Source organism: Hephaestia caeni, from assembly GCF_003550065.1.
Classification (GTDB): domain Bacteria; phylum Pseudomonadota; class Alphaproteobacteria; order Sphingomonadales; family Sphingomonadaceae; genus Sphingomonas; species Sphingomonas caeni_A.
The window spans coordinates 510,375-625,717 of sequence record NZ_QXDC01000002.1 but is presented as its reverse complement, the minus strand read 5'-3'; the positions used below and the strand labels follow the sequence as shown (position 1 = coordinate 625,717).

General features: G+C 60.1%; 107 protein-coding genes (1 of these 107 only partly in view). 77 read left to right on the top strand and 30 right to left on the bottom strand.

Annotation, left to right across the window (positions count from 1 at the left end; translation table 11 throughout):
- Nucleotides 1–103 precede the first annotated feature (103 nt).
- From DFR49_RS02875 to DFR49_RS02750, 27 genes are all read left to right on the top strand, one after another.
- Entirely contained in the window at nucleotides 104–322 is a 219-nt protein-coding gene (locus DFR49_RS02875) for a hypothetical protein (protein WP_004211479.1), read from the top strand.
- A gap of 177 nt (nucleotides 323–499) precedes the next feature.
- Nucleotides 500–841 (top strand): hypothetical protein, encoded by a 342-nt coding sequence (locus tag DFR49_RS02870; protein WP_037491197.1) that lies wholly within the window; start codon nucleotides 500–502, stop codon nucleotides 839–841.
- Entirely contained in the window at nucleotides 828–1,319 is a 492-nt protein-coding gene (locus DFR49_RS02865) for a hypothetical protein (protein WP_147373616.1), read from the top strand. The genes DFR49_RS02870 and DFR49_RS02865 overlap by 14 nt, the downstream gene beginning before the upstream one ends.
- Before the next feature lie 186 nt (nucleotides 1,320–1,505).
- Nucleotides 1,506–1,982 carry a hypothetical protein gene (locus tag DFR49_RS02860; protein WP_004211483.1) on the top strand — a complete coding sequence of 159 codons (477 nt, stop codon included), beginning with the start codon at nucleotides 1,506–1,508 and terminating at the stop codon, nucleotides 1,980–1,982.
- A gap of 261 nt (nucleotides 1,983–2,243) precedes the next feature.
- Nucleotides 2,244–2,438 carry a hypothetical protein gene (locus DFR49_RS02855; RefSeq protein ID WP_037491199.1) on the top strand — a complete coding sequence of 65 codons (195 nt, stop codon included), beginning with the start codon at nucleotides 2,244–2,246 and terminating at the stop codon, nucleotides 2,436–2,438.
- A 145-nt stretch (nucleotides 2,439–2,583) separates the two neighbouring features.
- The gene (locus DFR49_RS02850; RefSeq protein WP_004211486.1) at nucleotides 2,584–2,901 is read left to right on the top strand and encodes a hypothetical protein; all 318 of its coding nucleotides are present in this window, start codon (nucleotides 2,584–2,586) and stop codon (nucleotides 2,899–2,901) included.
- Entirely contained in the window at nucleotides 2,898–3,089 is a 192-nt protein-coding gene (locus DFR49_RS21585; RefSeq protein ID WP_004211488.1) for a hypothetical protein, read from the top strand. The genes DFR49_RS02850 and DFR49_RS21585 overlap by 4 nt, the downstream gene beginning before the upstream one ends.
- Nucleotides 3,090–3,142: 53 nt before the next feature.
- Entirely contained in the window at nucleotides 3,143–4,276 is a 1,134-nt protein-coding gene (locus DFR49_RS02845; protein WP_004211489.1) for a phosphoadenosine phosphosulfate reductase domain-containing protein, read from the top strand.
- A 157-nt stretch (nucleotides 4,277–4,433) separates the two neighbouring features.
- A complete protein-coding gene (locus DFR49_RS02840) occupies nucleotides 4,434–5,129 on the top strand; it encodes a DUF5983 family protein (protein WP_004211491.1) in 696 nt (231 codons plus the stop codon).
- A 73-nt stretch (nucleotides 5,130–5,202) separates the two neighbouring features.
- Complete coding sequence (locus DFR49_RS02835) at nucleotides 5,203–5,853, top strand: hypothetical protein (RefSeq protein WP_004211492.1); 651 nt, start codon at nucleotides 5,203–5,205, stop codon at nucleotides 5,851–5,853.
- 12 nt (nucleotides 5,854–5,865) lie between these two features.
- On the top strand, nucleotides 5,866–6,327 hold the full coding sequence (locus DFR49_RS02830) for a hypothetical protein (protein ID WP_004211493.1): 462 nt from the start codon (nucleotides 5,866–5,868) through the stop codon (nucleotides 6,325–6,327).
- 30 nt (nucleotides 6,328–6,357) lie between these two features.
- Nucleotides 6,358–6,696 carry a hypothetical protein gene (locus tag DFR49_RS02825; RefSeq protein WP_004211494.1) on the top strand — a complete coding sequence of 113 codons (339 nt, stop codon included), beginning with the start codon at nucleotides 6,358–6,360 and terminating at the stop codon, nucleotides 6,694–6,696.
- 122 nt (nucleotides 6,697–6,818) lie between these two features.
- Nucleotides 6,819–7,298 (top strand): hypothetical protein, encoded by a 480-nt coding sequence (locus tag DFR49_RS02820; RefSeq protein ID WP_004211495.1) that lies wholly within the window; start codon nucleotides 6,819–6,821, stop codon nucleotides 7,296–7,298.
- A gap of 151 nt (nucleotides 7,299–7,449) precedes the next feature.
- Nucleotides 7,450–8,937: a DUF3560 domain-containing protein gene (locus DFR49_RS02815; protein WP_004211496.1), complete on the top strand. Its 1,488-nt coding sequence runs from the start codon at nucleotides 7,450–7,452 to the stop codon at nucleotides 8,935–8,937.
- Nucleotides 8,934–9,584: a hypothetical protein gene (locus DFR49_RS02810; protein ID WP_004211497.1), complete on the top strand. Its 651-nt coding sequence runs from the start codon at nucleotides 8,934–8,936 to the stop codon at nucleotides 9,582–9,584. The genes DFR49_RS02815 and DFR49_RS02810 overlap by 4 nt, the downstream gene beginning before the upstream one ends.
- Nucleotides 9,572–9,778, top strand: a complete 207-nt coding sequence (locus tag DFR49_RS02805) for a hypothetical protein (RefSeq protein WP_004211498.1) — start codon at nucleotides 9,572–9,574, stop codon at nucleotides 9,776–9,778. The genes DFR49_RS02810 and DFR49_RS02805 overlap by 13 nt, the downstream gene beginning before the upstream one ends.
- Before the next feature lie 70 nt (nucleotides 9,779–9,848).
- Nucleotides 9,849–11,549 carry a hypothetical protein gene (locus DFR49_RS02800; protein WP_004211499.1) on the top strand — a complete coding sequence of 567 codons (1,701 nt, stop codon included), beginning with the start codon at nucleotides 9,849–9,851 and terminating at the stop codon, nucleotides 11,547–11,549.
- A 75-nt stretch (nucleotides 11,550–11,624) separates the two neighbouring features.
- Nucleotides 11,625–12,044 (top strand): hypothetical protein, encoded by a 420-nt coding sequence (locus DFR49_RS02795; RefSeq protein WP_004211500.1) that lies wholly within the window; start codon nucleotides 11,625–11,627, stop codon nucleotides 12,042–12,044.
- The gene (locus DFR49_RS02790) at nucleotides 12,041–12,238 is read left to right on the top strand and encodes a hypothetical protein (RefSeq protein ID WP_004211502.1); all 198 of its coding nucleotides are present in this window, start codon (nucleotides 12,041–12,043) and stop codon (nucleotides 12,236–12,238) included. Before DFR49_RS02795 ends, DFR49_RS02790 begins: the two co-directional genes overlap by 4 nt.
- A 73-nt stretch (nucleotides 12,239–12,311) precedes the next feature.
- A complete protein-coding gene (locus DFR49_RS02785) occupies nucleotides 12,312–12,500 on the top strand; it encodes a hypothetical protein (protein ID WP_004211503.1) in 189 nt (62 codons plus the stop codon).
- A gap of 115 nt (nucleotides 12,501–12,615) precedes the next feature.
- On the top strand, nucleotides 12,616–13,113 hold the full coding sequence (locus DFR49_RS02780) for a hypothetical protein (protein WP_004211504.1): 498 nt from the start codon (nucleotides 12,616–12,618) through the stop codon (nucleotides 13,111–13,113).
- A 20-nt stretch (nucleotides 13,114–13,133) separates the two neighbouring features.
- Entirely contained in the window at nucleotides 13,134–13,439 is a 306-nt protein-coding gene (locus DFR49_RS02775; RefSeq protein ID WP_245968210.1) for a hypothetical protein, read from the top strand.
- Nucleotides 13,436–14,467: an adenine nucleotide alpha hydrolase family protein gene (locus DFR49_RS02770; protein ID WP_211325791.1), complete on the top strand. Its 1,032-nt coding sequence runs from the start codon at nucleotides 13,436–13,438 to the stop codon at nucleotides 14,465–14,467. The genes DFR49_RS02775 and DFR49_RS02770 overlap by 4 nt, the downstream gene beginning before the upstream one ends.
- 139 nt (nucleotides 14,468–14,606) lie before the next feature.
- Nucleotides 14,607–15,122: a hypothetical protein gene (locus DFR49_RS02765; RefSeq protein WP_004211513.1), complete on the top strand. Its 516-nt coding sequence runs from the start codon at nucleotides 14,607–14,609 to the stop codon at nucleotides 15,120–15,122.
- A gap of 108 nt (nucleotides 15,123–15,230) precedes the next feature.
- On the top strand, nucleotides 15,231–15,881 hold the full coding sequence (locus tag DFR49_RS02760) for a hypothetical protein (RefSeq protein ID WP_004211514.1): 651 nt from the start codon (nucleotides 15,231–15,233) through the stop codon (nucleotides 15,879–15,881).
- Between the two features lie 41 nt (nucleotides 15,882–15,922).
- On the top strand, nucleotides 15,923–16,354 hold the full coding sequence (locus tag DFR49_RS02755) for a hypothetical protein (protein WP_004211515.1): 432 nt from the start codon (nucleotides 15,923–15,925) through the stop codon (nucleotides 16,352–16,354).
- Between the two features lie 48 nt (nucleotides 16,355–16,402).
- Nucleotides 16,403–16,906 carry a hypothetical protein gene (locus tag DFR49_RS02750; RefSeq protein WP_004211516.1) on the top strand — a complete coding sequence of 168 codons (504 nt, stop codon included), beginning with the start codon at nucleotides 16,403–16,405 and terminating at the stop codon, nucleotides 16,904–16,906.
- Between the two features lie 41 nt (nucleotides 16,907–16,947).
- On the opposite strand, the gene DFR49_RS21815 is transcribed toward DFR49_RS02750, so the two are convergent.
- Both DFR49_RS21815 and DFR49_RS02740 read right to left on the bottom strand, forming a co-directional pair.
- Entirely contained in the window at nucleotides 16,948–17,097 is a 150-nt protein-coding gene (locus DFR49_RS21815; protein ID WP_004211517.1) for a hypothetical protein, read from the bottom strand.
- Nucleotides 17,098–17,411: 314 nt separating this feature from the next.
- Nucleotides 17,412–17,807 carry a hypothetical protein gene (locus DFR49_RS02740; RefSeq protein WP_004211518.1) on the bottom strand — a complete coding sequence of 132 codons (396 nt, stop codon included), beginning with the start codon at nucleotides 17,805–17,807 and terminating at the stop codon, nucleotides 17,412–17,414.
- Between the two features lie 162 nt (nucleotides 17,808–17,969).
- Here DFR49_RS02740 and DFR49_RS02735 point away from each other — a divergent pair, with 162 nt between their 5' ends.
- The 3 genes from DFR49_RS02735 (at nucleotide 17,970) to DFR49_RS02725 (ending at nucleotide 20,497) form a co-directional block, all read left to right on the top strand.
- Complete coding sequence (locus DFR49_RS02735; protein WP_157225214.1) at nucleotides 17,970–18,170, top strand: DUF5818 domain-containing protein; 201 nt, start codon at nucleotides 17,970–17,972, stop codon at nucleotides 18,168–18,170.
- Nucleotides 18,171–18,885: 715 nt separating this feature from the next.
- The gene (locus DFR49_RS02730; RefSeq protein WP_004211520.1) at nucleotides 18,886–19,356 is read left to right on the top strand and encodes a DUF736 domain-containing protein; all 471 of its coding nucleotides are present in this window, start codon (nucleotides 18,886–18,888) and stop codon (nucleotides 19,354–19,356) included.
- Between the two features lie 82 nt (nucleotides 19,357–19,438).
- Nucleotides 19,439–20,497: an SLOG family protein gene (locus tag DFR49_RS02725; protein WP_119034390.1), complete on the top strand. Its 1,059-nt coding sequence runs from the start codon at nucleotides 19,439–19,441 to the stop codon at nucleotides 20,495–20,497.
- A 176-nt stretch (nucleotides 20,498–20,673) separates the two neighbouring features.
- Here the strand turns inward: DFR49_RS02725 and DFR49_RS02720 are convergent, their stop codons facing one another.
- On the bottom strand, nucleotides 20,674–20,997 hold the full coding sequence (locus tag DFR49_RS02720) for a hypothetical protein (RefSeq protein WP_004211523.1): 324 nt from the start codon (nucleotides 20,995–20,997) through the stop codon (nucleotides 20,674–20,676).
- A gap of 469 nt (nucleotides 20,998–21,466) precedes the next feature.
- Between DFR49_RS02720 and DFR49_RS02715 the strand changes: the two genes are divergently transcribed.
- The 5 genes from DFR49_RS02715 to DFR49_RS02695 all read left to right on the top strand — a co-directional run bounded on the left by DFR49_RS02715 (nucleotide 21,467) and on the right by DFR49_RS02695 (nucleotide 28,164).
- Entirely contained in the window at nucleotides 21,467–21,766 is a 300-nt protein-coding gene (locus DFR49_RS02715) for a ribbon-helix-helix domain-containing protein (protein ID WP_004211530.1), read from the top strand.
- Nucleotides 21,767–21,872: 106 nt separating this feature from the next.
- Nucleotides 21,873–24,020 (top strand): type IV secretion system DNA-binding domain-containing protein, encoded by a 2,148-nt coding sequence (locus DFR49_RS02710; protein ID WP_004211532.1) that lies wholly within the window; start codon nucleotides 21,873–21,875, stop codon nucleotides 24,018–24,020.
- A complete protein-coding gene (gene mobF, locus DFR49_RS02705) occupies nucleotides 24,017–27,010 on the top strand; it encodes a MobF family relaxase (RefSeq protein WP_004211533.1) in 2,994 nt (997 codons plus the stop codon). Before DFR49_RS02710 ends, mobF begins: the two co-directional genes overlap by 4 nt.
- Before the next feature lie 9 nt (nucleotides 27,011–27,019).
- Nucleotides 27,020–27,610 (top strand): restriction endonuclease, encoded by a 591-nt coding sequence (locus DFR49_RS02700; RefSeq protein ID WP_004211535.1) that lies wholly within the window; start codon nucleotides 27,020–27,022, stop codon nucleotides 27,608–27,610.
- Nucleotides 27,607–28,164: a lytic transglycosylase domain-containing protein gene (locus tag DFR49_RS02695; RefSeq protein ID WP_004211536.1), complete on the top strand. Its 558-nt coding sequence runs from the start codon at nucleotides 27,607–27,609 to the stop codon at nucleotides 28,162–28,164. Before DFR49_RS02700 ends, DFR49_RS02695 begins: the two co-directional genes overlap by 4 nt.
- Nucleotides 28,165–28,231: 67 nt before the next feature.
- Here DFR49_RS02695 and DFR49_RS21580 read toward each other — a convergent pair whose 3' ends face one another.
- The 3 genes from DFR49_RS21580 to DFR49_RS02685 all read right to left on the bottom strand — a co-directional run bounded on the left by DFR49_RS21580 (nucleotide 28,232) and on the right by DFR49_RS02685 (nucleotide 31,391).
- Nucleotides 28,232–28,603, bottom strand: coding sequence for a hypothetical protein (locus tag DFR49_RS21580; RefSeq protein WP_147373614.1), 372 nt, complete (start codon nucleotides 28,601–28,603; stop codon nucleotides 28,232–28,234).
- Between the two features lie 396 nt (nucleotides 28,604–28,999).
- On the bottom strand, nucleotides 29,000–29,845 hold the full coding sequence (locus DFR49_RS02690; protein ID WP_004211538.1) for a hypothetical protein: 846 nt from the start codon (nucleotides 29,843–29,845) through the stop codon (nucleotides 29,000–29,002).
- Nucleotides 29,832–31,391, bottom strand: a complete 1,560-nt coding sequence (locus DFR49_RS02685; RefSeq protein WP_004211539.1) for an FAD/NAD(P)-binding protein — start codon at nucleotides 31,389–31,391, stop codon at nucleotides 29,832–29,834. Before DFR49_RS02685 ends, DFR49_RS02690 begins: the two co-directional genes overlap by 14 nt.
- A gap of 786 nt (nucleotides 31,392–32,177) precedes the next feature.
- On the opposite strand from DFR49_RS02685, the gene DFR49_RS02680 reads away from it, so the two are divergent.
- The 8 genes from DFR49_RS02680 (at nucleotide 32,178) to DFR49_RS02645 (ending at nucleotide 41,755) form a co-directional block, all read left to right on the top strand.
- Nucleotides 32,178–32,693 (top strand): sigma-70 family RNA polymerase sigma factor, encoded by a 516-nt coding sequence (locus DFR49_RS02680; RefSeq protein WP_157225215.1) that lies wholly within the window; start codon nucleotides 32,178–32,180, stop codon nucleotides 32,691–32,693.
- Between the two features lie 92 nt (nucleotides 32,694–32,785).
- A complete protein-coding gene (locus DFR49_RS02675) occupies nucleotides 32,786–33,781 on the top strand; it encodes a FecR family protein (RefSeq protein WP_004211543.1) in 996 nt (331 codons plus the stop codon).
- Between the two features lie 142 nt (nucleotides 33,782–33,923).
- Nucleotides 33,924–37,058, top strand: coding sequence for a TonB-dependent receptor (locus DFR49_RS02670; protein ID WP_037491219.1), 3,135 nt, complete (start codon nucleotides 33,924–33,926; stop codon nucleotides 37,056–37,058).
- Nucleotides 37,059–37,171: 113 nt separating this feature from the next.
- Nucleotides 37,172–37,984, top strand: a complete 813-nt coding sequence (locus tag DFR49_RS02665; protein ID WP_004211549.1) for a Slam-dependent surface lipoprotein — start codon at nucleotides 37,172–37,174, stop codon at nucleotides 37,982–37,984.
- A gap of 126 nt (nucleotides 37,985–38,110) precedes the next feature.
- Complete coding sequence (locus DFR49_RS02660) at nucleotides 38,111–39,574, top strand: surface lipoprotein assembly modifier (protein ID WP_245968209.1); 1,464 nt, start codon at nucleotides 38,111–38,113, stop codon at nucleotides 39,572–39,574.
- A gap of 312 nt (nucleotides 39,575–39,886) precedes the next feature.
- On the top strand, nucleotides 39,887–40,489 hold the full coding sequence (locus tag DFR49_RS02655) for a biliverdin-producing heme oxygenase (RefSeq protein WP_004211552.1): 603 nt from the start codon (nucleotides 39,887–39,889) through the stop codon (nucleotides 40,487–40,489).
- Nucleotides 40,473–40,889 carry a YbaN family protein gene (locus DFR49_RS02650; RefSeq protein WP_004211553.1) on the top strand — a complete coding sequence of 139 codons (417 nt, stop codon included), beginning with the start codon at nucleotides 40,473–40,475 and terminating at the stop codon, nucleotides 40,887–40,889. Before DFR49_RS02655 ends, DFR49_RS02650 begins: the two co-directional genes overlap by 17 nt.
- Nucleotides 40,889–41,755 (top strand): TonB family protein, encoded by an 867-nt coding sequence (locus tag DFR49_RS02645; RefSeq protein WP_245968208.1) that lies wholly within the window; start codon nucleotides 40,889–40,891, stop codon nucleotides 41,753–41,755. The genes DFR49_RS02650 and DFR49_RS02645 overlap by 1 nt, the downstream gene beginning before the upstream one ends.
- Before the next feature lie 124 nt (nucleotides 41,756–41,879).
- Here DFR49_RS02645 and DFR49_RS02640 read toward each other — a convergent pair whose 3' ends face one another.
- A complete protein-coding gene (locus tag DFR49_RS02640) occupies nucleotides 41,880–42,674 on the bottom strand; it encodes a prepilin peptidase (protein ID WP_245968207.1) in 795 nt (264 codons plus the stop codon).
- 198 nt (nucleotides 42,675–42,872) lie between these two features.
- Between DFR49_RS02640 and DFR49_RS02635 the strand changes: the two genes are divergently transcribed.
- From DFR49_RS02635 to DFR49_RS02625, 3 genes are all read left to right on the top strand, one after another.
- Complete coding sequence (locus DFR49_RS02635) at nucleotides 42,873–43,520, top strand: MarR family transcriptional regulator (protein WP_157225216.1); 648 nt, start codon at nucleotides 42,873–42,875, stop codon at nucleotides 43,518–43,520.
- 130 nt (nucleotides 43,521–43,650) lie between these two features.
- A complete protein-coding gene (locus DFR49_RS02630; protein WP_119034387.1) occupies nucleotides 43,651–43,899 on the top strand; it encodes a CBS domain-containing protein in 249 nt (82 codons plus the stop codon).
- Nucleotides 43,900–44,733 (top strand): 3-deoxy-manno-octulosonate cytidylyltransferase, encoded by an 834-nt coding sequence (locus DFR49_RS02625; RefSeq protein ID WP_051156912.1) that lies wholly within the window; start codon nucleotides 43,900–43,902, stop codon nucleotides 44,731–44,733.
- A gap of 43 nt (nucleotides 44,734–44,776) precedes the next feature.
- Here DFR49_RS02625 and DFR49_RS02620 read toward each other — a convergent pair whose 3' ends face one another.
- From DFR49_RS02620 to DFR49_RS02605, 4 genes are all read right to left on the bottom strand, one after another.
- Nucleotides 44,777–45,586 (bottom strand): helix-turn-helix transcriptional regulator, encoded by an 810-nt coding sequence (locus DFR49_RS02620; RefSeq protein ID WP_004211559.1) that lies wholly within the window; start codon nucleotides 45,584–45,586, stop codon nucleotides 44,777–44,779.
- A 117-nt stretch (nucleotides 45,587–45,703) separates the two neighbouring features.
- The gene (locus DFR49_RS02615; RefSeq protein ID WP_004211562.1) at nucleotides 45,704–46,744 is read right to left on the bottom strand and encodes a FecR family protein; all 1,041 of its coding nucleotides are present in this window, start codon (nucleotides 46,742–46,744) and stop codon (nucleotides 45,704–45,706) included.
- Between the two features lie 20 nt (nucleotides 46,745–46,764).
- Complete coding sequence (locus DFR49_RS02610) at nucleotides 46,765–47,289, bottom strand: RNA polymerase sigma factor (RefSeq protein WP_245968206.1); 525 nt, start codon at nucleotides 47,287–47,289, stop codon at nucleotides 46,765–46,767.
- Between the two features lie 79 nt (nucleotides 47,290–47,368).
- The gene (locus tag DFR49_RS02605) at nucleotides 47,369–48,115 is read right to left on the bottom strand and encodes a cell envelope integrity TolA family protein (RefSeq protein WP_245968205.1); all 747 of its coding nucleotides are present in this window, start codon (nucleotides 48,113–48,115) and stop codon (nucleotides 47,369–47,371) included.
- Between the two features lie 324 nt (nucleotides 48,116–48,439).
- Between DFR49_RS02605 and DFR49_RS02600 the strand changes: the two genes are divergently transcribed.
- On the top strand, nucleotides 48,440–49,165 hold the full coding sequence (locus DFR49_RS02600; RefSeq protein WP_004211568.1) for a helix-turn-helix transcriptional regulator: 726 nt from the start codon (nucleotides 48,440–48,442) through the stop codon (nucleotides 49,163–49,165).
- A 131-nt stretch (nucleotides 49,166–49,296) separates the two neighbouring features.
- A complete protein-coding gene (locus DFR49_RS02595) occupies nucleotides 49,297–49,608 on the top strand; it encodes an HU family DNA-binding protein (RefSeq protein ID WP_051156913.1) in 312 nt (103 codons plus the stop codon).
- A gap of 121 nt (nucleotides 49,609–49,729) precedes the next feature.
- Here the strand turns inward: DFR49_RS02595 and DFR49_RS02590 are convergent, their stop codons facing one another.
- Nucleotides 49,730–50,521 carry a secretin and TonB N-terminal domain-containing protein gene (locus DFR49_RS02590; protein WP_004211569.1) on the bottom strand — a complete coding sequence of 264 codons (792 nt, stop codon included), beginning with the start codon at nucleotides 50,519–50,521 and terminating at the stop codon, nucleotides 49,730–49,732.
- 368 nt (nucleotides 50,522–50,889) lie between these two features.
- Between DFR49_RS02590 and DFR49_RS02585 the strand changes: the two genes are divergently transcribed.
- The 10 genes from DFR49_RS02585 to DFR49_RS02540 all read left to right on the top strand — a co-directional run bounded on the left by DFR49_RS02585 (nucleotide 50,890) and on the right by DFR49_RS02540 (nucleotide 75,498).
- Nucleotides 50,890–51,690: a helix-turn-helix transcriptional regulator gene (locus DFR49_RS02585; RefSeq protein WP_004211570.1), complete on the top strand. Its 801-nt coding sequence runs from the start codon at nucleotides 50,890–50,892 to the stop codon at nucleotides 51,688–51,690.
- Complete coding sequence (locus DFR49_RS02580; RefSeq protein ID WP_245968204.1) at nucleotides 51,683–53,446, top strand: ShlB/FhaC/HecB family hemolysin secretion/activation protein; 1,764 nt, start codon at nucleotides 51,683–51,685, stop codon at nucleotides 53,444–53,446. The genes DFR49_RS02585 and DFR49_RS02580 overlap by 8 nt, the downstream gene beginning before the upstream one ends.
- 346 nt (nucleotides 53,447–53,792) lie before the next feature.
- Nucleotides 53,793–55,514: a DUF2341 domain-containing protein gene (locus DFR49_RS02575; protein WP_004211572.1), complete on the top strand. Its 1,722-nt coding sequence runs from the start codon at nucleotides 53,793–53,795 to the stop codon at nucleotides 55,512–55,514.
- A gap of 28 nt (nucleotides 55,515–55,542) precedes the next feature.
- Complete coding sequence (locus DFR49_RS02570; protein ID WP_004211573.1) at nucleotides 55,543–55,962, top strand: ExbD/TolR family protein; 420 nt, start codon at nucleotides 55,543–55,545, stop codon at nucleotides 55,960–55,962.
- A 163-nt stretch (nucleotides 55,963–56,125) separates the two neighbouring features.
- Nucleotides 56,126–56,857 carry a hypothetical protein gene (locus DFR49_RS02565; RefSeq protein ID WP_004211574.1) on the top strand — a complete coding sequence of 244 codons (732 nt, stop codon included), beginning with the start codon at nucleotides 56,126–56,128 and terminating at the stop codon, nucleotides 56,855–56,857.
- A gap of 173 nt (nucleotides 56,858–57,030) precedes the next feature.
- Nucleotides 57,031–58,701: a putative porin gene (locus tag DFR49_RS02560; protein ID WP_170150895.1), complete on the top strand. Its 1,671-nt coding sequence runs from the start codon at nucleotides 57,031–57,033 to the stop codon at nucleotides 58,699–58,701.
- Nucleotides 58,702–58,960: 259 nt separating this feature from the next.
- On the top strand, nucleotides 58,961–62,449 hold the full coding sequence (locus DFR49_RS02555) for a two-partner secretion domain-containing protein (RefSeq protein WP_119034385.1): 3,489 nt from the start codon (nucleotides 58,961–58,963) through the stop codon (nucleotides 62,447–62,449).
- A complete protein-coding gene (locus tag DFR49_RS02550) occupies nucleotides 62,421–72,035 on the top strand; it encodes a filamentous haemagglutinin family protein (protein WP_119034384.1) in 9,615 nt (3,204 codons plus the stop codon). The genes DFR49_RS02555 and DFR49_RS02550 overlap by 29 nt, the downstream gene beginning before the upstream one ends.
- Before the next feature lie 47 nt (nucleotides 72,036–72,082).
- The gene (locus tag DFR49_RS02545) at nucleotides 72,083–73,585 is read left to right on the top strand and encodes a Hint domain-containing protein (RefSeq protein WP_004211579.1); all 1,503 of its coding nucleotides are present in this window, start codon (nucleotides 72,083–72,085) and stop codon (nucleotides 73,583–73,585) included.
- 44 nt (nucleotides 73,586–73,629) lie between these two features.
- Nucleotides 73,630–75,498 (top strand): tetratricopeptide repeat-containing sulfotransferase family protein, encoded by a 1,869-nt coding sequence (locus DFR49_RS02540; protein WP_004211581.1) that lies wholly within the window; start codon nucleotides 73,630–73,632, stop codon nucleotides 75,496–75,498.
- Between the two features lie 82 nt (nucleotides 75,499–75,580).
- On the opposite strand, the gene DFR49_RS02535 is transcribed toward DFR49_RS02540, so the two are convergent.
- The 3 genes from DFR49_RS02535 to DFR49_RS02525 form a co-directional block, all read right to left on the bottom strand.
- The gene (locus tag DFR49_RS02535) at nucleotides 75,581–75,817 is read right to left on the bottom strand and encodes a hypothetical protein (RefSeq protein WP_004211584.1); all 237 of its coding nucleotides are present in this window, start codon (nucleotides 75,815–75,817) and stop codon (nucleotides 75,581–75,583) included.
- A 52-nt stretch (nucleotides 75,818–75,869) separates the two neighbouring features.
- A complete protein-coding gene (locus DFR49_RS02530; protein ID WP_004211587.1) occupies nucleotides 75,870–76,166 on the bottom strand; it encodes a hypothetical protein in 297 nt (98 codons plus the stop codon).
- A gap of 1,281 nt (nucleotides 76,167–77,447) precedes the next feature.
- Nucleotides 77,448–79,157 (bottom strand): substrate-binding domain-containing protein, encoded by a 1,710-nt coding sequence (locus DFR49_RS02525; RefSeq protein WP_004211589.1) that lies wholly within the window; start codon nucleotides 79,155–79,157, stop codon nucleotides 77,448–77,450.
- Nucleotides 79,158–79,685: 528 nt separating this feature from the next.
- Between DFR49_RS02525 and DFR49_RS02520 the strand changes: the two genes are divergently transcribed.
- From DFR49_RS02520 to DFR49_RS02470, 10 genes are all read left to right on the top strand, one after another.
- Nucleotides 79,686–81,437: a GspE/PulE family protein gene (locus DFR49_RS02520; RefSeq protein WP_004211590.1), complete on the top strand. Its 1,752-nt coding sequence runs from the start codon at nucleotides 79,686–79,688 to the stop codon at nucleotides 81,435–81,437.
- Nucleotides 81,437–82,648 (top strand): type II secretion system F family protein, encoded by a 1,212-nt coding sequence (locus DFR49_RS02515; RefSeq protein ID WP_004211601.1) that lies wholly within the window; start codon nucleotides 81,437–81,439, stop codon nucleotides 82,646–82,648. Before DFR49_RS02520 ends, DFR49_RS02515 begins: the two co-directional genes overlap by 1 nt.
- A 13-nt stretch (nucleotides 82,649–82,661) precedes the next feature.
- Nucleotides 82,662–83,096 carry a type II secretion system major pseudopilin GspG gene (gspG, locus tag DFR49_RS02510; RefSeq protein ID WP_004211603.1) on the top strand — a complete coding sequence of 145 codons (435 nt, stop codon included), beginning with the start codon at nucleotides 82,662–82,664 and terminating at the stop codon, nucleotides 83,094–83,096.
- Entirely contained in the window at nucleotides 83,014–83,514 is a 501-nt protein-coding gene (locus tag DFR49_RS22490; protein WP_080604512.1) for a GspH/FimT family pseudopilin, read from the top strand. The genes gspG and DFR49_RS22490 overlap by 83 nt, the downstream gene beginning before the upstream one ends.
- Nucleotides 83,511–83,885 (top strand): type IV pilus modification PilV family protein, encoded by a 375-nt coding sequence (locus DFR49_RS02500; RefSeq protein ID WP_004211604.1) that lies wholly within the window; start codon nucleotides 83,511–83,513, stop codon nucleotides 83,883–83,885. Before DFR49_RS22490 ends, DFR49_RS02500 begins: the two co-directional genes overlap by 4 nt.
- 3 nt (nucleotides 83,886–83,888) lie before the next feature.
- Nucleotides 83,889–84,581, top strand: a complete 693-nt coding sequence (locus tag DFR49_RS02495; RefSeq protein WP_004211605.1) for a PulJ/GspJ family protein — start codon at nucleotides 83,889–83,891, stop codon at nucleotides 84,579–84,581.
- The gene (locus DFR49_RS02490; protein ID WP_004211606.1) at nucleotides 84,578–85,603 is read left to right on the top strand and encodes a PilN domain-containing protein; all 1,026 of its coding nucleotides are present in this window, start codon (nucleotides 84,578–84,580) and stop codon (nucleotides 85,601–85,603) included. The genes DFR49_RS02495 and DFR49_RS02490 overlap by 4 nt, the downstream gene beginning before the upstream one ends.
- The gene (gene gspM / locus DFR49_RS02485) at nucleotides 85,600–86,157 is read left to right on the top strand and encodes a type II secretion system protein GspM (RefSeq protein ID WP_004211607.1); all 558 of its coding nucleotides are present in this window, start codon (nucleotides 85,600–85,602) and stop codon (nucleotides 86,155–86,157) included. Before DFR49_RS02490 ends, gspM begins: the two co-directional genes overlap by 4 nt.
- A 462-nt stretch (nucleotides 86,158–86,619) precedes the next feature.
- Complete coding sequence (gene gspD / locus DFR49_RS02475; RefSeq protein ID WP_004211608.1) at nucleotides 86,620–88,695, top strand: type II secretion system secretin GspD; 2,076 nt, start codon at nucleotides 86,620–86,622, stop codon at nucleotides 88,693–88,695.
- On the top strand, nucleotides 88,692–89,537 hold the full coding sequence (locus DFR49_RS02470) for a type II secretion system minor pseudopilin (protein WP_004211609.1): 846 nt from the start codon (nucleotides 88,692–88,694) through the stop codon (nucleotides 89,535–89,537). The genes gspD and DFR49_RS02470 overlap by 4 nt, the downstream gene beginning before the upstream one ends.
- Before the next feature lie 68 nt (nucleotides 89,538–89,605).
- Here the strand turns inward: DFR49_RS02470 and DFR49_RS02465 are convergent, their stop codons facing one another.
- The 3 genes from DFR49_RS02465 to DFR49_RS22485 form a co-directional block, all read right to left on the bottom strand.
- Nucleotides 89,606–90,130, bottom strand: a complete 525-nt coding sequence (locus DFR49_RS02465; RefSeq protein ID WP_080604513.1) for a hypothetical protein — start codon at nucleotides 90,128–90,130, stop codon at nucleotides 89,606–89,608.
- Nucleotides 90,127–90,417, bottom strand: coding sequence for a type II toxin-antitoxin system TacA family antitoxin (locus DFR49_RS02460; RefSeq protein WP_004211612.1), 291 nt, complete (start codon nucleotides 90,415–90,417; stop codon nucleotides 90,127–90,129). The genes DFR49_RS02465 and DFR49_RS02460 overlap by 4 nt, the downstream gene beginning before the upstream one ends.
- Before the next feature lie 204 nt (nucleotides 90,418–90,621).
- Nucleotides 90,622–91,182: a cell wall hydrolase gene (locus tag DFR49_RS22485; protein ID WP_080604515.1), complete on the bottom strand. Its 561-nt coding sequence runs from the start codon at nucleotides 91,180–91,182 to the stop codon at nucleotides 90,622–90,624.
- A gap of 515 nt (nucleotides 91,183–91,697) precedes the next feature.
- On the opposite strand from DFR49_RS22485, the gene DFR49_RS02450 reads away from it, so the two are divergent.
- The 3 genes from DFR49_RS02450 to DFR49_RS02440 all read left to right on the top strand — a co-directional run bounded on the left by DFR49_RS02450 (nucleotide 91,698) and on the right by DFR49_RS02440 (nucleotide 94,112).
- Nucleotides 91,698–92,324, top strand: a complete 627-nt coding sequence (locus DFR49_RS02450) for a hypothetical protein (protein ID WP_004211616.1) — start codon at nucleotides 91,698–91,700, stop codon at nucleotides 92,322–92,324.
- A gap of 395 nt (nucleotides 92,325–92,719) precedes the next feature.
- The gene (locus tag DFR49_RS02445; RefSeq protein ID WP_051156916.1) at nucleotides 92,720–93,220 is read left to right on the top strand and encodes a helix-turn-helix domain-containing protein; all 501 of its coding nucleotides are present in this window, start codon (nucleotides 92,720–92,722) and stop codon (nucleotides 93,218–93,220) included.
- A gap of 409 nt (nucleotides 93,221–93,629) precedes the next feature.
- Nucleotides 93,630–94,112 carry a helix-turn-helix domain-containing protein gene (locus DFR49_RS02440; RefSeq protein WP_004211619.1) on the top strand — a complete coding sequence of 161 codons (483 nt, stop codon included), beginning with the start codon at nucleotides 93,630–93,632 and terminating at the stop codon, nucleotides 94,110–94,112.
- 9 nt (nucleotides 94,113–94,121) lie between these two features.
- On the opposite strand, the gene DFR49_RS02435 is transcribed toward DFR49_RS02440, so the two are convergent.
- Together DFR49_RS02435 and DFR49_RS02430 are read right to left on the bottom strand one after the other, a co-directional pair.
- Nucleotides 94,122–94,661 (bottom strand): hypothetical protein, encoded by a 540-nt coding sequence (locus DFR49_RS02435; protein WP_004211621.1) that lies wholly within the window; start codon nucleotides 94,659–94,661, stop codon nucleotides 94,122–94,124.
- A gap of 765 nt (nucleotides 94,662–95,426) precedes the next feature.
- Entirely contained in the window at nucleotides 95,427–96,089 is a 663-nt protein-coding gene (locus DFR49_RS02430; protein ID WP_037492149.1) for an ABC transporter ATP-binding protein, read from the bottom strand.
- A 137-nt stretch (nucleotides 96,090–96,226) separates the two neighbouring features.
- On the opposite strand from DFR49_RS02430, the gene DFR49_RS02425 reads away from it, so the two are divergent.
- Genes DFR49_RS02425 through DFR49_RS22155 form a run of 4 tightly spaced genes read left to right on the top strand, consistent with a single transcriptional unit; the run spans nucleotide 96,227 to nucleotide 101,692 of the window.
- The gene (locus DFR49_RS02425; protein ID WP_080604516.1) at nucleotides 96,227–97,453 is read left to right on the top strand and encodes a glycosyltransferase; all 1,227 of its coding nucleotides are present in this window, start codon (nucleotides 96,227–96,229) and stop codon (nucleotides 97,451–97,453) included.
- Nucleotides 97,450–98,811 (top strand): glycosyltransferase family 4 protein, encoded by a 1,362-nt coding sequence (locus tag DFR49_RS02420; protein ID WP_004211627.1) that lies wholly within the window; start codon nucleotides 97,450–97,452, stop codon nucleotides 98,809–98,811. Before DFR49_RS02425 ends, DFR49_RS02420 begins: the two co-directional genes overlap by 4 nt.
- A gap of 41 nt (nucleotides 98,812–98,852) precedes the next feature.
- Nucleotides 98,853–99,950 (top strand): polysaccharide biosynthesis/export family protein, encoded by a 1,098-nt coding sequence (locus tag DFR49_RS02415; protein ID WP_169331142.1) that lies wholly within the window; start codon nucleotides 98,853–98,855, stop codon nucleotides 99,948–99,950.
- On the top strand, nucleotides 99,947–101,692 hold the full coding sequence (locus DFR49_RS22155; protein WP_004211631.1) for a methyltransferase domain-containing protein: 1,746 nt from the start codon (nucleotides 99,947–99,949) through the stop codon (nucleotides 101,690–101,692). Before DFR49_RS02415 ends, DFR49_RS22155 begins: the two co-directional genes overlap by 4 nt.
- 57 nt (nucleotides 101,693–101,749) lie before the next feature.
- Here the strand turns inward: DFR49_RS22155 and DFR49_RS02405 are convergent, their stop codons facing one another.
- The 10 genes from DFR49_RS02405 to DFR49_RS02365 all read right to left on the bottom strand — a co-directional run bounded on the left by DFR49_RS02405 (nucleotide 101,750) and on the right by DFR49_RS02365 (nucleotide 114,297).
- Nucleotides 101,750–102,637, bottom strand: coding sequence for a class I SAM-dependent methyltransferase (locus tag DFR49_RS02405; RefSeq protein ID WP_004211632.1), 888 nt, complete (start codon nucleotides 102,635–102,637; stop codon nucleotides 101,750–101,752).
- Nucleotides 102,634–103,614, bottom strand: a complete 981-nt coding sequence (locus DFR49_RS21575; RefSeq protein ID WP_147373613.1) for a hypothetical protein — start codon at nucleotides 103,612–103,614, stop codon at nucleotides 102,634–102,636. Before DFR49_RS21575 ends, DFR49_RS02405 begins: the two co-directional genes overlap by 4 nt.
- Nucleotides 103,615–103,673: 59 nt before the next feature.
- The gene (locus tag DFR49_RS02400; protein WP_004211634.1) at nucleotides 103,674–104,387 is read right to left on the bottom strand and encodes a class I SAM-dependent methyltransferase; all 714 of its coding nucleotides are present in this window, start codon (nucleotides 104,385–104,387) and stop codon (nucleotides 103,674–103,676) included.
- Between the two features lie 110 nt (nucleotides 104,388–104,497).
- Nucleotides 104,498–105,604, bottom strand: a complete 1,107-nt coding sequence (locus tag DFR49_RS02395) for an FkbM family methyltransferase (RefSeq protein WP_147373612.1) — start codon at nucleotides 105,602–105,604, stop codon at nucleotides 104,498–104,500.
- Nucleotides 105,605–105,658: 54 nt separating this feature from the next.
- Nucleotides 105,659–108,139, bottom strand: coding sequence for a glycosyltransferase family 4 protein (locus DFR49_RS02390; protein ID WP_004211636.1), 2,481 nt, complete (start codon nucleotides 108,137–108,139; stop codon nucleotides 105,659–105,661).
- A 12-nt stretch (nucleotides 108,140–108,151) separates the two neighbouring features.
- The gene (locus tag DFR49_RS02385; RefSeq protein WP_004211637.1) at nucleotides 108,152–109,426 is read right to left on the bottom strand and encodes a KpsE/RkpR family capsule polysaccharide export protein; all 1,275 of its coding nucleotides are present in this window, start codon (nucleotides 109,424–109,426) and stop codon (nucleotides 108,152–108,154) included.
- A 5-nt stretch (nucleotides 109,427–109,431) separates the two neighbouring features.
- Entirely contained in the window at nucleotides 109,432–110,247 is an 816-nt protein-coding gene (locus DFR49_RS02380; RefSeq protein ID WP_004211638.1) for an ABC transporter permease, read from the bottom strand.
- Entirely contained in the window at nucleotides 110,241–111,512 is a 1,272-nt protein-coding gene (locus tag DFR49_RS02375; protein WP_004211639.1) for a glycosyltransferase family 4 protein, read from the bottom strand. The genes DFR49_RS02380 and DFR49_RS02375 overlap by 7 nt, the downstream gene beginning before the upstream one ends.
- Nucleotides 111,509–112,747, bottom strand: coding sequence for a capsule biosynthesis protein (locus DFR49_RS02370; RefSeq protein WP_004211640.1), 1,239 nt, complete (start codon nucleotides 112,745–112,747; stop codon nucleotides 111,509–111,511). Before DFR49_RS02370 ends, DFR49_RS02375 begins: the two co-directional genes overlap by 4 nt.
- Nucleotides 112,744–114,297: a capsular polysaccharide export protein, LipB/KpsS family gene (locus DFR49_RS02365; RefSeq protein ID WP_037491267.1), complete on the bottom strand. Its 1,554-nt coding sequence runs from the start codon at nucleotides 114,295–114,297 to the stop codon at nucleotides 112,744–112,746. The genes DFR49_RS02370 and DFR49_RS02365 overlap by 4 nt, the downstream gene beginning before the upstream one ends.
- A gap of 233 nt (nucleotides 114,298–114,530) precedes the next feature.
- Between DFR49_RS02365 and DFR49_RS02360 the strand changes: the two genes are divergently transcribed.
- Together DFR49_RS02360 and DFR49_RS02355 are read left to right on the top strand one after the other, a co-directional pair.
- Nucleotides 114,531–115,316, top strand: coding sequence for a SapC family protein (locus DFR49_RS02360; RefSeq protein WP_004211642.1), 786 nt, complete (start codon nucleotides 114,531–114,533; stop codon nucleotides 115,314–115,316).
- A 2-nt stretch (nucleotides 115,317–115,318) separates the two neighbouring features.
- Nucleotides 115,319–115,343, top strand: partial view of an OmpH/Skp family outer membrane protein gene (locus DFR49_RS02355; RefSeq protein ID WP_004211643.1) — the 5' end (the start) only. Its footprint extends 560 nt past the window's final position; the window shows 25 of its 585 coding nt (coding positions 1–25); its start codon is at nucleotides 115,319–115,321; the stop codon falls past the right edge of the window.

Below are 115,343 nucleotides of genomic sequence, written 5' to 3'. Positions count from 1 at the left end.
CCGGGGTCTTCTGGCCCCGGCGATCAACCACGCCGCCTATCACGCTCATTCTCGTGTGCGTTTGTGCGGGCCCAATTCCCTTGATCAGAAGGAGCACCGTCTCATGAGCGCTGACGTTTACATTCCGCTTCGCACTTTCGTTGTGACCGTCGAATTCTTCAGCGGCGGAGACCGCTATGCCAGCGAAATCTATAGGATCAATGCCTCGAATTGGCACCGTGCTGAGCAAGCGGCGATCGCCCTGTCCGACGACAGCACTTATTATCGTCCTGAGATTCCGGCTCTCAGCCGCGCCGCCGTCGCCCGGGCGGTGCCGGTGTAAACCGACGCCAACCGCATGTGCGACTGATAAGATCCCACTGAAAGCATGCCCAGAGCAAGGCACGGCTTCCCTCAGCGCACGCCTTATCCGCCTCCTACCGTACCGGAACACGAGCAGACGCCGTCATCGTGGCGCTGCCGGCGCATTCCCATGAACTCAACCACAAGGAATGAGACTATGCACGCTTCTCCAGCCAGCCGAGACGCGCTCATCGAGCACGGCTTTCAAATCCTCACGCGCCTCCCGGACACCGTCATATCCCTCACCGAGGAGGAGTATGATGCTTCGGCTATCCTGGCATTCGATCCCGAGGCTGCGCTACCCACTGCGATGTTCGCACATCCTATCGAACCGCATGACCTCACTCTTCGGGTAGCTGGAAGCCAGTTCGACGTAGGAACATGGGAACGTCTTGCACAAGCATCGGCATTGGAAGCCGATACGCTGGACCGCTCGACATGTCTGGCCCTCTTTCTCGCTCAACGCGCTAATAAAGGATGGGATATTGACCCTCGCTGACTGCTGGCGCTGGCTTTACACGCGGAGAACCGTAGTAGCTGAACATATGCCTATCGAACCCGTAGGCCCAGCGCGCCGTGAAGCGCTGATGGCATCGGAGGGATGCATAATTCTAGGACGCAAGCCGGGTAGCAACTCCCATCAAGGCTTTGCCGAGAACAACTTCTCGGTGGGCGACATGGAATGGCATGCCGAGTACGCAAACTTCTTTCTATCTCGGGATAGCTGGTCGTCCTCCGGCAAGAAGCAAATGATCAGGGGCGAGGTGGAGGCTGAGGTCTGCGTCGAGAGTGAACGCCGCCGCCTGCCTGATTGGGAGATAGAAATCTGGGATGTTCACGATGAGCACCTGCCGGTCGTGATTGATTGGGAAGGCTGGATCGACGCATGGGCCTACGACCCGAACAACAAAATGTCTGGCGTCACGAGCATGTTTAAGGCGTGCAACCTCCGCTTCACCATGCGGAGAGGCCGATGAGCTTTGAGCCGACTTTCTCCTCCGCGCCCGATCGACGATCAACCAGATTGGTCGACGCCGAAAGCTCGATTGAGGACATAGGGTTGCGCGTTATCAGGCCCGGACGATCCGAATTCGGCCCAACGAGAGGAGGAGAGAAGGGACGGGGGAGAGTGCTGCCATTTTGGAGCAGTCAGGAGTTCTCCCATGAAAATCGAACTACGCAGGATCAGCTATAACGCCGCTTTGTCACAGGAAACTGCGGCCTATACCGCCGAAATCTGGATTGATGGCAAATTGGCCTTTCACGCACGCAACCAGGGGACGGGTGGGGCTGATTTCTATCACCGTGTTGGACGGTGGACAGAAGCTGAGGTCGATGGCTGGCTCAAGGCGAACCGCCCGCTGCGCTCCCTGGGAGATATAGCCTGCGATCACGATCTCGAGATTGAGGTGAGTGACCTGCTTGCGCGAGAACTCGAGCGACGGCGGCTCGTGCGCTTGCTCCGCACAAACCTGATCACGATTGAGCAAAACAGCATCCTCAAATATCCGCTACGCAAGCGCCCCCTCGAGACCATCGCCCGTGCGGTGCGCGCTACCAATCCCGACGCAGTTATAGTCAACGGCGCGAGCGACGAGGTGTTTGCAAGGGCGCTCGACATGCTGCTTGCCGCACCTTGACGGCCCTTCAGCTTAACGCCGCCGTGTAATTCCGGTTACGGCAGTATTTTGACTATTCCGGCGATGAGCGAAGCAGATCCTCAAGCGGCCGCGAGAGCCTTCATTCAACCAGAAAACGAGGGCGCGCCGCGGTCGGGGACGGGCGACCGAGCGCCCCATGGCTGATGTCATTGGTTTCCGTTGCGCGTGGTCGGGCGCATCGGAGCGCTGGCCGATATTGCCGGCCGATTACCGACCTCTTTCTAATCTGGAGTAAATTGTATGATGATTCCTGACCTCAGCACCGCCGAACCGAAGGAACTCGCACCAGTCCTGCTTGCCGCCATCCAACGTCTTGGTCAGCTTGGCCGCACGGCCGCGGTCGAGGTCGCTGCACTCGTCGATGATCAGGATGCGGACTTCGAGGAAGCTGCCTCCTGGATTGCCGATATAGCGGCAGGAGAACTGCGCGACTGATCTGCTTCCCATCCTATCGATCATCCGCACGGAGCCCGGCCATCGCGCCGGGTTTCGTGCTTTTGAAAAGATCATCCATGCACTCCGCACTCCAAGTCCACCCAGATCCCGCGTCGCTCCCGCAGGGCAGTGGAAAGGACGAAGCATGACCAAAACCGATAGACAGAAAGTCAACGAAACGCCTGGCGCCGCCGATCAACGCCACTTCGTTCACGTCTACGCCGTGATCCGCATCAAAGTGGAAGTCGATGCTGACGACCATCGATCGGCGATGGAGGCGGCCGACGAACTGTTGTTCGCACATGGCCTTCCCCTTCGGCTGACAGCGGCATCGCCGACCATATTGGACATCGACTACGCCGACGAGATCACAGGCTATCTGGTCGATGAAGCTGGAGACACCGAATTCGCCCGCTCCCGTAGCTACGGGCCCGACCACGAACCTGAAGGCGCCAGATCATGAAGCCGCACCGCATTTCCATCGTGCAGATATTTCGGGTCGAGCGCGTGATCACCGTCACCGTCGACGCTCCCGATATTCAGTCCGCAATCGACAAACAGAGTGAGAGCGACGCGCCGGCGTTTAGTGATCCGGGCTGGCGCGATAGCTGGTCGCTCGAACAGGACCATGCCCGGCGAGCATCGGGCTGAAGGGAAGAGGGATTGAGGAGATGCTCCATTGTCGGAGCGGTCAGGAGCTTCTCATGTCCCTTCCAAATTCCGCTTCACAACTCATCACCAGTCAGGATATTCCCGTTGCCTTCGATTCTGTCATCCTCTCCGCGGTAGAACAAAAGGCCTGGTTTGCCTTCAGCCTGTCAGGTGGGAAGGACTCGACACTCTCCGCATGGGCCGCGATGTCCTTGCTCGACCGGCTCGGTCACCCCCGCGATCGTCGCATTGCCATCCACGCCGACCTCGGTCGCGCTGAGTGGCGTTCAACCCCGGCTATGGTCGAAGAGATCGCCGCCCGGCTAGACGTGCCCCTCGCGGTCGTTCGCCGACCAGCCGGCGATATGGTGGCGCGCTGGGAGCAGCGCTTCGAAAGCGGCAAAGCACGCTACGAAGCGCTCGAAACCTATAATCTCATCGGTCCCTGGTCGAGCGCAAGTCTCCGTTTTTGCCAGAGTGAAATGAAGGCAACCCAGATCGGCCCGGAACTCGCCAGACGGTTTAGAGGCGAGACCATCGTTTCCGTCATCGGACTACGCCGCGAAGAAAGTGTCACGCGGCGATTTACGCCGGTCTCGCGAGAGGATCACCGCTTTGCCAAGCCCGGTAACCGGGCCGGCACGCACATGATCAGTTGGCATCCACTGGTCCACTGGACTGCCGCCCAGGTTTTTGCAGCCCATGTTGCGCACAATCTTCCGCTCCATGAAGCCTATGCCCGCTATGGTGCTGGCCGACTGTCCTGTGCCTTCTGCGTTCTGGCGTCGCTCTCCGACATAGCCGCGTCAACCTGCGCACCCGGCAATCTGGACCTTTATCGTCATCTTGTCGCGATTGAGGCGGATTCTACATTTTCTTTCCAGCCGGGGCGCTGGCTGGCCGATGTGGCACCGCAGCTCCTGCAACCGTCACTGCTACGCACGATCCACCAATCCAAAATCGATGCCGGTGAGCGCCGACGCCTTGAGAGTAGCATGCCGCCTCACCTGCGGTTCGTAAAAGGATGGCCGCCGTGTGTTCCCACATCTGACGAAGCCGCACAGATCGCAACGGTAAGGTCGACGATCCTGCGCCGGCATGGCTTGCAAAACCTCTATCCGACCGGGGCGGACGTGCGCGCCCGCTTCGGAACCCTGCTTGCTCTCAAGGACGCACGTCACCGCTGATCGGCTTCAGGGATTCCGTCTCGCACGTCACCGCTCGGCATCTCTTCCGCCGCAAGCAGGTTTCTACGCACCCGCGCGCATTCCCGACACCGATGCTTCGTGATCGCGGAACGATCATCCCAAACCCACTGCACTCTTAACCGGCAAGGATATTCCCATGGCAGATCACATCCGGTCCGAACACCTTGCGTTGCTGGCACGGGCTAAAGCAGCGCTAGCACCTCATGCAAATGGATCGAGCGACGTTGCGGCGATCATAGCGGATCTCGACGTCGCCATTTCAAGGATCAGCCAGACTCCGGTCCCCTGGTCCATTCCGATCCATGTCGCGCTGATCGGCCATGGGCAGGGAACCAGCCTCGTCGCTGCGGTCAGTCATGAGGGGCTGCTGGCCCAAGTCGCGGTCTATTGCCGATCGCAATGGAGTGAGATCAATGAAGACCGCGATCCCGCGCAGCTCGATCCGGCGATCGTGGTGCGGGATTATTTCAATCACCATCCGGAAGACCGTCTTGTCAGTCATATGGAATGGGTCGATCCCGACCTTGGCTATGATGCCGACAAGCTTGAGATGGGCAACTATCTAGCCTTATCCTCATCCCATATTTCATGGCCAACGACGCTGAGGCTCGACAAATGGCTGACGCGCGATCCCTCTGATCGCCCCATCAGTATCGCTGATACCCATTATGGCTGGTTTATCGCCACCCTCCCGTCTTCGATTGATAATGAGGCGGAACTCCCGGGCGATCTTCTTGATGTCCTGGCATTCGCGCAAAACAAAGGTTGCAGCTACCTGGTCCTGGACCGCGATGCCCCCGCTTCGGATCGGCTTCCATGTTTTGAGTGGTGACCGTCTGCTTGGAGAAAAGGGGGAGGGGTTGAGGTGAGCGTGAAGATGCGCTCGGTCCTCAGGAGAAATCCCCATGTCCTACGACATAGCCTTTCGACACCAGCAGGCTCTGGATCCCTCGGCACTGACCACGCTGCCCAACTCCCTCTACGCGCTCAACGCCGCCATTGAGGACTGCCGAAATGCGGGATGTGCTCATGAGAGCGATCCCGCGGTAATTCTGCTCGCGCGCCATCTTGGTGCCATCGCCAGCCAGATCGATCGTCCCAACATCGAACTGCGTCGTTCCTGCATGGATGCTATCGCCGATCTTCGGCGCAAGCCTGCCCTGATCGCGTTGGCCCACAAAGGTGTCGCCTATGACGAGCGCGCCAAGAAGCTATTCCATTCGGACGGTAGGAAGGCGTTGCGGGCGCTTGCCGACGCACTGGGCCTCGCCGAGGATAGCTACTCCCTAACGTCGCAACGCGGGGGTGTCGCCGTCTCGGGCGAGGTCACGCTTCACGGTGAAAATATCTACGTCCAGCTCAGTCTCGGTTGCATGGGCGCAGGCCGCGAGGTGATGTTCCGCAAGGTCAGCGGCCGCAAAGACTATGTCGGCGATCGCAACCACTGGGCTTCAGTTCACGATCTGGTCCTTCAACCGGCGCGATTTGCCACGCGCATCCGCCGCGAACTGCATCTTCCCCAATCGGATGCCGCCACAAGCCGACTGGTTGCCTGAGGGAGACCCGCCATGGAAATCATTGTCACCCGTTCCCGCATCGCGGGGACGCTGCCCCACTATGAATATCGCGCTCTCGTTTCCGCCGACGCCATCGACGAGGTGCGGCGCAAGCGGGTCTGCGTCATCAAGGCGCCTGCCGTTGCCGGTCGTGTTCCCTGCCTTCGCATCGCTCCGGTTATCGCGCCGGATCGCTATTTTGAACTGAACTCCGCAGCGCGCGACGCTTTGGGACTTCGGCTCGGCGCGCTCGCCAGGCGCATCGAGACACTGATCGTGCGGATCATCTTCCCGGAAATGACCGCCGACTTTCTCCGCCCGGTCTTCACGCTCGATCATGATCCGGGTGATGCCTGTACCATGACGGATATTGACGATCTGACCGGAGCATATGATCGCCTCGGACCGATCTTCGATATCCTGACCGCCTTCGATCTTGGTCTCCGCCAGGATTGCGAGCGGCGCGCGGCATGACATCGTCCAGGACCTGAAAGGAATTCCTCCATGCCTGAGACTTCCGCTCCCGCCCTGGCGCTCGAAACCGCGGCCTGCCTCTGGGAAGCCGTGCTGGACCTGCGGGACAATCCGGTCGGCAATCCCGACACTATGGAGCTTGCACTACATATTCGCGCCTCCTTTGAGGCGGCCGGCACCGCCACCATGCGAATGATCGTTATTGGGTGGACCGATGCTGTCGACGCGGCCTGGACCAAGATTGCCGACGATTATCTCATGAGTTTCGATTGGGATTTCGTGCCTGGCTGGATTGTCCGCCACATCGACTGGTCCGAACCCGGCCATCCGGCCATCAAGCCGGATAGGGCCATCCCCGCCAATCTATAGGCGAGGTCCGTTTCCCTGATCCAGATTGCCATCCGGGGAGGCGGCGCAACCGACACAGCCTGTCAGACAAACACCTAACCGCTCCGCCCACACTGCGGAGCGGGCGAAGGAGAATTGCGCATATGAGCGTTATCGGACACAATCACATTCGCAAGGTCGAGAACTTTGATGCCTATGAGGTTCTCGCCCATCCGCTTCCTTCCCGAGACGATCGCGTATTTCGGCGCCATGAACCGGAAGGCTCGAACGTGTCGATCACCTATGCATCGCACGATGTCAGGATAGCACGACCAACGGGTATCGGCAGCAAGGGCCGAATGGCCATTTTGATGCATCACGGACGCGGTCGCTTCGCGATCGAGTTTTACGAGAGTGCGTTACCAATTGCTGCGGCGCTTCTCAGCCTTCCGGAGCGCGAGCAGTACGCTCTGGCTTATGCGATTTTTGAACAGGCCGACGAATGCGCCGATGGCGCTCGCGCAGCCGAAGCGAGGCGCTGGGCCGACGCATTTGCGGACGGCCGCATTCGCAAACGTCGCAGTGGCGGGAAGCGCTATGTCCATATCGAAACCCCTGCCGAGAAGGCGATACGACTTTCCTGATCGCCATTGAGGACCTGGAGCCTCGTTTGGGCCCGTTTTCGTCGTCCGGCGCGCCCTGAACCCACCGACCCATTTCAGGCACCGATCCCGCCTCGGTGTCGCGCATCACCTGTCCCCTGCGCACAGGGCAGGGGCATCGAAAGGATGTTCCATGACCAGCTTCACCGCAACCTACAGCCCCGAGGATAACAAGATCCGCATCTACGCATCGTCACGCCTCGACCCCGAAACCTATGCGCGGGTCAAGGAAGCCGGCTTCAAATGGGCGCCGCGGCAGGAGCTTTTCGTTGCTCCCAAGTGGACCCCGGCGCGTGAGGACCTGGCCGTCGAACTGGCCGGTGAAATCGAAGCGGAAGAGATGACACTTGCCGAGCGTGCAGCCGTCAAGGCCGAAAGACTCGATGAGCTGGCACACAAGCGGCACCGTCAAGCCAACGCCTTCGCACGCCGCGCCGACGAACTTTCACAGGCATTCTATGGGGGGCAACCTATTCTTGTCGGCCATCAGAGTGAGCGTCAGGCGCGCAAGACGCAGGAACGGATGCATTCAGCCTCGACCGCCGCCGTCAAAGCCGAAAAGGCCGCAAACTACTGGCTCGGTCGCGCCAGCGATGTGGAGCATTTCGCCAACATGAAAGGCGATCCGCGGGTCCGCGCCAACCGGATCAAAACCCTGTTGGTGGAACTGCGCGATCTGCAGCGCGGAATCAACGCGGCATATGCGGCGCTGGCGATCTGGGAAAAGCTCAAGACCGATGAGCAGATACGTCACGCGCTCGGCAACATGAATGCCCGCGAAACATGGTCGAACTATGATCTCTACCACAAGGTCCAGGAAGGGGAGATCGCGCCGGCAGACGCCAGGCAAATGTGCATAAATGGTGCATCCCGCGCGGCTTACGGTCCCACGCGCCGACGCTGGATCGAGCATGTTTTGAACCGACTGGCCTTCGAGCGCTCCATGCTGGGCGATGTGCCCCGTTATGACGGGGATCTCACGCCAGTCATCATCCAGGCCTTCACCCGCGAACATGGGGCCGAGAGCCCGAAATGCACCGCAACCGATCCAGGATATTTCCAGCTCGAGAGCCCGGTCCCGCTTCCGGCGCATATCGCATCGGAAACCATGCTCGTGCTGAACGACGACGGGTGGCGCGATCTCATGCAGGCGGTCGGCTACATCGTGCCTGGGAAAAAGGCGCGCCGTGTCTCGGCCAAGCCGGAAGGGATGCCGTTGGTCAACCCATCGCGGGAGCAGGCCGAGCGTCTCCAGACGATCTGGAATCTGCGCATGGCTGCCTCCTGCAGGGGCAAGGGGCACACCGCCAAGTCCGCTGAGGTGTATTCGACGACGCAGGCCACCTATTCCGCCAATTCAAAGGGAGATTATGCCCCTTTCAAGACAGTGGAAATCGCGGCGGATGGCAGCCGCATACGCATGGAGTGGCAGAAACATGTGCGTGTGCGGTCCGGCGAACCGGTCGCCCGCATCCGGGTCTCAACGATCGGCGGTGAATTCTACAAGCCCGATGCGGTGGTTGTCCTCAGCGACAAGCCTGGCAAACCCCTGCCGATCGACCTCGATACCCTCGAAGCGGAAGCGCGCCGGGTAGCGATTGAAGAGGAGGTCGCAGCATGAAGCGCAGCGTTTACACGCGCCCCGACAAGCCGCTGCGTATCGCCGTGAAGGCTCGGAGCGATTTTGCGAAGGTTGAAATCGCGTCCACGCCCGAGATCATCGCCATCGATAAATTCACGGAATGTCATGTGACGCCGCCAGAGGTCGCGGCACGCATGGTGCGCTATCTCGGCGAGGTCGGCGACTATCTCACCCTGGAGCCGAGCGCCGGGACGGGCAGCCTCTCCCGTGCCCTGATCGAAAGCGGGCACAGCCCGTGCGAGCTCGTGCAGGTCGAGCGCCATACCAAGCTTCTGGCGCCGCTCTACCAATTTGGAACCGTGATCAATCGCTGTTTCCTCGAATATTCGGCGGAGGTTCGAGGGAAGGTGGAATTCGCGCGCGTCATCATGAATCCGCCCTTCAGTCAGGTTCGCAGACATATAGCCGCAGCCCTCGACCTGATGGGACCGCATGGGCATTTGGAGGCCCCGACGCTTGTTGCGCTGGTGCCTGTCACCTTCGAGACCGTCGACATGGAAACGCTTGAACATCTCACCGACGATACCTTCGCGACGGCGAGAGTGCGGACCAAGATCATTCGCATTCGGACAGGGGCAACCCTGCATCGCGATAAGACCGGGAGCATCGACAAATGGACACACTGATTTCGTTCTCGATCCAGCTCAAGATCGGATCGTTCGCCGATGAGCCTCCGACACCGACGCAGACCGATCTCGACTATATCGCTCGCTCGATCCGTGATGCGGTCGAACATTATCGCGCCAATGAAGGGCTGACCGATGAGGACTCGTCCATATGGGTGCAGAACGTCACGAGCGTGATCGCAGAGACGGGCTGAACCGATGTGCATAAGGGAAGGGGGAGGAGAGGGGTGCGACATAGGTGTCGCGGCAATCCCAGAGGCTCAAATGACATTTCCCAGCACCATTCACACTATGGTCGGTCAGTCCCTTCTCACGAAAATCGGAAGATTTTTCAATGGAAGTGTTCAGGATGTTCTGACTGAAACCATCCAGAATAGCAGGCGTGCCGGCGCGACCCGAATCGATATTTCCAGAGGTGGGGCGAGCGACACTCCTATACTATATATTCGTGACGATGGGCGCGGAATTTCCGATCCAACCAAATTTCTGACGCTCGGTGATTCCGGATGGAGCGAGAGCATCGCCCGGTCCGAAGACCCAGCCGGGATGGGCGTATTCAGCCTCGCTGGTCGCAACGTCACCGTGCGTTCCTATGCCGCAGAACTCTCGGCGGCCTGGCAGGTCACGATCACGCCCGATGCGTGGGAAAGCGGCAAACTGCTCGATCTTGTTCCTTCCTCGATCGCCAAGGGCACCGAAATCGAGATCGATCTGCCCGCAAGCTGGGCCAGCGCTCTCGAACAGGCAGTGAAAAATGCCGCACGCTTTTGCCCTGTTCCCATCTATTTCTGCGGGAACCGGATGCCCCATGAAGACTTCCTTCGCGATGCGGTTCGGGTCGAGGAATGGAACGGCTGCCGCATCGGCATCTTCGACGCCAAACATGATCTGCCACGCGAACTGGTTCGAATGAACTTTCATGGTTTGACAGTGCCGTGCCGGTTGCCGCATGTTCAAGATGCGGATGGTGGTCTTGGCTGGTGTGCCAAGGTCGATATCGTTGACGCACCTACGCTTCAACTCGTGCTGCCGGCTCGCAAGGAGGTCGTGCAAAATGCTGCGTTCAATGCGCTGCATGATGCCTGCGAGGAGGCAATCTACCGCACTGTCGCCCGCGAGGGCCACCACCGGCTCTCTCATGCCCATTGGCTGCGAGCGAAGGCCCTGGGCGTATCCCTGCCCGAAGCAGCACCCTGGCTTTCGCGATGGGTGCCACGCACCGCAGAAACGGACAATGCTCTTCTGGGTGACCGGGTGGCGGGTGGGCGAATGATCCTTATGCCGACGGACGAGCCCTATATCGAGCAGTGTGTCGGCCGCGGCATTGCTTCAAAGCCGTTGCTCGGTGCAACGCCCGTCGATCCCGTCCCCGAGTTCGTGGGATACAGCTGGTATGACGCACTGCCGCGTGTGCTGGGTTGGTCCTTTCGGGTCCAACAGGGTAACGGTGATATCTTCGACTATGCTGCGGATGTGCAGCTACCGCAGGGCGTGACGTCCGGCCCGGTCGACGCGATCACCCTCGAGATCGCCGTGCAGGAAGCGGGCAGCTCCGACGAACCCGCGGAGGTTATCGCATTGCCCGCCGATCTCCTGATCGTTCCCGGCGATTGCTGGACCGATCTCGAAGAGGTCGCCATCCTGCTCACGCCCGACTGCACAATCGAGCCTGGGGACCTCGCATCCCTTCTCGAACGCGCCTGTTTTTACGCCAGTGACGATTGCGACACCGACAGTTACGAAACGCAGCAGGCTGCCTTCGAAATGCAGGCGCGCTTTACCGCCAATCTGCTGCTACTTGGCGAAGATACCGCGATCATCCAGCGTGTCCACGAGGCAATGCGTCAACATGTTTCCTGGTTGATCCCCAAGGACCGGGCGATCACCGTGCGCGCCGTCAACTATCAGGTCGAAGCCGCTTTTGCGGACAATGACGACGCACCCGCAGTAGTCGCTGCCGAATAATCCACGCTTCATCGAACCATGACCGGGCCGGCGTCCTGTACGCCGCGCCTGGTCGTGCCTGCCAAGGATGCACCTATGAATAACGATCAATTCGACACGCTGGTCGATGATGCGACCCATGCGGTCAACAACCTCATACCCGACAAATATCTGGAGCCTTTGGGCGACAGCGCACGCAGCGGCCTGCTCGTCTCGATCAACGATGCTCTGACCGGAATTCTGCGCGACATTATCGATGTTGATGAAGGCAATGGTACGCGGGCCTGCACGATCGCCGGAATGATTTCGGAACTGGTCGAAACCCATATTGGCAAAATTGACGAAGGTGGTGAGGCCGCTGACGATCGTCCGCCCCATGTGATCTCCGAGGTTCATGGCACCAGCGCGAATATCGACAGCATCGCCAGTTGTGACGTCGAGGGGGCAACACAAATCTATCTCGTGCTCGACGATGGCACGGCGTTTCGCATCACCGTGGAAGCCGTGACCCTATGATCGAAATGCATATGGCCCTCCGCGCCCTGCGCCGAATGGCGCTTGCTTCCACCCAGGGGGACCTGGACGCTGCCAGACTGGATGCAGCGGACGTTCTGGACCAGGCCGGTTGGGAGAAATCCGCACGCCACGTCATAGACTGCATCGGCGTTCCGGTTGCCCCCGCCAATGGCGAGGAAATCGCATCGGAATAGGGCACCGTTCCGATCCGTCTCCCCGGTCACATCATCCCGCCGCATCCCCACCATATCTTAGATGGAGGACATCATGACCTCATTGTCTGCCCTCAGAAACAAGCTTTGCCGGTTCGAGCATGCGTACGCCTGCGCAGTCCAGCTCCGAAAGGCGACCGGCCGCAACCAGTTCGTCGTTCGGACCGGCAATCCGCTCCAGCCGTTCCGCGTTTCCGAAACCATGCCGGCTGACGACGAACACCTGCTTGTCCGTGTGGCCTGACCTTCCAGCAACCAACCCGCCGGCGCCACTCGCCGAGCCGTAAGCGCGCACCTCACTTAGGCCGCCCGCTGAGCGTGGAGACACTCTGCGCATCTCACCAATAAGGAATCCTACCATGTCCAGAAAGACCGACAACGGGCAGACTCTGCCCGACCCGTTGCTGCGCGCGACGCATCGCTACGGCTTCTACAAATCCAGCGAAGACCTCCATGTGAACGTCGAGGTTCTCGAGGCCCATGATGAAACGTGCCTGACCCTGACGCTTGTAGCCGCTACCGAAGGCTGGGACTCTCTCGGTAAACAATATCTCTACGGGCTTGTGGCTCTTCGCCTGTCTGAAGACTGGACCATCCTGTCGTCGGGCGAACGCTATTATGTGCTCACCCCGCCGCAGCCGAAGGAGAACCCGCCCGACGTCAAGCCTGTCTGCTCTCGATGCGGAAGTGATCGCGTCGTGCGCGATGCCTGCGTCCGATGGAGCCAGATCACCCGCGGATGGGTGCTGATCGACGTACATGAATGCACATTCTGCGAGGCCTGCGAGGCGGAGGGTGATGACCTCCTCCATTGGGCGGCGAACGATGCGTCACAGCCGCCGGAAGCAGAGCAATGACCGGCCCCAATGGAACGCACGTGCCACCTTCGGAGGACGTGCGGCGGTCGCCGCCAGAGATAGAACTGCGCTGGCGCGACGAGAACTATGGTTCGGTCTACGCGGTTGCCGCCTTTCGCAACTATGCAGGCACCTTCGCGTGGAGCGAGCGTACGCACCAGCGTTTCCGGGGGTGCCTCAAACGAGCGGGCTTCGAATTCCATCATGGCCGCTGCTCTTACATCGCGAAATCGGGGGACCGGGCGGACCGCAAGCGAGCATTGTGCGACGAACTTGCCGCCGCTGGTTTCAAGATCATTCATGGCGATGTGCGGAACCAGACGTGATTGTCGCTCGCCCGCCCGCATGGGCCCATCGTCTGCGCTCCCTTGAAGGGCGTCTGCTCGCCGTCTGTTTCGGTGCCGGCGTGGATTCCACCGCAATGCTCATTGCGCTCTATCTGGCGGGTATCCGGCCCCAGATTATCACATTTGCCGATGTCGGCGGCGAAAAACCGGAAACCCTCGTTCACCTTGCACGAATGAACGCGGTTCTGGCATCATGGGGTTGGCCACCGATCGACATCTGCCGGAAAGTCACGCTCGCCTCGACAAGCTACGACGATCTTTATGGAAATTGTATTGCGAATGAGACCTTACCGTCTCTGGCTTTTGGCAAAAAGACATGTTCCCAAAAATATAAACAGACACCACAGGACCAATTCATCAAGGGTGCGCGCTCGGGGCCGAATGCCCGGTTACCGCACCCCGTGTGGGAAGAGGCCCAGCGTACAGGGCAACGGATCGTCAAACTGATCGGCTATGATTGTGGGCGCGCCGACATGAGACGATCCCAGAAGTTGCTCAATGCGGATGCTGATTTTGATTTCTCCTATCCGCTGCAACTTCTTGGCTGGATACGCGAGGATTGCATTGATATCATCAAGCAGGTTCTAGGTTCTTCTTATGTTCCTATTAAATCTGCGTGTTTTTTCTGTCCTGCCTCGAAAATTTGGGAGCTATACTGGCTGGCCGCACATCACCCGGATCTTCTCGACCGAGCCCTCCTGCTTGAGCGCAATGCCCTCACGGGACGCCATAGCCGTTTTGACGAGATCGAATTCGGAGCCACCTGGGAAGAGCTTGTGAGCAATGCAGACCGCTTTCCAAGTTCGAACACGACGGTCGGCCTGGGGCGGAACTTTGCATGGAACCAATGGGCAAGGGTCAATGACGTCGTTGACGAAGCGTTTCGCGTTCGACGCAGCGAGGCCGCTCGATCACGCTTTCGTATCCGCGCCGCCCAGCTTCGCAAATCCGACAATGCGAATGATGCCCGGGCCATATCAGGCGTGCCCTTGGCGGCCGCAGCCTGAGTGTCGGTAACGGTCGGCTTCCGTTGGAACGGCGTCGGCGTATCGAGAAAGCGGACGCCTGCCTGCATGCCAACAGGCTTCTCTCGAAATGGAGGAAGGAGGGAAGGGGAGTGGTGGTTCACTTCGGAGTTCTCTTGTCATGCTCAAGGCCAACAACCCACCGCCCGATGCGCCGCGAACGTCTCCGGTCTTCGTCTCTGGCTCGCTTTCCATCCAACAGCTTCCCGATAGCGTAAAGCAGCGACTTCAAATCATCGTAGAGCGTGAACTCCCGGTTCTGATCGGCGATGCCCATGGTGCGGACGCGGCCATCCAGCGGTGCATTTTCGACTATGGCGCGCGCGATGTGACGGTCTTTTGCGGGGGAACGAAGCCCCGGCACAATATCGGGGGATGGCCGGTGAAGCGAGTGCGAGCCGATGCTCCTACGTGGACGCGCGCGTTCCACAGCGCCAAGGACAAGGAGATGGCCAGCCTTGCCGGGGCAGGCTTCGTTATCTGGGATGGAACCAGCCAGGGCAGTCGCGCCAACATCCGGCGGCTGTGCGAACGCCGGCGCTATGTTGTCGTCTATCTCCACGCCCAAGGACGCTTCATCACTCTGGCGACCGATACCGAGCGGACAGACTTCCTGAAATCCCGCCTCGCCAGCTGACGTTTCGCCTACCAGCTGAATTGGCTGAAGCCCCCAACGGAGCCTCGCGCTGTGCGGCCCTGCCGCACGGGCGTCTGCGCCATCGCATGCATTGCAAGGATCAAGGCCATGCCCGAAATCATGGAAATCGCCACGTATCGCCTCGCGGAACTGGACGAAAGCGCGAAGGAAACTGCCCGGAATTGGTATCGCGAAAACGGTCTTTGCTATGAATGGCATGATGCTGCGTTCGACGATTTTGAACAGGTCTGCGACATCCTTGGGATCAGCCTCAAGACCAATATAGTGCGCCTCTACGGGGGCAGGACACGCAGCGAACCGCGCATCTACTTCACAGGCTTCTGGAACCAGGGCGATGGCGCCTCCTACGAGGCGGTATATTCCTATGCGAAGGGCGCACACCGTCGCATTCGCGAACACGCGCCCCTTAGCACCGAGCTTCACCGTATCGCCGATGTGCTGCGGGATGTGCAGCGGCGCAATTTTTATCAGCTCAGCGCCAATGTCTCTCATCGCGGCCGCTACTATCACGAATACAGCATGACGATTTCCGTTGAACGGGATGGGCCCTGCCAGGACGTGTCGGCAGATTCCGAAGAAACAATCGCACAAGCGCTGCGGGATCTTGCCTGCTGGCTCTATGACCGCCTTCGCTGCGAATATGAGTATCTCAGTTCAGACGAAGCGGTCGATAGCGACATTTGCGCCAACGATTACAAGTTTACCGCTACCGGGCGTCGCTCGGTCTCTCTCGAATAGCCCGTTCCGTGGTGCGATCAGCCATGAAAGGAGGAGGGACAATGACCGGGACCATCCGATTGTCCGCCAGCGATATCCGGCAAATACGCGAGGTGGCAGAGCGCATTGCCCGCCGTGATAGTTCCGCCGCGCGGTTCGCGATCGAGATCGCCGAGCGCGTCAGCCTTGTAACAGGCGATGTTGCCCTCAATGTCCTCGCGATCAGCGATGACCCCGATTGGGCAGACACCGACCTCAACACGACATTCCCCTGGTCGCGCATCCGCGAGCGTCACGCGCTGAAGGAAGGGCGGGCCCTGTTCGACCTCTACATCTACGAGCGGCCCGGCGTCAGGGAGACCGGCGATCTTGTCTGCTGCGTTCAGGTCGAGCTGGATGCCAATGGGCTTGCCGCCATCCACGCCGACAGCACGATGCATATCTGGCGCCGGCCGGATCCGCCCAGTGATCTTCCCCTCAACCCGATGCTATGATCGCGATCGACCTTGATTGCGCAGCAGCCCATCATCAGGATATCCGCCATGCGCCTGTCAGATGAATTGGCCGCCCAACGGCGGTTTTATGCCATGCCATTGATCACTGCCCCCTCGGTGATGGTCATCGACATTCCGCAAAATCTTGCCGGGGCAGGCCTCGCGCTTGGTCGCTATTATATCGTGATAGTCGAAGCCAATGAGGAACTCGCCGAGTTCGAAGCCTTCCTTGCTGCGGACCGTGTGGCCATGCGACCACCTGACCTTCTCGATCGAAGGCCCAGCCGGCGCGAAGCGGGCGCAATCGGTTTCTTTGAGTTCGCGCCTCCGGAACCTGGCTGGCCATGGATCCTGCTTTGCCATTGGCCGCGGAACTTTACCGGGCTGTTCGACACCGATCCGAGTGCTCTGGCACGCGGTGCCTATTCGATGGAAGCCTTTCAGGACCGGGATGCCCTCCAGTCGATGCTAAAGGCGCATATCGCCGTGTTCGGAGATTTGGCGAGTGTGCGAACCGTCCCCTCGCTGTCCGGGGTAGTCGGGCGAGCATAGCAGGGCACGCATTCACGCTGCCAAATTGCACTGGCTGCCGTTCAGGATGTTTCCAGCAGCCGCTCTTTTGCCAGATCCAGCGCATGCGACAACCGCATCGCTACAACCTGATCTTCCGGGTCAACGAGGATAGCGAGTGCCTCCTCCATCAACTCGATCGCCTTTTCCAGCCCCGACACTTCCTTTGTCATGACCGTTTCCCTCCGTAAATCCCGGCTCAGTCGGCGGGCATCCTCCATAAGAAGGATGCCGGCCCCTGAGCCGGACGGTCGAAACGCGAGAATAGACGCGCGCGCCTGCATCTTTAGCCGAACAGCCTGGACATACACACAGGCCATCCGGCCGCAAAAGCCTTGCAGCCGACTCTATTCCTACGAAGTTTCGACGCTCCGGCCCGCCACCGGCGAACGCCAACCCTCTAACCCGATTGGTATCTACTGCCAACCGCTTCATGGGATTGTCACGAGGGGCGACCGGAATTCAGGTGTTCGCCTGGTGGACCACCTCAGCGGGTGGACTGGCGCGCACCAACCACTGGCCGATACATATCGGCGCGGCCCTGCATCACGCCCGCCAGCCATACAAGATGACTTGCGGCATCGGCGAGCGGCAACAGGGACACCGCGTCAAACAGCCGGCGCTGATAAGGAGCATCCCGGTCGAGAACCTCGGCCAGACGCTCGCGCGCCGGACTGTTCGGATCGCTGATACCCGCATTGGCTTCGCGGGCCGCCTCCAGAAAGGTCTCGGCCAGTTCCTGGGTTTCATAATATCCGCTGTCGAGACCTTCCCCCAGGGCCAGCGCCGCAATCTCGCTGCGCACGTCCGGCAGATCGGGATCATTGACGGCATCGATCAGGGGCAAGTTGAAATCGAAACCGGCAAGAAAATCGTCGATCATGGGGAATATCCTTTCTGATCGTATTGAAACATATAGAGAACAGAATTGCAACTCTGAAATCCATCGTCCATGATAAGGCATGACTACGAATCTCTGTTTCCAGCTCTTTCCTCTATCGTCCGCAAGGGCGCCTTATTGCTCCAGCAGGACCGCAGTGTGACCATGACGGTCGTTCCCCTGCGTCTGCGCGGCGTGTTGCACACCAATGAGCGTGGCTTTCTTCTCGAAGCGGAGGACGGTCATGTCTGGCGGATTGAGGGTGCCGAGGCCTATGCCGCCCTGGTGGACCAAGCCGTGATCGTCGAGGCCTATAAGCGCGGTGTGAACCTTCTCGAATTGCTTTGGGCGGGGCCGGCCAACTGAGCGACTGCTCCCTTGCGACAGAAGCCAGAGCAACCGGGTAGGGCGAATGCCCGCCAGGGGCGGGCACCGGGCTCTATCTCCGCTTCGCTCCGACCAAGCCCCCTTCGGGGTCTTGGCTGCTGACGCAGTAACGATCCCTTTCGCGAGCAAGCGTCAAAGCCCTGCATATCCGTAAGCGTCCGGCTTGGGGCAGCGTTGCTGCGGCCCTCGGCGGGGCGCCTCGGTCCGCAATCACCGTCGGGTGAGGTCTTTCATCGCATCCAAAGCCACCTCCGCAGTGTCTCGGCGTGCCACGGGTGGTCCGGGGATACAAGGGCTGCCTCCGGTCAAGAAGTTCTAGGAGATAAGGGGCCTGCCGACGAAACTGCCTGTTTCAAAGGTGTCGGCAGGCCCCTTATCTCCAAGAACTTCTAAAGACCGCAGCGCGACGTCCCTTGCATCCCCGGACCACCCGCGGCCCTTGAGCCCCGGCGAAGGCGGCTCCGGATGCGATGAAAGACAGGCACCGTCTCACCCTCCGTCGATCAATAAGGAATGGCTTCGCCATGCTTTTCTTTGATTGGCCGCTACCGCGTCCGAATTTTTGGCTCAGGCTCACCAGACACGATGAAAATCTGTCAAGAAAACAATGATGTATCGGAAAAAAGGGGGAGGGGGTAAAGTAATTGTGCGGATGGGGATTGTCCCCGGAAGCGTTTTTCTTGGAGTATAGGCAATGAATATCGGTGAATTTGGTTTGAAGAATGGCCGCATCATCGGCTGGATTGCAACCCGCACAATCGACATGGCGAAACTTGGATTGCGTGAAGTCGAGAGCCAGAACGAACTCGCGCCCAATTATGAAGTTGTCGCTTTCAACGGCAATCGCTGGGTGCAGGTCGGCGCACTTTGGGAAGCCGTCGCCAAGAAGACCGGCGAAATCTTCCTGCAAGGCAATATCGACGATCCGAGCATGGCCGAACCCTTGCCCATCGCGCTTTTTGGGTCGGTCGAGGAAGGCTATCGCGTCGCATGGCGCAGGCCCGAACGCCGCGATGACTTCGGCCCCGCCGTCCGCACCTCCCGCGATAATGGCAATCCCGGAAACGGCGGCGAATATGGTTTCGGAGGCAGCACCGCCGACGAGAACGGCGGACTGACGCGCGAAAGCAACGCCGCCGAACTGGACGATGAAGTCGCGTTCTAGGCGCTAGGCCAAGACGGGCCGGGGGAGCGCTGGAACGCTTCCCCGGACCCTGACCGATCTTCGAGCATCAGGAGTCACACCCATGAGCAAGCAATCAGCTAAGAAAGTCGTTAACACATTCGCGGACCTTTCGGAACTTTACGCCGAGGAAACCGCAACCCCCGAATTTGAAGCGTCGTTTGGCGATCCTATCCCGCTTTCCATCATCGAATATGGAGACCAGCCGGGCGAACATGATATGCCCGAACCCTTCGCTGCGCAGAAGGTTTGCGGCGAACTCATTACGTCCCTTTTCCTGCTACTGGACGACACCCGGCTTAGCCCGCTGGTCCCCGATATTGCTTGGGGGATCGTGAACAGCTTTCATTTCGTCGCCGGAACACAGGAACGGCGGGAGGACCGTCTAGCCGATAAAATCCGCGAAATGACGCGCAACATGGAGTCGGGCGAAGTCTTCAACAAGGAACTGGAAGACGCCCAGTTGCAATGCCAGTCGCTTGCCGAACAGCGCGCCGCCATTGAGGCAATGCGCGACTATGCCGCCGCCATGTATCGCGCTTGCTGGCGTCGTGCATGGGGGCCGACCAAAGGCAGCAAGGCGTCATCCGTCACGACCGCAAGCTATATCAACGCGCTGGACTTCCTGCGAGAGCGCGCCCTTGCCAAGCGCGAGAAGCACCAGCCGCAAGGCCCCGTTGTCATCTTCTCCGGTCCCGCCATCTGGGATGAATGGGAACCGCTTTGGGCCAAGTTAAGCGAAATCAAAGCCCGCATCCCGCATATGACGCTTGTCACCACCGGACAGCGCAAGGGGGCGGACGCCATCGCAGCAGCATGGGCCGCACGGGAAGGCGTCCCCGTGGTCGCCTACGGCCTTTATGGGGGCGGCAAGAAACCGGCCTTCACCCGTAACAAGAAGCTGGCCGAGCTTGAGCCGGTGGAAGCCGTCTTGTGTGAAGGTTCAGGCATCCAAGCCAATCTATATCAGACCATGCGGAAACAGGGCGTTCCCATTCACGCCTTCGCATGGCCGAAGGATAAGCCCAAGCCCCAACGCTCGAACAGCATCGACACGTATCGGGCGGAGGATAGTTTCGGGCAACCGCAAGACACATTCAGGCGAGCGCGCCGCGCCGCCTGATACCAGATAGCGCGGCGCTTCCCCCAAAACGCCGCGCTATCCATCACCACAGTAAACCCGCCAACCCCCAAGGCTGGCGCGCTTTCGCGCGTCGGCCTTTTTTCGTGCCGCCGGACGCCGCCGCGCCTGACGGCGCGGCGGCGAGGGGAAGAAAAAAAGGGAGCAAGCCGACAGGCTCATGCCCCCACGGACGGACCAGGCGTTGCGCTGCCATCCCCCTTTGCGGACAGTGGCGCGGCTGGCGCTTTCCCCGGACGGGCAGCATCAGACGGTAACGTCGCCCCCTTCAACACACCCAATGCAGCAGCACCACCCAGCCGCAGCACATGGCCCAGCACGTCCCTAAATTCGCGCTCGCTCAGTTGCTCGACCGGCAGCGCCGTCACTATGCCCGCATAGCGATCGCGCAGCTTCTGGCGCGCTGCGACAATCTCTCCTGCTATCTTCTTTTCCCGCTCGACCAGATCGGCGAGCCTATCGCGTTCCGACATCTTCGGCATGACCAGTTTCCTTCTCTCAAGGCTGGCCCGCTCGTCACGCGATCCTTGTCGCACAGGCGCACCGACGCCACAAGCGACCCCGCCGCCATGCGCGGCAAAATCCCCCCACATCGACCCAGCCGCCAAGGGTGCGCCCGGCAGCGGAGGAGCAGACGCAGCGACGCCGTCGCTGCGGGCAAGCGACGCACGCGCTTCGCGGTTTGTAATGCACCGTACGCACGGGTGCTGAGGCCGGAAACCCCAGTAAAAACAATTGGTTATTCTGTCTGACGTGTCGGACAAAATCGACATTATGTGTCGGACACCTGTGACGCCGCAATATCGGACCGCCAAAAATCCCAGCATTACCGCGCCCTTGCACTGTCTGACGCGTCAGACAGGCTGATTTTCTTGAGCTTTCCTTCAAGGCCGGCTATACTGCCAGGCGCTTCAAGACCGCCCTGGCGAAGCTCCATCAGGAGCTACCGCCTTGGCGCGTATCACCATCCGTATCGAGGACGAGCTGCTCGACCGTCTAAGCCGCCGTGCGCGGCGCGTCGGCGTCACTGTCTCCGAACTCGTCAGACCCGCACTCGAGCATGCCGCCGATAGCCGTGCGGGCTATGTCTTCACCTCGCAGGACGAGATCCTCGCCGGTGTCCTGCAGACGATGTCGATCGTCGCGGCGGCGGTGCGGAAGCGCTCACCCGAGACGCTTGAGCAAGGCATGGCCGATGCCCGTGCGCTGCTCCACGAAAAGGGCCTGCTGGCACCGGGGGAACTGCCATGATCGCGGGTGCGCAATCCCCCGCCGTCATGGTCCGGGCGCTCCGCTATTCCCCCCACCACGGCACATCGCGATCCGCGGTCAGTCCCCGTTGGGGGAGGGCCGTTCGATGAGCATCTTCCGCAATGACACGCTGGGAAGCTGGACCCGCGGCGGCCAGGCCATCGTCCACAATGTCCGGATGACCACCCAGGTCTTCTTCCAGACCTTTCTTGCCGGGCTGGCTCTTTGGGTGATCGGCACCGGCTGGTATGCCTTCGAGAAGTCGAACGAGTATCAGCGCTTCGTCCTGGTCAAACTGGTCGAGGCAACTTTCAAAGTTGATGCCGCTCCGGGCACGAACGACCCCGTGCTGTTTCGCACTCCGGAAGGGCGCCAATACTGGACCTCGGCCGATGCGCTGCTGGAGTCCGGCGTGGTCAAGCAGGCGCTCCTCAAGCTCGAAACCGATCTCATCCACGGGGCGCTGCTTGCGGGCTTGTTCGCCCTCGCGGCCCTGGCCTGGGCCTGGTTCTATTTCACCCGAACCGGGAAAGGCCTCGGGTCCAACGAGTATCTGCGCGGCGCCCGCTTCGGAACCGTGGCGCAGGTCCGCCGGGCACTCTGGCGTCAGAAAAAGGGATGCCTCGCCATCGGCGGCGTCGCCGTGCCGGATGCTTTCGAACCCGAACATATCCTGCTGGTCGGTGCGCCGGGAACGGGCAAGACCAACGCCATCATCACCATGCTCGCGGGGATCCGCAAACAGGGCAAGCGTGCCATCGTCTATGACACAGCCGGGTCCTTCGTGGAGAAATTCTATCGACCGGGACGCGACATATTGTTGAACCCGCTCGATGAGCGCACCGCCATTTGGAGTCCCTGGGTCGATGTCCCCAAGGAATATCATTACGACCAGATCGCGGAATCCACGATCCCCGACAAGCATGGTGATCCGTTCTGGAGCAAAGCGGCGAGGGGTACGCTGGTCGCGGTTCTGCGGAAGCTCGCGCGGCAGCAGCACACCCTGATCTCGGTCCTGCTCGATCGGGTGCTTCGTTCTCCGCTCACCGACCTCGCCGCCTTTGTGAAGGGGACCGATGCGGCCGCTTTCATTTCCACGGAAGGGGAGCGCACGTCGGCGGGCATCCAGGCTGAGCTTGCCTCGGTCATGCGCAGCTTCTCCTATCTTGACGATACCGAAGATGGCTTCTCGATCCGGCGTTGGGTGGAGAATGAGGAAGACGACAGCTGGCTCTTCATCACCGTAAAGGCCGACCAGCTTCCCTCGCTCCGTCCCCTCATCACGGTCTGGCTCGACATCGCGATCAGCGCGATCATGAGCCTCACCCCCGATCGCGACCGGCGTCTTTACTGCGTCATCGACGAGCTGCCGACCCTCCAGAAACTTCCCAGCCTTTCCGACTTTCTGGCTCGTGCGCGCAAATATGGGGGCTGCGGCGTTCTCGGATTTCAGTCCTATCCGCAACTCGAAGCCACCTACGGAATTCAGGATGCGGCCGCTATCACCGGCTATTGCTCCACCTGGGTGGCACTCCGGGCAAACGACACCACCACCGCTAAACATGTCTCGGAAAATCTCGGCCAGGTCGAACAGGTCGAGGCCAACGAAGGCATGTCCTATGGCGTGAATGATATGCGCGACGGGGTGAACCTCTCGCGGATGCAGGTGACTCGCCCCCTGGTGATGCATACGGAGGTCACCAACCTTCCCAACTTTTCCGGCTACCTCCGGTTCGGCCGGAACCTGCCGGTGGTGCGGTTCACCGATCGCTATAACGCGCTGCCCACGGTAGCTCAGGCTTTCATCGAACGCACCGAAGCCCCGAAACGCCTTCCCCAGGGCAAGACCATCATCACCCAGGCGCGCGCCGCCCGTCACGCGGCACAGGCGGCCGCAGAGCAGGCACGGGCAGGGGGCAACGCGCCGCCGCCATCCTCCTCCCCGTCCTCGGCTCCTCCCAGCCAGGGCGACTTGTTCGGCAAGGAGAAAACCCCACCCACCACTGAGCCTATCGAACCTATCCAACCGCAGACGCCCGACGGTGAAGCGGAAGGAGTGGAAGCTCTTGGTCCGGCTGTGCCCGATGTCCCGGATAGCAATGGTGACTTCGCAACTGGCGACATGGACCCTGACAGCGAGCCGATGACCGCGACGCCGGTCACTTTGCTCGGCGCGTCTCGGGGCAGCGTTCGGGTTGCGCTCGCCAGCCATGACCGCGCCGACGGCGCTCGCGAGCAGGCGAAACCGGCATGATCCATCCCCGCCGTCTCAAAGGGACCGCCGCCAACATCAGCCGATATTACACGATCGGGGATTACTATACCAAGGGCGGGGACGAACCATCCGAATGGGGCGGGCGCATCGCCGCCGACCTGGGTCTGTCGGGTCGGGTCGATCCCAAGCAGTTCGAAGAGCTTCTCGCTGGCAAGGTGGGTGACCAGCAGCTGGGGCGTCGTCGTAAGGAGGGCATCCAGCATCACCCCGGCTGGGACTTTAACGTCAGCGCCCCCAAATCGGTATCGATCCTTGCGCTGGTGACAGGTGATGACCGGATCATCGCCGCACACGAGAAAGCCGTCACCTCGGCGCTCTCCTATCTTGAGGAGCATGCTGAGCTGCGCCGGCGGGTCGAGGGCGAAGTCGTTCACGAGACCACCGGGCGGCTGCTGTTCGCCCGCTTCACCGAGCACGCAAGCCGTGAGCTCGATCCGCATCTGCACACCCATGTCGTCACGCTCAACATGACCAACCATGCGAACGGCGATCACATGTCGAGCCTCGAGACGCGCTCGATGTTTGCTGAGCAAATCGTCGCGGGCCAGATCTATCGAAACGACCTTGCCCATAGCCTGCGCGAGATCGGTCATGAAATCCGCTTCGATCCGCGCCGGGGACTGTTCGAAATTGAAGGCGTCCCCGGCCAGCTCATTCGCGACTTTTCGCAGCGCGCCGAGCAGATCAATGAGCATGCGCAAGAGCATGGCCATACAGGACAGGCCGCACGGCGCATCTCCTTCTTCGAGACTCGAAAAGCGAAGGAGAAGATCGGGCTCGAAGAGCTTCGTGCGCGATGGCGCACACGCGCCGAACCTTATCGTGAACCTCTCGACCAGGTTCTCGCGGATGCCGAAGCGCGCGGCGAAAGAACGATCGCGATCAACCCTAATGTCGCCCGCCGCGCGACCCTGTTCGGGATAAGGCAAAGCGAGACGCGCGAGGCGGTCAACAATGTCGGCCGCCTCTATCGGACTGCACTCGCGTCCCATGTCGGCGAAGTCCGGTTCGGAGATATACGTCCGCTGTTCGAAGCGCAGGAAGAGAGTCACAAGCTCCTCAAGACGGTGCGCCAGACCGGTGATCAGCCGCTCCCACGAGGACGTTCCTCGCGGCGCACGGCAAAGCTCGAATTGGCTCTATCCGAGCATCTCTCGCTCGCGATGGGTGACGTGTCGCCTGCTGCCACTCGGGAGCGTTTGGCCGAGGCGGCGAGCGCGATCGGCTTGACCCGGGCGCAAACCGAGGCGCTGGAAGCCATCGGCACCGGGAGGAATCGGCTTGTCGCAGTCCACGGCGTGGGAGGCGCGGGTAAGTCGACCCTGGTGCGCGGCCTTGTCGAGGCAACACGTTCCGATCATATCACCATCGCGCTGGCGCCAACCTCCTCTGCAGCAGCCGACCTGGGGGGAAAGGCCGGCATCGAATCCCGGACCGTGGCCTCGCTTTTGGCAAGCGGCGGATATGGCATTACCGACAAGCACATACTGGCCCTTGACGAGGCAGGCCAGCTTTCCAACCGGCAGGCTCTGCGCATGCTGGAGATCAGCAGGGCGACCGGCGCCCGCCTGATCTTTCTCGGTGACAATAAGCAAACAGGGGCGATCGAGCAGGGCAAGGCGTTCTGGCTGATGCAACGTCTGGGTCTCCCGACCAGTCACCTGACCGAGTCCATCCGGCAAAAAACCGACGAGATGAAGGAGGCGGTCACTCTCGCGCGGAAAGGGGACTACGCCGCATCGCTCGCCAGCCTTGACCGCGTAACGACGGCGGAGAGCGCAGAGAAGCTCGCCAAGGACATGGTGGCCGAGTGGACGCATCTCAAGCCATCAACCCGCGCCGGCACCAACATCCTGGTTCTCGACAATGCCACGAGGCTGATCGTCAACAGCCACATCCGCGAGGTGTTGAAGCGCGAGGGGGCGGTTGCGGCTCAGGATCACCGGCTCGAAGTGCTGACCCCTGCGGGTATGTCCGATCAGGAGAAGCAAGTCGCGCGCTTCTATAGTGCCGGCCAGGTTCTGAAGTTCGCAAGGGACAATGCCGGGCTGGGGATTGCGCGTGACACCGAATATCGCGTTGTTTCAATCGGCCGCAACGGACAAGGTCGTCAGGTCGTACGCATCGTCGATGAGAATGGGCGACAGATCGACTGGAATCCGCGACTTGGTAAGGCCGCGCACGTCAACGTCTTCTTAAACGAGGAACGCAAGCTCGCACAGGGCGACCGTATCCAGTGGCGTCTCGTCAACAAGGACATCGAGGTCAAGAACGCCGAACGTGGCACCGTCCTGGCACTCGACGGAACCATGGCGACGATCCAGTGGGATCGCGGCGCACGAGTCCAGAAGGTCGAGTTATCGGAGCATCGGACCTGGGACCATGGCTATGCCGAAACGGTATATTCCGCCCAATCGAAAACCTACGACCGCGTCTACGTCCTCGCACCCGTTGAATCCGGCCTGGTCAATGGGCAGAATTACTACACCGCGATCACGCGAGCCGAATTTGGCGTCAAGCTCTGGACGGAAAACGTCGCCCGTCTCGCGAGTAAGCTCGCCGCGCATTCAGGCGAAAAAACCTCGTCACTTGAAGCGCTCAATCGGCTGAAACTCGATAGTCATCGACAGCGCGGCGCCCGTCATAAGGACAGGCATGATCGCTCCCGCGAGGAGAATGCTCGCGATCGCGACGCCCGCAAAGCCGAACGTGAACAACGAGAGCGCGAACGCCAGCAACCAGAGCGTGCTGACCGAGGACCGCGCAGCATCGGCGGTATTCTTGCGGGCCGCGCTCAAGAGAGTGCCGCGCTGGTCGATCGCTTCCTGCGCGGTACGATCGAGCACGATCGTGCCCGCACATCGACAGAGCAAGAGCACAGCGTCGCTCCTGAGCCTGTCCCCCAATCCCAGCCACAGCCTCAACCCGATCATGACCATGGCGGCCATGGGGGCGGGCACGACCGATAGGAGAAACCCATGGAATTTATCCTGCTCGCGATGCTTTTCGCTCTGTTACTGGCATTTCTGCTCAGGCGCTACCGTATCCCCATTCGCCATCGCTGGCGCCGGCGTCAGGCGCGAACCATGTGCGAGCAGTTGCGTGGTCCCGATCGTGACCAGCCAGCCGGGCTGCATTATGCTCGGCTTCGGGCGATGGACCCGCTGGCGTTCGAGGAATTGTTGCTCGAAGCCTTCGAGCAACGTGGACATCGCGTGATCCGCAATCACCGCTACACCGGCGATGGCGGCGTCGATGGTGAAGTTGTCATTGATGGTGAGCGCTGGCTGATCCAGGCGAAACGCTATCGCGAAACCATCCGTCCAGAGCATGTCCGTGACTTCGCCATGCTCTGCGCCACCAGAAGGCGACGGGGTATGTTCATCCACACTGGCCGCACCGGTGGGGTCAGCCGGACGGTTGCCCTTGGTGCCGACGGGATTGAGATCGTGTCGGGGCAGCGATTGCTCGCCCTGCTGACGGGAGCGCCTTTCCAGCCCGGCGGTTTCCCACCGCTTCACAGCGTTGGAAATGACCGTTCCGGATTGCGCGATCGGGCACCACTATGAGGATGCTTAACTTCTGCGTCGGCCGCCCACCGCGTCCCAAACTGGCGATTGCGATATTGGCGATGGTCTGCGGAGCGCTCATCTCCGCTCCCGCATCGGCAAAGCGGGGTTCTTCCGGTGAGGCACTGGAGATTGCCCGCTGCATCCGTATCGCCTCACGCGGCCATGGGTGGCTTGAGAAGACGCTCTGGGGCCTGCGCGAGCAAGAAGCCGGCTGGTTGGGGGCTGAGGTTGCCAATACCAATGGCACCCATGATCTGGGGCCGTTGCAAATCAACAGTTGGTGGGTGCCGCGCATTGCCCGGCTGGTCGGCAAGCCCGAATATCATGTCCGGCATTGGTTGCGATACGATGCGTGCTTCAATGCCGAAGCGGCGCGCTGGATCTTCCTGTCCGGGCTGAGATCGACCGGCAATTATTGGAAAGCGGTCGGCGTCTACCATAGTCCTACAGCCTGGAGGCAACTGGCCTATGCAGAAAAGGTGGCCGGTCACATGCGCGCCAGGTTTGGCCCAAACGTGTTTGAGCCCGAAAGCGCGGGGGGAAGGAGGTAGGGTGGACGGCGATGGGCGGCGTCTGGTTGCGATGAAATCTACATTCGGTTGGGAGCAGGACCGCCAATCAGACGCGGCCTTGAGCTATATCCTCTTCGCGCATTTCGGGTAACGGCCCGACTTCGGCTGTGGAACAGCCAAGCAAGAATGCCGGATCTCCTAGGGAGCTTTCGTTCGTTTCCAGGTCCCGACCAAGCACACCCTGCAGCAGGATACGTGTCGAACGAAGCGCGATCTGAAGCAGCTTCGTCAGGCTTGGTTGCGAGACATGCGGGGAAGGGGGTGGGCTAGCAGTCTCCAAAAGTTCAAGAAGCACGTGCTCGTCGTCGGTAAGAGCTGCAGCGCTTTCGTGCGCAGCCCGAAAACGGCGGCCAGACCAAACTTCGAGAAGCGACAGCAAGGCTGCAATAGCGGGAGCCAGAATGCCGGCGTCGCTCACTTCGAGTCTTGCGAACAGCGTTGGCAGGATTGGGCGATGCCGGTCGACCGCTTCTCGCCAACAGCGCGCGGCATCAACAATTATGGACTCGGGAGTGAGAGGAGCGGGGAAGGCAGGCGTAACGCAGGACAAGGTGGTTTCCCTTTATACAACCCCCTGTCTCTGGTCGACTGTCAGACAATTAGGGGAGCGATGTTGCACGGGCAAGACGGTTGGGAGTTCTCAGGATCTTCGCGCCGGATGGGCCGGCTCGAGACCTGACGCTGATTGCATCGATGGGGTGGCTTGATCTGAGGGACGTTGAGCTGTGCTGAAGCAAGAGCAGATGCGTTCCTCAATGGTCGCCTATTTGCAGACGCAAGCGTCAGCGCATGAAAGGCGGGGTGAAAAGCGCCTTCAGCTAGAATTGTTCACAGAACGGGTTGAACTGGCGATTTTAACCTTTGGCCAATCCTCTCCAAGCGTTACGAACTCGATCGGCCGGCCTCTACGCAGCTCCTCCACCGGGAAGACGAGCGTTTCCTGATCGGCCGCGCCAACGATGATCGCGGACAGCGCGCCGGATTCGGAAATGACTGGCGCGCCCAGCGCCTGAGGTTCTGCGAGCGGGCGATTGCGGCCGCGGGTGACGAGGCCGCAGTAGGAATAGGAGAGCGTCGTGCCGAGATCGGGGATGCGAACCTCGTCCAGGTCACCAGCGACCCGCCCCTTACGATTGATTACCGGCCTCGACAGTTGGCGGTTCGTTCGACTTGAGCCTCCGCCGACGTCATCCCTGAAATCGGGATCCGTCCAGGTGGGATCGTTCAATCGTCGAACATGAAACAGGCCATCGCTCCAGATCCCCTCACGGAAGTTGCGGACTGTCGCGAGGGGTTTGGCGGTCTCTCTGGGTTTCTCGAATAGCGGGGTCGCATCGAGGCGAAGGACGTGGAAGCCGAGCTTGGAACTCTCTGGACCCAGGACTCTATCAGGTGGGACCATCGCACCCAGCGCGAGCCGCTGTTTCCCAGGGCCCCGGATCAATGTGCAAGAGACTTCCTCGGCGCTCGGCAGCAGATGCGAGTGCGCCGTCAGAAGAAGATAGAGACTATCATCCTCACAGTCTTCGCGTGTGAAAATGGCGGAAATCATCATGCGAGCATCGCCGTCTCCGACGATGCCGATCTTGATGATGGTGCCAAGCCGGAGAGCGTTGTTGGCGACCCGGCTAGGTTCTGAAAGACCGCTACGCTTCGTCATTGGGAGGCCTGTTGCGATGGATGTTGACGGGAGCGACCTGGACAGACGCCGGGCCTACACGGAGCGGGAACAGGCGCAACTGTTCAGCTTTGCGTCTATCCTCGGCATCAAGGACAACCTTGATCGGACGGCCGTTGGTAAAGCAGTCGTCCACAATGATAGTGGTCTGGAAATCCAGCCCATAGGCCCGGCCGATATGGAGTAACGTCTTTCGTACCATTCGCGGCAGAGTTTCAAGAGAAACGCCCGACTTTCCCATGCCGTCGTTCGTCCAGCGAAACACGTCCCTGTCGTAGTCGCTCACATCGGCTGCGGCGGAATGCTCGATCGCCTTATCCCGAAGCCCGGCGAGCTCCGTGGCGGTCAACAGGTCGGCCGCCGCCGGCTCTGCGCCATGGCGAACGATGACGCGATCGAATTCAGATGGAGGATCAACGGGCGCGCAGATGTCGTTGTCGGGTATCATCTTGCATTGATCCTCCTCGACTTCGAGCTTCCCTTTGACGGCTGTCACATATCGCCTTGTTCCGTTGCTGAAGTAGGCGAGCAGCAGCTTGTTTATAGGGGCAGCGGTGAATGAATAGGGGCTGGTCGACCGGTACAGGAGCGTGATCTTACGATTGGAGGGACGGTCTTGCGCTCCGGCAAACGATGACAACTTCCCCTGTGTCTCGTGGCTGAAAACCACCTTGCGATAGAACTCGCATGGGTCAGTGCTGTCGCCCGTTCCCGCGATCCGATGCAGCGCGCGTTCGGCCTCGACTTCCAGGATATCGTGTCTGACTTCGCTATCCGTCAATGCGACAGCCAGCATATGGGCGGCGCGCGTGACCTTGGTGCCCAATATGGGGGAGAGCACGTCGATGAGACCACCATCACCCGTGCCGCTGACAAGAACGGCCTGCCCATCATCGGCAATGGCGTTGGGCGACCAGTAGCTCGGCGATTTCAGCGGGCCCAAACTGCGCTCTGTCTTGAAGCCCGTGGCGAGGACGGCGATATCCGCCTCGACATTTGCACCACTCTGCAGTTCGAGCAAAACGCCACTGGCAGTTTGATGCAGCCGGATGACTTTGTCGTGGACCAGATCGACCTTTGGGCCAAAGCCGCGTTGCCATTCATCGAGGATGTCCTCGACTACCATATCAGCCTGAGACTGCGCCCAGTTCAGAAAGGGCAGGGCGGTCGCCGGCGTTGGTTGCTGTTTCGGCCAGAATATGATGTTCGGATGAAGCTCCCGATGGGTAGCGTCCCGATATTGCTCGAACGGCGTCGTTCGGGCTTCAATCAGCCTGACGCTTGCCCCGACACTCGTAAAGCCGGCTGCGAGCGTTCTGCCTCCAACACCGGCGCCCACGATGCAAACGTTTCGCCGGCCGGGCAGAAGTCGCTTCCCGGCGATAACGGACACGAGCGCAAGGGCGCGTAGCTGCTGGGAGTAGAAATTTTGCTGTGTGAGGAAGGGATTCATCGCGTAGAGCGTGTCGGAAATCCGGCAAGCGCAATAAACCGCCCACGCCCGCTTATCGTGCTCGTTGTCCCCCATGAATGTCCTTGCATTTGAAGAGCGTGGTGCCCGCAGACGTCAGGCCTTCAGCAAAGAACTTTCAGGCCTCATTAAGTGGGACACGCGCCGGAGCAATCTTGGCAAAGAATTATCATCCAGATTGCTCGCCGACGGTCGAAAATTCCGAGACTGAGCCTGAAAGCGCGGGAGGAAGGAGGTAGGTTGAAGGAGAGGTGGGGGCTATCCTTCAAGTTCACCATGGCCATGCTGATGGCATTGTCGGGCATCGTTTGGCTTCTGATGTATCCGGAGAAGGCCTGCGGGTCGGCTGGTCAAATCATATGCAATGGTCGCTTTCATTATAGGGAGCATGATAGCTGGCTGGGGTATCGGAACCATCACTATGCTGACTACCATACCGCTTTCGACGCTATTGGTTTCGCAAACTCCCTCCGGATGCGACACAATTTTGCGACCACAGGAATATGTGGTGTCATTGACATAGCATCGATGCAATTCAATCTCATGAATGGCATTGGAAAAAAAGTGTCAAAACTTGGATGTCGTGTTTCGCAAGGTCAATGTATGTCCTGGAATAATGAATCCATAATATTATAGATGTTCGGAGAGATACTAGGAATGGTTTCGATTGATTCTGTCATATCACGGATTTTGCAAGGACGGACTCTACCCGAAATCGCCGTTTAAGTTGCGCTTCATGGCGTTGGATGGTGTTTTATGGACTGCTGCTACTTGCGATTTATTCTCAATAAGTGTAATGCGATGAGCGAGGTCATGGTCTAGCGGTGAGAAAGGAAAATGGGAGTGCCGGATGGCCAAGCCGCTCTAAAGCTCTTCCTCTCACACCGTGCATCGCTGATACGCTACGCAAAGAGGATTACAGGCGACGAAGCAGATGCGGAAGACGTGGTGCAGGAAGCCTGGCTTAGAAGCAACACGGGGACGGCGAGGCTGCCTGCCGACGAGGCGATGGCCTATCTGCGCATGACGGTGCGCAATCTTGCGCTGAACGGCTCCCGACGCAAACGGATCGAGGCGCGGATATTCGAAGCGGGTGGCGATACAGAGATAGTCAGCATTTTGTCCGACCAGCCGGACCCTGAAGTCGCAGCGATATCGCGGGACGAATATGCGAGAATAACTTCCGCGCTCCGGAGCCTCCCGGAAAACATGCGGATCGCGGTCGAGATGCACCGGATCGGCGGGGAGAAACTGAAGGACATTGCCGCGTTTCTGGGGGTTTCGACATCTACCGCACATGCTCTCGTGCTTGAGGGTATCGAGCGATGCCGGGAGATTGCGGATCGTTCTCCCGGATGATTTTTGCGTCGCTTCCGGAAAAATGCGCCACTCGATTGTTTAGTTAAGTAGGGGAGGGCCGATACGATGCTCTTCCGTCAAGAAGGGACAGCATGAGCGCCGGGCGCAATACAGATTCGATGGAAGCCGATCGTCGCCGTGCCAATCGCGCGGCTTCAGAATGGGCTATCCTGCTTCAGGAAGATCCTGATGATCAGGCTTTGCGCGCTCAATTTGCCGCGTGGCTCGACGAAGCTTCCCTTAACAAGGACGCCTGGGCGGAGACGCAGCGCATAACCCATGTGATCCGCACCTCGCCACCGGTCCATGCGAGCCGGTGGCGTAAGAAGAATTTCTCCATCCTCCCGTTCGCTAGATCAACGAAGCGGCAGCGCGCGGGGATCGCAGCAATTGCTGCGGCCGCGTGCCTCGCGATCGTCGTGGCTCCCGGCATGTTCGTGAATCTGCGCGCCGATGCGACCTCCGGAACAGCGGAGCTACGATCGATCTCGCTTGCTGACGGCAGCACGATGATCCTGGCCCCTCAGAGCGCTGTCGCTTTCGATGTGAACAAAGGTGGCGAGCGAAAGGTTCAGCTCCTGAAGGGCAGAGCATGGTTTGAGGTGGCGCCGGATCGTGATCACCCGTTCCGGGTTGTCGCGGCGGACACGACCACCACGGTTCTTGGTACGGCCTTCGAAGTGACATCAGGCCATCGGCAAGTCTCTGTCGCGGTGCGCAATGGCACGGTTCGCGTTGCCTGTTCCGACCAGCCCGAACGGGCGGAGAAGCTTACCGTCGGCGATGCGCTCGACCTCACATGTGAGGAGAGCAGTGCGCTGCGAAAAAAGGTCGATCCTCTTCGGATTGCGGCATGGACCGACCATCAGGTCATTGCCAGCGATAGACCCGTTCGCGAAGTGATCGAGGCGCTGAAGCCTTGGCACAGCGGGCTGATCCTCACCTATGGCGATGGCTTGGATACACGGCGCGTCACCGGTGCATATGACGTGCGCCAGGCTGACAAGGTGCTGCAGGCGCTGGCGCAATCTCATGATATTTCGGTGCGCAATTTGACGCCCTGGATCACGGTGATTTCAGCCGAATAATCAAAGGCCTGCGAAATTTTTTCGCCGCCCATTGCACATTTTTTCGGAAAATCCCTCGCCTCGATTGTTCTTACTAGTAGGGGCTTCATGCAACTGCTTCTCAATTGCAGATGGCCCGCCAAACGAGGAAGGGTGTATCATAGTGCTTTCGGGGGTTTCGAATTTCAGGAATAAAAAGGGCCGGGTTGTCGCCATTTCGCTGATGGCATCCGCTGCGATAATGGGGCTTGCTGCGCCGCATGCGGTGATGGCCCAGACAAGCGGCGAAGCCACAGCCAGCGATTTCAATATCCCCGCTCGCACGCTCAGCGAAGCGCTGGCCGATTTCGGGCGGCAATCGGGCATGCAGGTCAACGTCGACGCTGACAGCATTCGCGACCTTTCCTCACCGGGCGTGTCGGGCCGCATGTCCAATGCCTCCGCCCTCAGCCGCCTTCTCACCGGTACAGGCCTGACCTGGCGGCTCGAGAATGGATTTGTCACCCTCACGCCCTCACCTCAGGTGGCGCAGGCCAGTCAGGACGCGCAAGGCACGGTCAATCTCGGCCCGCTTCGTGTTGAGGGGTCGCAGTCCGGCGCTTCCACCATCGCCGGAGAAACCGGCGCGGAGCGCGATGAACGCCGCAAGGACGCCATTTACGATCAGGACATTTCCACAACCTTCGCGAGCCGTGAGGAAGTCGAGCGCTATCGTGGCACCAACACAGCCGATGTGCTGAAGGGCATGGTCAATGTGTTCAGCGGCGACGCCCGTAACGGCGGCGCGATCGATCCTAGCATCCGCGGTGTCCAAGGGCCGGGGCGTGTGCCCGTCATCATCGACGGCACGGAGCAGGCGTTGACCGTCTGGAAGGGTTATAATGGCGCTGGCAATCGCAGCTACATCGATCCAAGCCTGATTTCCGGCGTCCAGGTGCTCAAGGGGCCGGTGTCTACACGCGGCGTCAACGGATCGACGGGCGGCGCGGTAGTCGTCAACACGCTTGATGCTGCCGACATTCTCGAACCCGGCAGGAATTTCGGGATCGAATTGAAGCTTGAAGGCGGAAATAATTCGACCAATCCACGCTGGCCGACGCTGCTGACAAGCCTGGACCATCGCGACATCCCGGGTTTTCCATCTGGTTACTTAGCCAGTGCTCCCTATGGCGACCCTTCGCTCCGGGTGACGTTGCGGACCGCAGACGACAATGAAGCCTTTTCCTTCGGCGATCGTGCGATCCGGATTGCGGCGGCGGGCCGTGTCGGGGATTTAGAGCTGTTCGGGGCCTATGCCTTCCGCGAACGCGGCAACTATTTTGCCGGCAAGCATGAGGCTGACTATTATCAGCAGGAAAATCTCACGCTTAATGCGGCCACTTATGTTCGTCTGCTGGGCCGTCATTACGAGCCCGGCAACGAGGTTCCGAATACGTCAAGCGAGCTGGAATCCATCATGCTCAAGGCGAAGTGGAACATCGCCGATGACCATGCGCTGCAAATCGGCTTTCGCGATACGCGCTCGAGGTTCGGCGAGATCATGCCCTCGCGGATCATGACAACAGGCAATGGCTACACGTTCGGTAATATCCAGTGGCCCGAGAGCAAGGTTCACGCTCAGGCATGGAACGCGGAGTATAGGTGGCAACCGGAAAGCCGCTTTATCGACTTCAAGGCGACGGCGTGGCTGACGGATACTGTGAGTAATACCTACAGTGCAGGCGGCTTTCCCAATGTTGCCTCGCCCGCTGACCCGATCATCATGAACAGCGCGCTCGCCAATTCGCATAATGATCGTTTCGGTTTCAGCGCAAGCAACCAATTCAACCTATCATCCAACCTCAGCATCCTTCTGGACGCAAACTGGCAGCATGAGAAATTACGCTCGGACGATGATTACCTGCTTTACAGGCAGGCGGTAGGGCGGGCCTATCCACGCGAAGGGCGGCGTGAGGATTATCGCATCAATCTGAGCGGGGAGTGGAAGCCGGTCAGTTTCCTCAAGCTCAATGCCGGCCTCGCCTATACGGGCTATTGGGCGCAGGACGATTTCCTGCCCAAGCTGATAGAAGCGAGCGGCGGCTCCGTCCCTGTCTATACCTCCAGAATGAACCAAACCCAATACGGGACTACAGAATCCACCGTCGAAGCTTATGAAGCATTTCAAAGAGAATATTGGAGCAGCCGAGGCCGTACAGGGGCGCTGTTGGAATCGACGGTAGCGCAAACGGTTGCAGTCTTTCGGGCCAACCCCCGGACCTTCACTTGGACTCATGCAGGCGCGGACTGGGTGCCTAACGCCGATGGAAAATACCGCCGTGCAGACAATATCTGCATCAATGGGTTTCTCGACAGCATCCCGAATTATATCGAGGGGACCTGCATTGCTCGCGGCAGAAACATACTCATAAATGTCACCGAAGCCGAGCGCAAATCGGGTCATGGGTGGGTGCCCAGCGCATCGGCGACACTCTATCTGAGCGACAACAGCCGCGCCTATGTCCGCTATGCCGAAGCTCTGCGGTGGCCGAGCATGTTTGAAAGCACGATCGGTTTCTCCGCTTCGATCGATCCACTGCGGGAACTAAAACCCGAACGCATGAAATCATGGGAAGCCGCGTTCATCCAGGATTTGCGCCCGCTGTTCGGTTTGCGAGGCGAGGGCCAGCATGCCGACATCAAACTGACCTGGTATCACAACACCACGCATGACGTGATCGAACGCAGCAGCGGCCTGTTTTTCAGCAATATCGACAGGCAGACGATCGCCGGGTTCGAGTTGCAGGCGCGCTTCGACAATGGCCGTTTCTTCACTGATATCAATGCCGGTCACATGACCAAGAATCAGGTCTGCGATGAAAGCACGGCCGCAACGATAGACACCGCCAGAGGCTATCGGGTGCCGGATTGCGTTAAATATGGCTTTGTCAGCAGCTTCCTCCTGACGCAGGCCACGCCGGAAACGAGCGTGAATTGGAATATTGGCGGCCGCTTCTTTGATCGTCGCCTTGAGGTGGGAGGCCGGCTGATCTGGTACAGCGCCTACGACAATCCGGACCCGATCGGGGAATGGACCACCGGCACAACCTGCGTCGCAGAATGTTCGCTCAACATCCCCTACACCTGGGGCGAGATCATCACGTTCGACGCTTATGCACGCTTCCGGATCAATGAGCGGTTCAGCGCCGAACTGGCGGGCACGAACCTCAACGACCGCTATTATATGGACCCTCTCTCACGCTCGATGATGCCTGCTCCGGGACGGACGGTGCGCCTGAGCCTGACGGGGAGGTTCTGACAAGGGATTCAGGGCCGCCACCGCATCCACCAATTTGAGCAAAGCGGGATGACAGCGGCGACCCTGGATGAAGGCACCTGATCGTCAGGTGCTTCGATCGCAGGAGAAGTATAATGAAGTTCGTACATCTCAAAGCAGTAGTTGGGGCGATGGCGCTCTCCGCCTCTCTGGCGGGGGTCGCGCAAGCGCAGGTCGTCAACGGTTCCGGAACAAGCGACCCAGCCAACGTCGAACTCGGCGACAGCACCGTAAATGGCGGACCGCACGTGTCTGGCCGGGTCGGAATCTGGGTGCCAAATCTCGGCACCTCTACACCTCAACGGTTTGTCGACTTCCAGGGCCTTCAGGGGTTCGTTCCCCCTTCGGCTTATACCGTGACCACCGTCAACAACCCCACCGGAACGATTACCGATCATTCGAGATACGGCCGCTTCGACTTCGCACGAGCGAACCATGCCAACCTCTATTTCGGTGAATGGTCGCAGACCGGTGTTGCGACCGCCGGCGATCACACCGTCTATTATGCCGGTGCCGACAAGACCGACGTGACCACGCCGATCGCTGCTGCGACGGCCACCTATAGCGTGGTGGGTATCAACAACTATGCCGCCAACCCGGCTGTCCTCAATACCACGGGCACCGGGGGAGCCACGTTTACCGCTACGTTCAACGGCAGCAATGGCGGCAGCCTCAGCGGAACGCTGGTTGGTCACCAGACGGTCGTCCTGACGAACGTGGGGATCAGCGGTGCCGATTTCGGCACTGCATTCGGTGGTTCGGCCTCGATCACACCGAACGGAAGCACGTTGCGTTCCGCCGCCGTCAGCGGCGAATTCTTCGGCTCCAATGCGGCCGCTCTCGCTGGGATCGCGACCGTCAGTGGCGAGCGCAACCTCGACACCGCGTTCGCAGGACACAAGTTCTAAATCTGTCCGAGCAACATTGGCCGGAACCCGCCCACGCGGCGGGTTCCGGTTTCTCCTTCCTGCGCTGGATGTCTGCCAAGCATGATTTTTGGGTCACTCCTGCCCCGACCAAACGCCCCCCTCGGTTTGCTCCTGCTCATCATGGCAGGTACGCCAGCTACTGCGCTCGCGCAAATTGACAGCGGGCAGGACACGCGGCTGCGCCTCGATCAACAGCTCGATCGACAGCGAGCGGCACAAGAGGAGCGTTCGCTCAACGAGGTGGACGAAGGGCTCGATGCCCCTTCCTCGCTCGTCATCGACGGAAAGACCTACGCTGTCGGCAACAATGTCGATGAGATGGGCCAAGCGCTGCACATCGCAGTTTCTCGACGGCAATGGGGAGACGCTCGCCGTTTCCTCAAAGCTTACGAAAATTTTCCTGATCGTGATCCGATGCTCATGCTCTTTGCAAACGGGGCAGTCGCGCGCCAGGACGGAAAGCTAGACGAGGCTGAAGGCTTCTATCGTGAAATGTTGGTGCTGGACCCGGGCTTTGCATCGGGCCAGCTCGAACTGGCGCGCGTTCTGTTCGAGAATCGCAAGGACCGCGAAGCACGCCAGACTTTTGAAAGCGCGCGTGCGCTGCTCGTGGTCGACGGCGACAAGGCATCAGGCGTGATCGTAACGATCGATGCCTTCTTAAATGCTCTGCGCCACCGGCGAGGCTGGCAAGGCAATCTGGCGATAGGCCCGATCTACAGCACCAACATCAACCAATCATCGGAAAGCTACACATGTCTGCTGGCGACCGATGATGGGACGTGTGTGGTCGATCGGAAAGTGCCCGACGCGATAAAGGGTACAGGCATCAACGTTGAAGGGGCGCTCAGCCGATATCTTCCACTGTCCGGTCATCATGGCCTACGCGGCCGCGCTATTCTGTTCGGGGAAATCTACCCTGACCATCATGATTTTTCTCAAGGCGTGTTTATAACTCGGTTGGGATATCAATATCAGACTGGCCGCAACACTCTCGGCCTGTCGCCCTCATTCGACCTCGGCACGCTCGGATCATCTGTTCTGTATGAAGCCTGGGGCGCCAATGCGGAGTGGCAGCATACGGCCTCACGCAACGTCCTATTGCGCCTTGAAGCGAATTACCGGGATTTTCGCTATCGCCTTCCAGGTTCCAGTTCCCAAACAGGGCCGATGGTGGACGTCAATCTGACGGTCTGGTACGCCCCGTCGCAGGATTGGACCTTGTTTGGAGGTCCTGACTTTACCGACAAAGACACACCCAGCCCAACAGACTCCTATCGCCAGTTCGGTGCGCGTTTCGGCATAAACAAGACTTTTGGAAGCGACGCGAGCATCCTTTTGCTCGGCTCCTATCGCCATCGCGAGCATCGCGGCTTTAGCGCTTTGTTCGACGCCAAACGCCGCGAAGACCAGTTCAACGCGACGGCCATCGCACGTTTCCCAGCGCTGAGATTCGCGGGGCTGACACCCGAGATCGTGGTCCAGCACAATCAGGTCAAAAGCAACATCGACTGGCTCTTTTCCTACAAGCGCACCACCGCGAGCGTGAGGCTCGGCTATGCCTTCTAGTCATTCCAGGGCAATTTGCCCCAATCGCGCAGAAGGCCGATGCTCCGGTCCTTGCCGTGCCGAAACACTCGCATCTTCGCTTCTGTCGCCGCCAGTCCCCCCACGCGGCGAAGCGGGTGGAGGGGGCGATGATCGATCCACGACCATTTCCCCTGAAACTCACATAGCCATCCGCGATCCGCGGCAGTTTTCGTCCTCCAGGCAGAGTTTCACTCCCTCACTGGGGGACGATCCAAAGGGGGTGGCGGCCCAGAGACCACCGTCACCCCCGCATGGCTTTCATGCGACAACAACACAGAAAAGGGATTGCCTATGACCGTGACCACATCCGAGCGGCCCATTGAGGAGCTAAGTCGCGCGAAGCGGCTGAAGGCACTGACCAGCGCCACACATGAAGGCGTGGATCGATCGATCATGTCGGCAGCCTCCTTTGCCGATCTGGAAAAATATGGCCGTTTCCTCGCGGTGCAGTATCTCTTCCACCGCGACGTCGCGGCGCTGTACGAGGATGCCCGGTTGCAGGCCCTGTTTCCCGATTTGTCCGTACGACGGAGACTCGCCCTCGTGGCTGCTGACCTCGCCGATCTGGGCTTCGATGCTCCGGAGGGAAGCGATCCTGTCTTCACTGCCGACGCGATAGACCTGCCCATGGCGCTGGGATGGCTATATGTCGCAGAAGGATCGAACATGGGCGCAGCGCTGCTCCGAAAGGAAGCCGCAAAACTCGGCCTGTCCGATACGCATGGCGCGCGCCATCTCGCGCCCGCTGCTGAAGGGCCGGCACCACACTGGCGCACTTTCACCGCGTCGCTCGATGCGCTCGAATTGACTCCCCAAGAGGAAGAACGGGCGGGGCAGGGCGCGCTCGCGGCCTTCGCCCGCGTCCAGTCGCTGGTCGATGCGCGCAGCGCCTGACATTTTGAAGAAGCGGGGACCGGGGAGCCGGTTCATACGTACGGGCTGGCTGTTTTTGGGCCTGCTGTGCGTTGGGCTGGGCCTCATCGGCGCCTTCGTGCCGCTGTTGCCGACGACGATCTTCATGATCCTCGCCGCAGGCTGTTTCGCACGGTCGTCACCGCGGCTCGAAACCTGGCTTCTGGATCATCCCCGCTTCGGCCCGACACTACTCGCGTGGAGGGCCGAAAGGGCAATCCCGCGCGCCGGCAAGCGTGCGGCCTGCATCGGTATCGCTATCGGCTATGCGCTGTTCTGGATCGGCGCGAAGCCGGCGCTTGGCCTTGGGGTGACCGTCGCAGCCGTGATGGCGGCCTGTGTAGCATGGATCGTTACCCGTCCCGCGCCCGAAAGCCGATAATGACACAGGCCACACAACTTAAACTGGACCATAATTCCGACGCTCAGGATGGAACCTATCTGAGCGACCAAATGGTGATGAGGTCCTTCGACTACCGTAAGACAGAGGATAACCCTCCGAGGTCCTTTTCGCCCGTAGCCGCTACATGGACGCCAGGCACGCGCTATTGCGATCAGCCGATGAGTTGGCAGTCGCGGATGTTCGGCGCAGGCGGCACGGCGCTGATCTTCGCCTTGATACTGGGAGCTGCGTTATTTACCTGGAGAACGGTCGCGCATGTCGCCGCGACAAGCACGGAGCGGCTCGTGGTGGTGAATCTTGCGCCACTCGCCGCACCCCCTGAACCCGTGCAAGAGGTCGCTCCCGGCCCTCAGCAGGTCGAACGACAGGAGCAGCGTCGCCCCGAGCCGAAGCCCGACATACTGGTTCCGGCGCCGCTGATTCAGCTTCCCTTTCCGTCGGTGATGACAAGTGACAAACGGGAGCCGGTCAAGGAAGTGGCCGATCCCGGTCCTCCTGTTCCTGAAACGACCGCGCCCAAGAGCATCGCCGCACCAGCTGCAAGCCGCCTATCCAACGATGCGCAGCCCAATTGGGAAGGGCAGATTCTCGCTCATCTTGAGCGCTTCCGCCGCTATCCTCCTCGAGCGCGCGCGGCGCGTCAGCAGGGAACTGCTTTCCTCCGCTTCACGATGAACCGCGAAGGACAGGTGCTGACCGGCTCGATCTTCAAGAAATCCGGTTCATTCGATCTCGACCGAGCCGCGCTTGATACGCTCCAGCGCGCCCAGCCTCTTCCCGCGATTCCGGCAGGAAGGCCCGATATTGTTGAGCTTACAATTCCCGTGGAATTCTATCTACGGTGATGGAAGGTCGGCAAAGAGCTTTCAGGCTTCATTAATTGAGACACGCGCCGGAGCTCCTTGGCAAAGAACTATTATCCAGATGGCTCGCGGACGGCCAAGAGGTTCTGAGACTGCACGTTTGCAGTCAAATTCGGCCCATTTGGAAGGCGATCCAGACGGTGAAACCGCCAACTGCCAGGCAGGTGCCAAATGGTAACCTTCGGCTTGAAAGCGGCTCCTCTCCATCTCTGAAGATGGCCACGGCAGCAATCAGGCCGATCAGGCTGGCTCCTAGCAATATGTGAGGCAGTGTCTGCCAACCCAGCCAACAGCCGATCCCGCCGAATAGCTTGGGGTCGCCGCCGCCCAGTCCATCTCGGCCACGCAGCCGCCGATAGCCATGTTTTACCAGCCAGAGGGATAGGAAACCGGCAAGGCCACCGACAAGGCTCTCGTTCGTGCCAACCCCGGCACCGACGAGGCTCGCTGCAAGACCGGTGATGGCAAGGCCCGCCGTCAGGAGATTGGGCAGGATGAAGTGGCGCAGATCGATCGAACCGAGCGCAAGGAGTTGCCATCCGAATATGGCGCCTGCGACTGCGGGCGTGCCGGAGGCGACCATTCCTGCGAGAATGCCGACAAGACATGCGGCCGTCTCTATCTGCCAATGCAACGCGTCGATTGGCGCGTTGCATGTCCGGCATCGAAACCGAGAGATAATCGCGCTGAGCAGCGGAATGAGTTCGGCGGGGGACAGGACGCGGGCGCAGTGATCGCAACGCGAGCGGTCCACAACGATGGGTTGTCCGGTGCCCCAGCGTATTACCGCCGCGGCGATGAAGCTTCCAACGAGAGCTCCGACAAGGCCAAGCGCGGCGATCAGTCGGAGATCTGGTGCAAGGTCGATCATCAGGTAGGGCAGCTTCGTTTCTCTGATCACTCGTGTGGTTGATTCTATATTACATGCGCGTGACAGAAATGCTTGCGGTGTGGGACTCTCTGTTGATTTTCTTCAGAAGTATTTGACTTCCGTCAATGCATCGGCTGCTCTTACGGTGAGGGTGAATCGCTCAACTGGGAATGGTGTGTGCGTATGTGCATAAGCGAAACAGGCCTCCTCGTTGTGTCGGCCCCACGCATGGCAGCGCCGCTGGACGCTGGCCGAGATACGATGTTGACCATCCACTTATCGGCGGTGGAGGGCGGCGTTTTGCCCTTGGACATCGCGCCAGCTTGTAGTTGTCCGGATGCCCGGATTTTTCCGGCGCACGATTCGCTGAACGAGCAGATTTTCGTTTCGGGGAGTTTCGTCGTACCGGAGATAGCACCGGCTTGCGGCCTTGGATCCGTCCCAGTGGATGGAAATTTGTCTGTCCATACCCTGGACATGCCCGCCGAGAAATCCGACCTGACACGCTCAGATTCTGAAGTCCAAGCGGGCATTGTGAGCGAAATTCAGTTCATATTGCGTATGCGACGGGCGCGAACCGAGTTTTTCGAAGACAATCTGTTCGCAGAACCCGCCTGGGATATGATGCTTGATCTGATGGAAGCACGCCTGCGCGGGACCGAGATTCTGACTTCCAGCCTCTGCATGGCCGCGTCTGTTCCCGCTACAACTGCGCTGCGCTGGATCAAGAACCTGACGGAGAAGGGGATACTTGTCCGTAGAGCTGACGAGAACGACAAGCGTCGCGTATATGTCGCATTATCTGACGAAGCGGCCTCCGCGATGAAGGACTGGTTTGAACTATTCAATCGGCAGAAACCCACTGCGGGTTTGTGAAAAGCCGGCTCGCGCCGATCTCCCGGGATTCTCGGGAAGCGCTACCCAAATAATCCATAACTGACTGTGGATTCTCCTAGCTTGATGGTCTCGCTGATCGATTAGCGTGCCTCATGGCTATGATGCTTGTGTGGTGCTGGCCGAGGAAAAGGAACGTGCGATCATGTCCGTGACCCGTGCGATAGAGGATGATTCCGCCTCGGTCATGGCAGTGGGCCGTCAGTCGCGCCCCCTTGTATCCGGCGCTCTGGCGCGCGATGCCTTTGGTGCTATGTCGCAGTCCCGGATCACCTCGTTGCTTGTGCTGGCGGACTTGATCGGCGGGCAAGTGGTCGGGCTTGTTCACATTCACGATGTCTTGCGTCATGGGGTTGCCTGAATGTTGCGCGTAGTCGGGGGCAAGGAATTCACGTGTGAGGATCGCGGAGTCGCGATCATCATACCTGCACGTTTCGGGTCGACACGATTTCCTGGGAAATCCCTTGCAGAACTGCGAGGTGTGTCGGGCGCGCCGAAGAGCTTGCTGCTGCGAAGCTGGGAGGCCGCGAACCGCGTAGATGGCGTCGACGAGATTTGGATCGCCACCGATGATATTCGCATTCGGGATGCCGCGGAGCAGTTCGGTGCGCGGGTCGTAATGACCTCGTCTGATTGCCGCAACGGAACCGAGCGGTGTACAGAGGCGGTGTTGGCGGCCGACATCAAATCCGATCTCATTGTGAACTTCCAGGGCGACGCACCACTCACTCCGCCATTGGCGGTTGAGGCATTGATTCAAACCATGCATGACGCGCCTTGCGTAGAGGTGGCGACCACAATGGTTCGCTGCTCTCCGGTGGCAGCGGATTGTCTTCGTGTTGATGAGACGGCGGGACGCTCCCGTGCGACCACAGTCGTCTTCGACAGAAATTTCGACGCGCTCTACTTTTCCCGGAGCATCATTCCGTTCGTACCCGAGCGCATGGCCCGCCCGCCCGTCTATCTCCATGTTGGCGTTTTCGGATATCGCCGTGATGCTCTCATGCACTATCCGGGCCTCGAGCCGTCCGTCTTCGAGGAAACCGAAGGCCTGGAGCAACTACGCTTCCTGGACGCAGGAATACCGATCCGTATGATCGAAGTCGGTACACCGCCCGGCGGGGTATGGGAGGTCGACTGCCCATCCGATCTCGTGTCTGTCGAAGCTGCCTTAGTGGAGCGCCACCTGCACTGAAGTATCCTGATTTGTTCTCGGGTCGCTTTCCGTTGCCACCGCTTCACACTGTCGCAAGTCCGTGCGCGAAAGCCAGGACAACAGCCCGCAGCTTGGATTGCGCTCCCAGCTTGTCCGACGCATTCCGAAGATGGTAATCGATCGCCTTCTCGGATAGGCCGAGCGCTTCTCCACTTTGTGCGTAGGTGTATCCCATCGAAGCCAGACGCAGCACCTGTTGCTCTCGGGCAGAGAGGCGAGGGACCCAATCTGCGAGGGGAACAAACTGCTTTGCCTTCGCGTGGAAATGCGCCGCGGCGAATGCCAGGTCCGGCCCGCAACGTTCGGCCATGTCGCGCGAGCCAGTCTCATCGTTCCCGAACAGGCTGATGTAGGCAGGTCCCTGGATACTGTCCTGAACGGGAATGATAATGCCGGCAGACACGCCGCGGGCTCGCTCATTTTCCAGCCAGATCCGTTGGATGGGATCAAGACCAGCCTTGGTACGTGTCGAATAGGCAAAGGGCGCGATAGCGGTGCGTACCTGCGCGGCGCATGGATCACGGACGAGCCAATCGTCCGCATCATCCGCATCCCGAGGCGAGGTTGTCAGAAAGCGTAGCGGATGATGCGGGCTGGAATCGGGCTCGTTGGTCCAGAAATTTCCAACATGGATGTAGCGCGCGCCGTAAAAACCAAGCAGACGCGCATAATCCAGCAGCCAGTCTCGAAGACGCGAAAGCGATCGGCTGGCTTTCAAAGTTGCAAGAATATCAGGATGGTTGGCGTTCCCTGGGCGCAGGAACAGCGTGCTCGCTTCAACCACGGTCTTTGCATCGTGGCCGCGATTGCTGGCCAGCTTGTTGGTGAACATCAAAGACCCCCGGGGAGCTGCTCCTACTTAAAGGACACGCCGGGAGAGAAATCTGGCAAGAAAAATATGTTACATTTCAATGACTCGTCGTCATGAAACAGTAATAATGGCCTTACTTCAACTCAAAACGACCACGTCTCCCGGTAGGCGCGTCACCTTCGCGCCTACCACCAGTTCCGCCTGGTCGAAGAACTCATCCAGTCGATCGATATTGTAGGTCCCATTGAGCCGGCGCCCGCCCAAGGCGCCGCTTGCCAGAATCACCCGACCCTTGCGGTAACGGTTTATCTCCTGGATCACCTCTCGCATCGGCATCTCCTGGAATATCAGCGTGCCGTTTCGCCAGGCGGTGAGAACCGTCGTATTGGCCTGTGCGGTTACGGCGCCGATGCCACGGTCATCGTACCGGACCTCCTGAGAGGCAGCTAATCGGCGAAGCTCACCGTTCCATGCCACCTCAACCTCGCCAGATAAACAGGTGATGCAAATCTCATCTTCGGTGCGCCGAGCGCTGAACTGCCCGTTTTTGCCGATGCTTGTGCCTCTGCCGGCAACCAGCGCGGCGGTTCCCGATCGACCACTCGTGACAACCGCCTCGCCGCTGATCAGTTCAACAGCTGGCATGGCAAGATCGCTGCGGAGATTGATGCTGGTGCGGGTATTGAGTTCGACCGTAGCGCCATCGTCGAGGCGCACCACAAGGCGTTCGCCGGTGCCGGTTCGGTATTTGGCGTTCAGTTCGGCGAACGATGGCATCATGTCGAACGAGCGTCCGACGAGCAACAGCCCGCCTGCAACGGACGCGGCCATGGCGCCACCCAGAAAGGCGCGCCTTGAATGCTTCTTTTTTTCTCTTTGAGCGTTGAGGCTGGCGACATTGCTGACAATTCCGATGGTTTCGGGTGCCTCGACACCTTCGGCAACGCGCACGACCCGGCGCAACCTGACGGCCGATCGAAAAGCCAACTCGTGAGCCGGACTTTGGCCCCGCCACGCAATCAGGTCAGCTGCGTCCGCCTCCGTAGCATTGCCGGAGAGCAGATGATTGAGATGCTCGAGCCCCTCCAGGCGGAGGAGCGCCAGCTCTTCATCGGTCCATGTCGTCCTTCCACTCATCCTGAACAGCCAACCAGTTGCGAGATCATGAGCGCTTTGCATCGAGACATGCTTGCGCTCCCTTATCTAGAGGACACTCTGGCTAGCTGTTCTTGCAAAGCCGCCACCGAAAAATCTTCTGTCACCTGGTGAAGGTGCCTGCTCGCCAGCAGCAGTTCGTTCCGAATTGAGCGTTCTGACAAGCTGTATTCCAAAGCCAGTTCCTTGTAAGTTGCCGATTCCACCCAGAATCGCCTGAAAATGGCCTGGCGACGGGGCGGCAGTTCCTGCAATGCCCGCTCGACGGCCGCAAGCTCCGACCGGCCTTGAGCCGTACGGTCCTGATCGGGGTTTTCGTCCGGTATATCTATCAGGCGATCGATATCTGCGGTGGAGAGGTGTTTCATCTCGGCTCGCTGGCTGTTCCTCGCGGTGTTCAGCGCGATGGTCAGCAGATACGAAATCGGATTTCGCACTTCATCCGAGATCTCTGCTCGATGTAGCCGCAAATAGGTATCGTGTAGCGCTTCCTGCGCTTTCTCCGTCGAGCCAAGCCGACCGGTCAGTCGGCGCTTCAATTCCGGATATGCCGTCACGAACAGCGACAAGAGAGCCTCGCGCGGGGACGAGGTCACGGAATAGATCCTCGATACAATATCTTAAGCTGATATATAATAGCCGCCCCCTTCAATTCGCCGTCCGGAAAGCGACTTGCTGTAGAGACGAATCGATCTCGATCACGAAATCCATGCGGGCAGGTAGCGAGGCAGGGATGGGGGGAAGGGGCCTTGATCGCTCAAGTGCGGCCAGCGCCGCGTTGTCGAGCATCGCGGATCCTGAACTCCGATGTACCCAGCTTTCCAGGACGTTGCCGTTTCTGTCGAGCCGAAATGCCAGAGCGGTGATTCCGGCTAGACGAAGCTGTTTTGCCTCTCCGGGATAGCGGCTGTGGCGCGCAACGATCTCGTAGAGCAGACGCTGGTATTCATTGAGTTCTGCGGTATCGATGGCGGACTCGATGCCGCCGCCATCTGCGGGCCTTGATGCGGCTCGATCGCTATTGGAGGGCGCCGATCTGGCGATGGTTCCCAAAGCGGATTCTTTGGGCGCGGCAGCCGCAATGGGCGTTCGGGCATCATGGCCGGTAGACAATTCGGACGGCGTTGAGGTCGGACGGTTCGCCGAGCGATCCGATTCGCCATTTCCGCTTAATTCAATGAAATCGACCATCATGGCTGTTTCACGTTGCGGACTTGGTTTCGAGGGCTTAGGCGAGTTGGAGTTAGCCGCGATAAGGCCACCCAGCACGGCTGCATGTCCCAGGCACGAAACCAGGATACCCAGGACATCGATTCGGGCGGGGCTGGACATGGCGGACTCGCATAAATTGAAAGGCGGGTTGGCGGCTTCATAGACGTCTTTTTCCGTCTGCAATATGACATGCCTCATGAGTGTCGGAATCCCGCTAGGGATTCCCCTAGCAAATGTGCCGAATGGTTGGGGTAAAGGGCTGCCTATAGTCATCGGGGCAAAGGCGGCTCATCTATGCTAACGGCAGAAATAGGTCGATATGGAATAGGTTGCGCCAAGAATCTGGCTGAAAATCTTGTCCGAATTGGCGAATATACTTTCGGTCAGAAAAGAGAAATTCTGCCCGACCTCCGATCGGCGGTTGCTTTTTCAGCAAGCAATTGTGAGCTAGCTCAGCGAAGCAAGCGTGGTGATTCACGCCTTGGCGTAAGCTGAACGAGCATCGTCATGGCGGATATTCTCCCCTTCGAGCGCCCTGATAGCCCCATCAAGGCGAAGCCCGGTGTCGAGGCCAAGAAGGCTGGCATCGGAGCGTCGCTCCTCAACCTGGCGGATACCTATGGGCTGTATAGCGGCCTGTATCTGCATTTTGGCCATTCTCGGGGCAGTGCTGTTCGCGCCATTGCATCGAGCGCCAACGCAGAGCGCCAGTATGTGAACCTCCTTGCGGACAGCAGTCTGGTTATCAAGGCATTGGCGGCACGCCGTCCTTTCACCTGGTCTAGCAGTGAGATCAGGTTTGCGCACAAGCTAGACACGCCACATGTCGGCATTGCAATTCCGGTCCAGGATCATCCCAATGGTCCAGGCCTTGTTGCGCTTATCGGGGTTGGGCTCGATGCGGTGCGTAAAACGGTGAAAGACCATGGTCCCGCCCTGTCATGGGCGGCCACAGACATTCATGCGGCGGCGCTCACGGTATTGCGTGTCGCGCACATTGAAGCGCCGACCCGTCGGGAAATGGAATGCCTGAGGCTGGCGGCCCTGGGAATGACTGTGCCGAAGATCGGCAAAACGCTTCATATGTCGACCCGGACGGCTGAAGTTTACTTACACAGGGTCGTGAAGAAACTGGGTGGGGCCAACAAGGTCAATGCGGTTGCAATTGCCGTAAGCCGAGGTCTCTTGCAGTGCGACCCATCTGGCCTCGAGCACTCTGAGCCGGCGAGCTGAGGAGGACGACGGGAACGTTACAGGCGGGCGGTGCGGAAACGCCCGGATCCTGTCGGGCGTATTCAGGCTTTTTGTTTATCGGCCGTCGTCGCCCAACTTCTGATCCTGACCGGCAAGGCGCGATCCCAGCTATGAATAAAGACGAACTGATCGAGCGCGTTGCCGTGAGAAGCTATCTTACTCGCGCTGAGGCGTTTCGTGCGGTTGAGGCCGTCTTCGCCACGATCGGAGACGCTGCTATCCGCGGCGAGGCTGTCTCGATCAACCGCTTCGGCATTTTCTCGGTGAAATCGTGCAGCGCCAGGGAAGGACGCAACCCGCGTACTGGCGAGAGGATATTGATTTGCCCAACGCGGAAGCTGGTATTCCGGGCCAGCAGGGCAATGAAGGATTTGCTGCTCGGTGAGGAGAGAAGCGATCCTATTGAGCTCGACCCCAGGTGACATGTTTGTGTCGTGCCTCGTTCGACACGTTCGAAAGGGCCTTCAGCCCCCCTTGCGTTTGCACAGACGGCCCGGATGAGTTGGGGCCTCGGTCGTCATAGAATTTCACCGATAAGTGCTATCACGGTCGCCGCTGGCCATTTCTCATCCCGCGTAGCGCCACTGCAAGGGGTTGCTGAAGGCCGTCGGGCGGGGGAGACACCGCAACTCGCAGGAGCGCGTCGATCACCAGAAGGTCGGTTTTGGCGCTACCGCTACTGCGGTGAACGACGACATCACTCAATGTGCCATCTGCATCAATGCTGAGATGGACAATCAGGCTGAAATTGAGCCGTTCCGTGCCTGCACTTGCATGGAGGTAGGCATACAGCTCTTCCTCCAGCAGGCCATAATAAGCGAGCCGTTCAGCCGATAGCAGTCGCATGGTCGCGACCTGTTCCCTGACCACGATGCGTCCGAGCGGGACCAGGGAAGATTGGTTGTTACCGCTCGGTGTCGTGATGATAGCGGCGTCCGTCCCGCTGTAGCGAACGACGAGTCCCGAGCCGGTCAAGAGACGCCGAAGCGCTTCGCGAGGCGTGAACCTGCCTTTCACACGGGTCGATCGAAGCCCCGAGGCCAAGGTGCTGTCATATAGCAGTTGAACGCCAGTGATGCTGAAATATTGCGCCAAAGCGGCGTGAAGGGGCTGTTCGGGTATGTCGAATGATACAACTGTTTCGGAAGCCTCTGGCTGAGCATGAGCACTCGTTCCGAATGAGTACATGAGGATGGCAAGGCAAATTGAGAGCGCCGCCGCCAGGCTACGAAGAACATGAGGTAGCGACATCAGGGCGATGAATAGGACATGCTGGGCCTGTTGGGGAGCCGATTGTCCTGAGAAATTGTATTGAGCGGCGCCGCCTGATCGCATCCAACCTTCCTTCACACCGCTCCGATTTTGGTATGACCTTGAAGGTCAGAACCTAGAAATAAATTTAATTTCCGTTCTCCTGCGGGAGATTCGTATGACGGCGTTCGTTCGGCGGCATCTATGTGAACAAGATCATGTCATCGACATGACTTTCCCAAATGTAATTTTCACTAGCGATTATCGTCAAGATTTTACGGAACAGTGAATCACTTGCCTGCGATACATGATTCATTGTCGAGTAAGTGCGTTATTGTTTCAATTTTATGACGAAACCGCGTGTAGGCGAAGAAAAAAACTTTGCCGAATTTCTTGCCAGATTCACGTGCTCACCGTGTCCATTTTTCAGGAGCTCTAAGGGGGTCGTTGAGATGTTAGCGGGTGGTGCGCTTCAGCGCCAGTTTGATCATGCGTGCGTTGCCCTCGATGTCTCGTGGGTGCGGCACTTCGTTATGGAGGGCGGTTCGGTCATGGCAATTGGCCCGATCGAGGATTGCGCCTCTTCGGTGGACCTCGAGAACTGGTTAGAACAGCTCGCATCGGAGATGGGGTTCGACGGTGCTCGCTACCATCATGTCGGGCATCGTCCGCAAGGTGGAAGGACCGCTAAACGCCCGCCGCTCCGTTTCCTCTCCACATTGGAGAACGGGCAGGAGCCGTGGCGTGCCGGAGATCCCGCTCTCTCGCAAATCGTCCAATCTTTCCTCCCCTTTGTCTGGTCGACTAAAGACGATCTGTCTCTCCCCGATCTGCAACGTGCCTGGTTGAGCATCGAACGCTTGCGCGGTGTAGAAGCAGGTGTCGTCATCCCCGTTCAGGATTATCTGTCGGGACCAGCCTATATCAGCCTATTCAGCGAGAAGCTCTCACAAGCGATCTCGGCGGTTGAGCAGCGGCGGCACGAGATGGCTACGCTCGCTATCGAATTCCACCTTCGAGCAAAGCAGTTGATCACCATTCGGACGCGGTCATCAGTCCTGCTTTCGGATCGCGAGTTTAGTTGTTTGCGCAATGCAGCTGCGGGAGTGGCGCTTGCCGAAAGCGCCGGCAGTCTTGGAATATCGGTACGAACAGTTGAAACCCATCTAGCCAAGGCGACGCTCAAGCTTGGCGGGACCAACAGGATCAACGCGGTCGCGATCGCAATTGGGTCTGGCATGATCCATGTTTGAGAAGCGCATGTCATTCTCTTCCCAATTGCACGTTGGCCTGCGTGCTAATCTCACGTCGCGCTTAGCGTTCGTTGCTGCCCTGGCGGCAGTGGTGCAGCCGTCATTTGCCTATGCGCAAAGTGATCAGGATGCCGAACAGTCCTCTGCTGCAGACACAGAGCCGGTGAGGGCTTCGGGAAGCTTTTTAATCGCCGCGATCGACGTCGTGGGCGCCACCAAACTCTCAAACGCCGAGATCGAGAGGATCATCTACCCGTTTCTTGGACCTGATAAAAACGAAGCCGATGTGACCGCTGCGCAAAAGGCTCTTCAGGCGGCGTATGCCGCGAAAGGCTATGAGGCGGTCGAGGTCGAGATTCCGATCCAGCCCAGCGAACGTTTCGCGCAGGGGATCGTCCAGCTGGCTATCCATGAAGTGCCGCTCGGCGAGGTTCGTATCGTCGATGCAAAACATCATTCGGACAAGAGCGTCCGCGGTGACGTCCCGTCACTTGTTCCCGGTCAACCAATCGATATCGCAGCGCTTCAGCGTGATGTCGCCGAAGCCAACCGCTTCCCCGACCGTACCATCACCCCGCGCTTTCGCTCCGGTGGGCAGCCGGGAACCGTCGATGTCGAGTTGAAGGTCGACGACAAGTCCCCTTTCCACGGGTCGGTCGAATTGAACAACGACAATAGCCCCAATACCAGATCCCTGCGCGCAAGCGCCACTGCACGCTATTCCAATCTCTGGGGCCAGGGCCATACGCTGTCGGTCACAGGTTCGATCGCGCCGCAGGATACCGACCAGAGTGCGGTCATCTCGGCTTCCTACAATGCGCCGCTTATCGGCACGCCCTGGGGTTTCCTGCTCTACGGCTACAGGTCGAACAGCAATGTCGCGGCGCTTGGCGGCACCAACGTGTTGGGTAACGGGTATCAGATCGGCCTTCGCGCGACCTATCGCCTGCCGAGCACGAGCAGCTTCCAGCAGATCAGCTTCGGACCAGACTTCAAATCGTTCAAGGAACGGCTGAGCCTTGAAGGGACCGATCTTCAACCGACCCAAATCCGCTATGTGCCTCTTGTTGCCGAGTACATGCTGAGCGGTGGAAACGACAAGGAAACCTATGGACTGACGCTGGGCGTCACCGGCGGCCTCCGCGTGGTCAGGCGCAACGTCTGCTTTGAATCGCCTTATGCTGAAGGGTTCATACCGGAAGGCGTGCCTACCTGTTCTCTGGGCAATGGCGAGACTGGCATTCCGCAGGACCAGTTCACGGGCCGCGCCGTCGACGCCCGAGAGAACTTCGTCCACCTCAACATGGACCTGAATTACACTCGCCTTTTGCGCCGCGATTGGCAGGTCGCACTCCGGTTTACCGGCCAGCTTGCCGATTCCAGCCTCGTCACCAATGAGCAATTCTCGCTTGGCGGCATGTCGAACGTCCGGGGCTACTATGTTTCTGAGGCCGTCGGCGACGATGGCTTCATCTCCTCGGTCGAACTGCGCTCGCCCAATTTCGGCAGCTCCTTGAGCTCGCTTGTCGATGAGATGCGGCTCTTTGCCTTCAGCGATCTAGGCTATGCTCGCGTGCGGGCGCCGTCGACCGGCCAGACCGACACATTCCGTCTCGTGAGCGTCGGTGGCGGCGTGCGTTTCGACCTGTTCAACCTGGTGACGGGCGAGGCACTGATTGGCGTTCCGCTCCGCAATGGGCCCACGAGCGACAAGGGCGATCCACGCTACAGCTTCACTATCAGGGGCGAGTTCTGATGCCGGCGCTCCATCATCGGGCGTCGCCGTCTTTTACGTTTGCGGTGTTGAGCATTGGTCGGAGCCCGTCTGACCGGGTCATCTTCCGGCGATCGTCCTTCTCCGACCAGTCGGGGCGGTCGTGGCCATCGATCGGGCCAGGAATTCCCTCAGGGCAGCTTGGCGGCTCCCCCAAACGCCCAGCGCCAGGGATCCCCGGAAGACCGGGCGGGAGAATTGTCCCCGCAGAAACAGAATTTGGGTGGGATGACCTCCCAGCGACCACCAGCAGCAACAGGCGCCGCGAGTGCGCGAGGATCAACCGCCCAATGCGGGCAGCAAGCGATATGGAAATAGGGGCGGCAACATGGGTCGAATGAAACTTAAATGGCTTTTACCGCTGGCTGCGATGACAGCCTTCTCGACACCAGCGATGGCTTGGTGGGAAGCGGACTATAGCTATCGCACGAAGATCAACCTCAACACCCAGGCCGCCGGGGTCACCGGCGAAGTCGCGCGCGCGCCGGTGTTGATCCGCCTGCACTCGGGCAACTTCAGTTTCAAGGATGTGAAGGCCGACGGCTCCGACCTGCGCTTTGTCGCGGGGGACGACCGCACGCCGTTGAAGTTCCACATTGAAAAATGGTCACCGGCCGACGAACAGGCTCTGGTGTGGGTTGATGTTCAGGGTTTGCAGCCCGGCGCGGCCTCGGCCATTTACGCTTATTACGGGAATGAGAAGGCTGCCGCGGCGCAGGATGTTGCGGGAACCTATGGGCCGGATTACCGTCTGGTCTATCATTTCAATGATGAGGGTGCGGCCAAGGACGCGACCTCGAATGCAAACAATTCCACCGGCACTGCGGGTCGCAACGCGGCAGGTCTGATCGGTTCGAGCCTTGTCCTCGATGGCGCGACCCCGGTCGCACTGCCGGCAGGGGCTTTCGCAGCCGGTCCGCTATCGATCAGCTTTTGGGTGAAGCCTGGTGGTAACGGCACGATCTTCGTGTTGCCGGGTGCCGTGAGCCTGGTAGCCGAGGGCGGCCAACTCTTCATCGATCAGGGCGGCAATCGCTCGGCAGGCGGCGCGCTGGCTGCCGACGCCTGGGCCAATGTCGCGCTGGTCAACGACGGCACCAAGACCGTGGTGTACATCAACGGTCAGCCTGCCGGTGAAGTGACCGGCGCGCTTGCTGCGGCGAGCGGCGCCCCGGTTCTGGGGCAGGGTTTCAAGGGCGAGATCGACGAGTTCCGCGTGGCCGGCGCCGCGCTGCCGCAGGCGGCTTTTCAGCTTGCTGCTGCATCGGAAGGTCAGACCGCGAAACTCGTCACCACGGATACCGCGCAGCAGGTCGAGTCCGGCGGCGGTCACGGTCACTTCGGGATCCTGTTCGGTGCGCTGACTTTCGACGCCTGGGTCGTCATCCTGATCTGTGCCTTCATGCTGCTGGTCGCGATCGCGATCATGATCAGCAAGGGTCTGCTGATCGCCAAGGTGAGGAGCGCAAACGAAGCCTTCCTCGACGCTTATAACAGCCAGGCACGGCGCGCAGGAGACCATGACGGGCTACCGGCGTTCGATCCAGGCAATGCCGCTGCGGACTCTACTCTGGGCCGTCTCTACAATATCGGCCGTAGAGAACTGACCGAACGCCTCAAGGAAGGTAAGGCCACCGGAAGCCGCTTCGCGATCCGCGCGCAGTCAATCGCTGCGATCCGTTCGGCGCTTGATGCGGGCCGGGTGCGCGAAGGCCAGAAGCTCAATGCCCGTCTGGTGCTGCTGACCATCGCCATCTCGGGTGGCCCTTTCATCGGTCTGCTCGGAACAGTGCTCGGCGTCATGATCACCTTTGCCTCGGTCGCGGCCGCTGGTGAAGTGAACATCAACGCCATCGCTCCGGGTATCGCCGCGGCTCTCCTTGCCACGGTTGCGGGCCTCGCGGTCGCGATCCCGGCGCTGTTCGGCTACAACTATCTGCTCAGCCGCATCGAGGAGATCACCGCCGACCACGACATCTTCGTGGACGAGCTGGAGAAGCGCATCGCCGAGACCTGGCAGGATGTCCCCACAGCGGCCCAAGCGGCCTGAGCCCCTCAGAGGATAAGGAGTTCGGGTCATGGGTATGCAAGTCGGCGGGCCGAAGAAGCCTTACAACGAAATCAATATCACACCGTTTGTCGATGTCGTGCTGGTGCTGCTCATCATCTTTATCTTGATGACGACGGCGGCAGTGCAGGGGATCAAGGTGGACCTGCCGTCCGCTTCGTCGGCAAAGACGCTGGAGGCGCAGAAGAGCCGGGTCATTGCCGTTTCCAACGACGGCACGGTGTCGATCGACGCGATTCCGGTGTCGATGTCGGAACTGGAAACGCAGCTTCGTTCCAGCATCGCGACGACTCCGGACCTCGCCGTGATCCTGCGCGGGGACCGGGCTGTCCAGTATGACAAGGTCATGCAGGTTCTGGATTTATGCTCGAAGGTTGGTGTGCCCAGCCTCGGCATGGCGTCCACGCGTCCGCCCGGCGGCGGGGCCTGAGGGGAGGGCCGATGCTTTATATCGATCCTTCAATCGCCGTGAGGGCAACGGATCAAGTCGGGATTCTGACCCGATTTGTCGTTGGTCGGTCCGGGTCTCCTAACCAGGAGAAGCTTCCCGGGACGGCTCTCCGTGCGTGCGCGCCATTGCGAGGGGGCCGGTGATGGCTGCCGCGTCATTGATGCTTCCGGACGGCTCCGATCGTCCGCGCCGGAAAAAGTCCCCGATCACTTTCGGTCGGATTCTGGCAGTAGTCGCCATCGGGCTGGTGATCGCGATCGGCTATAATTTCCTGGGTACGCAAACGGTCAGCGACCGGCCCAACGAAATGAAAACCACGCAGGTCATTCTCCCTCCGCCTCCACCGCCACCGCCTCCACCGCCAGAAACGAAGCCGATCGAACAGCCGCCTGAGCCGACGATCGCGCCGCCGATCGAACAACCGGTCGATACACCGCCACCGCCGCAAGCCAACAATGATCCTTCGCCGGGCGACAATGCGCTGACCGCGAGGGAGGGGGCGGGGCCTGTTTATGGCGGCCTTGCGGTGGGTGATGGCAGCGGCGTCCGCATCGGTGGGAAACCGGGCGGCGGTGGTTCCGGCGGCGGCATGTCGGTCGGCATGTACACCAGCTACCTCAAGTCATCACTGCAGGAGCGCGTTCAGGACGATCCACGGCTTAGTCGCCTCGTCTTCTCCGCAGACTACTCGCTCACCGTTACACGCGATGGTCGCATCACAGGCGTAACGTTTCGCAATGCCAGGGGCGGAAGCGACGAAGACATGCAGAAGCTCACGGCTTTGCTGCAGGAGGTCCGCGGGCTCGATCCACCGCCGCAGGCCATGGTGTTTCCACAACTTGTCACGGTTCGGGGGCGCAAGAGCTCCCTCTGATTATCAGCCCGCGCGGGCAAAGGGGATTTAGAATGTCACAGCGATTGAAGTTTCTGCAAACTGGACGATTGATGCTCACCACATCGTTGTGCGCAGCGGTGCTGGTTACGGCGCCTGCGTTCGGGCAGGAAGCTCAAGGCCAGGCCGCCCAGCCTGACAGCGCGGTGGCGACGATGGTCAAGCTGCTCGTTGAGGAAGGCATTGTCAGCCCTGAAAAGGGCCAGGCGTTGATGCGACGTGCCGAAGCGGAAGCGGCGCAGCGCGCGGCGAGTGCTCCGCCTGCACGCTCGGCTGAACTCGCGCCCCCGCCGGCCGGAGCAGTCCGTGTTCCCTATGTCCCCGAAACGGTTCGTGCGCAGATCAAGGATGAGTTGCGCCAGGAAGTATTGGCGCAGGCTCGGACCGAGCGCTGGGCGGCGCCTGACGAAGCGGCACCCGATTGGACGCGCAATATCCAAATTCATGGAGATTTCCGTTTCCGCTCGGCGTCGCACTTCTATGGTCGGGACAATGCGGTAGCGCACTACACAGACGTGGCGGCGTTCAACAACAATGGCCCCTATGACGTCTCGGGTTTCGGCGGCCAATTGCTCCCCACGCTCAACACAACGCGTGACAAGCGCAACAATATGCAAGTCCGTGGCCGGATCGGTATTGAAGCCAAGGTTGCAGATCGGTTCACGCTCGGCTTCCAGCTGGCGACGGGTGACGATCCAGGACCGATCTCGACGAATTCCAGCCTGACGGGTGGTTTCCGCAAGCGCGATGTCTGGATCCAGAACGCCTATGTGAAAGGGGAGCTCGTCCCCGGCGTGACCGCGATGCTCGGCCGGTTCGACAACCCACTTCGGTCGACCGATCTCATGTTCGACCCGGATCTCGCCTTTGACGGCGTCTACGGTGAAGCGAACATCACGCGCATTCTGGGCAACGACGATTTCCGGTTCGCTGTTCGCGGCGGCGCGTTCCCGCTCCAGTTCGAGCCCGAGAATTTCCCGGAAACCTCGGTCGGCAAGCGCAATTGGCGCGATCGCTACCTGTTCACCGCCCAGGCCGAACTCGGCAAGACCTTCGGTGGCGGCATCGATGTCAACGTCAGTGCGGCCTATCACAATTTCACATACCTTCGTGGCCATGTATCGGAGCCGTGCGACGTCTTTTCCGCGAGCAATGTCGAGTGTTCGACCGACCTTCTCCGGCCGCTTTGGCCAAGTAAGGGCAACACGCTGATGTACCTGCGGGACATCGACTTTACCTATGCTGATCCCGCCAATCCTCTCGATCCGCAGTATCTCGGCCTAAAATACGCTTACCGCGTGCTCGACCTCAATGCCTCGGTCAGCGTGCCGATCTCCGAGCGCGTGCAGGCGCGCCTCACTGGCAACTTCCTCCACAACTTCGGGTTCGATCCGAAGAATAACTGCCTTCGCGGGAACCAGGGCGCACCGATCACGAACGTTGAGATCACCGATCCGACCAATCCGCGGCAGGGGGTGTGCGACGCCACCAATCCCGCGCGCTTCGTGGGTGGCAACGAAGGCTATGGGATTTACCTCTCGATCGGCGATCCAGCTTTGTTCAGCGTTAATCCGCGGCGCGCGAAGCGCGGTTCGTGGGCGTTTAACGCTGCCTACAAGTATCTCGAAAGCGACGCGGTCCCTGACAGCTTCACCGACTCCGATTTCCGGCTCGGTGGAACCAACGCGAAAGGTTTTGTCATTGGCGGCGCCTGGGCTCCGTTTAACAATGTGACCATCGGCGGCCGCTGGCTTTCCGCAGGTGAGATCGTTGACGCCCCGCTTCGCATCGACGTGCTCCATCTCGACCTTGGCCTGGCCTTCTGATGGTAAGTGACGCCCTCTCCTTTACCCAAGGTTCAGCCTTGGCCGTGCTCGCCGGCGCCTCTCAACGCGTGGGCACGGCGGCGTCGCCGGGTCGTTCCGGCGGCGCCATTAAGGGGAGGGGGGATCACCGCTTCAATTTTGCAAGCGTAACAAACGAAAGCCGTCTCTCGCATTCTGAGATCAAGGTGCGCCGAGGCCTTCGTTTTCGCCGAATTTTTCCTTCTCAGCTGTTCGGCCTCCTGCCGATCGGAGCCTTCTCATGATGTCTGGTGCTTCCTTCTCCTCGCCCGCGCGCCGTCGTTTCCTCCTGCTCGGAGCAAGCTTCGTTGCGCTTGCGACCGGGGGACTTCCGACTGTTGCCACCGCTCAGACGTTGGGCGCTGCCATCGGCGGCCAAGTGCAGCCGCGTCCAGCCCCGAACCAGACAGGCGGCGTGCCGGTCCGTTCGGGCACGATGCAAGGCGCACTGCAGCGTCAGCAAAGTACTCAAGGCCGCGTCGATCAAATTCGCTCTTACATTGCCTCCATCAAGGCAGCGGTCGACCGCGGCCCGGTGGTGGATGGACTGGATCGAAATGGTCTCGATCCCACCGATGCGATCCGGGAAGCGATCGCGGCGACACGTGCGGGCAACACGCGGCGCGCCAGTGAACTGCTTATCAGCGCCGGGGCGCAATATGACATCACCGGCCTAAAGACGTGGCAGGGTGCTGGGCTGCCATCGCAGACGACTGGCGCCGACGGCCATGTCACGGTGACGATCGACCAGAACCAGGAGCGGGCTCTGCTGTCCTGGAACCGGTTTGATATCGGCAAAAACACGACGCTGCAGTTCAATCAGAAGTCTAACGGGACCGCGCAGCCCGGCTGGGTTGCGGTCAACCGGGTCACCAATAGCACTGATCCCTCGCTGATCCTCGGCAACCTCAAGGCGGACGGCACCGTCGTGGTGCTCAACCACGCCGGCATCATCTTCGGCAAGGGCTCACAGGTTAACACACACTCCCTGCTCGCCTCCACGCTCGAGCTGGGCAACGCGGCGAAGTTCGTCCCTGGGGTCGACGGCACCCGGTTGGTCGAGCCTACGACGATCGCCGAGCGCAACGCCGCCTATCTGCAACTCGGTCTCTTCACGCCCGCCAATGGCACCACCGGCGGCATCTCGGTCTCGCCCCTCCTTGTGTCGGGCGTGACGGAGGGAGATGGCACCCGGTTTTCCGCTGAACGCGAAGGCGGCATTACTGTCGATGCCGGTGCACGCATCAGCGGTGGCGCCGGCGGCTTCATCATGCTCACCGCGCCCAACATCGAGAATGCCGGAACGCTAAGGGCGATCGATGGGCAGGTCAGTCTGCAGGCGGGACGCGCCGTCAACTACGCACAGTCGACCGGCGCCGACAGCGGCCTTGATCCTTATGTGCGCGGTTATATGCTCAACAGCTATGCCTATACAGGGCAAGCCGATGGCACGATCGTCAACAATGGCCTGATCGAATCGCAGCGCGGCTACATCTCGCTCGGGGCCGGCGCAGAGGGGGCCATCACCCAGAATGGATTGCTGTCGGCGACCACGAGCGTTGCGCGCAACGGCAAGATTTCGCTCACCGCCGGTCAGATCGCTTTAGGCGGCAGCGCGAATGCGGCGGCGGCGGGCGCCTTGGTCATCACGCCCGATGACAATGGCGAGACGATCCCGCAGGGGACCGCGAATGAGCCTGCCGGGTTCAAGCAATCGCAGATCGAGATCGGCACCCAGGTTCTCACGGCAAGCCAGAAGCTTGGAGCCTTGCTGGCCACCAACTTCACCATGGGCGAGAACGCGCTGATCCATGCACCTGGAGCCGATGTCGCGATCGGCGTGCTGAAAGTGACCTCACCCGTCGGTGATAACGCGCTGCTCCTTGCCAACCCTGGGCGCATTGACATTGCGCGGGGGGCGCTCATCGACGTGTCGGGGCTGAAGGATGTCAAGCTTGATGCGTCGCGCAACTCGATTGAGATCGCTCCGGTCAAGCGTGGCGAGCTGCGCGACACCCCTAACTATCGCGAGGTCGAGGTTGACGGCAACTTCTCGCTCAACGGCAAGACGATCTTCATCGACCCGCGCCTGTCGGGTGTGCGCGAGGACGGCGTCGCCTGGGTGGGCTCGCCGCTGATCGAAGCCGGGAGCATCGCAGGCCAGATCCCCACGACGGCGTCAGAGTTCATGACTAAAGGCGGTTCGGTCACACTGACGACCAGCAGTCCGATCGACTTCACCAATATCACCATTGACAACGCGCCGAGCGTGCATGTCGCCAACGGCGCGGCGATCGACATGTCGGGCGGATGGGTCAGTTATGCCGCGGGCGCGATCAAGGCCACCAAGCTGGTTACCGCTGACGGCCGCATCGTCGATATCGCCCGCGCCAATCCGAACGATATCTATGTCGATGTCATCACCAGCACTACCGAGGTGCGCCAGCCGCGCATTGGCATGCTGCGAAGCTGGCAGCTCGGCGCCGGCCAACGCCAGCGTAGCGATGTCGCCTATGACGAAGGCCGCGACGCTGGCGCGCTGATAATCAGCGGTGCGGCCGTGACCGTTGAGGGCACTGTTCACGCCAATGCCTTTGCAGGCGCGCGACAGATCGCTGGTGGCGGCAAGCCGAGCCAGATGCCGGCCTCATTAGGCAGGTCGCTGCAGGCGAGCCCTTATGAACTGCCTTCAGGCGGTGCGCTGTCGATTTCATCACTCGGCGATGTCCTGGTCTATCATGGCACGCGCGAAACGGTGGAAGCCAACCGTGCCGAACTTCTGCTGTCCGACGCGATGCTCAACGCCGCGGGGCTATCCGAGCTTTCGCTCACCGCTGCGGGCATGGTGACGTTTGCCGGGCTCAATCCGGTCACGCTGCAGACGCCCGACGCGCTTCGCATCACCGGGGTATCGGATCTGACGCTCACGCCGGGTGGGATTCTTTCGGTCGAAGCCGGTCGCACCATCCGGTTCGACGGGAATGTCACTGTGGCATCAGGAACTATTGCGTCCCGAACAGAGCTGTCGGGGCAAATGCTGAACGACCTCTTTGTGGGCTTGAATCCCACTGTCAGCAACGGCTCGGCCTTCCGCAAAGGCCTATATGGCGACGGCAATGGCGACGATATCAGCAGCAATTATCTCTATGCTGCTGACCCCGGCGCCCTGAATCCGTTCGATGTTGTCGTAACTGGCAAGCTTTCGACGGCGGGCCAGTGGGTCAATGATTATCAGAGTTCCGGCGCGGCGCTCGGCGGCGCATATCGCAATGGCGGTAATATCAGCCTGACTGTCGCACCCAACGTCTTCGTCGCGATTGGCGACAGTCTGGCAACGGCAACACAGGCGGCGGATCTGTCGGGCAGCATTCGTGTTTCTGGCACGCTGGATGTCACCTCCGGAGGCTATGTCACCCCCACCGGCAGCCTGGTGCTCGACGGCAAAGGCGGCAATGTATCGTTGGTCAATCAAACCACCTACGCATCGCCCCATCTGACCGATAGCGGCATACTTTTCAATGAACCGCGTGGCTTGTCTTTGTGGCCAGTCGGCGGCGCGCCAACCCAGTCGGTTGAGTTCACCCCTATTCCAGGGGTTGCGAACAGTAGGGCGGCGGTCCTGCCCAGCCTGGTTCCCGACACCCAGCGCTCGACTGTCGACATTGCGAACGCGTCGATCCTGGGATTCGGGTTCGCTGGCGGTGGGCAAGTTCTCGCTGGTAGCGCCTAATATCAGCTTCGGTTCTGACAACCGGGCCGGAAGTACGCATATCGGCTTCGACTTCTTCGAGAAGACTGGCTTCGGCACGCTGGATGTCTCCAGCTACCGCTCGCGCATCGTCGACGACCTTTTCGCGAATGACCGGGTGGCGAAGTCTGCGTTCCTGGAGACGACGCGCTTCGTCGTCCAGAACGGCGAGACCCTCGATCTCACCCAGTGGGTGCTGCCGACGCTGCTGAGTGCCGACCAGAGCAAGGCACTACGCGGTCTCGGCACCGGCTCCAGCCTGCTCGCACAATCCTTCCTCGGGCCGACCACCAATGTCGCGTTTTGGGATCGCAAGGCGGCGCACCTGGTGCTTGGCGGTCTGACCGAACTCGACGTCATGGCGGGCGGCACGGTCACGGGAGCGCCTGAAGCCTCGATCATGATCGGCAAGCTCTACAATGCCGGCTCCATCACCCTGCACGGCGGCTCGATTGTCCAGCGTAACGATCTGGTCGACAGCCTGATCGTCGGCGGCCTTGGCGTGCGCGATCTATCGGATACCTTGGGTGGAGCGATCGACAGTCAGGGCAGGTTCCTCGAAAGTGCGGAGAATGCGGCAGGGCTCACCGATCCAACCAATCGTGGTCGACTTTTGACGAATGCGGAACTGGTTTCGAAGGACGGTGCCGATCGGTTGATCCATTTCCTGGGGCTGGTCGACACGGCTGATGGCATCGTGCTCGCTGCTGGGAGCAAGACTGACCTCTCCGGTATCGCGATCACCAATCCCCGCGCCTCGATTATCGGCGGCCGGCAACTCTTGACCGGACGTGTAGTCGACGGTGGTTCCGTTCGACTTGAGGCTTCCCACGAGGTGGGACGACTGGTTGGTCCGGGTCAACGCGATGTCGCGATGTCGGGTCGAGCGCTGGTGCGGGAAGACGGATCGGCACTCGATATCAGCGGCGCCAGCGCGACCTTCGAGATGGCCGGCAGTCTCGGCGTGATCACCCCCTGGCTCGGATGGAGCAAGGCGGGAATGATCTCGGTGCTGGCCGGTGGCACCCTCGGCACGACCCCGATCAACGCTTATGGCGGGGTGGATCAGGCGGAAGGTGGCACCCTCGAATGGCTGGATCCCACGATCGGGACCGGGAATGCTGCGAGAGATTATCTTACCACCAGCCTTATTTCCGGGAGCGGCTTCGACACGCTGATCGCACGCAAGGGCCTGACCCTTGACGGTTCCTTCGATCTGGCGTTGCGCAAGGCGCTCATCGTCACCTCGCAGGATCCGCTTGTAGCAAGCAACCCCTATGTGGCGGACGCGGCGGTGTCGATCGGAGCGACGGCCGGAACGGATGCGACCCTGCGCGCCGGCTATGTGCGGCTGGCAAGTCGGTGGGGAAGAACCCCGGACGTTGCGGGCCTCGAAGGTGACGGCAATGTCCGACTGATTGCTGGCGGCCAGGGCATCGACGTCGCCGGAGCCATTGGCTTCGAGCGATCCATAGCCTCGCTCACCTTCGCGACACCCGGCGATATGCGCCTGACCGGGGTGGACTGGGGACAGGCACCGGGACGCCCTACCTATGACGGTGCTCTCGTCGCAGCCGCAGACATACTGATCGACGCCCGCCGAACTTATGCGACGACCGGCACCGGCAATTTGCAGGGCATGCTTGAAGGCGCGCTGACAAGCGTTTCCGGCGGCTACTCGCAACGACCGTTCGATATCGCAGCGCTTGACGACCATCGGATCACCTTCGGGAACAGCTTCCTCGATCCAAAAGCGCCTGCTCCACTTTCCGCAGGCACGCATCTTCGCGTCCTGGCGCACGAGATTGTGCAAAACGGCTATATCGCTGCGCCGCTGGGCCTGCTCGAGTTCGGCAGCACCACACCGACCCGGATCGGCGTCGGCGGATCGCTGGTATCGACCCCTACTGAGAAGCTGACTTTCAGCGCGAGCAGCGTGACCTCGGTGTCGGGCGCGGGATTGACCGTTCCCTACGGCACGACCACGGACGGTGTGGAATATTACTTCCCGACTGTTGGCACGCCGCTGACGAAACTTCCTGTCGGAGAGTTGGTGCTGTCTGCGGGTTCGATCGTGCAGGCCAAAGGTGCCCTGATTGACGGCCGCGGCGGCGGCGATGTCTACGCTTACGAGTTCCAGTCGGGTGTGGGCGGTTCACGCGACGTGCTCGACCGCTTCAACCGCGATGCGTTCAGCGCCAATGGCTATGACGCGGTCACCGGGACCGGCTACCAGTTCGCCGATCAGCGCCAGGTCTACGCGCTGGTGCCAGTCGCGGATGCCGGCAAGATCGCGCCCTACGACCCGATCTACTCGGCCGACTATGCCGATCTCCATGGGGCGCAGGCGGGCAAGACGGTCACGCTTGATGGGGGCCACGGCATCGCTGGCGGCGAATACCTGCTTGTCCCCGCAAAGTACGCGATGGCGATCCCCGGGGCGCTGCGCCTGGTCGAGAATACAGGCTCGGCCGCGCCCTTGCCGGGCACGAGTACCCAACTCCTCGATGGCAGCGTCGTGGTCGGCGGCACCTACGCCTTTGCCGGAACGGGGATCTCTGAGTCGACCCGCCACAGCTTCACGGTGCAGACGAAGGAAGTCTTCACCAAATATTCGAGCATCAAGACCACGAGCGGCTCGGACTATCTGACGGGCCGCGATCCCGATGGGCGTCCGCGCCTGCCGCTCGACGCGGCTCGCGTCGTGCTCGCGCCCTTGAGCGAACTGAAGCTGGCGGGTGCGTTCGATCTCCGCGCCGGCGAAGGCGGCCAGGCGGGTCAGATCGATATCCTCGGCTCGAACATCCTGATCGCCGCCGAAGGTGTGGAAGCCGCGGACGGTGTTTTGCTGATCGCGGACACCACGCTGGCGAAGCTCAATGCGCCGAGCCTAGTGGTCGGCGGCCGCCGCAGCGATAATGCCGATGGCACCACGACGGTCACGGCTTCGGCCACTAACCTGACGGTCGCCGGCGACGCGCACCTCTCTGCTGGCGAGCTGCTGCTCGCGGTCGGAGGCACCGGCTCCGTGCTCGCGATCGAAGACGGAGCAAGCCTTGCCGCTACCGGCGATCCCGCGATCAAGACCGGCGCTGATTACAAGGCATCCGGCGCCGGATCAATCCTGCGGCTCGCCAATGGTGCGGAGCGCCTTGTTGCGCGCACGGGCACCGGCGACAGCGCGATCGCGATCGGGGCTGCGACGTTGAGCGGTGAAGCCCTGGCTCTCGACACCAGCGGCCGGTTCGTGGTCGCCGACGGCGCCAACTTCAACGCGAAATATGCGGCGATCTCGGGCGCGGACATCCACTTCGCCGGCAGCGCTGACGCTTCGGGCGAAGCCGGCGTGATCGGCACGGTCCTTGCGGCCAAGCTCGGCGCGGCCGAGCGGCTGACGGTGCGCTCGCCGGGCTCGATCCGGTTCGCGGCCGGCACGCACAGGTTCAACGACCTGGTGCTCGACACCGCCAGCCTTGCGGCTGACGCACAGGCTGCCGCCGGTTCGGCCGTGCGGATCGAAGCGGGCAACGTCCGTCTCGCCAACAACGGCAATGCCGCCGACGGCTGCGCGACCAGCGCGCTCTGCGGCAGCGCGGGAAGCCTCAGCCTTGGCGCCAAAACGATCAGTCTCGCCAACAATACGGTGCGCGCGTCCGGCTTTGCCGATGGTGTGACATTGGCGGCTTCGGATGGCCTCTATGTCGAGGGCAAGGGCAGCTTCGATGTCGGCAGCGCGGCGCTGACGCTCAACACGCCGTTCATCGCTGAACGGACTGCCGCCGCCGATCCGCGCAACCAGACCGTGCGCCCGGATTACACCTTCCTCACCAGCGGTGCCGTGGCGATCAGCGCGACCGGGGCGAACCCCGAAGCCAAGATCGAGGGCAATGCGGCGCCCGGTGCGCGCATAGCGTTCGGGACAATCGACGATCGGGTGCAGACGGTGTGGATCAGCGGCTCCACGATCCGCGCGACCGCCGGCATTATCGATGTGCAGTCGGAAGGCAATATCAGCCTTGTGGGCGCTACCCTGTCGGTACCGGGCTACGAGAAGACCTTCGGCGACGAGGTCGATCCGGTCACGGTCTCGGCGGGCGGCGGTACGCTCAACCTGTTCAGCGCCAACGGCAGCATCGCCACCGATGCAGGCTCGGCGCTGATTACCGACACTGGCAAGGGCAACGCCGGCACCTTGAACCTGCTTGCCGGCAACGGCAGCGTCACCCTGCTCGCCGCGCTCAACCCCGGCCTCGCCATCGACCCCGACGCCGAAGCAACGGATGGCGCACCGGCCAAAGCCGCGCTGCGGCAGGGCTCGTTCACCCTCGACAGCGGCACCGGCAGCTTCGACTTCGGTGGGTTCGTCGAGAGCTATGGCACCCAGTTCGGTGGAGACGTCTGGGTCCGCACCGGCGCGGGTAGCCTCGACCTCGCTGAGGGCCGGAGCCTCAAGGCGCAGTCGGTCACGCTGACCGCCGATGGCGGATCGATCACTATCGCCGGCACGCTCGACACCTCGGGCGTCGATGTCACCGGCATGGCGGCCGATGCCGCGCGCAACGCGGCCGTCAACGGCGGCGATATCGCGCTCTGGGGCCAGAACGGCGTGACGCTCGCCTCGACCGCAAAGGTCGACACGCACACCACCGGCTATGCCGATACCGACAGCCGGCCCGCCAAGGCCGGCGACGTCACGATCGGCATCGGATCGGAAAGCGCTACGCTCACCATCGCCAGTGGCGCGACCATTGATGTCGGTGCGCGGCGCACCCAGGCTGAGCCGGGTGTCGGCCGGATGATCCCGCAGGTGATCACCGATCCCGCCACCGGCAGCCCGGTCACCATCTATCGCTACGCCGAGCCCGATCAGGGCGGCACTGTGACGTTCCGCGCTCCGGTGATCGGCAGCAACCGCGACAAGGTGGCTCTGAGTCAACGCGGGACTATCCTTGGCGCGGATAGCGTGCAGCTGGAAGCGTTCCAGCGCTACGACCTCGAAGCGATGGCCGACAGCGGCCTCTATAGCGGCATCACCCGCGGGTATGACGGCGCGATCCGGCTCGACTTCGGGGCGACCGGCGCTAACCCGTTCACCACCGACATGGCGCTCGCCGACGGCAGGAGCTCGCTGGTCCGGTTCATCCAGACGTTCGACGTCTCGACGGTCGATGGTTCGAGCCTTGACGGCATGCGCCTGCGTCCCGGGGTCGAGCTGGCCTCGACCGGCAGCATCGAGACCGCCAGCCAGTGGAACCTCGCCGCCGCCAGCTTCTCGCCCGCGCAGTTGCAAGCGGCGGTCGATGCCGGCGTCCTCGAATTGATCCCCGAGATCAGCACCGGCAGCGAACCACGCTACAAGGTCGTGCCCGGTAAGGAAGGCCAGCTCCTCGATCGCTTTGCGACGTTCCTGTACCGCACTGACGGTGGCTCGGCTCGCGGTGAAGCGCCGGTGGTCACCCTGCGTGCGGGCAACGACCTCACGATCAACCGCTCGATCTCGGACGGGTTCTTCACGTTCCGTGACAAGTCCGATGTCGACTACATCAACTGGCAGCTTGGCGGCGGGGATCGCACCTGGCAGCCGGCGCTCCAGTTCTCCTGCGGTGGCGCGAGCGGCTCCTGTAGCAATATTGCTTCCTATGGCACCGGTGCCAATCCCGGTGCATCCAGCACGCTGACGATTTCGCTCACCACGGCTGCCACTCAGGGTGATCAATATATCGGAGCCGCCAATATCAACTCGCCACTGTCGCTGGCCGGCAACGGCGCAGATGCTGGCGGTGAAAGCCGCAACGCGCTTGGTTTCGCTGAGCTCTTTTCGCTGCTCGACGGCGATGTGGCCATGCACTCGTCGGACATTCGGCTTGTCGCGGGTACAGGCAACACGCTCTCGGCCAATCCGCTGGTCGTCGACCGGGCGCTCAATGCCGACGTCACGCTCCAGGGCGAATACAGCTATCGCATCACCGCGACCGGAACGGTCGCCTATGACGGGCCGCTGCAATTCCGCCTGCAACGCGCCGCCAACGATCCGTCGAAGATCAGCTTCGATATCGGCGATACGCTCGATCTCACCGATACCACGGCTGACCTCAACCTCCTGCGCGACGACGCCTATACCCAGCTCAATTGGGGAAGCACGGCAGGTCTCGGCGCGGACACACGCGCTGCGGCACGGCTTTTCTTTGAGGGTAAGGGCTATAGCTTTGTCGGCAATGCAACCAACCCAACGGGGATCATCGCGCCGCTAAGCGAAGTCATTGCGTTTCTGCAGAGCTTCGAGCCCACCTATCAGGCAGGCCTCGCGAGCGGGCGCACCGGCTATAGCGTCAATCGGACCCCGCCGATCATCCGCTACGGCAACGCCAACCAGCAGACCACGCCGAACGCGCCGAACCAGGCCTTCGTTCGTACCGTAGTCCGCAGCGGCGATGGCAATATTGCGATGGCCGCGTCGCGCGACATCGATCTGCGGGGCGGGGAGCAGGTGGTCTATCGCCGTGCTGACGGCACCCAAGTTTCGGCGCCAAGCTATTTTGGCGGCTCGACGGATGCGGTGCAGTTCGCTTCCGCGGCGATCTACACGGCCGGCGTTCGGGTCGCGCCGTCGGATGTTCGTGGGCGTATTGTCGGCACAGATCAGATTGTGTCGCTCACACCTGACAGCACTTACCTGTCGCCTATTGCCGACGCGGTGGATTTCATCCCTTCGCCCAAGGGCATTTCAGGGAACATGCCGGTGCTGGCCCATGGCGGCGGCGATGTGTCCCTTGATGCCGGGCGTGATGTGCTCGGCCGACGTGACGAATGGACTCAGCTCACCGGGACGGTGGGGCAAGGCTACTCGGGAGGTGAGCTTGGCGCAACAAGCACGGATGCCTTCGGAACCGCAGGGCTCCAATCCACCCAGCCGTGGAGGACCGGGACTATTGGTGACGATACCGAAATCGGTCTCGCATACGGCTATTTCCGTTCCGGCGTAGGGGGACTTGCTGGCGGCGATGTCAGCGTGACAGCGGGACGTGACGTTTCTGAACTGACCGTCGTTCTCGGTTCGACCGCGACAACGACGCTTTCCGACGCCGGCAAGACCATGCTGACCTTCGGCGGTGGCGATCTCTCGCTGGCGGTCGGGAGGGATATTCTGGCTGGCACGGCGGACATCGCGGCCGGAAGTGCGGAAATCCATGCAGGCCGTGACATTGCGGCCCGAGGACGTGAGCCCATCGCGGCGGAGACACCACAATATCTACGGGTGCGCCTCGCTGACGCGGTGGTCGACATTTCGGCGGGAGGATCGGCAATTCTCGCCAGCGTTTCCGCGCTGGGTCTGGATCAGTCCCAGGGATCCGGAGGCTTCTATTCTCCTGCGGCTGCGTTCTCGCTGTCGACCGTCGAAACCGCGCGGATCGCACAGACCGCCGGCCTCGGCGATCCCAAGGACTTCGGACAATTTCCGTCAGCGAGGTCGGAGTTCGGCCGCGAAATCGACTTCTCGCAAATTCTCCCGCCAAGCATGGCGCTCACGTCTCTCGCGGCGAGCGTCGAACTACCCCAGAACAGCCCCCAGATCCTTTATCCGTCCGCGGTCGGGCAATTGCGGATATTGAGCGCGGATAGCATCAAGGGCCTCGTCATCGGCATGGATGATAGCGACCCCGGGCAGGTCGGCGGCGGTTTCTCGAGCGGTCAACGCTTTTTCCAGTTGCCGGGCGTGACCCCTATGACCACCGATGTTGAGCTCCGGCTGCAGCATAATCAGCGCATCACTCATGCCGGAGACGCTCAGCCGGTGCGCATCCATACCGACGGTAGCATCGACCGCGGCGCGATCTTCCTGCCCAAGCAGGCGCGCATCACCGCGGGCGGCGACATCGTTGACCTGTTCTTCCAAGGCCAGAATTTGGCGGCGGGTGACACGACCCGCATCCGCGCCGAGGGCGATGTTATGGGAACGATCGGCAGTGACGGTAGCTTCAGCTATGTCCAATCCAACAACTTTATCCTCGGTGGGCCTGGCGCCTTCATCGTCGAGGCGGGCGGCGATATCGGGCCTTTCGTTTCATCGGTCCGGGCGGGCGGTGCGGATAGCGCTGGCGGGATCCGCACGATCGGCAACGACTACAACCCTTGGCTTTCGGATGAAGGGGCAAGCGTCAGCGTACGCTTCGGTATCAAGGGCGGTGCCGACTATGCAGCGCTCCGCGAGACCTATCTCAACCCCGAGAATTTCGCGAAGCTCGACGGTGACCTGTTCGAGCAGGTCACCGACAGTTTTGGCAACCGCAAGCCTGACCGGACGAAGCCGATCTATGCGCCGATGCTCGCCGACTGGCTGCGCGATAATGACCCGGCGGCGTTCACTGAAATCTTCGGTACGAGCTCGCCGTCGGGCGAGGCGCTTGCTAGCGCGGCCTACGGAAAGACGAGAGAGCTCTATGCCGCATTCACCGACATTGATCTTCTGCGCCAGCAGCACTTCCTGATCGACACGCTCTATTTCAACGAACTGTCGCAGCCCGCCAGGACAGAAAGCCCGTCCTACCTGCAATATGTCCGCGGTTACCGGGCAGTGAACACACTCTTCTCGCCGGAGCGTGGCTATACCGACAATCTCGCGCCCTACACGACTGATCCCTCCACAATCAGCGAGGATCGGCCGCTTGGCGTGCCGGTGCGCGCCATCGTTGATGGAAAGCCGCTGAAGGCCAAACGTGTTCTCACGGGCAATATGGATTTGCGTCTGTCCACCATCCAGACCGCGCGGGGCGGCACAGTCAGCATCCTTGGCCCAGGCGGCGACCTGATCGCTGGGTCGGTTGTGCGCACCTCCGAGCAGTCATCGCGGCGCTTGACAGCATTCACGCGTCCGGGATCCGGCGCCTCAGTCCACGAAACATTCGAAGGCGGCAATCTGTCACCGATTTCTACCCGCTTTGACGCTATTCCGCTTGGTTACGAAGGGGTGCTTACGCTTCGAGGCGGCCGGATCAACAGCTTCACCGATGGCGATGTCATCTTGAACCAGAGCCGCGTCTTCTCGCAGCAGTCCGGCAACATCACCATGTGGTCCTCGAATGGCGATCTCGCCGCCGGACAGGGGCCCAAGAGCGCCTCGAATTTCCCTCCAATCACCCTCCGCTTCGATCAGAACGGCTTGGCCGAGGTGAACAGTGCGGGCAGTGTTGCGGGAGCGGGAATCGGCGCGTTCCAGCGTAGGCCGGACGATTTGCCATCGGATGTATATCTGATCGCGCCGGTGGGCCTGGTCGATGCGGGAGACGCTGGTGTGCGAGCGTCCGGGCGGATCGCCGTGGCGGCGGCGCAGGTGGTCAATGCCGACAATTTCAAGGCGGCGGGTGCCATCAGCGGCGTTCCCACAACAACGGCCCAGGTGACCGTGACGACGCCGCAGGATGCTGCCTCGGCCATCGCAGCTCAGGCCGCCCAGGCCGCCAACACCAACAACCAACGTGATCAGCGCTCGCTGATCACGGTAGATGTGCTGGGACCCGCCAGCGACGGACGCTGCGATCCCAATACGCCCGGCGATCCCGATTGTAGATAACTGGAAGATACCGACACCCATAGTCTGATATCTATTGGAGATTTAAAATGGCAGGCAATCCTTTTAATATTGACGCTCTCAATGCGATTAACTTGGGCAATGATGAAATTGCGCGAGTTATCATCGGTTCTGTCAGTGGAGGGTCGAGTGTTAATCCCCTGGGTCTCTGGGACGATGAAATTCCCCCTCCTGGAGTGATATCGGTACTAAGTAATGAATATGTCGCTGGGCATCTCGGCGAGCCAAACGAATATGGCTACCAGAACTACTATCTTCCGAATTTTGGAAAGTTGCAGTTCGAAGGTGTGGTTGACGGTGATGGAAATCCTATCGATTTTTGGGTCTATGGATTTTCTGAGAATGGGCTGTTGCTTTCAGACCATGAGAATATTAACAGTCCAACGACGGGCGGAGATTTTACATCACCTAGCGGACCTCCGAATATCTTCGTGTTCGGCTCATATGGCGTCAGTTCGGATGCCCCTGGGGTTGGCGATGCCGATGATGTAATCATCGGTTTGAATGCCACCACATTCGAAAAAGACCCGAGCATCTTTAATATTCCGGAAGAGCCTGTCGTATGTTTCGCAGAGGCTACCAGCCTCGATACGCCGGATGGCTGTGTGGCCGTCGAGGAACTGCATATTGGCGACATGGTGCTCACGGCTTCAAATGAAATCCGCACGATCAAGTGGATCGGTGAACTGCTCGCCCGCCCGGCGCGCCATCCGCGTCCGAACGAGGTCAACCCGGTCCGCATCTGCGCCGGCGCCTTTGGTTCCGGCCTGCCGGAGCGCGATCTGCGCCTCTCTCCCGGCCATGCCGTCTATGTCGACGGCGTGCTGGTTCCGGTCAGCCATCTCATCAACGGCGCGACCATCGTTCAGGAAGCTGTCGAGAGCGTGCGCTATTTCCATATCGAGCTTGACAGCCACGATGTGATCCTCGCCGAGGGCCTGCCCTGCGAGACCTATCTCGACGACGGCAATCGGCGTTCGTTCGTCAACAATGGCGAGAGCATCGAACTGCACGGCCGCCTCGATCCCAAGAGCTGGGACGATGCCTGTGCGCCGATGGTGATGGACGGCCCCCAACTGACCACGATCCAGCAGCGTCTGTTTGCGCGTGCGGAAGAGCTGGGCTGGATGCGCAGCGAAGTCGCCGACCTGGTGATCGAGGCCGATGGCGTCACGATCCTGCCCGAGCAGGAGGGTAGCTTCCGCTTCCAGGTGCCCGCCGCTGAACGTGTGGTGCTGCGCTCGGCCAGCGGGGTGCTCGCGCATGTCATGCCGGGCATGGCCGATCGCCGCTGCCTTGGTGTCGCCATCTCGGCGCTGAGGACCGACGGTGAGGCGGTCGCCCTCGATGCCGATCTGTTTGGCGCCGGCTTCCATGCCGCCGAGAGCCACGGCAACACGGCCTGGCGCTGGAGCGATGGCGCAGGCGTGATCGAGCTTGCAGGCCGCGGCGCCTGCACGATCGATATCGAACTCGCCATGGTCGCGCCCACGTGGCGGCGCGAAGCCGCCACCCTGCGCGTCGCGGCCTGACCTGTTATCCGGTCCGGGCCTGTGCGGGTCCGGACCGGCTCTCCTTGGAAAGCGCCGCCTTGCTCGATACGATCGATACGACTGTAGTTCCCGATGCCGTCGTCACGGCCGCCGAAGCGTGTTCCTGCGGCTCGGGGTTGTTGCGCATGCACTGCTGCGGGATCGATCCCCGGCAGGTGGTCCGCGAACTGCCCGAGGACGAGACGGACAAGGCGGATAGGCTGGAAGCGGCACGCAAGCGGCACGACCGCGAGGGCGTGCGTGCAGCCGTGCTCGCGATCCTGGCCCTCGCTCCGGGCCACAAGGAGGCTTTGCAGGCGCTCTTCGATCTGCTGCAGAAGGACGAGAACTGGGATGCGGCCGGCGCGGTGGTCGACCGGCTCGCGCGCATCCATCTCAACGATCCCGTCGCCCGCATGATCGCCGCGCAGTATTTTCTGGCCCGCCACGACATGCTGCGCGCGCAGTTCCACGCCCGGATCATGGTGAGGCTCGCGCCGGAGGCGCTGATCTCGCACATGATCATGGGGCGGGCCTTCCTCACCTCGAACAATGGTAAGGCGGCCGAGCATCACTTCCGGATCGCACTGAATCTGCCGGTGCCGCGCGGACCCGATGTGCCGCGCCGCGATATCGAGGCCAGTCTTGCGGTGGCGCTACGCGACCAGGGCCGGATCGACGAGGCGCGCGCGCTGTTCGGGACGCTTGCGGACGGCACCAGCGATCCAAACCTGCTACTGGCATGGGCCAAGCTCGAGGAATCTGACCGCAAGTTCGAGGCGGCGTTAGCTTTACTAGATCGGGCCGAGGCGATGGCGCCGGGCCATCCGCAGCTGCCGATCGCGCGCGCGACGCTGTTCCACCGCACCCGTGACAATGACCGGGCCCTCGCCCTGCTCGACGCAGGCGAGGCTGGTTCCTCGGGCGGTTTGCAGGAGAAAGGGCAGATCCTCGACAGCATGGGCCGCTACGATGAGGCGTTCGCGACATTCGCCGCGTTCAAGGCCCGACAGACCGAAGTGACGGGACATGGCTATCAGGTCGACCGCGCTGCACGGTTGGTCAATGATCTCCGAGAGTTCTTCACCGAGGGACGCTCGCGGCTGCTGCCGCGCGCGAGCGTGCGCGACGATCATCCGCAGCCGATCTTCATCATCGGCTTCCCGCGCTCGGGCACGACGCTGGTCGAACAGACGCTTAGCGCGCATCCCGACATCGCTGCCGGCGACGAACTGCCGATCATCCACCAGCTTGCCGACCGCGCCCAGAGCTTGCTCGGCAGTCTGCTCACCTATCCCAAGGCGCTCTCCGAAATGTGGCTTGGCGACCGCGCCGGCCAGGTCGACAGCTTGCGCGACCTTTATCTCAACGAGGCAGTGCGGTTCGGCGCGGTCGATCCGGCCAAGCGCTGGTTCACCGACAAGATGCCGCTCAACGAGACGCACCTCGGGCTGATCCACATCCTGTTCCCCCGCTCGCCGATCGTGCATCTGGTGCGGCACCCGCTCGACGTCGTGCTGTCGGTGTTCTCGAACGGCTTGACCCACGGGTTCCACTGCGCCTATGCGCTGGAGTCAGCAGCGACGCATTACGCCCTGATTGCCGATCTCATCGCCGATTACCGCGCAGCGCTGCCGCTGAACTATCTTCCCGTGCGCTACGAGGATCTGGTCGCCGAGCAGGAGAACCAGGTGCGCGGCCTGCTTGCGTTCATCGGGGCGCCGTTCGATCCGGCTACGCTCGCGTTTCATGAGAACGCCCGCTACGCCCGTACCGCGAGCTACGCCCAGGTTACCGAGCCGCTCTACACCCGCTCGGTTCACCGCTACCGCAACTACCTCCGGCACATCGAGCCGGTAATTCCGATACTCATGCCGGCGATTGAGCAGCTGGGATACAAGATTGAAGAATGACGGCTTTTTGATCCCCTCGAAAAGAATGGAGCGGACCCCGAACGTTTGCAGCGTCGGGGAACCGTGGTCAACGATCATTGGCTTACATGCCCGGAGTGCCAGACAAGGTGCCGACATTGCAATGATCAGCGCTGATCGTCTGCGCCGCTTCGATCCAGAGATCTAGGTCGCCGAGGCGCTGTCCACTGTTCATCTCGTTGGAATTGACCAGGAAGGTCTGGATGATGGCGCGTTTCCATGCGTCAGACACTGCGGCGATGTTCGACTTCGCGAGTACGCCGATGGTAGGATTGGTGAACACAGTGGTCGGTGTCCCCATATTGTATCCGAGCAATTTGACGATGTGCGGCTGGTTGGACGCCTTGTAGCAGCTATTTCAGCAGCACCTGCGCGGTGCCGGTGATCGGATAGCCAGCAGACGGACTTGCTAGGCCGGAAAGCGGGGTCGGATAGAGCGCGTCATACCAGGCGAACGGATTATCGCGAGTAGCGGCGAGTTTCACGCCGCCGGTCGGACTCCGAACTAGCCGTGTGTCGGCAAGCTGGAACGCGCCTGTGCCGGTCGATTGCGGCGGCAAGATGCCGGTGAAGGCGTTCGCGGCTTCCGCCGCGCTCGGCAGGAGAAAGGTCGTGGTGGCCGATGGCCGCGATAGGGCGGCGGTGAACACCTTGGGCGACGCGCCCTTCGCATTGGCGATATAATCGGATCCATATATCCGATCTTGCCGTTCACTCTATAGGCGCTCATGCCGATGTCAGGGTTGGCTGCGATCGCCGCGCCGACGCCAGCGCTGCCGTCCCCCAGCAGGAACAGGCCTGTGCCGTTGCCCACCGCCGCTGGCTGCGACGGAACGCCGCCGCTAACGGATTGGATGGACCCGGTCGTTCTGTTGAAATACTGATTGCCGACCGCGTTCGTCGAACTAGCGAAGCCTGCCCCTCCTGGCCGGTAAGGCGTATCTATCCGGACGTCGGTAAAATCGGGAGCGGTTCCCAGCGTAGGATCGCACGGCAAGGCTTCGGCATCGTTCGTGATGCGGCTACCGCCGGGGCACTGCGCGGCAAGAGCGCGGGTGAAGATGTCCGTCGCGCCCGATTTGTCGAGGCGACCGAAGAGGTGGATCGGAACTCCGGAAGCAGTTGCCGTCGGCAGGATTCCCAGCACACACCGCCGTTGAGCATGGTCAACAACGCGTCGTGCCAGTTCCTGATCCCGACATTAGAAATGCCGCAATAGGCCAGCCGGCTCAGACGCAAGCCCCCGACGACCTTGGCCAGACCTGGGGTGGCGTCGAGAAGCGACTGCGGAGTCTGGACATTGAACCGGTATTCGATCCCATTCACGGAGTTCTCGGCATAGACCGGGTTAAAGGCGATCGCGATGGGCAGCACGAACTGCGGGATGACGATAGCGCTTCCACCAAACTATTTGACGTTCTTGTTGTAGGCGAGAATGTCGCTCAGCGTTACGGACGATTCCGAAAATGCAAACTGGACAATGTGCCAACCGCTGAACGGACTGCCGAATGCGCCGAGTTGGGGCGTCGTATTGCGCCAGGCTTTCTTGCCGGTACCAGAGGTGGCCGGGAGAAAATTGCGTCGAAGAGCGGCTCGTTCATCTTCATCCAGTCGATCAGATCGACAATGTCATTTGCGGAGGAAGTGGCGTCGGTGCCCTGGAGAGCTAAGGCGCCATCTTTAGGACCGGGTGCGGGAGTAGTCTGAGCTAAAGCGGCAAAGACGAGCCACATGCTGGCAACGCTAGCTAAAGGATTGCATGACCGGCAAGCTTCATCGTTTCTCTCCTGCGGCCGGGCCGTCTAGAACCTGCCGACCGATTGTGACGCCGAAAGCTGTGCAATCGCGAGGCCTTGCTCCGCGAAACGTCTTTTCAGAAAAGCAGCCCCGGATTTCTCCGGGGCTGCCAAGTGCGTATTGTTCAAAGTGGATCAGTTGCCGGTAACGTTGCAGTGGTCCTTGCCGCTGGTGGCCGCCGATTCAATCCACAGATCGAGATCGCCCAAGCGCTGGCTGCTGTTCGTCTCGTTCGAATTGACCAGGAAGGTCTGGATGACGGCGCGTTTCCATTCGTCAGACACCGCGGCGATATTGGACTTCGCAAGAAGGCCGGTCGTCGTATTGGTGAAGGCGTCCGTCGGGGTGCCGTAGTTATAGCCCAGCCACTGGACGATATGCGGGAAGTTGTTCGTCTTGTAGCAGGTATTCAGCAGAGCCTGCGTGGTACCCGTGACCGGATAGCCAGCAGTCGGGGCTGCCAGGTTTGCGCCACCGACATAGAGGACGTCATACCAGGCAAGAGGGTTGTTGCGGCGGGCCTGAATATCCGCGCCGCCGGCCGGATTGCGGACCAGCCGCGTGTCAGCCACCTGGAATGCGCCGTTCGTGGCCGATTGCGGCGGCAAGATGCCGATGAAGGCGTTGGTGGCGTTCGCCGCGCTCGGCAGGAGGAAGGTCGAGGTGGCAGACGGCCGCGACAGGGCCGCGGAGTACACCTTGGGCGACGCGCCCTTGGCATTGGCGATGAAGTCGGCACCGATATAACCGAGCTTGCCGTTCACCCTGTAGGTGCTGGTCCCGATGTCCGGATCTGCTTCGATCGCCTTGCTCACGGTACCACTGCCATCGGCCAGCAGGAACAGGCCCGTACCATCGCCCGTCGCGGAGGTCGGCTGCGAAACAACGCCGCCGCTCACCGAGAGGATTGAAAGGCTTGTCTTGTCGAAATATTGGTTGCCCACCGAGTTGGTTGTCCCGGCGAAACCCGTACCGCCTGGCTTGTACGGGCTGTCGGAGCGAACTGTCGTGAAGTTCGGCGCGGTGCTGACGGGATTGAACGCGAGCGCTTCGGCATTGGTCGTAATGCGGCTGCCGCTGGGGCATTGGGCTGCCAGCGCGCGAGTGAAGATGTCGGTCGTGCCCGACTTGTCGAGGCGGCCAACGAGGCGGATCGGAACGCCCTGCGTAGAACTGTTGTCTACCGTACCCCAGTTCGGGTCGGCCGGATCCTTGAGCGATACGCCGCCGTTGAGGGTCGTAAGCGTACTGTTGTTCCAGTTCTTGATCGTGCCGTTAAAAATGCCGCAATAGGCGGCGCGGCTCAGGCGGAGGCCGCCGACGACCTTGGGCAGGCCAGTGACTGCGTCGGGGAGTGACTGCGGCGACTGGACGTTGAAGCGGTATTCGACCCCTGACGTCGGGTTCTTGGCATAGACCGGGTTATAGGCGAATGCCACCGGCAGTACGAACTTCGGCACCTGAATGCCGTTGCCGGCAAAGGGCTTCACATTCACATTGTAGAGGTCGAGGTCGCTTGTCGATGTGCCGGCGGTGATCGACGAGTCCGAAAAAGCGAACTGGACGGTGTTCCAGGTCGGCTGGGCGACCACCTGCGGGGTATTGCTGCGCCAAGCCGCCTTGCCGTTGCCGGAACCGGTGGGCACATAGGTCGCTGCAAAATCGGCGGCGAGCGGCGGCTTGCTGTTGAATTCATCGTTCAGGACGTTCGTGACCGAACTGGCGCCGGTGCCATGGAGGGCGTTGTCGCCGTCGTTGGGGCCGGGAGGGGTTGCTGATGCAGCCGAGGCGAGCGCCATGCTGGCGACGGACGCCAGGAAGAGCGCGGAATTGATACGCTTCATTGTATTTCTCCTACATTCGGTTTGAAACAAAAACGTAAAGTCTTCAGCGCGCAGATCATCGTTCACCAATCCGAAGATCGGCGCGCCTGATCCTTGCAAATTCCCGGTCACGCAAAGTCCCGACTGCCACATCGCAAGATATGGCACGGACCCTCGTTCTACACGCAGCGCCAGCAGACATCGTCGCGAGGACTCATATCCACCCGCCGTTACCCGAATATTCGGGTCACACATCCGGCAATAACAATCGGACTATCAAATTTGCCGGATTGCGACTCGATCACTATCCGACAATCAAAATCTATCGAGTCTAAATGACAGTTTTGTTATGATGGGTTTGAACTACAGCAAATCTCATCAGTTTATTCTGTCCATTTCGGTTGGACATTTTAGATACGACGAGATGATAGGAGATTTGATTGCAACTATATTGTAGCAATGCGAGGATATAGCTTATATCCAGTTAGTTCTCTTGGATATTTTTTTCCTTATGCAGGGACTGTCACAGGAGGCATGAGCAGGGGTAGCATGTTCCGCGTGTCAAATATTGCACGATCCTGGCATAAAGTTCGGGAAGCGCCGATAACGGACGAGGATGGCCCGGTTGCCGCGAATCCCAATGGATTCGAGGAAATGCTACGCGCGCGGGCATTGCTTGCAGACGAGAGCTTGCAGCGCGCGCTCCTCATCCACGCCGAGACCGACGAACGGCTCGATGCCGTCGTTACCCGACTCGGCCTGCTTTCCGAGGACCGAATCGCAGCCGAAATGTCTGCGCATACCGGCCTTCCGGTGATCGAGGGGGCTGCCCTACCTTCATCCGCTGTCGAAGGACCCGGGCTCTCCCTCGATTTCCTGCGCGAAACGCGGGCGATCCCCATCTACGCCGATGAGGCAAAAGTCCGCATCGCTGTAAGCGATCCCTTTGATCCGTTCCCTGAGCAAGCGTTCCAGTTCATGTTCGGGGGAAGGGCGGTCGAACGCCTGATCGCAAGGGCCAGCGACATCGACGCTGCGATCGAGCGGCTCTACCACGGGTCCGCGCAGGCTGCCGAAGAGGGTGAAAGCGAGATCGACAGCGACGATCTCGAGAGGTTGAAAGACCTCGTCAGCGACGCGCCAGTGATCCGCGCCGTCAACCGACTGATCGCGCGCGCGTCGGATGAGCGAGCGTCCGACATACATATAGAGCCGAGCGATGATGGGTTGATCGTTCGATTTCGCGTGGATGGTATGCTGAGGCAGGCGACGAAGCTTCCACTCGCGATGCGGGCCCCGTTGGTCTCACGCATCAAAGTGATGGCGAGCCTCAACATCGCCGAGCGCCGCCTACCACAAGACGGTCGATTGCGTATTTCGGTTCGCGGCCATGAAATCGATCTCCGCGTTGCGACCTCACCGTCTATCCACGGCGAAAGTGTGGTCATGCGCATCCTCGACCGCTCACGCCTTGCACTTGATTTCACCTCACTGGGGTTCGACCCGAAACTCACCGCGAGGATGCGCGAGGCCATCGGCCGCCCGCATGGCATCGTCCTCGTCACCGGGCCGACCGGCAGCGGCAAGACGACCACGCTTTACGCGGCGCTTTCCGAACTCAACGCGGATTACCGCAAGTTGCTCACCGTCGAAGACCCCATCGAATACCGGCTGCCAGGGGTCATCCAGACCCAGGTCAATCCCGCCATCAGCTTCACGTTCAGCACTGCGCTCCGCTCTTTCCTCCGGCAAGACCCCGACGTCATGATGGTGGGCGAGATTCGTGACACGGAAACCGCGCAGATTGCAGTCCAGGCGGCGCTCACCGGGCATATGATCCTCTCCACGCTGCATACCAACACCGCGGCAGGCGCAATCTCCCGCCTTCTGGACATGGGTGTCGAGCCATTTCTCCTCGGATCGGTATTGACCGGCATCCTGGCGCAGCGCCTCGTGCGGCGGCTATGTGTCGAGTGCAGGCGACCTTATGGTCCTGATGACGAGATTCCCCCTGTACTGGCGCCGCTGCTAGGGTCCGTCGAACCAGCCCAATTCTTTCATGCGCATGGATGCGATCGATGCGGCGGCAGCGGCTATTCCGGACGGGTCGCGGTACTGGAGTTCCTTCGCGTCGATGCTGCCATCTCGCGCCTGATTCTGCACAGCGCTGACACTCCCGAGATCCAGGCTGCGGGGGAAGCCGGGGGAATGCGCAGCCTTGTTGCTGATGGCGTTGCCAAGGCGGCGGCAGGCCTCACGACACTTGAAGAAGTGATGCGTGTCGGGAGCGGGGACGGCTGATGGCGACTTACCATTACCGGGCCGTCAAGAGCGACGGTTCGAGCCTTTCAGGCGAGCTCGAAGCCAGCGATCGCCGTGATGCCGCGGCCGCGTTGCGTCGTAATGGCGCCCGCCCACTCGAACTTGTGGTGGTCCCGGCTATGGAGACCGCTAAGCGGACAAAAGCGCGGGGCAAAGGGCGCCAGGCTGCTGCGATCAGTGTCGGTGAACTGGCGGTACTCCTCGAAGCCGGCCTCCAACTCGACCGCGCGCTCTCACTGGCCGTTGAAAACGTCGAGGACAAGGATGTCGCCGTCCATCTGGCCGATATCCTCCGCGATGTACGCGAAGGCGCGCCGCTCTCTCGCGCCATGGCGCAAAAACCGGAACTGTTCTCGCCGACCGCAGTCGCGATGGCGGAAGCGGGCGAGGCGAACGGCCGGCTTGGGGAAGCACTGACACGCTTGGCGAGTGCCCTCGAACAGGAAGCCGAGTTGCGGCGTCTGGTCACCTCATCGATGATCTACCCGATCGCCCTCATCGTGATTGCGGTTGGCGTCGTCCTCCTGATGCTCCTCTTCGTCGTTCCGCAGTTCGAGCGCATGTTCACCAGTACCGCCCAGAAACTCCCGACTGCGACGCTCGTCGTGATGACCGCGAGCCAGATCCTTCGACATTACGGGATCGCCATACTTGCTGTGCTCGGGGGCAGCATCTTCGCCGCTGCCATCGCCTTGCGCCAGCCTGCGGTCCGTCTCGCACGTGATCGCGTCGCCCTACGTTTACCGCAATTGGGTGAGCTCATTCGCCGTATCGAGACCGCCAGGTTCGCTCGTACCTTGGGCGCGCTCATCGAAGGTGAAGTCGGTCTTCCCGCTGCGCTGGCGCTATCGCAGCGCACATTGACCAACCAGGTCCTGGCGGCAGCCATCGGCAAGGTCACCGATGGCGTCAAGGAGGGTGGGGGGCTGACGGCACCACTTGCAGCTTCCGGCGTACTCCCGAAGCTCGCGATCGGCTTCCTGCGCACTGGCGAGGAAACGTCCCAACTCGGCATGATGCTGACCCGCCTCGCCGACGTTCTCGACCGGGACGTCCGCACGCGTCTCGAACGCATCATTGGTATCCTCACACCCGTCATCACGGTCCTGCTCGGCGTGACGGTGGCAAGCATCATCGCCTCCATCATGTCCGCGATTCTCGGATTCAACGACCTTGCGCTGTCTTCATGAAGGGAGAAACAGAATGAGAAAACGACCCGGAAAAGACGCTGGGCAGGAAGCCGGATTTACACTCCTCGAGCTTCTTGTCGTTCTGGCGATCCTAGGCCTCCTAGCGGCGATCGTCGGCCCGCAGGTCATCAAGTATCTCGACAGTTCCAAGTCCAAGACCGCACAGGTCCAGGCGAAGAACGTCGTCGCAGCGCTCAATCTCTTCAAACTCGACGCCTCGCGCTATCCAACCGAACAAGAGGGCCTTGAAGCGCTGGTGAAGGCTCCGCAGAATCTTCCGAGCTGGAACGGGCCTTATCTCCCCGAGCAGTCTGCCATCACCGATCCGTGGGGACGCCCCTATTTGCTGCGTATTCCCGGCGAGCATGGCGAGGTCGATGTCTACAGCCTCGGCTCCGACGGCAAACCTGGCGGCACCGGGGAGGCCAAGGATGTGGGCAGTTGGTGATACGAGGGCTCGCTCTCACCCCGACGCAGGGTTCACGCTTCTTGAGGCGCTGGTCGTTCTGGCGATCCTTGGACTTGCCGCAGGAATCGCGTTTCCAGCAGTAGGGGCCGCCTTGCGCTACCAGGAGTTTCTCGATGGGGCGACCCGCTTCGAGACAGCGCTCCGCAGCGCGCGAGCGGACGCGATGCGTCGCGGCATCACCGTTCGTTTTGCAATATCTTCTGACCAGCGGGATTTTGCTGCTGGTGCAGTCGTGGATCGTCTGCCTGCACGGTTACGCGGAACCCCTCGCGCCGGCGGCGTCACCTTCTACCCCGATGGGTCTGCGAGCGGTGGCGAAGTTGCGGTTGCCGATGGCGTCAGACTTCGGCGCTGGAGAGTACGTCCCACCACCGGCCTCATCGAGCGCATATCATGAAGGTGGCGCCCTCTGAAGCCGGTTTCAGCCTGGTCGAGACGCTGGTCTCCCTCGCTGTCATCGCCGGCATGTCCGCCATGCTGTTCGATTCGGTTTCCACGCATGCGCTTGCAGGCAACCGAACCGCCCAGAAACGCGAGGCCGTTCTGCTTGCTCGTTCCCTCCTCGCACATGCCAGTATCGCCTCTGGACCAGGCGAGCTGCCCGAAAGCGGACACCAGGGTGATCTTGCATGGCGTTACACCCACCACACTGTGCGCAGCGAAGCCCGTGATAGCGCGGCTGCCCTTCAGCAGGTGCGGATCGACGTTCTGGACCGCAACACGGGGCGCCAGCTCGTCCGGGTCGAAACTCTGCGATTGGATCAGTGATCAATGGCTGAGTGGCGCTACATTGACGATCATCAATTCGAGCGGGAAGGCGGCTTCACGCTTATCGAACTTCTCGTCAGCCTGGCGCTGATGGGTTTGGCCGCGACTCTCCTGCTGCAGGGCCTAACGACTGCCGGCATCCTCGCCGGGCGAAGCCGCGCGACGATCAACGCTGTCGACGAAGTTGTTGCCGCGCAAAACCTCCTACGCAGCGCCGTCGAACGCCTTCGCCCGATCACCCGGTCGGATTCCGCCATACCAATCGTGGAATTGCGCGGCACGGGCGGCGTGCTGACCTTCGTCGGACCACCGTTCGATCGGGAAGGGGCGGACGCTCTTCAGCGATTTCGCCTCACGCGCACCGCAAATGGGGATCTCGTCCTCTACAGTGCCCACTCACGTAAGATGGGCATCGACAGGAGCGGAACAGACCTCGTGGGCTGGACCCCGAACCGGCTGCTCACCGGTGTGCGCAATCTTTCCATCAGCTATCTTGGGCCCCCCGAACCCGGCGCGCCTCGTGCCTGGCAAGATCGCTGGTGGGACCGCTCGACAACGCCTGAACTCATTCGCGTCCGGGTTGTCTTTGCCGAGACCGATCGCCGTATCTGGCCCGACCTCGTCATCCGTCCCCGATCAACCAGCTACGGCACCTGTCGGAATGATCCGGTGACCGGAAAGTGTGAGGAACGATGAGCTCCAAAAGAATCCTCAATGCAGATATGGCAACCATCGGACGCTGGATCGCGAGCGGCATCCGATGGTGGGTTGCGGAGCTCGAGCAATTGCTCCCTGCAAGGCTTCGCCATGCCCGCTCCGATGGCTTGGGTCACTACCGATTTGCCGATGGCGCCCTGACTCCAGTCGCCAATGGCCAAAAGGGTGCCAGCGATGGTCCTCATCCCGGTGAGCGTGTCGCGGTGATCGTTTCGCGCAGCGAGAGTCTTGCCCGTGTAATCGAACGGCCGGCGCTGAACGATCGGGATTTGCAGCGAATGGCATCGTTCGAGGGTGATGGCTTGTTACCGTTCCCGAGCGGAACCACGATCATCGCCGCACGGAGGGTTGGATCAACGGCAGATCCGGCAAAAATCCGTGTCGAGATCGCCGGCTTGCCGCTCGAAACAGCTCGAAGAATTGCGGAGACGATTGCCGACGCCAAGGTGGTTGCTGTTCGCATTTTCGTTGAGAATAACCGGACGGCTGCGTCGCCTCTCGATTTCGCACCGGCGATGCACGAAGCTGGCCTGATCGCGCGTCCCCGAAGCGCAACGCCTCTGATTTGGGCGGTCGTGGCTTGCTTCGTGGTCATCAATACCGGTCTGTTCATCTGGAAGGATGTCCGCTCTGTCGAGCGACTTGAACAGGTCGTGCAAGAGCAACAGCCAGTCGTCACCGTCGCTAAGACGATCACGCGCAGGACTGGTCAGGACCATACGCTGGTTGCCCGCTCGCTCGCCAAACGACGCGACCATGATGCCATCGGGGGACTAGCGGTCATCAGTGAAGCGATTCCCCAAGGTGCTTGGCTTCAGCGCTATGTCTGGGATGGAACGTCCGTGAAAATCACTGGCTATAAGCCGCCGCGCACTGACATCGCCGGCGAACTGCGCCGGTCCGGCAACTTTGCCGACGTGCGCGCAATGAATGACGAAATCCAGGCGGAAGTGCCCGCCGGAGAGCCGTTCGATATCGGGGCGAGGATCGCCCGCCGATGATGATCCGTCCAACTTCTCCCCGCGAGCGCAGGCTCGTAGCCCTGCTTATCCTCGTATCGCTTATTGCGGTGCTCTGGTTCGCAATCGTTGCGCCAATCGCCGCTGGATTCTCAACGAGGGCACAGCAGCGCGAACAACTGAACCTGAGCTATCTCCACAATCAACGCACGATCGCATCGGTCCCCCGATTGCGCCGTCAAGCCGAAGACGCCCGACGAAACATAGAGGCCTATGTAATCGGCGCGGCAAACGCGGAAGCGGGGCGGGAGCAGCTTAAGGCGCGGGCTCAGCGCATTGTCGAACGGAGCGGCGGCGAAGTGCGCGGGGTCGGTGATGCAGAAGCGGAAGCGGGGTGGGCGCGCGCGAGCATCGCGGCGCGAATGAACCTCCCGCAACTCGTATCAACCCTCGATCAGCTCCAGAACAACCCTCCCTGGCTCATCGTGGAGACCGTTTCAGTCGATGCGAACGACGCTCTCGTCACCGGCCAATCTTCAACAATGGATGTTCAAATTGAAATCGCGATTCCTATCCGCGCTGCCCCCGCTCGATAAGACGGCACGGCTACCACTGCTGTTGTGCGCCTTGCTCGCGGCAGCCGTCGCGATTCAGCTAACAGACGCAGGCGATGTCGAACTGCCTCCCCCGGGCCCAGTCGGCCGCGGGGGATCCTCCCGCTCATCCAATGCAACGCCCGAACGTGCGGTAGGCGGTCAGGCAATCGTTGCTCGTTCAGTCTTCGCGCCCTCCGCAAGTGCGGCGTCCGGCGGCGCAAGCCAGATCGGCGATCGCAAGATCGTCGGCTCCATCCGGATCGGGCGCGCGACTTATGCCGTCGTTCAAGGCGGTGACGGCCGAACGACAAGCATCGCTGTGGGGGGGCGGATTGGTGATTGGCGTCTGCGCGCCGTGCGCGAGGGCGCGGTGCTGCTCGAACGCGGTGAAGAAAGGATCATTGTCCCATTCGGCGCGGGAGCCCCCCTGCCGGCGAATGCGGCTGCGAATGGGAGTCAAAGATGAACATCAAGCCAAATTTGCTTGCCGGGATCGCCCTGGTAACGCTCTCGCTCGGAGGTTGCGCCGCGACTCAGGCTCCGGTGCCGCTCCAAATGCCCACGCCACCCGCCATCGTCGCCGAGGCGGAACGGGCGGCGCCCCAAGTGCGCTCCACGATTGTTGACGGCGAAGGACCGATCCCTCAGCAAGGCTCCGCAGCGGCACCACGCCCTATCCGCGGCGGCAATGTGAGCCTCAATCTGCCTCAGGCGGACGTCCGCGCTGTCGCTTCGTCCGTGCAGCAAGTGACGGGCATCCCGATCGAGGTCGACGCCACCGTCAATGGGCAGGTCTCACTGGTGACGCCGGGATCTGTGGCGCGCTCGGAGATCATCGGTCTGTTTGAGACGGCCTTGCGATCCGCCCAACTCGCCCTGGTCCCAATAGGCAATGGCTTTTCGGTGCGAACGGAGACTGCGGCTAAGGCACCTGTCGCTCCCGATGCCATTGGCTTTGGAACGGAAGTAATCACGTTGCAGTTCATCAACGCCGAGGAAGTCCGCAAGGTCATCGACAGTGCGATCCCCGGTGTGGTGGCGGACATCGACCCCGCAGGCAACAGGATCACGATCGCTGGTACGACCGGCCAGCGCAGCAGCGCGCGGGATATGCTGAAGCAGTTCGACGTCAACTGGCTGCGGAACATGAGCTTTGGGCTCTATGTTCCGGAACGCACCGACGCCCGCCTTATCGTTCCCGAACTCGACAAACTCATCAACGCCGAAAATGCCCCCACCCGCGGCTTGGTCCGACTCATCACGATGGAACGGATCAACGGGATCCTCGCGGTCAGCGCCAACGGTCAATATCTGGAGGATGTCCGTCGCTGGGTCGAAATCCTCGATCGCGAGGGCGAAAATGCGGAGAAGCGCATTTTCGTGTACCGCGTTCTTCACGGCCGTGCCCGCGATCTCGCCCGGACACTCAACCAGGCGTACGGCAACAGCAGCGGCGGGGAGGGGGATCAATCCGACCCATTCGGGAGCAGCGATGAAGGCCGGACCCGTTCTGCAAGCGGTTCCTCACAGACACCGCGTCCTGCAGGAACTGAAGGATCCGCCGGTGGCGCCTCCACTTCGCGGGAAAGCGCGCGCGAGGGCGACAACCGCTCTGGTTCTTCTGGCGGCAGCGGCGGCAAGATCACGGCCGACGAAGTCAACAACGCGATCGTCGTGCATGGGACGCCCCGCGAATACGCCTTGATAGAGGATGCCCTCCGCAAACTCGACATTGCGCCGTTACAAGTCATGATCGAGGCCGCGATCACAGAAGTTACGCTGACCGATACCCTGCGCTACGGTGTTCAGTGGAACTGGGCGACGGGAGATAGCAATTTTCGCGTCACCGACGGGACATCGATGCCCACCGGCTCAAATCAGGCAGGCTTCAGCTATTTCCTCGCCGGCGGAAGCATCAGCGCCGCGCTTAACGCGCTCGAACAGCGCACCAATGTCCGCGTCGTTTCAGCACCCAAGCTTGTCACGCTCAACAACCAGACCGCCGCGCTGCAAGTCGGCGACCAGGTCCCGGTATCGACAGGCAGCGCTGTCAGCGTCGAAAACCCCAATGCGCCTATCGTCAACGCGATCGAATATCGCGACACCGGTGTGATCCTTCGCGTCACGCCGCGCGTCAATGCAGGAAACACGGTCCTGCTCGACGTTTCGCAGGAAGTGAGCGACGTCAACCCCAACAGCGCTGCTGCCAACAGCAGCTCCGGTGCAGCGTCGCCCACGATCTCCACGCGCCGCATCTCAACCTCCGTCGCCGTTTTGGACGGACAGGTCATCGCGCTCGGCGGCCTCTTTCGGGATTCTCAAACGATCGGGAAAAATGGCATTCCGATCCTTTCCCGAATTCCCGTGCTCGGAGGTCTTTTCGGAAATCATGACAATCGTCAAAACCGCACCGAACTCATCGTTCTCCTGAAGCCTCAGGTCATTCGAACTCCGGACGATGGCCGCGCCGTCACCGAGGAACTGCGAGGAAAACTGCGGACGCTCGAGCCGTTTCGGACGCATGGCACCATCCCGTGAAGCAGGGTGAGGAAGGATATGCGCTGGTCGCGGCCGTCGCCAGCATCGCTGTGTTCGCGGCAATGGCCCTGACAATTCTCTCCGCGACACGGATGGGGATCGACGACGTCGCGGCCGAGCATGATCAACTCCAGGCGGGGGCGGCTGCTGACGCTGGGGTCGCGCGCACCCTAAGCAATCTCCTCGCTACCGATGCGACCCAGCGCTGGCCGATCGATGGCCGGGAACAGCGCTTCTCCTTCAGGGACGCCCGCATCCGCGTCAAAATCGAGGATGAACGCGGAAAGGTTCCGATCGGACAGTTGGATGAAGCCATGGCGACCCGCCTCCTTGAAGAAGTCGGACTCCAGGGCGATCGCCTATTGATTGCACGGGATTCGCTTCTCGACTGGACCGATGGCGATGAAGAGGTGCGGCCATTCGGCGCCGAGAGCGTCTATTATGAGCGTGCGGGGATTCGCCCGGCCAACGGCTTCCTCGCGTCGATCGAGGAATTGGGTAGCATTAGGGGATTTGACACGCAGCTCGTCGAGCGTATCCGCCCGATCGCCACTGCCTATACCGCGCGCGCAGCCTTCGATACGAAATTCGCCGATCCGCGCGCCCTTGCGGTTATGGAAAAGGGAGGTCAGGTCGGGAGTCCAGTCGCCATCGACCGGGCACGAGAACGGGATGGACAACGGACTGCGCTCGCCTTTTCCGACGCCACGGACGTTGCTGGCCGACCGCTCACGATCATTGTCGAGGCCAAGCTACCGAACGGCGCCCGGGCCGTGCGCCGTGTCGTCGTGGAAATCACTGGCAGAAAAGACCGCCCCTATCTTGTCAGGGCGTCAAACTGAGTGAAACGGCATTATTGCCGCCGACTGATCAGGGGCCTTTTGCAAGCAGATAGGCGCGCGAGATCTGATCACGGCGCATTGGGCGCGCCAAACGCCTTGCGTGCTGCCTTCATCGATAGGAACAAGCGCGTCGTCGATTGACCAAGCGGTTCAAACCCATAGCGGCCGTAAAAGGCGCTGGCGTTGTCATCGATAGGATCAACAACCATCATGCGCCCGGCGGCCTCGATCGCGCAGAGACGCGCCATCGCATCGACCAATAGAACTTCGCCCAGCCTCTTGCCTTTCATCGAAACGTCCCGGGCGAGCCGTCCGATCAGAAAGGCAGGAATCCGATCGTAACTGGGTAGCCCTTTCTTCTGACGAGATGATAACTCACTTTCCAGCACGGCATGCGCTGAGATGGTGTAGTAGCCGAGAACTTTGGTAGAGCCCGGTTCGACCGCCACAAAACAGGCGGCAATGTCGCTGCGCTCGTTCTGGCCTGCGAATTTCTGCAGATAGTGGGTGAGCGAGGGCTGCTCGCAGGTGAACATGCTTCGATCATGGTCTCCAGATAACCGCTCAATCTGGATTCTGATCTCGTTGCTCACACATGACCTGTGATCGCACGGTGACGGGCCACCGCCGCGGCCAGCGCGGAATTGGGTTCCCGCTCGCCATCGATTGCGCGCATCACCTCGGCGAACTCATCTCGGTTGAGGCGTGTCACCTCGGCATCGTCCATGGCGCGCTGCGCGGCATCCTGAACCGCTGCAGTGACGAAGGCTGCTACCGTCTGTCCACGTAGGGCGGCTGCCTGGCTCACACGGTTATGCAATGAAGGTGGCACCCGCACTTCAAGCCGTTCCGAGCGGCGCTCCTGAGAATTGGTGACCACAGCGATACTCCTTCGGCATTTATGTACGGCAATATACCGACAAATGCAACGCCGATGTGCTGTTGACACCCGACTGCATCGCCGTTGGAGGATATCGGGGGGCATCGGAAGGTGTAGCCATTTTTATGGACTACCGTAGTGGCCCTGAATGCCGACATAGCTGCAAAAGCTCATTTCTCGCAAAACGACCGCTCAGCTACAGATTTAAGGCTCACGGCCCGCCAATGCATCCGGGCCGAGTCCCCATGGGGCGAAAACGGCGGGTTCTGCCTTTGGCGTTTGAGAATTCGGAGACGAGTTGCGCGAGGACATCGTGGTAAGGGGCGCGTCCACGAGGTTGACGCGGCCATATGGGGCAGGTTTTCCTGGCGTATGATAGAAGATGTGAGCCCCAATCTGGGTTACACGGGTGAGCGTCGGCGCCCAATAGGGGCTGACATAGTTGGCGTGATAGTGTGTCGCGCCGGGCGCACGCGCAGGTATGCGATTTGCCAGCGCGTCCTCGGCGACCAGTCTGGCTTCGGCCATGACGCGTTCAGGCAATCTGCGCCTTAGCGAGCCGTCACACGTAAAGCTGAACTGGCATCCGGTGCGGCGGGTCGATCCTTCAAAGACAACGTCGCAAACGGTTCCTTGGAATGATCCGCTTCTCAGGCGATTCAGCACCACCTCTGCGACCGCTTGCTTCCCTTCCAGACTCTCGTAGCCCGCTTCGTAGGCTACAGCGAGAGTAAGACACTCCGATGCTCGGGAATAGTCCTCCATCGATGGCGGAATCTGAAGTTGGGCATGAATCGGGTTACTGCTTACAAGTGCAGCCCCTCCGGCAATGGCACCAATGATAGTTCTGATCGACTGTGCGCTGGTGCTTGAGCTTCGTTGCCAACATCCAACATTTCGTGACCTTGCATTGGCGATCCGGATGGTCTTACAGATCACGGCATGTCCATCCTTCGTAGTAATTATACATAATAATTAATGAGTTATTATAAATTCACATTAAAAAGCGAATCAATGATTCACAATTTTTGGTTTTATCTTTCGATAATGCCAATTGTACAGATATGATTCAAATACAAATCTATATATTGATGAATTTATATTTATGATGTCATGGATATGAAAAGATTTAACGATATTGACCTTGAGTAATGTTCCACGGAATTGCGGATCAAGCGACGACAAAACGATGAAATTTGCACAATCCTGGCATAAAATTATCTCCATTCCGGCTGCGAACAGCGGCCGCTTCCGTCATAACTGACCTTGGGAGCAAGAAAATGATCCTTAAACTGGGCGCAATCGCAGCCGTGTCCGCTCTCGGGCTATCCGTTTATGCATTCCAGTCAGCGCCGGAAGTCGGGTCTGGTGCGGCGTCAGCCGTCGTCCCGGCTACAATCCCGACGGGTGTCGACGCCAAAGCGTCCAAGATGATCCCGGCGCGATTGCTCGATTGCAGCCTCGGCAGGATTTCAAATTTCGATACCCAGCGAGAGCAGGATCCATCGGAATACACCTATTCCAGCCGCCACAAGTTCAGCCTGTTCCTGCCCGAAACGCCGGTCCGCACCGCACCGCCACCCGAAGCGACCGCGCCACCGGAGCCAGTTGATCCTCAGACCAGGATCGTTGCAGATCCCGATGGTATTGCGCGCGACGCAGAAGCTCATGCCTTTGATCGCGTCGTCGATTTCTGGCCGCAGCGCGTAGAAATGACCAAGCCAATCAGTGAGGTCGCGGTGAAACTGGTCGTCATCGACGGCATTGCTCCAAACCAATCCACTGCAACCATGTTTCTCACCAGCGCCAACGACGCCGTCACCTTCGACCTCAAGAACCTCTACTATGGCCAATGCGGCGTAAAGCTCGGCAATCAGGCTCAGGCTGCGGCCTCCGCAGCGCTATAGGCCAAAGAGAACACGAGCTGCCCTTCACTCGCGGTAGAAGTTGCTGCGCCAAAATTTGCACTTTGATAACGTGCCGGGCATGCCCCGGCAGGATGCCCTTTCAGGCGAATGGCATGGCGGCAGCCGGCCTCGTGGGGGCTAGGGAAGAGGGGCCGCCCTTCTGGTGGGAAGGAGCCCATGCTTGCAGGTTTCCCGCACATCCGCCTCTTCCATAGCGCGGCAGGAGTATCATTCAATAAACTGATATTGAACGACAAATATTAATTTTCATCCTGCGCTTGCCAGTTCTCGGCGCCGAAGTGTCTCTCATAATAGAAGCATGTGCGGATCGAAATTTCCACGTACTGTGCCCGCTGAAGCTGGAAAATGAGGCCCGGCTAACCAGGCCTCGGGGCATGGATTTGGAGATCGGTCGCCCATTGCATCTACAGGAGATGACGATGGACGAGACAGGCATTGACCTTGATGTGCTTTCGGTTTCCAATGTCGGGGCGGCGCTTCCCAGCAGCGCTGCGCGCCTCGCGCCTTGGCAGGTCAAACTTGCCAAGAAGGGCATGGCGGAACAAATCGCCACCGGAATGCGGATCGCAGACATCGCGGTGCACCTCGACCTTTCCGTGACGCATTTTTCAAAAGCCTTTCGCAACTCCGTCGGTGTTGCGCCCTATCGTTGGTTCTTGAACGCCAAGATTGCCCATGCTCTCCATTTGCTTGCAGAAACCCGCTGGTCCCTGGCCGAGATTGCCAACGCATGCGGCTTTTCCTCTCAAGGCCATTTCTCCAAATCCTTTTCGGACATTACCGGGATCAGCCCAACTCAATGGCGCCGTCGGCACCGCGAAGCTTCCCTACAGCCGCGTGCCGGCCAGACGGTCAAGGTCATCCATGAGATGTGATGCTATGCCGTTCATCGTTCCCTGGATTTTACGCCGGGGGTACTTCCTCCGAGGTTGATACTGGGGCAGCGATAGCTCATGGCGGCAGATAATGAGCCTGGTCGCGCATGGCTTGCTGGCTGCGAGGCAGTGGATCGGCCCCTGCTGTATCAGTTGACCATATACCGGTCCCAGAGCGCGCCAACTTCATGCGCCATCGGATCGATGCGATCGCTCAGTCCTTCAGGCGAGCACATGCCGAAATTCCTTTTGCCAGAATGGGCGTGTCAACGTGTCTACTGAATAGAGGCTGGCGCACGCGTTGCTCGGAATCGTCGTGACGATCGCTGCTGGCAAGGAGGGGCGCTCGCGTATCGAGGCTGATTGAGTTGCCGAATTCCCGTCCATCCTTTTTTTACAGGAGATGCTGATGGTTCATGGCGCTTTGCCGGCAGGCAAGAGTAGTTTGAGCGATGATGCTGACCGCCAGCCGGTAGATCAAGTGCTGAACAAGATGATTCACACCCGCCGAAACCACAAGGGGATGAAACTGGCCCCGTGGCAACTGAAACGAGCGCAGGAGTTGATGTTCGACCAAATGACCGGTGTTCTTGAGGTAGCGCAAATCGCCCAGGGGCTGGGAATGTCGACGGCGTACTTTACGAAAGCGTTCAAGAACACTGTCGGTATTCCGCCCTATGGCTGGCACTTGCGCCAGCGTATCACACGCTCTGCGTCCCTACTGCATGACCAGAAGCTTACGTTGAGCGAGATTGCCGCAGAATGCGGCTTTTCGGATCAGAGCCATTACACGAAGGCATTCCGGCGCCTGACCGGCATTACCCCGGGAAGATGGCGCAAGAAACTGAGGGCGGGACCTGTCTGTGTGGAAGACCTGATCAAACCGAACTAACTGGAAGTTTTAATGAGGCTTTTGCTGGCGACGCCTTCTGGTCAAGATGTCCGGCTGTTGGCCGATCGCTCGGTCGAGCGCCAATTGCAGATGACCTGTCGCCTCATCATCTCGCACACTATCGAGAAGACTAAGGGCCTCGATCATCAGCGCAATGGCCTGCTGCCGTGTTTGGGTGACAACCTCGGATTGCATATGAGGTTGAAGGATCTGCTTTTTCTGGGCGAATTGCTTCATATCTGCGTCGAGTTCGCGCAGGCGGCGTTCCACGATGAGATCAATGGCCATCGGCGAAAGCCCGGCTCCGGGGACGGCGCTTTTAATGCCAGGCGCGCCTGTCGATTCTGCACAATCGGCGACGCTGTGCCCATCGGTCGCCAGCAAAGTCAGGGCGTTCTCGAGATGCGGCATCGCGATCGATGGTCCCGAGTTCAATTCCCGCAAAAGCACGATCGCGTCGTTTATGGACTCAGCGGCAATGGCGCAGAGGAATTCGTCATTCTCCTCGTTGTCCTCAGCCGACGTGCCAGATTCGGGTGACTTCTCCATGATCGATCCTGCGTGACCTTACGAAAACAAGTTCGTGCATCTCAATTGGGCAGCCGGAAGCACGTTCCGAAAATGGAAGTGCTATAGCCCCGCGAAACCGGGCATTGGAAACCTGAGACTCAGATCAGGCGCGAACGCCTTTAGGCCGGGGCCTTGGACATACGCGTCCGCTGCCCGGTAGCCAAAGCTGGCCGGCTCTGAGTCATTGAGGAGGTTTCCACGCCTCCGCTCGCGTCTCCACGAGCAGCAAGGTCGGTAAGCAAAACCTCGAGTAATTGCAAGAAGACGGTGTCTCACAATTGTCTCAAGGGGATACATCGGCATCCCCGACCGTGTCGCTGTGGCATGCGGAGCTCAAGCGCGCTGCTTACATCCCCCACCTCCACTCCGATTGCGATGCAGCAATCCCCTAGGAGAATCCCTAGTGCAGGGTGTCTAGTTTCCTGGTGTGTCACGCCGATGACTTGGAGCGATGACGGCCAACCAGGCACGCAGAAGGTCGCACGCGCTGCCGCTCCCGCTAGGCCGAAAGCAACAATAAGCGCCCGAAATCTCGAAATTAATGCCTCTTCAGAAGTGCTGGCCAAAATTCAGATCAAGTCCGGAAGAATGCGGGAACCCACAACTGAAATGGCGACCGGAATCTGCTTAACCGTTCGCAGTTAGGCGCGCGCCTGTCGCCGCCGGATTTGAACGGTCGAGCAGGGGGACGGCGTGCGAGAAGCCACGCGGCAGATCGATTATTCCTGGCGAGGACGCCAGACGTCACGCCGATCGTCGCTGATTCCAAGCGTGAACGGCCAGCGCTTCGTCGATCGTGTCGTAAAAGGACAGCCTGTTGTTGGCGAGGACCGCTCCGCGCTGGCAATAAGCGCGCAACGTTTCCGGCGCATGAGAGACCATGATGAGTGTCCCTTCTCGGCCGCGGCTTGCCAACGCTTCCTGCGATCTCTGGCGAAAGCGCTCGTCGCCCACGGCCGTAACCTCGTCGACGAGATAGCAGTCGAAGCGGATCGCGAGGCTGATCGCAAAAGCGAGCCGTGCCTGCATGCCGGACGAATATGTTCGCACAGGTTGATGCAGATAAGCCCCCAGCTGGGCAAAATCTTCGACATAGGCAAGCAGCGGTGCCGCCGGACGGCGATAGATGCGCGCGATAAAGCGCGCATTGTCAGCCCCCGTAAGGCTGGACTGGAAAGCGCTGGAATAGCCGATGGGCCACGATACGCTCATCCTGCGAGTGATTCTACCCGATGTGGGATACTCGACGCCCGCGAACAATCGCAGAAGCGTCGACTTTCCGGCTCCGTTGGCGCCGCACACACCAATCGATTCGCCCCGCTGAATCACGAAGCTGGCGTCGTGAAGAACCGTCTTGCGCAAATTGCGCGCGTGATAGGTCATGCCGACATTCGAGAAACGGATCATGTCACAGGCCCCATACAGAATAAGCGACGCTTCCATGCCCGATCTCTGATCATCTTGCAAGCATTGTCATTTCTGTATGTAGTATATGAAAAGTATAGAGTTACCGGAGAGGTGAATTGACTCAATCTCTCAGTAATATGGAGCGAATATCTCGCCTGTATGATCCGACTTATGTTTACCGTGTTGAAGATCTTAATGGAGGCGTGCCTGTCCAGGTTTGCATCGAAGGTCGGATGCTCAAGGACGGAGAGGGGACAGGCGTCACCAATTACGCCCGGACGCTGAACCAATGCTTGCACGAGGCGGGCGCTGAACCTTTGATCCTGGGTGATGGCGATAGCAATCGGCCACGTTCGCGCGCACTCCGGTGGCTCGCGGCAGCTCGGCGAGCGCCAAGAATGGCGCAAGCGCCCGACAACGCGCCCAATGTTCCAGCCGTTCCGGACCTTTTCCGCGAGGCTCAGGTTTTCTTCAATATACATGGCCGAACTTTGCCTGTGGCCTTCAAAAACCCACCGGTTGTGATGCATTGGACCTATCCAGTTCCTCTCCATGTCATCGGCGCGCGCAACCTCTATACAATTCATGATCTTATACCGCTCACGCATCCGGATTTGACGCCCATCCCGCAGGGGCGCCATGCGCGTATTCTCGATGCGATCCTTGAACGCGCCGATCTGCTCGTCACAGTGACGGAGGCGATGCGCTCCGAGATAGTCGAACAACTAGGCGTCTCATCCGATCGCGTCGTTAGCACGTGGCAAGCGGTCGATGCGCCGCTCCAGGCTGATCCGCCCTTGCCAAAAGGCATCAAAAGCGGACGCTATTTCCTTTTCTGTGGTAGGGTCGAGAGCCGAAAGAATTTGATAGCCCTTGCCGAGGCTCACGCCCTCAGCAAGTCATCGCTGCCTCTGTTGGTTGTCGGGCCTCGTGTTCCCGGCGAAGAAGCGCTTGAGGAGGCACTGAGGTCACATCCGACGGTTCGCCGGCTTGACTACCTGCCACGCCCTGACTTGCTTGGTTTGATCCGTCGGGCCCGGGCGCTGCTTTTCCCTACGCTCGCGGAGGGTTTTGGCCTTCCGATCGCAGAAGCAATGACATTGGGCTGCCCGGTCTTGACCAACTCGCGGGGAGCAACGGCCGAAGTCGCGGGCGGTGCAGCTCTGCTGGTAGAACCCGACCGAATACCCGCAATTTCAGCGGCGATAGTCAGGCTCGATCAGGACGACGCCCTATGCGCGCGCCTTCGGACGGAAGGCTTCGCACGCGCGCGCAACTTTACACCGGAGCGCTACGCGCGAAGGCTGCGGGCTCTATATGCGCGTGCCCTCGCGCAAAACGAAGAAGGCACATTAGTGTCATGAGCCTGCCGCCAGACCTTCGCATCGGAATCGATGGCTTCAACTTGGCATTGCCCCAAGGAACTGGTGTTGCAACCTATGCTCGAACGCTGGCCGAAGCCCTCCAGGGCATGGGTCGACGTATCGATCTCGTTTACGGGCTGGATGTCAGCCCCAAAAGTGCGTTGCACCAGCGAGAAACCCTCTTCTTCGCCGCGCTGGCCCAAGGCCGATCGGGCGAAGAACCGCCTGCAAAAATTACACCTTGGGGGCGCGTTCGTCGTCTCGCCATGGGACCTGGGGCACGTGATCTCGTCGAAGTGCCCGTATCGGGCCGGGTCGTGCGCGAAGGCGTCGGCGCTCGCGTTCCAGCTTTTGACCGTCTGTTCACACTCAATCGTCTTTTCTGGATCGGGCGCCGCTATCTGTTACGCTACGGACGATTGTTGCCAGTCCGGATGCCGGAACCACCCGCCATCATGCACTGGACCTACCCTGTACCAGTCCGGCTCGTTGGTGCGCGCAACATCTACACCATTCATGACCTTGTTCCGCTGAGGCTTCCTTACTTGAGCCTGGAGAACAAGGCCTATCATGAGCGGCTGCTGCAGGCCTGCGCAAGCGCCGCAGAACATATCCTGACCGTATCAGATGTGTCGCGTGGCGATATCATGGAGCAACTCGGCTTTGCATCCAACCATGTAACCACCATCCATCAGGCGGTGCCGGACATGCAAACGCCAGCGGGCGAACCTGAGGTCGAGGCGAGGCGCCTGCACGCTCTATTCGATCTCGAACCGCAGGGCTATTTCCTGTTCTACGGAGCCACTGAGCCCAAAAAAAATGTTGGCCGGCTGATCGAAGCCTATTTGGGCTCCGGCATAGATAGGCCGCTCATCATTGCAGGCCCCACCGCATGGCAGTCCGAAGGCGAACTGCGACTGCTTCAAGGCGCCCACGGCAAGACACTATCTCGTGCCAGCCAGATCCGCAGGATCGACTATCTGCCGGCAGATCATCTCGCTTTGCTGTTGCGCGGAGCACGGGGGTTGGTGTTCCCCTCGCTCTACGAGGGCTTTGGCTTGCCAACGATAGAGGCAATGCGCGCCGGGGTCCCGGTGATTGCGGGCGATGCCGGGGCCCTGCCTGAGATCACCGGCGGCGCTGCTCTGCTGGTTGATCCCTATGACGTAAGCGCAATCAGTGCTGCCATGGCGCGGCTGGATACCGACGCCGAATTGCGAGCACGACTTATCGCTGCCGGAAATGAGCGCGCCGAAAACTACGCGCTCGGACCCTATCAGTACGCTCTAAACCAGCTTCATTTGCAGTTGCTGGAAGGCGAGCACCGCACTCCCTTTGCCTTATCCGGAGCTCTGTAATGTCTCCCCGAAATTCCTTCGCCTTCCGGACGGGAATATGCTTGCTGCCCGCTTTGCTGGCTGGCTGCGCGTCGCTCCCAACCAGCGGGCCGACCGGTGTTGAGATCGTACGTGCACAGCGTGATCTCGGAAAATTCGAACTCGTTGAACTCGATGAGGCCGTCGTCGCGGAGTTGGAAGCAGCGCCGTCGAGCGGTCGAGGGCGCCTCTCCGTTCTGGCTCAACCTGGGGATGTCGATAGGATTGGTCCCGGCGACATTCTTCAGATATCGATTTTCGAAGTCGGCGCCGCGCTTTTCGGTGGCAGGGGTGCCACGCTTGATCCTGCCGCTCCGGCAACTGGCTCGGGGGAAACTCTGCCTCCCGTAGTCGTCGGGCGCGACGGCTCAATCACGCTCCCATGGGTCGGCCGCATTCAGGCAGCAGGATCGACCCCGGACGAACTTGGTATGACCCTTACCGGGCGCTACCGTGCAAACTCGGAAAACCCTCAGGTGATGGTCGCAATTCGAGAGAATGTGAACAATACGGTTGTGGTGCAAGGCGACGTGAAGAAGCCCGGACGGTTGCCTCTCACACTTGCGCGTGAACGCGTTCTGGACGCGATCGCTATCGCCGGTGGCCTTGCTAACCCCACTGCGGATTCCCTGGTAAACATCAGCCGTGGCGACCGCAGCGCAGAAGGGCCGCTGAGCGCGATCGAACCAGGATCGATCGACGATCTGCAACTCCTGCCACAAGATCGATTGTCAATCACATTTCGTCCTCGCACGTACACCCTGCTAGGCGCTGCGGGAAAGCCTGCGGAGGTGCCTTTCCAGAACATGCGCGTATCGCTTGCCGAGGCCTTGGGCCGAGGGGCAGGCCCCAATGAGAACCAGGCGGACCCGCGCGCGGTGTTCGTTTTTCGCTATGAGCCAGCTAATCTCGATGGCTCCCCGGCGGAGGGCGCCGTCCCGGTCGCCTATCGCGTGAATATGCGCGATCCAATGGCCTATTTTCTGACTCAGCGCTTCGAGATGCATCCGCGCGACGTGGTCTATGTCGGCAACGCGGGAGCCAACATCCCCACAAAGGCAATGCAAATCCTCAATCTCTTCTTCTCGCCCTTCTATACTGCAAAGGTCGTGACCCAATGAACATGGATCAAGGTGCGATCGAACCCTCGGGAACGCCTTCCCAGAACCTGCGGCGGCCGACACTTCTGGATGTGGCACGGGGCTATAGAATGTTTCTTGGACGGGAGCTTGAAGGCGCGGCCATCGCTGGTTTCCATATCTCGAAATCGCCTGACCTGTGGAACCTGATCGAAACGATTTGGTCATGTCAGGAAGCCCAGAACCGCCGCTTGGTGGCTTCGATGGAAACGGCCCAACGATATCAAGAGTCTGATATCCTCACCCTTGAAACCTCTCACGAACAACTTGATCAACTTTACCAAATCACACTGGAAGCATGGCGTATACGCGGACTTGGGTCTTACAGGGAGGAATTGCGTCGCAATACCGCCAGGTTTTCGGGCAGAAGCGGACGGTGGAACCGCGCCCACACCCTCGAAGCGGGGCGGTCTGAACTGCAGCACTTGACCAAAGCTCTCTCCCGCTTTGGTTGGGAAGCGGTGCAGGGCCTCACCATTACGGCGCTAGGCCCGGAAAGCTTTCGCCTATTGCAGGGAACGGAGGATATCGACGCCAGATTGATCGGCTTCGAGCTGCTTACCACGGACCTGGCAGGCGCCAACCAGACTCAGCTTGAGAGCGGCCATTCCTCAGCGAATTTCCATCCAATTGCCGACTTCCGCGAGCATGCCGATATCGCTGACTTGTTCTACTCGATCGGTGGGCTTCAATATGCGCCGCCGCCGGTTGCAATCGATATCGTGCGGCATGCTGTCAGTTGTCTTAAGCCTGGCGGAATTGCGGTCTTTCAGATTCCGACATTTTTGCATGATTACAGCTTTGACGCTGTCGAATATCTTGCGGGGAAGGGCCAAACACTCACAGGTGAACTGCACGCTGTGCCTCAGCATGCAGTTCTGAACCTGCTTGCAACCGAAGGCATGCAGGTCCTGGAGGTGGTGCCGGATGCAAGCATCGGCATACACGGCCTTTCCTACCTCTATTTTGCGCGCAAAAACTCCGATTTCGACGCAGGGCGAGCATCAGCCTCGGAGACGAGGCGACTGACAAATGAGAAGGATGATCACGTGGAACAGACTTTGACAAATGACGATCTTGAGCACTCTATTCAAAATCGACAGTGGTTTCATCGCATCGATCTTGGCAACGGCGTCATCACGCCGGGCATGGACGACACACCTTTCAAGCTGCCTGCGCTCGTGCTGCCGGATGATCTGTCCGGCAAAACAGTCCTCGATGTTGGCGCATGGGACGGATTCTTTTCCTTCGAGTGCGAGAGGCGTGGCGCGGCTCGCGTGGTCGCTAGTGACTCCTATTGTTGGGATGGCGAGGATATCCAGGATGGCGGCGGTTTCCGCCTGGCTCATGCCGCACTCAACTCCCGGGTTGAGCGTCTGAATGTCAGCGTAGAGCAGCTGGACTCGGCCATCCACGGTACGTTCGACTATGTGCTATTTCTAGGTGTGCTCTATCATGCGCGCGATCCCCTCGGCTATCTCGCAAAGATGCGGTCGTTATGCCGCGAGGTCACGGTTATCGAAACTTGGGTCGATGGACTTGATATCGATCGACCGGCGATGATCTTCTACCCCGGAGGCGCGCTTAACAACGATGCATCGAACTATTTCGGGCCGAACGAATCTGCGGTGATTGCTATGTGCAAGGAAGTCGGCTTCTCAGAAGTCGAGGTTGTAAACCGTCACTATTATCCCAACCGCATGGTTTTCCATGCACGCGTATGAGCGCCAATTCCCGCTTTGATCGAGGTATAAGGAGGGGCGCCTATAGCGTCCCCCTTTTCATTCAGGTCGCACAAATTCGTACACTGTTGCATAGTGTGAATTGACGCATGGGTGCTTCGCGAACCGAAAGCCTGCAGTCTCAAACAAACGTACCAGAAACTCCTCCTGAAAGCCTAGTTCCATCCAACCGCGGGCGTGGGTCACCGCAATATTTTCGCCATCTAAGCGGATGCCCCAAGGGTACGGCATGATATCAGGCGCGTTCGTGACAATGGGCTCGCCCGCGAGCAGAACCTTTCCGCCTGGTTTCAGAAGCTCCGCGAGACGATGGACCAATGACTGAAAATCAAGACAATGGTGGAAGCTCTCGTAAAAGAATACGAGGTCATAGGCGTGCGATTGACCTGCGGGATTATAGCCGAATGTCCCTATATAGGGAGTGAGATCGACCTTGTAGTGTTCCGACGAGGCCGCCACGGCATTGCAATAGTGCGCACTGATATCCACGGTCTCGACGCTAAAGCCTATTCGAGCGAAGGTGAGTGCGATCTGCCCAAATCCAGCACCATATTCCAGAATGCGTGGACGCTGACGGGCCGTGAGGCCGCTAATCTTGAGAATATGTCCCATCGCCATGAGATGGTCGCCGGCGACCATAGCATCATTTGCCGAATAGAGTCCTGGACGTCGTATCGGATCGAGCCTGGCAACCTCAGGCGTTTCCTCATCACGATCAGGTTGATAATCTGATCGCCCAGTAATGGCTCGCCAGAGGGCGAGCTGCTGATCGCGATAAGGGGTCCCGAGAGGATCGAGATCGTGCCGATACCATGCCGGCAGTTGGAAGCGAGCTTCCTTGATCTGCTGGCTCGACCCGGGATTATTGAGCTGGCGCCAAGCTTCACCAGCCTGCTCGATTTCGAAATGGCGGGGCGCTGCACTCATTTCGCACTCCATTTTTGGAGCACATCGGCTGAAACGCTCAAGGTTGCGTTTGGAAACTGGTGGTCATCGAACCAGAAGCGACCTTCACATACGAGCGCCACGCGGGCCTCAAAGCCGCGGGCAACAGCTTCTCGAGGTACTTCTAACCAAAAGGGCAGGGTCGCGTCGGCCTGGAGAGCGCCGCTGCCGAAAGAGAAGCGGGCACTGCGGGGTTGTGTAAGATCGTCACCGGGCGAGATGATTCTTGCACCGACTCGAATTAGGTCTCGCTCGAACCGTTCGATCGAGAATGCCTTTGGCGAGCTATTGCGGAGCGTACCGCGCAAAGCAAAACCTCCCTCTTCGGATGGCGACAGCGCTGGATCGAGTGCTATCTGATGCGCGAACGCTGAAAGCCATGACCGCTGTAGATGATGAGGTTTGGGAAGCGGCCGGCCATGGTCAATCGCCTCGATCATCCTCGAGAGATAATTGGTCTGCGCCAATGCTTGCTCAAGAGCGGAATATGGAATCCCCTCAATCCTATCGAGCCTGATCCCGACTGCGGGCCGCAAACTTCGAGCGAGTGCGATGTCGGTGTCAACCGTGTCCGAAGAACTCGTTATATGGACAGTAAGCGCGGAGGAGGTGAGGTGAGGGGGCGGTGGGGAGGAGGCAATGTCGTAAGCCATTGCGACGGCTGCGGCATCCAATGGTCCGGCACCTGGTGCCGCCGACGGCGCCCATGTTATCACGCGTTCAGCGCGCAAAACGCTGCCGAAAAACAACGCGGCTCTCGCACCTGCACCAATCCCGAAGCAAAAGATGCGATGCCCGTTGCGTACCCGTTCGATGAGCCGGGCGCGCGCAATTGGCAGTTCGGATGAGAGCCATTCGTCAGCGATCAAAAGGCGGTTGCCCAGCGATTGTTCCAGGCTCGAAAAAACGGCCAGCGCCGGACGTCCCAGCGGATCCACATCAGGAAATCCAAGCCACAATGGACTATGTCCGTCTTGCCTATCGATCTGGACAGGTCGTGCCGGCTGACTCCCGGCTTTCATGCTTTTTTGCCGATCAGGATAACGCCATAATGGCCACCATGATTGGTGTGCTGAACCGTCAAGCGGTGGATCCCCGCCTTGTTCAGAATGACCATCACCTGGCCCAGATCGTAATCGTACATTGTCATTCCGCCAACTGGCGGAGTGAATACCAGCGGCCTATAGAACTCTCCATCCCACCGCAGGACCTCAGCGCCATCTTCCTGGGGCCGGCAAATACCCATTTCACGGCCAATCGTGACGTGCAAGGTTATGGCACCTCCGCTGCTCAGCTTCGCCACCAGGTCCGCGATAATCTTAGTGCCCCGGCTGGGATGAATGTGCTGGAACACGATTAGTGAATTGATCCAGTCGACCTCGACGTCCGGCACCTGGTCCGTGTAGATGGTGTTCTGAGAAGCGTTCTTCCGTGCGATCTCCAGCATACCCGGCGCCACGTCGACGCCGTAGACCTTCTCGGCGACCGTTGCCATCATGCGGGTAAGGCGGCCAACCCCGCATCCGAAATCGAGCGCGTTCCTGGGTTTGAATGCACCATATTGTGTTTGAAGTATCTCAAGCTGCCATTGAAGATCCCGGCGACCACTTTCCCAAAAGCGTTCCAAGGCTTCGTCGTTGATGTTGCCGCGTAGATAGGCCGGGTCGGTGAGGACGCCGAAATAAGGCTCCGTGGCCGCAATTTCTGCCCAATCTGAGTCGGTGTCTTTCATGTCATTTTCTCTCGCCAACGATATTGTGCCGTACCCCATGCAGAACAGCGGAGGATTCTGAACAGCACGATGCGATGGGTCGGCGGATATCCGCCGCCATCAAGATAGCTTCATTCGGTCCAGGCATAAAAATCTACCTTCTCGGACTTAAGCTTGTCCGGCAGGCATGCGAGTGCCGTGATGTCTTGCCCGCAGTCGATCGGTGGTTCACTATCAGGGATCGCAACGAAGCTTGAATATCCGAGCTGACGAAGTCCGAGCAGGTAGTCGGAAGGAGCAATGTTCGAATGTTTCGTCAGCAATTTCGGCGCATATGCCGCCAGCAGATGTGGCCGGCATCTCGATAGAGTCTTCGAGGCACCATGAAGAGCTCGGTGGTCGAACCCGTCTAGGTCGATCTTGATAACATCGACGCGCTTGTCGATCGGGATGAGTGAATCGATCGTGCGTGCATAGACAACCATGCTATTGTCACCGGATGTCAGATCGGAGTGCACCACATCGCGAGATGTTGACGCGCTATCTTCGTCGATGAGCGTGAGGAACCCGTCTCCATCGGCTGCTCCAAACGGTAAAGCGTCGACATTATTAGGCGTGTGCGTCAGAATGTTCGCCAAAAGTGAACGCAACGAGCCGGGATGTGGTTCAAGAGCCACGACGCGCCCGGCAGGCCCAACCTTGCGTGCCGCGCGCACGGCAAATTGGCCTGCGCCGGCGCCCACGTCCAGAACGTACATCGCTGGCTGCAGGATGCTGGAAACGACGCCGGTCAGGTGGGGCTTGTAATACCCTGTTGCTCGCATTGTCGCGTCCGCAATCGTCCGCGGTGCGGGAAGATGCAGTTCGATCCCGTTGATTGCCATCAGCAGCGGTCCCGGCGGGGCCGGAGGGCTATAAAGCGCCAGAAATTCGTGGCCGAGCACGAAGCGCTCGACGAGTTGATGGATCGAAATGCCATCCCGGAGCGCATCGAGATGATGCGGTGTTCCGATAGGATCAGGGACCCGGTTCAAGAGAAGCCGATAGCAGTTCCAGACATCGGCCAGTGTCGCAAGGGTTGCTGGGTTAATCTCGCCAGCGTCGTCGGCAACGGTTTCACGCCACATTTTAGTTAGACGAAGCATCCGGTCTTCATCTTCGGACAGGCTCACCAGCCCAGCCTCGCTGACTTTTTCCAGGCTAAGGTCAGGCATGGCGTTGCCCGCTTTGCGCTTCACGATGCCGCCGGTCCGAATCCACTGCAGCTCCGCGGCTCACCTCCAGTTCGCGGTTCATGCCTCGCATGGGGCGACCGCTGCGTTGCCTATCCGCTCACGATTATAGGCCAGATCATCTAGATTCCCGAGCGCTAGCGCCTCCAGGAACTGAGAACGTGCCTTTGCATCATCCGCGTGACATAAATAAAAACCAGCCACACCGACCGAGACAATCCTCGGATCTAGCCCGCCGGTGACCGTGGCCAGATCCAACGTCGCTTCGCCTTCAACAGTGACATTCAGGCATCGATCGAGTGGAACTAAGTCGATCGTAAGCGATACCCATTTGAAAGCACCTGGATCGATGACACCTTGCTCTGTTTTTCCGCCGGTCACCGAGGCTTGCCACTCGCAGCTCCCAGTCGGCAATCCATGCAGCCTCAGGTAGAGGCGGAGAGGGCCTTCGACGTTCTCCGGGATCCCTATGTTTAATGCACCGCCTCGCGCTTTCGTCCAACATCCCCAGTTATCGGGCCCCCACCAACCGGAACCTGATCGGAAGATCTCGGCAGAACGCATGCCCGGCCAAATCCTTGTTTCAAAGTTTCTTACGATCGGATGGTGGGCACCGAGTATTGCGACCGGCGCACAACACACTGCGTTTTCGCCCGGGTGCAGAGCGATAGCCCGTTCGGTGATGGAATTCGCGATGTCTGCGGCAATGTCCCCCCACCTCCGCGGAAGAAAGTCCTTGCGGATCAATGCTTCCTTATCGGTCCGGAAGCTGCCGTCGAAGATCAGCTGCTCCAGCGCTTTTGTGAGGCGCGGGGTAGATCCCGCTTCGAAATAGTGAGCGAAGGCACCGCCCGCTTCCGGAAGAGAAGACGCATCGGAAAGCAGAGGCACCTTCCCCTGGCACAAGGATTCCGTGACCGGCAAGCCCCAACCTTCGTAGTTGCTTGGATAAAGGGTAAAGAGGCAGGCACGATATAAAAGGTCGAGCTCGGCATCCGACAAGCCTGATAACATAACAACCTTGTCACGCAGCCCATCGTGTGAAGCGAGGCGCGCATAGACCGCATCGTTGAGCCAACCTTTGTTACCGACACAAACGAGCTTGGGCACTGATCGCGGCCTGTGACTGCGAAGCAGACTGATCCAAGCATCAAACGCGCCGATATGATTTTTTCGGGATTCTATCGTCGAGACGAACAGAACGAACTCCGACCGCCCTAGGCCCCACTTGGATAATTCTCGATCGGACAGGGATGTAGTGGTCGGTTTGCGAAAGTCGGCATCTAGGCGGACTACGACGATATTTCGTTCATCTACAACATGTTCGAGCAGCGCGGCCACTCGCAAAAGGTCTCGCTTCGTCGCCTCGGAGTTCACCAGGAAGAAATCTGCATGGTCGAACGCACCGAGTGCCCAACTGATAAAGTCCTGTGTTAGCTCCCGTGTGCAATGCTCGCTTGCCATGACCGGGATAAGGTCGTGGACGAAGGGCACATACCGAATGCCATATGCGGTCTTGGCCTGCCGTACATAGAGAAAATAGTTCTGCAACCACCAGGATGTGCCAAGGTTGACAAGGAATGCGCCGCGCGGAAAAGCCATTGCATCAGAAACGGTCATCGCAAGGCGTAGCTTCGTAAGGAAGGCCAGCCATTCGGGTGCTTTGAGATCGCCGCTCGTCAAGCTGAGTCGGCAGCCTAACTGGAACATGGCGGGTGAGATTTCTACCCACTCATCTCGATGTTCGAGGAAAGCGCAAATCTTCACTGTTCGTCGCTCTTGGCGGAGCGCAGCTGAAATCACCTCGATTTGCACGCGCTGGATGCCGGTCGGCAACCGGGCATTGTTAAAATATGAGATGAGATCGGAAATGTCGAAAACGATGGCGGTTGCTGTGTCTTCTCCATTCCCGCTCTCGGTCGCGTCGTCCGTCTGCGGCCTCAGAGTTTCAAGCAATTCTCGCGTGTCTTCGAAGCGAATAGCGTCTTCCTCTGCGCCATTCTCGCGCAGTACCATGGCTAACGTATCAATTGCCGAACGCACCCGGGCAGCGGCGGGCGTGATTGGATCAACGATCTCTAGGATATCGTCTGCTGTGGTCTCGGTGATCGCCATGATGTCCTCTGGGGTGATTTCGATGCCGCAGGCCATGAGCCGGTGAAGCTCGGCCAAGGCATCGCCATTTGTGGGATCGGCACGAGCTGCGGCAAGATAGCTTTGAGCGGCTTTGCTGAGCTGGCCACGAACCTTGTAAAGGTGCCCGAGGTGCAGATGGGGATCGCTGACAGATCCCCGTTTGAGCGCTTCGTTATAGGCGCTTTCAGCTGTAACGAATTCATCGGCCTCGCGCAGCATGTGGCCATATTGCACCCAGACATGAGACAAGGATGGATCCTGATCGAGCGCATCACGGAACAATCCCGCGGCCCTGAGGAAGTCGCGAGCATCGCGAGCACTGTTTGCGGCTTGGAGCACCTTGTGGACGCGCGGTGTCACCGCGACGCCGGCTGATTTTCGATATTTGAGGAGTTGCGTTAGCATGGAGAATACCCGTTACTCGGCATGTTCGCGGAAACCGGAGAGGATCAGCCATCCAATCGCATAGGCGAAAAGGAGGCCGAAAAAGACGATGGCGATGATCGTGAGGCGCTCGGGATAGAGAGACTTGCCTGGCAGATTAGGTTTGACGACCGGGATGATGAAGAGCTGTTGCTTGACGAGTTGCTCTCGCGCCGATTGAAAGCTCGCCTGGGCTGCCTCAAAACGCTTCGCAGCGAGTTGCTGGCGCACCTGAAGTTGCTCATACTCACCCAGTCCCGCAGCGACCGAACCCTCGGAGCCAGCGAGCCTGCCTTTTACAGCTGCAACTTGTCGTTCAAGCGCCGTGACCCTTCGTACTGTGGCGGAATATTGCGGCGCGCTCGAAGGAAGCACTGCGGCCATGGCGTCGAGCTGCGCACGGGCTTGCGCCGCACGCTCCTGAAGCGACGTCGCAAGTTGGATTTCGGCGCTGCTGGTTCGCTCTGGATCGGCGTCCCTGCGGGCTTGACGGAATTCCGTCATCTGCCGGTCGGCCTCGTCGATCGCCCCTTCGGCTTCACGGACTTGCCGGCTTGCAGCCGTCAATCCGGCCTCGAACATGCGCTGGTTCAGCAGATTGACGCGCTGTTCCCCAAGCTTGAGCAAATCATCCGCAAGTGCTTTCGCATCGTTCCGTTGGAAGCCTCGCACGGAGAGGAGCGTGATACCTGTTTCGGAAGATGTCGTGACATTCACTTTGCCGCGATAATATTTGAGCAGTGTTTCAGGCTCGGGATCGGCGAACCAGAGACGCGTTACCGGATCAGAATCGGTATGACGGAACATTGCAACCAGACGATCGCGGCCGAGTGCGCTGACCGCATCGTGCGACAGCAGATAGGCATCGACACTGTGAACATCTGCTGGCGTGCTACCCGCGCCGATACCAAGCATCTGCCCGAGACTGTTTACGGAATTGTTCTGCTGCGGTGTGCGCACAATGAACTGAGCGCTGGACTCATACTGGTCAGCGGCAACTAGATACTCGAAACCTGCAACCACCAGCGTGGGTAGCAGAACGACGAGCAGGAAGGGGTGTACGAACCGCCTCCATCCTTTCTGAGGTGGCGGTTCATCGTAATCGAAGACACCATTGTCATCAGCAGCCTCCCCAAAAAGTTGTTCGCGGTCCTCGGTAGGCGGGAAAGAGGAAAGCAGCAGAGGTCTCAAGGCCTCAGAACGGGCCTGAGAGTCTTCTTCTCGGTCTGGAGACGGTGCAATTGGTGCGGGCGATGATTGGTTTTTCATATGCATCAACTCAAGTGGAGGTGACGTCGGAGAACGCGCAGGAGAAGGCACCCAAACACCGTCAAGGCCATGCACCAGCCAATGATGTAGAGTGGATCGAAATAGGGGCTGTCGTAGCTCTTGAAGACGCCGCTATGGACCATCTCAAAGATCTGGTTGAGCGGTGACCAACTCAGCCATTCGCGGTAGGGCAGAGGAATCCACTCAAGAAGGAAGAAGGCGCCGGACAAAGGCATTGCGATGTATGTCGCCGGATGAACGAACTTGCTGAAGGCTTTGCTGATATGAACGCCGGCAGCAATTCCCATCGAGAGAGCGAATGCGAACCAGGCAAGCAACACAATTGCTGCCATCAGCCGAAGAGGGCGCCCCACTGGTTCTGCCAGGCCAGTCGCGACGGCGAGGCTGAAAAGTATCGCGAGCGCGCCGGACGTTGCGATCAGTTCCAGCAAGGCACGAGAGAAAAGCAAGTCGAAGATAGTGACCATGCGATGAAAGAGCAAAGGTCTGTTCGCTTCGAGGGCAGATTCCGACCGGGTTACGATCGACCGAAAGATCATGAACACAGTATAGCCAGTGAGCGCGAAAGGAATGATGCGAATGTCCGAGCCAGGATGTCCTTTGCCGCTGCTTGCATGTAGGAACGCGACCGCAACTGCGAGCAGGAGTGGCTCAAGAAACATCCACATCGAACCAATGTTGTCGCGACCATAGCGTGTGTGGAGTTCTCGAATGAGAAGCGCCCCGATCACGTGGCGTTGCACGTCAAGTCCGTCCAGCGTCTTGGAGCGGAATCGAGGCTTTGGTCTCGCATTCAGCATGCCACCACCTCGTCGGCGAGATCCAGCACAGCGTCGATATGACATGTCCAAGACGTGGGCGACCAAGTCGCGATCCGTGCCATCTGGGTTAGTCTGCGCGTGCTCGCCAAATCGGCATACGCAAGCACCGCTTGACGCCACGCCGCGCCATCGAGAGGGTCAAGGTAGTCGGGCACATCGCCGCCGGCTTCACGATGGGAGGCTAGATCGCTGGCGATCACCGGGACACCTGTTGCCAATGCCTCTGCTATGGGCAGCCCAAACCCCTCGGCGAAAGAGGGCATCAAGAGCGCTCGAGCTCCAGCGAGGACGCTGCGCAGTTCCTGGTCGGGAAGTCGGTCGAGCTCTCGGACGACGCCGTTCAGCACAGTGCAGCGCTCAAGCAAATCCAGGACGTTTTCATTTTCCCAGCCCCGGCGCCCGACAATCAGAAGGTGCGGTGTCTGCGCTGGTCCGAGGCGTTCACACAAGTCGCGCCACACCAGGAGCAGGAGGAGGTGGTTCTTGCGTGGCTCAATTGTGCCGAGGATTACAAAATACGGTCGCGGCGGCAGCCACGGCGACACCGCCGGTGACGGCACGTCGATCCCGAGTGGTGCTACCCGAACCGGCTTGCCCCCAATTCCCATGCCTTCGTGCCGCAGGCAGGCATGCAATGTCGCTTGGGAGTTAACGAGAATGCCATGGGCTTCGCTTGCGATCGTTTGAAGGCGAAGCTGATGGCGAGCACTTCCTCCCGGCCGTGCATATTCGGGATGGCTCACGGGTATGAGGTCATGGACGAGGCAAATATACCGAGCCTGCTCCTTACGAACCTTGGCTGCGATCGTACCTTGCCGGTCGAGATGATTGGGGGAGGGCTGGATCAACACGCGAGGCTTCGTTTTTGCAGGAACGGACCTTGGCCTCAGGCGCCAGAGCCAGCGCATCGCGTGGCGGTAACGCACTGCAGGATCCTCGTAGACGCCACCAAATTCCCAGCGCTTGAGCGTGTGGTCGATGAAGGCCCGAACATCTGCATCGCGTAGCCGGCCGTAGACACCGCATGGGTGAATGGCGGAGAAACGCAATCGGTCGCCTGCACGATCCATGAGATTGCGTGCATATGCCATTTCGACCCGATCGACACCGGTTGGGGCAGGGTGCAACACGCGAGCTATCAGGCGCGATAAGTCAAGAACCAGCTCGGGGCGGGCTCTCTGCAACGCAAGGTTTTGGATTGGGCATCCACCACCGCCGTCCAGTATTTCATTGAACATCTTCATGCCGCCACCTTCGCGTAAGGTGCGGCCCTCAGGGTTCTCCCCTGTATCCCACCAAGGCGCGTGATGGCCTCCGGGAGCAGCAAGGCGCGGGCTCTTGCGCTGCTGAAGCCCCCATATAGCAGGCATCGCGCGACAACGACCCGGCGAAAGGCTTCATAGACATCCGGGGAGGGAGCGGTCGGCCTCACCCAGAACGCATCAAGCGAGTGCTGATGGGTTATACCGGGCAGATCATAGATGGCCTTACCAAGCACGATGACCGGTATTCCGGACGCAAGAGCCAATGTGCCTGTCGTGCTGTTGACCGTCACTACACCGGAAGCCCGATCGACAATCGTGTAGAGATCGCCATCTGCGATGAAGAGTACCCGATCGGCGACTCCATGCGCCCGCGCCAAATCGACAACGATATTGCGCCAAGCATGAAGGCCGTTGTCGATCGGATGTTCCTTCACAAGCAGGACGATGTCCTTGGCTGCATGTGCCGCGAAAGATCTGACGATAGCTTCGAGCGCAACCGCCATCCCCGAAAACGGGGAATGGATGCGAATCTGATGGTCGGAGTCCAGTTGAAGAGGCAGAAGAAAATAGCGGCGTGAGCCGAGTTCAGCCAAAGATTTTGCCGAGCGCCGAAGAGCTATCGGCCGCGCCATGATGCGTGCAATCCAACCGCGCAGTTCTGATAGGATCGGATAAGGCCGGTGCGACACGTAGTTCGGGAAACGAGGCGCCAGCAGAAGGGTAGCGAGGCAATAGGCCATGGCTTCGGTTGCGCGCTGTCGAAAATTTGGTGCAACATGATTGTGAGTGGGGACAGGGGGTAACTGCCTCGCCAGGCAGATATAAGCGTCCGGGTCGCGTGGTAGGCTAGAATTGCCATTCACGCCGTCCCGTTCGAGCGTAACCCAATCCGGACGGATATACCCTTCCTCAAAGACATGAACCGCGACCTCGCGGTTCATGGCGCAAACTCGCGCGCTGAGATGATATTGGCGGCAGTCCCCAAACAGAATGACGTCCGTCACTTGATGGCGCTCGATCACCTCGTGAAGGTAGCCTGACCAGTCATCCAGCGTGCCTCGGAAACTGTCTGATGGTCCTCGCCAATCGAACCAGTCGCCACCGTTCAGGTTGATGCGGTGGCAATGGTGTCCACGCGCGCGCAAACCAGACGCGAGTTGCCTGAAGAACGGGCCAGGCGGCCCCTGAAGGAAAAGGAAAGACCGTTGCGTCATTGGAGCATGGCCTGCTTGCGTCGAACGAGGTTCAATCGGCCCTGAATCGAACGAAACACCTGAAGGAAGCCGGGTTTGGGCATCGAGCCGACCGAAAAGCGCTGGGAGAGAACTTCGGGCGGGCATGGCAAGCCGGTCACTGGATCAAAATATCGCGGGTAAAGAATGAGGGTCGCGGCAACGAGCTGCTCGAGTGTCAGAACACGGTTGCGGCGGGCGATGGGTTCAGCAAGATCGCGTGTGAGGCCCCACCCGGCGTAAAAGGGCTGCCCGTGTGTGATCACCTCGCGACCGCGGAGCAAAGCTTCAAAGCCTGTCAGTGACGTCAGGACATGAACGGCGTCCACGTTGTTGAGCAAATCATCGATCGACGCGTCCGGCAGGACGAGGTCGACATAGCGCGCGGCCTCACTCACGGGAACGTGCCCTGGGCGTAGGCCAGCAACCACATCAGGGTGCGGTTTGAAGATGATGTAGGCGTCAGTTTCGATCTCGCGAACACGTCGCAACAAGTCGAGCGAATTCGTGACATCCGCGCGGCCCAGCCGAACACTTCGATCGTCGGCCACTTGCCCGGCAACGAGCACTTTGCGCCTCCTGTCAGACAGGCTGAGCAAGGTGCCACGCTCGCTACCATATTTTGTAATTCCATGGCGCGAGAGAAATTGGATGAGGTTTGCCGCGCGACGGCACAAATCCGCTCCGAGCTCGGCGCTGGAAAGGAGGGTTTCGAGGTCGCTCGTCTCACGAGGATCGTAGTAGATACCCGACCAATCGACCACGATGGAACAAGGAGGAACCAACCGTGAGCCAAGTCCGGCGGAACGGATAAAACCGTCTTCGATCTGGACGATCAGGCCATCGTCGGCGCGAACCCGGTCGCGGTCCGCTGGAGAAACACGGGACGGCCAGACGGCGACATTTTTTCCAGGCGGGGAGGGTCCTTCCGGAGGTGTCTTTGTAAATGTCGGCGCCTTGCCGGACCAAAGATGTGTAGCCAGGGCAGAGCGCTTCCAAGCCGCAATGCCGCACACTACGGCAATCTCACGATTTCGATCGATCGTGCGCCGCCACTCTGCGAGAATGTCTATCCACGCAGCAATCGAGATCGGCTGCCCATTCCACGGATCGAAATAGTCGAACGCAACAAGGCGATGGAGGAGGTTGCCCAACAGATTGTCGCGCGGGTATGGCCGACGGTCTCCTGGGCGCAGCACTGCGCATCCAGCGGCGGCGGCAAGCAACGCCATCTCGGTGCCGCTGGCGGCAATGATTGGCTGGCTCTCTTCAATCATTGGCCATGGATCGAAGGTGAGAGAGGGCCGTTCCATTGCGACTGACGGCCGTGGATTGGTTGGCCGTGATGGGGACGGCTGCCAGAAATCTCCACCCACCCGCGCCTTGGCAATTTGTGCGGAAATCTCATTAATATCGATGGTATGTGAATATGATGCGGTCAGTTGGCCGGGCTTCCGCAGTGCCGGCCGTCCAACTGGCTTGGAGCCAGGGAAAGGAGGTGCGCGCAGCACCGGCCGGCGACTGGCTAACATGCCGCCCCATCTTCGGTTTTGCCCGAAACCCGCAATGCGCTCGCTGATCAGAATTGCACTGTCCACCCTGCCTGATGCGCACTCCCGAATGCGCTGGGCGGAGTATCGTCGAAAATGGGTGCCGGTTAAATTGCGGGAGTCCACAATAGTTAGTGCGCGATTGCCCCGTTAGGAACGCTGCCAACAGCCAGTGGATCTTCGCTGACTGCGCAGAGCGAATCGAGAGACCAGCCATGGCCGCACCCGAAACGAGCCCCCAGCCGACCCAGCCGCTGTTCTACCGTTCCCTGCGGCCGCTTGACGTGACCCTCCATTCGGGGTTGCGGCTCAAGGAAGGTGACTATTCCTTCACCGCTGAAACACCCTCTATTCCCATTGTGGTCAGCGAGTTCGGGCGAGCGGCGCGGCACTATCCCATAGTCTTCGCCAGCGCCGATGGCACCCCACACGCAATTCTAGGGCTCGATGGTCGCAACGCATTCCTTAACGAAGGGAATTGGGCGGAAGGAATCTATATTCCCGCCTACGCACGCCGATATCCGTTCGGTTTCCTTCGGATTGAAGAGACTGACCGTTACATCCTGGGTATCGATTTTGAATGTGACGGTCTCGTCGAAGACGAAGGTCAGCCCCTTTTCGAAAATGGTCGGCCGGCGATGATGACGGAGCGTGCGCTGGCCTTCTGCGAGGCATTCCGCGGCGAAGTCGAAGCCACCGTGGCGTTCATGCGAGCGCTCGATGGCCGTGATTTGCTCGTAGAGCGGCAGGTCGGGATTGTTCTGCCCGATGGGCGTAATATTGCGCGTGACGGCTTCAAGGTGGTGGACGCTGAGCGCTTTTCAGCGCTCGATGGGCCAACGTTGGCAGAGTGGAATGCTCGTGGGTGGTTGGGGCTCATCACCCTGCATCTTACTTCGATCGACCTATTCCCTGAGCTTTTGTCGCGCAAAACTCCAGAACCAAAAGAGGGGGCGCCGGCGGTCGTTGGCGATGCCCTTCAAATTCATGAGAAGGACTGACAATGTCTCGGTTTTCCACGATTCTCG

Coding starts and splice junctions, on each gene's coding strand:
- DFR49_RS02875 (WP_004211479.1), top strand. CDS start 104: ATGAGCGCTGACGTTTACATTCCGCTTCGCACTTTCGTTGTGACCGTC.
- DFR49_RS02870 (WP_037491197.1), top strand. CDS start 500: ATGCACGCTTCTCCAGCCAGCCGAGACGCGCTCATCGAGCACGGCTTT.
- DFR49_RS02860 (WP_004211483.1), top strand. CDS start 1,506: ATGAAAATCGAACTACGCAGGATCAGCTATAACGCCGCTTTGTCACAG.
- DFR49_RS02855 (WP_037491199.1), top strand. CDS start 2,244: ATGATGATTCCTGACCTCAGCACCGCCGAACCGAAGGAACTCGCACCA.
- DFR49_RS02850 (WP_004211486.1), top strand. CDS start 2,584: ATGACCAAAACCGATAGACAGAAAGTCAACGAAACGCCTGGCGCCGCC.
- DFR49_RS21585 (WP_004211488.1), top strand. CDS start 2,898: ATGAAGCCGCACCGCATTTCCATCGTGCAGATATTTCGGGTCGAGCGC.
- DFR49_RS02845 (WP_004211489.1), top strand. CDS start 3,143: ATGTCCCTTCCAAATTCCGCTTCACAACTCATCACCAGTCAGGATATT.
- DFR49_RS02840 (WP_004211491.1), top strand. CDS start 4,434: ATGGCAGATCACATCCGGTCCGAACACCTTGCGTTGCTGGCACGGGCT.
- DFR49_RS02835 (WP_004211492.1), top strand. CDS start 5,203: ATGTCCTACGACATAGCCTTTCGACACCAGCAGGCTCTGGATCCCTCG.
- DFR49_RS02830 (WP_004211493.1), top strand. CDS start 5,866: ATGGAAATCATTGTCACCCGTTCCCGCATCGCGGGGACGCTGCCCCAC.
- DFR49_RS02825 (WP_004211494.1), top strand. CDS start 6,358: ATGCCTGAGACTTCCGCTCCCGCCCTGGCGCTCGAAACCGCGGCCTGC.
- DFR49_RS02820 (WP_004211495.1), top strand. CDS start 6,819: ATGAGCGTTATCGGACACAATCACATTCGCAAGGTCGAGAACTTTGAT.
- DFR49_RS02815 (WP_004211496.1), top strand. CDS start 7,450: ATGACCAGCTTCACCGCAACCTACAGCCCCGAGGATAACAAGATCCGC.
- DFR49_RS02810 (WP_004211497.1), top strand. CDS start 8,934: ATGAAGCGCAGCGTTTACACGCGCCCCGACAAGCCGCTGCGTATCGCC.
- DFR49_RS02805 (WP_004211498.1), top strand. CDS start 9,572: ATGGACACACTGATTTCGTTCTCGATCCAGCTCAAGATCGGATCGTTC.
- DFR49_RS02800 (WP_004211499.1), top strand. CDS start 9,849: ATGACATTTCCCAGCACCATTCACACTATGGTCGGTCAGTCCCTTCTC.
- DFR49_RS02795 (WP_004211500.1), top strand. CDS start 11,625: ATGAATAACGATCAATTCGACACGCTGGTCGATGATGCGACCCATGCG.
- DFR49_RS02790 (WP_004211502.1), top strand. CDS start 12,041: ATGATCGAAATGCATATGGCCCTCCGCGCCCTGCGCCGAATGGCGCTT.
- DFR49_RS02785 (WP_004211503.1), top strand. CDS start 12,312: ATGACCTCATTGTCTGCCCTCAGAAACAAGCTTTGCCGGTTCGAGCAT.
- DFR49_RS02780 (WP_004211504.1), top strand. CDS start 12,616: ATGTCCAGAAAGACCGACAACGGGCAGACTCTGCCCGACCCGTTGCTG.
- DFR49_RS02765 (WP_004211513.1), top strand. CDS start 14,607: ATGCTCAAGGCCAACAACCCACCGCCCGATGCGCCGCGAACGTCTCCG.
- DFR49_RS02760 (WP_004211514.1), top strand. CDS start 15,231: ATGCCCGAAATCATGGAAATCGCCACGTATCGCCTCGCGGAACTGGAC.
- DFR49_RS02755 (WP_004211515.1), top strand. CDS start 15,923: ATGACCGGGACCATCCGATTGTCCGCCAGCGATATCCGGCAAATACGC.
- DFR49_RS02750 (WP_004211516.1), top strand. CDS start 16,403: ATGCGCCTGTCAGATGAATTGGCCGCCCAACGGCGGTTTTATGCCATG.
- DFR49_RS21815 (WP_004211517.1), bottom strand. CDS start 17,097: ATGACAAAGGAAGTGTCGGGGCTGGAAAAGGCGATCGAGTTGATGGAG.
- DFR49_RS02740 (WP_004211518.1), bottom strand. CDS start 17,807: ATGATCGACGATTTTCTTGCCGGTTTCGATTTCAACTTGCCCCTGATC.
- DFR49_RS02735 (WP_157225214.1), top strand. CDS start 17,970: ATGACGGTCGTTCCCCTGCGTCTGCGCGGCGTGTTGCACACCAATGAG.
- DFR49_RS02730 (WP_004211520.1), top strand. CDS start 18,886: ATGAATATCGGTGAATTTGGTTTGAAGAATGGCCGCATCATCGGCTGG.
- DFR49_RS02725 (WP_119034390.1), top strand. CDS start 19,439: ATGAGCAAGCAATCAGCTAAGAAAGTCGTTAACACATTCGCGGACCTT.
- DFR49_RS02720 (WP_004211523.1), bottom strand. CDS start 20,997: ATGCCGAAGATGTCGGAACGCGATAGGCTCGCCGATCTGGTCGAGCGG.
- DFR49_RS02710 (WP_004211532.1), top strand. CDS start 21,873: ATGAGCATCTTCCGCAATGACACGCTGGGAAGCTGGACCCGCGGCGGC.
- mobF (WP_004211533.1), top strand. CDS start 24,017: ATGATCCATCCCCGCCGTCTCAAAGGGACCGCCGCCAACATCAGCCGA.
- DFR49_RS02700 (WP_004211535.1), top strand. CDS start 27,020: ATGGAATTTATCCTGCTCGCGATGCTTTTCGCTCTGTTACTGGCATTT.
- DFR49_RS02695 (WP_004211536.1), top strand. CDS start 27,607: ATGAGGATGCTTAACTTCTGCGTCGGCCGCCCACCGCGTCCCAAACTG.
- DFR49_RS02690 (WP_004211538.1), bottom strand. CDS start 29,845: ATGACGAAGCGTAGCGGTCTTTCAGAACCTAGCCGGGTCGCCAACAAC.
- DFR49_RS02685 (WP_004211539.1), bottom strand. CDS start 31,391: ATGGGGGACAACGAGCACGATAAGCGGGCGTGGGCGGTTTATTGCGCT.
- DFR49_RS02675 (WP_004211543.1), top strand. CDS start 32,786: ATGAGCGCCGGGCGCAATACAGATTCGATGGAAGCCGATCGTCGCCGT.
- DFR49_RS02665 (WP_004211549.1), top strand. CDS start 37,172: ATGAAGTTCGTACATCTCAAAGCAGTAGTTGGGGCGATGGCGCTCTCC.
- DFR49_RS02655 (WP_004211552.1), top strand. CDS start 39,887: ATGACCGTGACCACATCCGAGCGGCCCATTGAGGAGCTAAGTCGCGCG.
- DFR49_RS02650 (WP_004211553.1), top strand. CDS start 40,473: ATGCGCGCAGCGCCTGACATTTTGAAGAAGCGGGGACCGGGGAGCCGG.
- DFR49_RS02645 (WP_245968208.1), top strand. CDS start 40,889: ATGACACAGGCCACACAACTTAAACTGGACCATAATTCCGACGCTCAG.
- DFR49_RS02635 (WP_157225216.1), top strand. CDS start 42,873: ATGGCAGCGCCGCTGGACGCTGGCCGAGATACGATGTTGACCATCCAC.
- DFR49_RS02625 (WP_051156912.1), top strand. CDS start 43,900: ATGTTGCGCGTAGTCGGGGGCAAGGAATTCACGTGTGAGGATCGCGGA.
- DFR49_RS02620 (WP_004211559.1), bottom strand. CDS start 45,586: ATGTTCACCAACAAGCTGGCCAGCAATCGCGGCCACGATGCAAAGACC.
- DFR49_RS02615 (WP_004211562.1), bottom strand. CDS start 46,744: ATGCAAAGCGCTCATGATCTCGCAACTGGTTGGCTGTTCAGGATGAGT.
- DFR49_RS02600 (WP_004211568.1), top strand. CDS start 48,440: ATGGCGGATATTCTCCCCTTCGAGCGCCCTGATAGCCCCATCAAGGCG.
- DFR49_RS02595 (WP_051156913.1), top strand. CDS start 49,297: ATGAATAAAGACGAACTGATCGAGCGCGTTGCCGTGAGAAGCTATCTT.
- DFR49_RS02590 (WP_004211569.1), bottom strand. CDS start 50,521: ATGCGATCAGGCGGCGCCGCTCAATACAATTTCTCAGGACAATCGGCT.
- DFR49_RS02585 (WP_004211570.1), top strand. CDS start 50,890: ATGTTAGCGGGTGGTGCGCTTCAGCGCCAGTTTGATCATGCGTGCGTT.
- DFR49_RS02580 (WP_245968204.1), top strand. CDS start 51,683: ATGTTTGAGAAGCGCATGTCATTCTCTTCCCAATTGCACGTTGGCCTG.
- DFR49_RS02575 (WP_004211572.1), top strand. CDS start 53,793: ATGGGTCGAATGAAACTTAAATGGCTTTTACCGCTGGCTGCGATGACA.
- DFR49_RS02570 (WP_004211573.1), top strand. CDS start 55,543: ATGGGTATGCAAGTCGGCGGGCCGAAGAAGCCTTACAACGAAATCAAT.
- DFR49_RS02565 (WP_004211574.1), top strand. CDS start 56,126: ATGGCTGCCGCGTCATTGATGCTTCCGGACGGCTCCGATCGTCCGCGC.
- DFR49_RS02560 (WP_170150895.1), top strand. CDS start 57,031: ATGGTCAAGCTGCTCGTTGAGGAAGGCATTGTCAGCCCTGAAAAGGGC.
- DFR49_RS02555 (WP_119034385.1), top strand. CDS start 58,961: ATGATGTCTGGTGCTTCCTTCTCCTCGCCCGCGCGCCGTCGTTTCCTC.
- DFR49_RS02545 (WP_004211579.1), top strand. CDS start 72,083: ATGGCAGGCAATCCTTTTAATATTGACGCTCTCAATGCGATTAACTTG.
- DFR49_RS02535 (WP_004211584.1), bottom strand. CDS start 75,817: ATGGGGACACCGACCACTGTGTTCACCAATCCTACCATCGGCGTACTC.
- DFR49_RS02525 (WP_004211589.1), bottom strand. CDS start 79,157: ATGAAGCGTATCAATTCCGCGCTCTTCCTGGCGTCCGTCGCCAGCATG.
- DFR49_RS02520 (WP_004211590.1), top strand. CDS start 79,686: ATGTTCCGCGTGTCAAATATTGCACGATCCTGGCATAAAGTTCGGGAA.
- DFR49_RS02515 (WP_004211601.1), top strand. CDS start 81,437: ATGGCGACTTACCATTACCGGGCCGTCAAGAGCGACGGTTCGAGCCTT.
- gspG (WP_004211603.1), top strand. CDS start 82,662: ATGAGAAAACGACCCGGAAAAGACGCTGGGCAGGAAGCCGGATTTACA.
- DFR49_RS22490 (WP_080604512.1), top strand. CDS start 83,014: ATGGCGAGGTCGATGTCTACAGCCTCGGCTCCGACGGCAAACCTGGCG.
- DFR49_RS02500 (WP_004211604.1), top strand. CDS start 83,511: ATGAAGGTGGCGCCCTCTGAAGCCGGTTTCAGCCTGGTCGAGACGCTG.
- DFR49_RS02495 (WP_004211605.1), top strand. CDS start 83,889: ATGGCTGAGTGGCGCTACATTGACGATCATCAATTCGAGCGGGAAGGC.
- DFR49_RS02490 (WP_004211606.1), top strand. CDS start 84,578: ATGAGCTCCAAAAGAATCCTCAATGCAGATATGGCAACCATCGGACGC.
- gspM (WP_004211607.1), top strand. CDS start 85,600: ATGATGATCCGTCCAACTTCTCCCCGCGAGCGCAGGCTCGTAGCCCTG.
- gspD (WP_004211608.1), top strand. CDS start 86,620: ATGAACATCAAGCCAAATTTGCTTGCCGGGATCGCCCTGGTAACGCTC.
- DFR49_RS22485 (WP_080604515.1), bottom strand. CDS start 91,182: ATGGAGGACTATTCCCGAGCATCGGAGTGTCTTACTCTCGCTGTAGCC.
- DFR49_RS02450 (WP_004211616.1), top strand. CDS start 91,698: ATGATCCTTAAACTGGGCGCAATCGCAGCCGTGTCCGCTCTCGGGCTA.
- DFR49_RS02445 (WP_051156916.1), top strand. CDS start 92,720: ATGGATTTGGAGATCGGTCGCCCATTGCATCTACAGGAGATGACGATG.
- DFR49_RS02440 (WP_004211619.1), top strand. CDS start 93,630: ATGGTTCATGGCGCTTTGCCGGCAGGCAAGAGTAGTTTGAGCGATGAT.
- DFR49_RS02435 (WP_004211621.1), bottom strand. CDS start 94,661: ATGGAGAAGTCACCCGAATCTGGCACGTCGGCTGAGGACAACGAGGAG.
- DFR49_RS02430 (WP_037492149.1), bottom strand. CDS start 96,089: ATGATCCGTTTCTCGAATGTCGGCATGACCTATCACGCGCGCAATTTG.
- DFR49_RS02425 (WP_080604516.1), top strand. CDS start 96,227: ATGGAGCGAATATCTCGCCTGTATGATCCGACTTATGTTTACCGTGTT.
- DFR49_RS02420 (WP_004211627.1), top strand. CDS start 97,450: ATGAGCCTGCCGCCAGACCTTCGCATCGGAATCGATGGCTTCAACTTG.
- DFR49_RS22155 (WP_004211631.1), top strand. CDS start 99,947: ATGAACATGGATCAAGGTGCGATCGAACCCTCGGGAACGCCTTCCCAG.
- DFR49_RS02405 (WP_004211632.1), bottom strand. CDS start 102,637: ATGAGTGCAGCGCCCCGCCATTTCGAAATCGAGCAGGCTGGTGAAGCT.
- DFR49_RS02400 (WP_004211634.1), bottom strand. CDS start 104,387: ATGAAAGACACCGACTCAGATTGGGCAGAAATTGCGGCCACGGAGCCT.
- DFR49_RS02390 (WP_004211636.1), bottom strand. CDS start 108,139: ATGCTAACGCAACTCCTCAAATATCGAAAATCAGCCGGCGTCGCGGTG.
- DFR49_RS02385 (WP_004211637.1), bottom strand. CDS start 109,426: ATGAAAAACCAATCATCGCCCGCACCAATTGCACCGTCTCCAGACCGA.
- DFR49_RS02380 (WP_004211638.1), bottom strand. CDS start 110,247: ATGCTGAATGCGAGACCAAAGCCTCGATTCCGCTCCAAGACGCTGGAC.
- DFR49_RS02375 (WP_004211639.1), bottom strand. CDS start 111,512: ATGAAGATGTTCAATGAAATACTGGACGGCGGTGGTGGATGCCCAATC.
- DFR49_RS02370 (WP_004211640.1), bottom strand. CDS start 112,747: ATGACGCAACGGTCTTTCCTTTTCCTTCAGGGGCCGCCTGGCCCGTTC.
- DFR49_RS02365 (WP_037491267.1), bottom strand. CDS start 114,297: ATGTTAGCCAGTCGCCGGCCGGTGCTGCGCGCACCTCCTTTCCCTGGC.
- DFR49_RS02360 (WP_004211642.1), top strand. CDS start 114,531: ATGGCCGCACCCGAAACGAGCCCCCAGCCGACCCAGCCGCTGTTCTAC.